Origin of the sequence: Parafrankia discariae (genome assembly GCF_000373365.1) — a bacterium.
Lineage (GTDB): Bacteria > Actinomycetota > Actinomycetes > Frankiales > Frankiaceae > Parafrankia > Parafrankia discariae.
In genome coordinates this window covers 1-115,343 of the sequence record NZ_KB891104.1, presented here as the reverse complement: position 1 = coordinate 115,343, position 115,343 = coordinate 1, and the positions used below count along the sequence as shown (strand labels likewise).

Here is a 115,343-nt window from a genome sequence, read left to right as displayed (position 1 = left end):
GAGTGGCCGAGCAGCAGGTGCGGGGTGACGCCGAAGCTCTCCAGCAGCCGGAACAGGGCGCTCTGGTAGGCGAAGAGCGCGCACTGGGTGTACAGCGTCTGGTCCAGCAGGACGGCGGGCGCGGTGTCCGGGGCGGCGAACATCACGTCGCGCAGCGGCTCGTCGAGATGCGGGTCGAGGTGGTCGCACGCGGTGTCGAGCGCGCGGGCGAACGCCGGGTAGGCGGTGTGCAGGCGCCGTCCCATGCCGTGGAGCTGGCTGCCCTGGCCGGTGAACACCATCGCGATCCGGGTGCCGGCGGGGTCCGCGGGGGCGCTGCCGCGCAGGAGGGCGGGTGCCGCCCGCCCCGTGGCCAGCGTGCTCAGCGCCCGCACCAGGTGGGACGCCCGTTCCGCCGGCGGCCCGTCGAGGACGACGGCGGCCCGGGTGGCGAACCGGGCCCGCGTGCCCAGGGTGTGGGCGGCGTCGTCGACGGTGATGTCCGGGTGGCCGGTGAGATGGTCGGCGAGACGGGCGGCGTGCGCGCGCAGCGCGTCGTCACCGCGGGCGGAGAGGATCACCGTGGTGGGCAGGCTGGCCGCCCACCCGGGCGTGTCCCCGCCGGCGGTGGCGCTGTCCCCGGTGGCCCCGGCCCCGTCTTCGGTGGCGCCGGCCCCAGCCCCGTCGGCGTCGGCGGGTGTGGCCTGGGCGGGGATGCGGGCCGGGCCGGGGGGCTCCTCGAGGATGAGGTGGGCGTTGGTGCCCGAGACGCCGAAGGCGGAGACGGCGGCGCGGCGCGGCCGCGTGGTGGCGGGCCAGGGCGTGGACCTGGTGAGGAGGGTGACCGCGCCGGTGGACCAGTCCACGTGGGGGGTGGGGGCGGTGATGTGCAGGCTGGCCGGCAGGGTCTCGTGGCGTAGCGCCTCGATCATCTTGATCACGCCGGCGGTGCCGGCGGCGGCCTGGGCGTGGCCGATGTTGGACTTCAGCGAGCCCAGGTACAGCGGCCGGTCCGGGGACCGGCCGGCGCCGTAGGTCGCGAGCAGGGCGCGGGCCTCGATCGGGTCGCCGAGCGGGGTGCCGGTGCCGTGCGCCTCGACCGCGTCGACGTCGCCGGCGCGCAGGCCGGCGTTGGCCAGGGCCTGCTGGATGAGCCGCTGCTGGGACAGGCCGTTGGGGGCGGTCAGGCCGTTGCTGGCGCCGTCCTGGTTCACGGCGCTGCCCGCGACGACGGCCAGCACCGGCAGTTGCCGGGCGCGGGCGTGGGAGAGCCGGGTGAGTACGACCACGGTGGCGCCCTCGGCCCAGCCGGTGCCGTCGGCGTCGGCGGAGAACGCCTTGCACCGGCCGTCGGGCGCCAGCCCGCGCTTGCGGCTGAACTCCATCAGCATGGACGGCGTGCTCATCACGGTGACGCCGCCGGCGAGGGCCAGGTCGCACTCCCCGGAGTACAGGGCCTGGGCCGCCAGGTGGACGGCGACGAGCGAGGCGGAGCACTGGGTGTCCACCGTCAGCGCGGGGCCCTCGAAGCCGAACGTGTAGGAGACCCGGCCGGCGATCACCCCCAGCGCGTTGCCGGTCAGCAGATGGCCCTGCAGCTCGGCGGGGGCGTCGTGCCACGGCGGGCCGTAGTCCTGCAGGGAGACGCCGGTGAACACCCCGGTGCGGCTGCCGCGCAGCTGGTGCGGGTCGATGCCCGCGTGCTCGAACGCCTCCCAGGACACCTCCAGCATGAGCCGCTGCTGCGGGTCCATCGCGGTGGCCTCCCGGGGGCCGATCCCGAAGAAGCCCGCGTCGAACAGGCCCACACCGGGGAGGAAACCGCCCTGGCGGGTGTAGGCGGTACCCGGATGCTCGGGGTCCGGGTGGTAGATGCCGTCGAGGTCCCAGCCACGGTCCGTCGGCAGGCCGGCCACGACGTCACGGCCCTGCGCCACCAGCTCCCACAGCGCCGCCGGAGAGTCGGCGCCGGGCAGCCGGCAGCCCAGGCCGACGACGACCACGGGATCGGCGCCGCGCCCGCCCCCCGCCGCCGGCGCGGCCGGCGCGGGTGCCGGGCCGGCCGTCTCCTCGCGCACGCCCAGGATCTCGGCGTGCAGGAACGACGCCACCGCCTTCGGCGTGGGGCGCTCGAAGAGCACCGTCGCCGGCAGCCGCACCCCGGTCGCCGCGGTGAGCTTCGCCCGCAGGACGTCCGCTATGCGCCGGTAGACCCCCAGCGCGCGCCAGGGGGCGCCGCGGTCGACTCCCGCCGAACCGCCCCGGCCGCCGGTGACCACGACCACGTGGTCGACGACGAGGTCCAGCAGCGCCTCGATCTGGGCGGCCGGCGACAGCTCGACGAGCCGGGCCCGCCACGCGTCGCGGGCCTGGTCCGCGGTCTCGCCGGAGTGGCCCTGCTCTGGGCGGGTGCTGTCCATCCGAACACTCCTGACGTGCGCAGGCGGGGCGCCGCGGCGCTCCGCCGGGGCGATTTCCCGTGACCTTTGGCCTTTTCGGCGGTTCCCGGTCCGGCCGGTGCGGAGAACGCGGGCGGGAGAACCGGTTCGCCCCGCGCGCGGAAGTCGTCGGGCGGCTCCGGCGGATATCAGGCCCGGTCGGGACCGTTCCGCACCCCGGCCGGCGAAGAAGCCGACGGAGCGACCACGGGCGAATCGTGCCCCACGCCGGGTAAGGGCTCAAAATAGGGATGGCGCCATCGGGCTACGCCGAACGGGGGAACGGGCCGTACTCCGGTCCCGCGGCGGCGGGTCATTCCGCCCGCGTCCGGGTGTCGAGAAGCAGGTGTCCGACCCGAACGCGTGAGACGTTCGGGCCATTGGCCGGCCTCGACGGATTGTCGATATCACCATCGATCCGTAGTGTCGCTTTCCGCTGACGCCGGGGGCGTCACCGCCATCGCCCGACAGAGGAGCGAGGACGCGCATGCGAGAGACCACGCCGCCGGGCACCCCGGCGGCCCCGGCCGGCGACCAGGCGCCGCGGGGCGGCTGGCCCCGCCCGGCCCGGCGGCTGACCAGGGCGCTCGGTCGCGGCGGTGTCGGGCGTCTCGCCCCTCCGCGACCGCGTATCGAGGTCGGGGACGACTGGCGCCGGTGCGGTGCCGGTGACGGCGGCTGCGGCGTGCTGCTGCCGCTGGGCCAGCAGACCTGCCCGCGCTGCGGCCGGACGAACCGGGAGGACCTGGCTCCGCTGAACCTCCGCCGGAGCGGTGCCTGACCGGGCGGTACCCGGCCGGGTCGACATCGCTCCCGCCCCGGTGCGACCCGTTGTCGCCGGGCAGCCCGGAGTAGATTCCGGCGCGCATTCATCAAAAGGTGTTACCGGGCCGGGCGAGGACTGTTGTCGAGCGCCACCGGAGCGTCGGAATGGCCGGGCGATATGGAACGATAAGGACATGTACTCCGCCGAGATCAATCGCAAGCAGCCGGCCTGCCTGCTGCTCGTCATCGATCACTCGACATCGATGGCCGAGACCTGGGCCGGTGGCGCGATGAGCAAGGCAGACCAGCTCGCGCTCGCCGTCAATCGGCTTCTCGGCAACGCCGTGCTGCTCTGCAGTAAAGGTGACGACCGCGTCCACGACTATTTCGAGGTAGGAATTCTGGGCTATGGGCGCGGTGTGTCGCCCGTCCTGTACGGCTCGAACGCGAGCCGGCCGCTGCTGCCCATCAGCGAGGTGGCGCTGAACCCGAACCGGGTCGACCACGTGCTGCGCCGGATCTCCGACGGCGCCGGCGGCCTGGTCGAGGTGCAGACGCCGATCCCGGCCTGGGTGGACCCGGTCGCGGACGGCTGGACCCCGATGGCGGAGGCGCTGACGACGGCCGCCTGGATCATCGACGAATGGTGCCGGGGGCACGCCTCCAGCTTCCCGCCGATCGTGGTCAACATCACCGACGGTCAGAGCACGGACGGTGACCCGCGGATCGCCGCCGCCCGGGTGCGCGCCGCCGGCACGGCCGACGGCGACGCGCTGCTGTTCAACGCCCACCTGTCGGCCACGGCGCGTAACACCGTCACGTTTCCCGACGACCGGGCCGACCTGCCCGACGACTTCGCCCGCGCGCTGTTCGACATGTCCAGCGCGCTGCCCCCCACCATGGTGGCGGCGGCCGGCAGCCTGGGCTATCCCGCCGGCGCGGGCTCACGCGGATTCCTCTACAACGCCGACGTCACCGCGCTGATCGAGTTCCTCGACATCGGGACCCGGGCGGTCACACCGACCGGCCTGCGGGACCTGGCCGTCGGGCCACGGTCGGCGGGATGACCCCGCTGCCCGCCACCGCCACCGCCCCGGCGGTGCCGCCGCTCGCGCCGAGCCCTCCGAGCCCCCCGCGCCCGTCCGCGGGAGTGGTCGTCCTGGCGGCGACCGCGCACTCGGTGCCGAAACTCGGCCGGTCGCCGGCGGAGAACGAGGACAGCTGCGCGCTGCGTCCGGAGCGCGGCCGGTTCGCCGTCGCCGACGGGGCGTCGACCTCGGCCCGCCCTGAGGTGTGGAGCCGGCTGCTGGTCGACGCCTACGCCCACGACGGGCTCGACCCGCTGGCGCCCGACGTCCTGGGCGCGCTGCGTGAGCGCTGGCGGGCCCAGGTGAGCCGGCCGGGGCTGCCCTGGTTCGCGCGGGCGAAGCTGCAGTCGGGCGCCGACGCCTCTTTCCTCGGGCTTTCCGTCGACGTCGTGAACCGGTGCTGGACCGCGACGTGCGTCGGTGACTCGTGCGTGTTCCACCTGCGCGACGGGGAGACGCGCGCGGTGGGCCCGGTCGGACGGTCCGCCGACTTCACCCGGTTCGCCCAGCTGGTCGCCAGCCGCGGCCCGACCGCCCCGGAACCGACCCTGCTCACCGGTGAGCTGCGGCCGGGCGACGTGTTCGTCCTCGCCACCGACGCGCTCGCCCGGCTCCTGCTGTACGCGACCGAGACCCGCGGCCGGATGCCGGCGCCCGACCGGCTCGCGCGGACCGCCGGCCGGTTCTCCCGCGCCGTCGCCGCCTACCGGCATCACGGGCTGCTCGCCAACGACGACACGACGATCTGCGTGGTGCGTGCGGTGCCACCACGCGGGCCGGGCCGCGCCGACGGCCCGTGCCGGCCCGAGGGCGTGTGAATTGAAGCTGCCGACCCTGCTCGACTACCAGCAGGCCGTCCAGGTCCCGCGGCTGGCGTTCCTGGACGACCGGCTGCGCGCGAGCGTGCCGCGGCTGACCCCGCTGGGCATGCCGGCGGTCGCCACCGGCGGGTTCGCCCTGACCTTCGACGTCAGCCTGGACGGCCGGCGCCACGCCGTGCGCTGCTTCCACCGGCACAGCGACAACCTGGAGCTGCGCTACGCGTGCATCGCCGAGTTCGTCCGCTCGGCCGCGCTGGACTTCCTGGTCGGCGTGGACTACCAGCCGGCCGGGATCCGGGTGCGCGGCCACTGCTGGCCGATCGTGCGGATGGAGTGGATCGACGGCGCGCGGCTCGACGACTGGGTCCAGGAGAACCTGGACCGGCCGGCGCGCCTCGACCGGGTCCGGCTCGGCCTGGGCTACGCCGTCGCCGAGCTGCGCCGCCGCGGTGCCGCGCACGGCGACCTGCAGCACGGCAACATCCTGGTGCTGCCGGACACGTCCGTGCGGCTCGTCGACTACGACGGGATGTACCTGCCGGGGCTCGGCGGGCTCGGCGCCTCCGAGCGGGGCCACCGCAACTACCAGCATCCGGACCGCTCGAACCAGTACGACGTCACCCTCGACCGCTTCGCCGAGGAAGTGATCACGGTGTCGCTGGCCGCCCTGGCCCGGAATCCGGGCCTGTGGCGTGAGTTCAACACCGGCGAGAACCTGATCTTCTCGGCGGCCGACTTCGCCGATCCGTCGGCCTCGGCGCTGTTCGCCCGCCTCGAGCGGATGCCCGGGGTCGCGGCCACCGCGCGCCGGCTGCGGGACGCCTGCCTGGTCGACTTCCAGGACGTGCCGGCGGTGCTGGACGCCGACGCGCTCGCCCCGTATCGGTCGGGCCCGGCGGGCGCCGGCCCGGTGCCGGTGGGCGGGCCCAGGGCGCTGGCCCGGCAACCGCGCCCGGCCGGGGTGGCCGTCCCTGCCGCCCCGGCCGGTGTGGCCGGTGTGGTCGGCGTGGTCAGCACCGTGAGCGCGGCACGGTACCTGCGTACCCGGCCGCTGCGCCCGGCCCCGCTGCCCGTCGGCGGGCCCGGGGTGCTCTCCGCGCTCGACCGGGCGGGCCTGCTCGCCCGCCGCGGTGAGGAGACCACCGTCGTCGGCCGGGTCGTCCGGGTCCGTCAGCTGGAACGGACCGGCCTGATCACCGTCCTGGAGTTCGGGGACGACCGCGGCGGCGGCTTCAGCGTCGTCGGGTGGGACCGGGTCAGCCGGGAGCTCATCGCGACCCACGGCGACCCGGCGCGGCTCGAGGGCACCTGGGTACGGGTGATCGGGCAGCTGGCCGTGGACGACCGGGGGAGCCTGTCGCCGGCGCCCACCACGACGTCGCCGGCGCGGGCCGTCCGGCCGACCGGGCCCAGCTGGTCCAGCCGGCCCAACGCGTCCAACGCCGGGCGGCCGCCCGCGCCCCGGATCGAGCTGCGCCGGGGCAGCCTGCTGCGGGTGCTCACCGAACGCCAGGCGGCGAGCCTGCTGAACCGGCCCGGGACGGTGCCCGCCGCGCCCGCGACCCGTTCGGCCTACGGGTCGGGGCCGGTCCTGCCGACCCGGCGGCCGCTGCCGGCGCCATCGGTGCCGGGGCCGACGCTCACCCGCGCGCCGTCGTGGCGCGGATGGAGCTGACGGCACCGCCCGCCGGGGCCGGAGACACCCCCGCGATCGTGGTACCCCTGGCCCAGACGGGCGATGCCCGTATAGCCCGGGACTAGTCCCCCCGCAAGGCCCGAAAAACCCATGCCACCAGGGAAAACACGCCCCGATCGGCGGGCCGTGGGTGGCCCGTCCGGCCACCCGCCGGGCGGTGTCGAGGGGCCCGGGGCGATCTGTTCGCGGGCCGGCCCCGGCCGGCGGCGAATTCCTGATGACGGCCGTCCCTGCCCCGATGGCCGTTGCCGCGCAGAGCGGCCCCGCCGCCCTGACCCCCGCGGCGGGGCCGCACCCCGGCCGCCCTGACCCCCGCGGCGGGGCCGCACCCCGGCCGCCCTGACCCCCGCGGCGGGGCCGCACCCCGGCCGCCCTGATCCCGCGGCAGAGCCGCACCCCCGCCGCCCTGACTTCCGCGGCGGGGCCCCACCGCCGGCCCGTCCGAAACAGGCGCCTATTCGTACGGATAATTAAGCGCATGGGGATGGCTGGTCGGCGGGCGCTGGTGATCGGTGGGGGCATCGCGGGACCCGCGGCGGCGATCGCGCTGGCCCGGTCCGGCATCCGTCCCACGGTCTTCGAGGCCGACCCCGATCCCGAGGCCGCCGCCGGCCTGCTGCTCGGCATCGCCCCGAACGGCTTACGCGGCCTGGAGCTCCTCGACATCCAGGGCCTCGACGAGGCCGGGCACCCCTCGGCGGGAAACCACTTCGTCGACGCCCACGGCCGTCACCTCGGCACGATCGAGGCACCCTCCCGGGTGATCCGGCGCAGCGAACTGCGCCAGGTGCTGCTGCGCGAGCTCGACCGGCGCGGGATCCCGGTCGTCCCGGGCCGCCGGTTCGACTCGGTGGACGACCGGGGTGAGGCCGGCGTCCGCGCCTACTTCGCCGACGGCTCCAGCGCCGCGGGCGACTTCCTGCTCGGTTGCGACGGCCTGCGCTCCCGGGTGCGCCGCCACGTCGCGCCCGGGACGCCCTGGCCGACCTTCGCCGGCCTGGTGACCGTCGGCGGGTTCGCGGACCGGGCCGGCCGCTTGTACAAGACCGGCATGCTCGAGTTCACCGTCGTCGGCACCGGGACGTTCATCCACTACGGCACGCCGGGCGGCGAGGTGATGTGGGCGATGTCGATGGTGTCCGCCGACCCGTGGCCCTCCCCGCGCACCGCCGCCGGCCAGGAACAGGTGCGCCGCCGGCTGCTCACCCGGCTGGAGCGGGCCCCCGCCCACCTGCGAGCGGTCGTGGACGCCACCGACCGGCTCGAACGGCTCCCGCTGTCCGTCCTGGAGCCGGCCGGGACCTGGTACCGGCGCAACGTCTGCCTGCTCGGGGACGCCGCCCACGCGATGCTCCCGCACGCCGGCCAGGGGGCGTCCATGGCGATCGAGGACGCGATCGTGCTCGGCCGCTGCCTGCGCGACGCCCCGACGGCCCCGATCGGCTTCGCCGCCTACCGGGCGGCCCGCGCGGAGCGGGTGGCGCACGTCCACCGGCTGGCCCGGCGCAACCGGCCGCGCACCCCGCCGCCGAACGCCCCCGCCCGCTGGATGCGGGACCACATCGTCCCGGTGGCGATGAAGGTCGGCCTGCGCCAGATGGCCGCCGTGTACGACTACCGGATCGCCTGGGACGAGCCGTCCCCCGGGCGCGACCCGCTCTCGGCCCTGCTCTGAAGACCGGCCCTGCTCTGAAGACCGGCCGTCCCCGCGGCAGTCAGTCAGCGCGGGCGGTCGGTGCCCCTGGTGAACAGCGCGACGCACAGGACGAGCAGCGGGCCGCAGACCAGCAGCCCGGCCTCGGGCCCGACCAGGGTCCACAGCCCGCCGGCGGTGATCGTCGCGACGACCCGGCCGGCGCTCTGCAGCCCGGACAGCGCGCCGAACACGGCCCGGTGCGTCTCCGGCGGGGTGAGCCGCCCGGCGCCGGTGTACTCGGCCGCGTCGACCGCGCCCGCCGCCGTGCCGGCGAGCAGGAAACAGACGGTCATCGCGGTCAGGTCACCCTCGCCGGCGAAGGCGAAACCCGCGTACGCGCCGAGCAGGAAGGCCGCGCCGGTGGCGATCACCCGGCCGGCCCCGAACCGGTCGGCGAGCCGGCCGCCCCACACCGCCGCGGCGGCCGAGGACAGATGGAACACGCCGTAGAGCACGGCGACCGCCTGCAGCTGGCTGAGCCGTCCGGTGCCGTCGGGCAGCAGCTTGCTGGCCCGCAGCAGCAGGAGCACGGCCGCGATGTTGGACGCCTCGTAGCAGGCGATGCCCAGGGCGAGCCGGCGCAGCGGCGGCTGGCGCAGCAGCGAGAGCTCGGGCCGGGCCTGGGTCGGGACGCCGTGGTCGAGCGCGTCCCGCCCGCGCAGGGTGCCGTGCGTGCTCACGGCGACTGCGGCGACCACCGGGACCAGCGCGAGCAGGATCACCGTCCGCACCTCGACGAACGCCAGCAGCAGCGCCGCCGCGAGCGCGCCGAAGGCGGCGCCGAGGGCCCCCACGGAGCGTTCGAGGCCGAGCCGGGCGCCCAGCTCGCTCGGCGTGCCGGTCGCGCTCGCCACCTCCAGCAGCGGCGGGGTGCCCACCCCGCGCGCCACCCAAGACCCCGACCGGCACGCCCCGGCCTGCCAGACGGCGTTGCTGCCGGCCAGGAAGGCGGCGGCCAGCGCCAGCCCGGTGTTCCCGGCGACGGTGAACGGCCCGCGCAGGCCGGGCCGGCGGTCGGCGAGCTTCGTCGCCCCGGCCCGGGCCGCGCTGCCGCCGGCCCGCCCCGCCGCCTCGATCCCGGCGAGCGCGATCGGCGCGGCCCCCAGCGTGCCGGCGATGAACGGTGCGACCACCGCCGTCGTGCTCTCCAGCCCGACGGCGGAGAACAGCAGCGGCAGCCGGGCGTGCGTGAGCGAGACCGGCCGCGCGGCGGCCGGTGCGACAGGTGGGGCAGCCCCGGGCGGGGCCGGCGCGGGGGAGGCGGGGGACCCGTCGTCTGCGCGGCCTCGCGGCGCGGCGGGAGGCGAAACCGACACGCCGGGATCGTACGGTGCTTTCCGGCGACAGGTTATGAGACCTGCGATGTCGGTCAACTGACGTTACCTGGGACGTCGCGCCGCCGAGGTGGCCAGCGCCGGCGGCATGGGCCGCTCAGCCGGTGCGGGGCGGCAGGGGGAGCGGGAGGGCGGGCAGGCCGTCGATGCTCGCGCCGTTGTACGGGACCCGCTTGCAGTAGGCGCTGAACTCGGGGTCGGTCTTGCGGTCGAAGTACTGGGCGTGCAGTGGACGCTCGTCCCGGTAGTCCAGGAACGGGACGGCGTAGCCGCAGCTGTCGCTGATCCGCTGCGCGGAGATCAGGATGATCGCCCGCAGCCCGCTCGCGGCCGCCTGGTCCGCCGGGAACCGGGCGATCAGCTCCGGCCACCGCGGGTCGTCCCGGAACACCGGCTCACCGGTCCCGTGCACCCGCAGGATCTTCGGTGGCCCGTCGAAGGCGCACCACATGAGGGTGATCCGGCCGTTCTCGCGCAGGTGCGCGATCGTCTCCGCGTGGCTGCCGCCGAAGTCGAGGTAGGCGACCGTCCGTTCGTCGAGCACGGTGAGCGAACCGTCGCGGCCCTTCGGCGAGAGGTTGACGTGGCTGTCGGCGGAGAGCGGCGCCGACGCCACGAAGAAGATCTTCTGGTCCTCGATGAACGACCGCAGCCGGTCGTCGATCCGGTCATAGGTACGCCCCATTCTCAAAATTATCCGCGCTCGGGCGGCCCGCCCACCGGCTTTCGGGAGCGGTGTCCGGAGCCAGTCGGGCGGCGGCGGTGAGATGGCGCGTGGGTAGCCGGGTGGTCACCGCGTATCTACCTGTGGACGGGCTCTGGCCCGGTGGTCGCCGTGCGCGCGGTGGTGGGCCGCCGGCCGGGTGCCACCGGGCGCCGAGCCGGTCGGGCACGGCGAGCACGTCCGCCTGATGTCCGATGCCCGACGCGAGATGTCCGATGTCCGATCACGAGTGATCCGGTGGTGACCGTGGACCCGTCCGACGCAGCGGCCCAGGAACCTGGCGGTCGGAGGAGCTGGTGGCGTTGAAGTCGCTGCGGGCCGGCGACCCGCTCGTCGTGGGGCCCTACCGGCTGGCGGCCCGGCTGGGCAGCGGCGGCATGGGTGTGGTGTACCTCGGGGTGGACGGCGCCGGCTGCCAGGCCGCCGTCAAGGTGCTGCGCGACGAGTACCTCGAGGACGAGGGCTTCCGTCGCCGGTTCACCCGGGAGGCCGCCGCGATCGCCGTCATCGACAGCCCGCGGGTCGCCCGCCTCCTGGACGCCGAACCGGCCGGTGACCCGCCGTGGATCGCCACCGAGTACGTCTACGGCCCCACCCTGCTCGGCGCCGTCGCGGCGGACGGCCCGGCCGGACGGGAGGCGCTGCGCGCCCTCGCGACCGGCCTCGCCGAGGCGTTGCGCGCGATCCACGACGTCGACGTGGTGCACCGCGACCTCAAGCCGAGCAACGTCATCCTCGCCGCGGACGGCCCGAAGGTGATCGACTTCGGCATCGCCGCCGGGCTGCCGGGGACGATGACGGCCTCCGGGGTGGTGCTGGGCAGCGTCGGCTACATGGCCCCCGAACTGATCGCCGGTGACAACCGGCCGGGCCCGGCCGCCGACGTCTTCGGCTGGGCGCTGACGGTCGCGTTCGCGGCGACCGGGCGGGCGCCGTTCGGGGACGGGCCGCTGCAGGCGCTCGTGCTGCGCACGGTGCAGGGTGACGCCGACATCGAGGGCGTTCCCGCCGACCTGCGTCCGGTGGTCACGACGGCGCTGCGCAAGCGGCCCGAGCTGCGCCCGGCCGCGGCGGAGCTGCTGCGCTGGCTGGTCTCCGGTGACGTGCCGGCCGGCATCGACCCGCGACCGGACGCCGAGCGGGTCCTCGAGGTCGTCACCGGCCCGAACGCCCCGGTGGGTAGGGATGCCGCGGTGGGTCGGGCTGCCCTGGTGGGCGCGGGCGCCGCCGGGGACGTCCCGCCCGGCCGTCCGGGTCCGCGTCGTCGGGCGCCGGCGGCGGGCCGCCGGCTGGTCCCGGCCGCCGGGGTCGTCGCCATCGTCGCCGCGGCGGCCGGGATGAACGTCGTCCCGGGGGACGCGCTGACCGCCGCGCAGTCCAGCCGGGTCGGGCAGGCGGCGCTGCCCGCGGTGAGCGCGGACGGGGCCGGCCCGACGGCGGAGTCGCCGGCGGCGCGCGACGGGCGGGACCGGGCGGCCGTGCCGGCGCCCCCACCCGCGCCCGCGCCCGGCGAGCCGCCCACCGCGACCGCCGCCGGCGCCACCACCGCGGTCATCACCGGGGCCGGCCGCTCGGCGTCGGCCTCCGCGCGGCGCGGGTGGGCCGGGCACCCCGCCACCGCCGGGACGGCGGCGGAGTCGGCGCTGGCCGGCCTCGACCGGCTGCTCGCCCCGTGGCGGCCGGTGGTGGGGGAGGCGGCGGCCCCGCGGATCCCCGACCTGCCCGACCTGCCGGACCTGCCGAGTCCGGCCGAGGTGTCGGAGGTGTCCGTCGACCTGCCGGGACCGCGGTCGGTCCTGGTGCTCTCCCGCCGCCCGTCCGACATCCTCTCCCGGTCACCCGTGCCGTCGGTCGAACTGCTCCGAACACTGTCCTGGACGCGGTCGAAACCCGGAGAACGTGCTGGTCGGGGTGCCTTCCGGGGGTATTGACCCGGCCGTGTCCACCGGCCGGCCGCCGGCATGACAAATCGTTTCCCCATACCAGGGGGCAGTGCCGGCCCCGGCGAGTTCCGCCAGATGTCGGCGTCGCTCCGTGCGCTGCCTGTTCTGCCGGCGTGAAACGGCACCGGTTATTCCCCCACTGTGCGCGAGCAGGTGATACTGACGTGTTCGCACGAGGGGGGAGTCGTGAATGGCGCCGCGGGCCATGGTGGAGCCGGTCGCCTTCCTGAGCTATGCGCACAAGGACGACACGGGTCGTGGCCGTCTCACGAGGCTCAGGGCGGATCTGGAGCACGAGCTCTGCGAACGCTCCGGGCGGGACATCAAGATCTTTCAGGATCGCAGCGACATCGTCGCGGGTGACGTCTGGCGGCCCACGCTCGAGACCGGGCTGGGCAAGGTCCTGTTCCTGCTGCCGGTGGTGTCCCCCGCCTTCGCGGCCAGCGACGAGTGCCTCCGCGAGTTCACCCAGTTCCTGGCGCTGGAACGCGCCGAGCAGTCCAGGCACGGTGTGCGCCGCCGGATAATCCCGATCTACTGGTCCGAGATGGACCTGGCCGGGCTGCTCGCCGCCGCCGAGGAAAGCGGCGACGACCGGCGTGCCGCCATGCTCCGGGTACTGCGCGATCGTCAGCACCACGGATCCCGGCCCCTGAGCGCCCTGCGCCCGAGCAGCGGGACGTACGTGCGGGAGGTCGGCCGCCTGGCGCAGGTCATGGCGGACCGGCTGCCCCCGCCGCCGACCCTCGGGCGCCGGGTGGCGGCGTCGGTGTCCCTCCTGACCCACCGCCGCGGCCGGGTGCGGACGACCCTCGTCGCGACGACCACCGTCCTGGCGGTCCTGGTCGCGTTCGGGCTCTGGAACATCCTCGGAGCCGGCGACGGGGGCGGCACCGCCGCCGGCCCGGACACCGGCGGCCCCTGCGGCACGGCGGCGCTGGAGGCGATGCGGTCGCGTCAGACCGCGGCCATCCCGGGGAAGCTGCAGTGCGTCGGGGTCCGGACGGACGCGGCCGGGGCCTTCGCCGTCGCCGACCCGAACTCCGGTGTCGGCGCGCCGGCGGGCACGGGCCCGCTGGCGGGCGGGCCGGTGGGCGCGGCGGTGCCCAGCGCCGTCGAGCGGAGCGTCGAGGCGGCCTGGCGGGAGGTCGTGGCCGAGAACGAGCGGGCCGACCGCGAGCACGGCACGCCGACCGGCCGGCTGACCGTCGTGCTGGCCGGCCACCTGAGCTCCGGGGAGGAGACCGACGGGCTCGACAACGTCGAACTGCTCACCGCGCTGACCGCGATGCGTCGGTTCAACGCCACGCACCCCGACGGCCCCCGGATGCGGGTGTGGGCCGCGAACCTCGGCGGGGACGCGGAGTTCGCCGCCCAGGCCGGGGACAGGATCCGCGAGGCGACCAGGAACGCCGGACCGGTGATCGTCGTGGGGCTCGGCCAGACCCGGGACGACTCGGAGAAAATGATCAACGATATCGGCCAGACGGAGCTCGCCGGCAACACGAGTGCCTTCTCCGGCGTGCCGATGATCGCGGCCACCCAGTCAGGGACGGACCTCACCGGGGAACCCGGCTACTTCCGAATCGGCGGATCCGACGACCGGCAGGCCGAGATGGGCCTGTCCTGGGCGCCGCGGGGCCAGCTCGACCAGGTCGTGCCGTTCATCGTCTACGACGAGGCGGACCGCTGGGGCCGCAGCATGCTCGACGCCTACACCGGCAAGCTGACCAGCCCCGAGTACGAGTCCAGGTTCAGCGGCACCGCTTTCGAGACCCTGCTCGACCAGCGCGTGATCACCTACTCGACGGACCCCGACACCCCGAGACCGCTGGGCCAGGCGCTCGCCGACCCGCAGGCCAGAATCTGCGGGGACAATCCCGAGATAGCCGGGGTCGAGGTGACCGACGCACCCCGGCTCATCATCTACGCCGGGCGGACGGCCGAGCTCCCCGAGCTGCTCACCCTGCTCATGACCCTGCCCGCGAAGTGCCGGAGCAACATCCACGTGCTGGGCGGGGACGCGCTTTCCGACCTGCGTGACGGAGACGCCTGGGAGACCGTCCAGGAAATTCTCGAGAAAGACCCGGCCACCCGGCCGAAGCTCCTGTTCTCGGCTTTTGGCCCGGAGGACCCGAGTTCGGCGCGGACACTGTTCGACAACGGTCTCATCGCCGACTTCGGCCCGGCCGTGAGCGAGTTCCGCAGGGTCCGGGACCAGCTCCCGGAGGAGGACCGGCCCAGGTTCGCGGAGTTCCCCGACTCTGCCGCCTGGGCCCTGTACGACGCCGTCACGCTCGCCGGGCAGGTCGGGCTGCGCGCCGAGTCGTGCCGGCGGGAACCGGCCCTGGCCGGCTGCCGCGAGCTGCTGGAGCGGGCTGACGCCGTCCGGGAGACCGCGCGCCGCCGGCCGGTCCTCGGTTTCGACGGTTTCGACCTCTACGTCGCGCTCCGCGAGGTCTACCAGGGCCGGAGCGGCTTCGTGGGAGTCACCGGGCCCCTGCACGCCGGCGTGCCCGACCGCGCGCTCGACGTGCCCGACCAGGGCGGCGGCCTGGATCCGACCGGGAAGCTGATGGCGGTCTACGAGCTCTCCGCGGAGCCGTCGCGCGCGGTCACCACCCTGCGCTGCGCCATCCCGGACCCGCGGGTCCCGGCGGCGGCGAGCACGCGTTGCGACGACGGCAGGCTCCGCCCGCAAGCACCCTGAACCGACCGCGGCCGCCGGGGCACCGCCACCGCCACCGCCTTCAGTGGGACCGCGCGATCGCGCGGAACGCCCCGTCGAGGTCGGCGAGAATGTCGTCCACGCCCTCGATGCCGACGCAGAGCCGCACCAGGTCGGCGGACACCCCGCTGGTGAGCCGCTCGTCCTCGCGCAGCTGCGCGTGTGTGGTGGACGCCGGGTGGATGGCCAGCGACCGGACGTCGCCGACGTTCGCCAGGTGGCTGTGCAGCTGCAGCGCCTCGATGAACCGCGGCCCGAGCAGGGCCCCGCCGCGCAGGCCGAACGCGACGACCGCCCCGGTGCCGCGGGGCAGGTAGCGCGCCGCCGCGGCGTGCCACGGGCTGGAGGGCAGGCCCGGGTAGGCGACCCAGCCCACCTCGTCGCGCGCCTCGAGCCACTCGGCGACACGCAACGCGTTGGCGCTGTGCCGCTCCATCCGCAGCGAGAGCGTCTCCAGGCCCTGCAGCAGCAGGAACGCGTTCATCGGCGCCAGCGCCGGGCCGAGGTCGCGCAGCAGCCGGGCGCGGGCCCGCAGGATGAAGGCCGTCTCGGGGAACTCGTCGAGGAACACCAGGCCGTCGTAGGCCGGGTCCGGTTCGGTGAACCGCGGGTAGCGCCCGTTGCCCCAGTCGAACCGGCCGCCGTCCACGACGATCCCGCCGATGGACGTGCCGTGCCCGCCGATGAACTTCGTGGCCGAGTGCAGCACGATGTCCGCCCCGTGCTCCAGCGGGCGGGTCAGGTAGGGCGAGGCCAGCGTGTTGTCGACGAGCAGTGGGATCCCGGCCTCGTGCGCGACGTCCGCGATGCCGGCGATGTCGAGGACGTTCCCGCGCGGGTTGCCGATCGTCTCCCCATAGCACGCCGCGGTGTTCGGGCGGATCGCCGCGCGCCAGGCGTCGAGGTCGTCGGGGTCGTCAACGAACGTGGTCTCAATGCCGAGATCGGCGAGGGTGTGCCGGAACAGGGCGTACGTTCCGCCATAGAGCGACGCGGACGAGACGAGGTGATCGCCGGCGGAGGCGAGGTTGAGGACGGCCAGGGTCTGCGCGGCCTGCCCGCTGGCTGTCGCGAGGGCGGCGACACCGCCCTCCAGATCGGCCACCCGCTGCTCGAGGGCGTCCTGGGTCGGGTTGACCACCCGGGTGTAGGTGAACCCCGTCTCGGTGAGGGCGAACAGGCCGGCGGCGTGGGCCACGTCCGGGAACACGAACGAGGTGCTCTGGTAGATCGGCACCGCGCGGGCCCCGGTCGTGGGATCGGGGCGGGTGCCGGCGTGGATCTGCCGGGTCTCGAATGACCAGTCCGGAGTGCCCGCCACCGGCTGCCCCGGCCGCCCCGGTTCACCGGTCTCCCGGGGCGGCGGCGCGACGGCCTTCCGGCCCGCGGGCGCGGCGGTGTTCCGCCGGGCCGGGGAGGCCCCGATCGTGTCGGTCACGCGCCGCCTCCGCTCGGGAGCGTCACATCGGCGTAGTGGCGGCGGGCCACTTCTGGATGGCTGCGCAGCCAGCTTTTCAAGGTGTTCGTCCCGTGCTGGGCGAAGATCGGGTTCTCCGGGTCGGGTGGTTCGGCGTCGGGGATCTCCGCGAGGAGCGCGGCGGGCAGCGGCATGGGTTCGAGGGTGGCCGACAGCCGTGGTCCGAAGAAGAACGCCACGGACACCCGCTCGTGGCCTGGTGGTGGGCTTACGACGCGGTGGACGGTCGCCCGGTAGTAACGCCGGGTGGCCAGCTCGAACATCTCGCCGATGTTCACCACGAAGGCGCCGGGCACCGCCTCGGCGTCGATCCAGCCGCCCCCGCCGTCGGCGACCTGCAGACCGGACCGGCCGCCGGGGGAGCCGCCCGGATCCGCGGGGGAGCCGCCCGGGTGTGCCGGGCGAACGTCGTCCTGCAGGACGAAGGTCAGGAAGCCGCCGTCCTTGTGCGCGCCGACGCCCTGGCCGTCCTCCTGATCGTGCTCGCCGGCGTCCCGCCCGGCCGCCGCGCCGGCCGGTGCCGGCAGGTAACGCAGCAGCTTCAGGTGGGAGCGGGGCTCGGTGGCGAAGGTCGGGTCGAGGTGGTCGGGCGGCAGTCCCAGCGACTCGGCGAGCGCGCGCACCAGCACCCGGGCGACGCGTCCCAGCTCGGCCAGGTAGTCCAGGGCGGCCCCGCGCAGTTCCGGTACGGCCGCCGGCCACTGGTTCGGCCCGTCCAGGCGCAGGTAGGGCGGGTCGTCGGGCCCGAGGACGCGGGCCGGCCGCTCGTCGGAGATGTCGATCTGCTCGCGGAGGTCCGGTCTGCCCCGGGTGATCTCGTGCCCGAGACGGGTGTAGCCGCGGAAATGCGGGGAGTGGATGTTCTCGATCTCGAGCCTGGTGGCGAGCGGCAGGTCGAAGAACGCGCGGCTCACCGCGATGATCCGTTCGGTGTGGGCGGCGGGGACGCCGTGCCCGGTCAGTTGGAGGAAGCCCGGGTCGCGGCAGGCGGCCCGCAGCGCGTCCAGGAAGTCCGCTCGCTCGGCCCGCCCGGCCGGCGCGGTGTAGTGCCGCAGGTCGAGAACGGGCAGCCGCACCGCACCCGCGCCACCCGCCGGGTGCGGGCGAGCGGGGGAAGCGGCGGGGGAGTCGGGCATCGAGCCTCCCTGCTCCGGGCGGGACGCGTCCGCGGGACTTTACTCGCTTTCCCGATCGGACAGGTGTTTTTCCGTGACCGGCGAGGTCGCGGGCTCGCGGGACGTTCCGCGGTCTGTCGGTGACCTACCGGAGTGTGGCGTGGGACACATCGAACGCGTGTTGTCGACCTTGTGTCCGGCGTGTTTCGGTTCCGGCATGCCGACTCCGCTCATGCTGGTGCGTCGGGAGCACATCGATCTGCTCCGCGTCACCTCGGCCGCCTGTACCGGCGGCCGGCCGCTCGGCTAGTCCCCGCCGCGGGCGATCGCGACACCCCGCTCCACCACGTGCCCCGCCACCACGTGCCCCGCTCCACCGGGCGGCCCGTTCCCGTGGGCGGCGTTCCATGGACCGCGGGCATCCGTCCCGGCGACGTCCGCCACCGTCTGCGGGAAGCGCGCCCGGCCCGTGACCTGGTGAGATCGTGGCGGCACGGCGTGTATCCGCGCCTTTCCGCCTCGGGCGGGGCATCCTTCTTCCGGCCCCGGACCAGGGTGCCGAACGGCCACCCGGCAGAGACCAACGGATGCGCGGCGCGGGCCGGCCAGGCCGTGAGATGGGCGTGGCGCCCCCTGAGCGGCCCCCTGCCCGACGCCGTCCGAGCACCACCCTGGACTCCGGCTCCGCCCGGGACCAGGCACCGCAGTGCCACCACCGCCAGAGGGGGACCTCCGCCATGACCGAGTCGAACTGGTCGTTCGAGACGCAGCAGATCCACGCGGGCGCGCAGCCCGATCCCACGACCGGTGCGCGGGCCGTCCCGATCTACCAGACGACGAGCTTCGTCTTCCGCGACACCGACCACGCGGCCGCGCTGTTCGCGCTCGGTGAGCCGGGCAACATCTACACCCGGATCATGAACCCCACCCAGGACGTCTTCGAGCAGCGCGTCGCCGCCCTCGAAGGCGGGGTGGGCGCGCTCGCCACGGCCTCGGGGCAGGCGGCCGAGACGCTGGCGATCCTCAACCTGGCCGAGGCCGGCGACCACATCGTCAGCTCCGCGAACCTCTACGGCGGCACCTACAACCTGTTCCACTACACGCTGCCCAAGTTCGGCATCTCGGTGTCGTTCGTCGACGAGCCGGACGACCTGAACGCCTGGCGGGCCGCGGTACGCCCCGAGACGCGGGCGTTCTTCGGCGAGACGATCGGCAACCCGCGCGGGGACGTCTTCGACACCGAGGGCGTCGCGGCCGTCGCGCACGAGGCGGGCGTGCCGCTGATCATCGACAACACCCTGGCGACGCCCTACCTGTACCGGCCGTTCGAGCACGGCGCCGACATCGTCGTGCACTCGGCGACGAAGTTCATCGGCGGCCACGGCACCTCGATCGGCGGGATCATCGTCGACGGCGGGCGGTTCGACTACGGCGCCAGCGGGCGGTTCGCGAACTTCACCACCCCCGACCCGAGCTACCACGGCCTGGTCTACTGGGACGCCCTCGGCCACGGCAGTTACATCGCGAAGGCCCGGGTGCAACTGCTGCGCGACCTCGGCCCGGCCGTCGCGCCGCTCAACTCCTTCCTGTTCCTGCAGGGCCTGGAGACGCTCTCGCTGCGGGTGGAACGGCACAGCTCCAACGCGCTGCGTGTCGCCGAGTGGCTGCAGGCACGCGACGAGGTCAGCTGGGTCGCGTACCCGAAGCTGGCGAACTCACCGTGGTACGAGCGGGCGAGCCGGGTCCTGCCCCGCGGCGCGGGCGCCGTGCTGGCGTTCGGCATCGAGGGCGGCGCCGCGGCGGGCCGGAAGTTCGTCGAGGGCCTGGAGCTGTTCAGCCACCTCGCCAACATCGGTGACGTCCGCTCGTTGGTCATCCACCCGGCGACGACCACCCACTCGCAGCTCACCGACGCCGAGCAGGCGGCCACCGGGGTCACCCCCGACCTGATCCGGCTCTCGGTCGGCATCGAGGGCATCGACGACATCCTCGCCGACCTCGACGCCGGCTTCCGGGCCGCGAAGTCCGGATGACCGAGCCCGCGCCCCCGGCCCCGGCCCTGCCGGCCCCGGCCCTGCCGGCCCCGGCCCTGCCGTCACCGGCCCCGCCGGCCCACGCCCCGCCGGCCGCGCTCCCGCCGGCGTCGGCCGCGTGGCGTCCCGGCGATCCCGTGGGCGGCCGCCGGTTCGCCCGGCCGGCGGGCGCGCTGGCGCTGGAACGCGGCGGTTCACTGCCGGGCGTGACGATCGCCTACGAGACCTGGGGCACGCTCGCGCCCGACGCGGGCAACGCCGTGCTGGTGCTGCACGCGCTCACCGGCGACAGCCACCTCGCCGGTGCCGCCGGGCCGGGGCATCCGACCCCGGGCTGGTGGGGTGGGCTGGTGGGGCCGGGTGCCGTCCTCGACACCGACCGGTTCTTCGTCGTCTGCCCGAACGTCCTCGGCGGCTGCCAGGGCACGACGGGCCCGGCCTCCGTCGCCCCCGACGGGCGTCCCTGGGGCGGGCGCTGGCCGGAGATCACCGTCGGCGACCAGGTCAGGGCGGAGGCGCTGCTCGCCGACGAGCTCGGTGTCGGCCGGTGGGCGGCGGTCATCGGCGGTTCGATGGGCGGGATGCGGGCGCTGGAATGGGCCCTGGCGTTCCCCGCGCGGGTGCGGCGCGCCGTCGTGGTCTCCTGCGGGGCGGCGGCGACCGCCGAGCAGATCGCGCTCTACGCGACCCAGCTCGCGATCATCCGCGCCGACCCGAACTGGCACGGCGGCGACTACCACGACCGCCCGCCCGGCGCCGGCCCGCACGTGGGGCTGGGCCTGGCCCGGCAGATGGGGCAGGTCAGCTACCGCAGCGAACGTGAGCTGGCGCACCGGTTCGGCAACGCGGTCCAGGCGGACGGCCGCTACGCCGCCGCGTCCTACGTCGAGCACCACGGCGCGAAGCTGGCGCACCGCTTCGACGCCGGCAGCTACGTCACGCTGACCGCGGCGATGATGAGCCAGGACGCCGGGCGTGGCCGCGGCGGCGTGCCGGCGGCGCTGCGGGCCTGCCCCGTCCCGGTGACGGTCGCCGGCATCGACAGCGACCGCCTCTACCCGCCGCGCCTGCAGGCCGAGCTCGCCCGCCACCTGGGCACCGAGCTGCGGCTCGTCCCGTCCGCGTCGGGTCACGACGGCTTCCTGCTCGAGACGGCCGCCGTCGGCCGGGTCGTGCGGGCGGCGCTCACCCCCGCCGCGAGGGGCTGAACCACCCCGCGGGCGGGTCGGCCCGGGGCCGCCTGGCGTTGTGACCCCCAGTTGGTCGATCAGTCGTCCCCCGGCCGGCCGGTGCGTGGATCCCCGGCGGGTGGGGCGGTGCGCGAGCGTGCGACGATCGCTACGCAGAGCGGCAGATCCGGCGAAGGGGATCCGTGTCGACGATCGTGATCGGCCCGGCGGCGGACTGCTGGAGCCGGTACCGGTTACCATCGGCGGCCCTCGCGCTCGGCGCCGTGGCGGCCGGTCTCGCGCTCGCCGCCGGCTGGCCGTACTGGCGTGCCGAGCCCGCGGCGGCCGCGGTCAACGCCTTCGTGGCCGGCGCGTTCGTCACCTCCGGAATCCTGCTCGCCAGCCTCGCCGTGCTGCGCCGCACCGGTCTGCTGGCCGTCGCGGCCGGGCTGTGCTGGGCCGCCACCTGGCTGCTGTGCCGGGAGGTCGGACCGCTGCCGGCGATCGGTCTGTTCGCGAACGCGCTGTTCTTCGTCGTGTTCGGCTGGGGGGTGCTGCTGTACCCGGACGGGCGGCTCTCCGGCCGGGCGGACTGGTGGGCGGCGATGGCCACCACCGTGGCGTTCGGCCCGCTGGCCCTGGTGGCGATCATCGTGGCGGAACCGGAGTGGAACGGGTTCGCGCCGCAGGTCGCCTGGCCGTCCCTGCTGGCCGACGAGGCCGTGTTCGGGTTCGTCAGCGACCTCTACACCGTCATCAACCCGGCGCTCGCGGTGGTGTTCGTCGGCCTGCTCGTGCGGCGCCGCGCCCGGCTCTACGGGCTGGAACGCTCTCTGATCGCGCCCGCGCTCGCCGTGCTGGGCGTCGTGGTCCTCTGCCTGGCGGCGCTCTCACCCACCCTGGAGAACCACCAGCCGGGGCACGTCGCCGACGGCCTCGCCGCGCAGGGCGCCGTGCTGGCGGTGTTCCCGCTCGCGCTGCTCGTCGCGATGGTGCGCCGGGCGGTGGCCGCGGCGACCGCCGCCGACCGGATGCTGCGCCTCGGCGGCGGCCCGGCGACGGTCGGCGCCGTCCGGGACGCGCTGCGCAGCGTGCTGCGCGACGGCACGGTGGACGTCTTCTTCTGGCTGCCCGAGGAACACCGTTTCGTCGACGTCGCGGGGGAGGCGGCCGACCCCGACGGGTGGCCGCAGGCCTGGCGCCAGGAGGTGACGGCGATCTCGGGGGAGCGGCTCGCGGTGGTGACGGGCGGGCCGCTGCTGCGCCGGCACGCGTCGTTCACCGAGGCGGCGCTGCGGGCCGCGCGGCTGGCGTTGCAGAACGCCCAGCTCCAGGTCGCCATCCAGGCGCAGCTGGTGGAGACCCGGGCCGCCCAGCGGCGGGTCGAGGAGGCCGAGGCCGCCGAGCGCAACCGCATCGCGCGGGACCTGCACGACGGTGTCCAGCAGCGCCTGCTCGCGCTGGCGATGTCGGCGAGCGCGGCGGAGTGGTCGACCGACGACGACCCGGACAGCACGGCGTCGGTGTTCCGGGACATCCGGGCCGGGCTGCTGGCGGCGAACGCGGAGGTCCGCAACGTCGCCCGTGGCCTGGACCCGGAGATCCTGCGCACCGCCGGCCTGGCCGGGGCGGTCCGTGACGCGGCCGGCCGGCTGAGACTGCCGGTGGATCTGCGGATCGAGCTCACCGGCACCGCCCCCTACGGCGACCTCGCCGAGCGCACGGTGTACTTCGCGGTCTGCGAGGCGTTGGCGAACGTGGTGAAGCACTCCGGGGCCGGCGCCGTGTGGGTGCGGCTGACCGGCGGCGCGGCCGGGCTCGAGGCCGAGGTCCGCGACGACGGCCGCGGCGGCGCCGCGGCCGGTGCCGCCGGCGGCCTGGCCGGCCTGCGCGACCGGGTCGGCACCGCGGGCGGCAGCATGCTGCTGACCAGCCCGCCCGGTGCCGGGACGACGGTGCTCGTCAGCGTGCCCACCGGCGGCGCGCCGTGACCCGGCCGGTCGTCCGACGCGGGTGGGCGGCGGTGCGCCGACTGCTGCCCGCGGTCGGCGCCGGTGGTGCGGTCGCCGCGGGCACGATCGTCGCCGGCTGGCCCTACCTGCGCCACGAGTGCCCGCTGGCCACGCTGAACATCCTCGTCGCCGGTTCGCTGACCACCGCCGGTGTCCTGCTGGCCGGGTCGGCGCTGCTGCGGCGCACCGGCGTCCTGCTCGCCGGGGCCGGTCTCGCCTGGCTCACGACGTGGACGATGAGCTGGAACACCGGCGCGCTGCCGCTGCTCGGCATCGCCGGCAGCTGCCTGTTCTACCTGCTGTTCGGGACCGCGCTGCTCCTCTACCCCGACGGGCGGTTCATCGGGCGGGCCGACCGGGCGATCGTCGTGGTGACGGCGATCGTGCTCGGGCCGCTGATGGCGTGGAGCGTCCTCGCGTCGCGGCCGGAGTGGAACGGGTACGCCCCGGACGTCTGGTGGCCCGCGCCGCTGGCCGACCAGCGGGTCTTCGGCGCGATCAGCGACGCGTACCTGGTGATCGACCCGCTGCTCGCGGTCGCCCTGGGGGGCCTGCTGATCCGGCGTGTCCGGCGGGTACGCGGCCCGGAGCGCACCGTGGCGCCGCTGGTGCTGTTCGCGATGGGGGTGGCGATGGCCGGCGCGGCCCTGCTGGCCCCGGCCATCGAGGACGACGACCTGAGCCGGGTGCTGGGGGCGGTCGCGTCGCAGGGCGCCGTCATCTCGGTGTTCCCGCTGATGCTGGCGGTCGCCACCGGCCGCCGCGCGCTCGGTGCGGCCACCGCCGCCGACCGGGTGCTCCGCCTGGCCGCCCCGGCGACCGTGCGCAGTGTCCGGGACGCGCTGCGCGTCGTCCTGCACGACCCGACGGTGGAGGTCCACTTCCGGCTGCCCGGCGGTGAGGGCTATGTCGACGTGGACGGCCAGCCGGCCGAGAGTACCGCCCCGGCGCGATCCTCGGGCCCCCGCTGGACGTGCGACGTCCGCACGCGTGACGGCGAGCCGCTCGCCGTGGTGACCGGTGACCCCGCGCTCGGGCATCACGGTGCGTTCACCGACGCGGCGCTGCGGGCCGGGCGCCTCGCCCTGGAGAACGCCCAGTTGCAGGTCGCCGTCCGGGCCCGGCTGGTCGAGACACGGGCGGTGCATCTGCGGGAGGCCGACGCGCAGGCCGCGCAGCGCCGCCGGATGGCCCGTGACCTCAACGACGGGATGCAGCGGCGGCTCGCCGAGCTCGAACGGGCCGCCGCCGCGGCCGAGGGCGTGGCGGCGGCCGACCCGGTCGCCGCGCGGACCGTGCTGCGGCGGCTGCACGAGGGCCTGCTCGCCGCGAACCAGGAGGTCCGCGATCTGGGGCGCGGCCTGACCCCGCGGGACGGCGACCCCGCGCCCCCCGCGTGTTCCCGTCCCGCCGGCTGATCAGTTCGCACCCGCCGGACGCGGTGCGCCGGCGGGTGCGCGGGTCCCATCCACGGACGGGACCCGCACCCCGACCGGTTACCCGGCGTGGACGGGCATGCCGTCGACCGCGGGGACGTCGTCCCGGCCCGCGCGGACCAGCGCGATCACCGCGACCAGGGCGATCCCCACGAGCACCGCGCTCCACACGAACGACGTGGTGTAGCCCTCGATGGCCGCCTGGCGCTGCGCGGCCGCGCCGGTGCCGTGCGAGCCGAGGTAGTCCGAGACGGCCGTCGCGTACACGGTGTTCAGCAGAGCGACACCGAGTGACCCGCCGACCTGCTGGGTGGTGTTGACCAGCGCGCTCGCCACCCCGGCGTCGTGGTCGGCGACCCCCAGCAGGGACACGCTCGACATCGGGACGAACGCGAGGCCCATCCCGAGGCTGATCAGGATCTCGGCGGGCAGGACGTGGCCCGCGTAGCTGGAGTCCGCCCCGATCAGGCTGAGCAGGACCAGCCCGCCGGCGGCCAGCGCGGTGCCGACGATCATCAGCACCGTCGGTCCCACCCGGGGGAGGAACTGGCTGGCCAGACCGGCGGAGAGGATGATGCCCGCGCTGAACGGGAGGAAGGCGAAGCCGCTGCGCAGCGCGCTGTACCCGAGCGTCGACTGGAAGTAGAAGGTGAGGAACAGGAACATCGCGAACAGCCCGCCACCGATGAGCAGTGACGCCAGGAAGGAGCCGCCTCGGTTGCGTTCCAGCGGCACGCGCATCGGCAGCAGCGGGGCGGCCGTGCGCGTCTCGATCACGACGAACACCGCGAGCAGCGCCACCGCGCCGGCGAGCAGGCCGATCGTGGTCGCCGAGCCCCAGCCGTCGTCGGCGGCGACCGTGAACCCGTACACGAGCGCGAGCAGGCCGGCGGTGACGGTCACCGCGCCGGGGATGTCGTAGCTCGGGGTGCCCTCGGCCTTGCTCTCCCGCACGATGGGCAGCGCGGCCGCGGCGGTCGCGAGGGCGATCGGGACGTTGACCAGCAGGCACCAGCGCCAGGACGCGTACTCGGTGAGCAGCCCGCCCACGATGAGGCCGATCGCCGCGCCGCCACCGGAGATCCCGCCGTAGACGCCGAACGCGCGGGCGCGCTCCTTGCCCTCGGTGAACGTGACGGTGATCAGGGAGAGCGCCGCCGGGGCGAGCAGCGCCGCGCAGGCGCCCTGCAGGGCGCGGGCCGCGAAGAGGAACTCGGCGTTGGGGGCGGCGCCGCCGAGCGCGGAGGCGGCCGCGAAGCCGATCAGCCCCCAGATGAAGATCCTCTTACGTCCGAGGAAGTCGGCGATGCGCCCGCCGAGCAGGAGCAGGCCGCCGAAGGCGAGAGTGTAGGCGGTCATGACCCACTGCCGGTTGGCGGTGGAGATACCCAGGTCGCTCTGGGCGTGGGGGAGGGCGATCGTCACGATCGACGCGTCGAGCACGACCATGAGCTGGGCGACCGCGATGATGCTGAGCGCCAGCCAGCGTCGCGGGTCGAGCTGACTACTCGCTCCTGGTGACCCGACCGCGGCGGGCGCCTGCCCGTCGCCGACGACGTCGGTGGAAACGGTCACGGAAGATCTCCTCGTGTCCGGTAGTTGCTGTCAGTCGATGTGGTCAGCCGGTCGATGTGGTCACCGGGAGTGGCCCGACATCTGGTTCGCTGTCGAATAGTACGCGGCCTGATAGTACAGGCTCGAATTATTTCTGGTCGAATGATCGATGATCAAATAAGCTCGTCGCATGGACGGCGGTACGGACGCGTGCATCAGTGGGGCGGAGCCCGACCAGATCGACGGCATCGTCGAGCAGTGGCAGGCCGAGCGCCCCGACCTTGATCTGAGCGCGATGGGGATGTTCGCCCGGATGAAGATGTTCGTCACCGGGCTCACCGGGAGCATGGACGACGAGCTGGACAAGCACGGCCTGACTCCCGGCGAGTTCGACGTGCTCGCCACGCTGCGCCGCACCGGCCCGCCGTGCGTGCTGATCCCCTCGCAGCTCTCCGCGTCGCTGATGATGTCGCGGGCCGGCATCACGAACCGGCTCGACCGGCTGGAGGCCGCCGGTCTGGTGGAGCGCAACCTGGATCCCGACGACCGGCGCAGCTTCCGGGTCGGGCTGACCGACAAGGGCCTCGCCGTCATCGATGACGCGCTCACCGGGCACGCCGCCAACATCGCGCGCCTGGCGAACCACCTCACCCCCGAGCAGCGGGAGCACTTCGACCAGGCGCTGCGCGTTCTGCTGCGCGCCCTCTAGCCACCGCGGGGGCGCGGCCGGCCGAACGGCGGGCGTCAGCCCCCGGTCGTCCTCGGTGCCACGAGCGGCCGGTCGGGCGCCATCCCGCGCCGCCGGCCACGGCTGGCGGGATGGGCCCGGTGGGTGGGCATGACCAGCGGCCCGGTCTGCACGTCGGCGTGCCGGGTCTCCTTGCGTACCTGGTACACCCAGCTCTTGCTCACCGTGATGCCCCACCGGCCGAGCAGGGTGACCGCCGCGGTCGCCGAACCGTCGGTCTCGTCCAGCGCGCGGATGATCGCCTCACGCTTCGCCGAGGAGTCCGCGCCGTCCGGGCCGCCGACAGGGCCGGCCCCGACCCCGACCGTGGACGTCGGCCCGCCGGTCGGGGCGGTGGCCGGGACGTCCGGGGTCGGCACGGTGGCGGGGGCCGCGGGGGCGGTGGCAGGGGTGGGGGTGTCGGGCGGGGAGTCGCCGCCGACGGCGGGCATCCGTTGCCGCTGCGGCGGGATGACCCCCGTCACCACCACCGGCTGTCCTTCGCCCGACTGCCCGCCGGCGGTCGGTCGGGCGGCCGGCGCGGCGGTAGCCGGGCCGTCGGTCTGCGCGGCGCCGGCCGGCGGCGCGACGCTGGTGGTGTCGGTGGGCGCGGCGGTGGGCTGCTGGCGGGCGGCCCGCCGGCCGGCCGGGTGGATCTGGCGCATGAGCAGCTCGTACGAGCCGAGCAGCGCCAGCGGGGGCCAGCCGGCGATGATCCGGGCGGCGGTGGTCGGCTCGGCGTGCAGGACGTTCGCGGCCAGCGACGCGCACGCCCCCAGCGTCAGCAGCGTGTAGGACAGCCAGGAGCGGCGCCGGCCGGCCCGCCGGTCGGCCAGCATCGTCATCGACGCGGCCACGATCAGCCCGTCCACGCTGAACGGGAGGACGGCCGCGGTCATCGCGTCCTCGCCGTACTGCAGCGCGACCCCCCGCATGTGCCGGTAGGACACGAAGCCCGCCACGGCCGCGACCGTGGCCACCGCGACCACGGTGGTGATCCGGATGGCTCGTTCCGCCCGGCCCGTGGCCCGCCGAGCCTCCTGCGCCGGACGTCCGTCGACCACACCGATCACCTTTTCAGCCCGTCAATGACAGTTTCGGAACCTCTTGACACAAACCATCGCACACGGGTCGGAAGTCGCGAACGGCACGGAGGTTCTTATGCACCGTGGTGCCTGTGTAGAGCTCCAAAGGGTGACTGTCAGGTTTCCCTGCGGAGTCCCGGGGGGTGCGCCCGGCCCGGCGGCCGCTCCCGGCACCTCCCTCGGGTCGGTACAAGCCTTGTGACCAGCAGGTTTCCGTGCGAGGTCAGGGTGGGTGGGTCGCCCGCGCCGTCGCCGGGTGGCCCGCGGGCGACCGCCCGCCGTCGCGCCGGGGACCGCTCCATGAACGGTCGTCCCGAACACCGCGCCCCGCCCCGGAATACGGGTGAGCGCATTCCGGCGACGTTTTCCCGGGATTTCCACCTGGTGTTTCCCGGACGTTCCGCGTGCGGACGACGTACTGACGACGCTGTTCGGCGGCGCCCGGCGCCCGGCGCGCGGGCCCGCGCGCCGCGCGCCGCGCGCCGCGTCCGGAAATCCGTTGGACGGCACCCGGCCGGAGACGGGATGCTGCGCCGCATGCGAGCGTGAGTCGCCCTCGAAACGATCATCCTGGCGGTCGGTGCCCCGACGGGGCCGACCGTCGCTGCTCCCTGCCTCCGAACAGGAAAGATCGATGGAGACTCACGAGTACGCCAGCTGTGACGGGGTCGGCCTGAGCGGGCTGATCCGCCGCGGCGAGGTCAGCGCCACCGAGGTCGAACGGGCCGCCCGGCGGGCCCTGGAGACGATGAACGAGAAGATCAACGGGTTGGCCGCGCCGCTGTTCACCCCCGCGCTCGAGCACGGGGACGGCCCGTTCGCCGGAGTGCCGTTCCTGATCAAGGACATCGGTCCGATGGCCCGGGGAGTCCGTTTCTTCTGCGGCAGCCGCGCCCTCGGCCCGGGCGTGCCGGCCGGGGAGGACCACGAGCTCATGTCCCGCTTCCGGGCGGCCGGGCTGGTGACGCTGGGCCTGACGACCGCGCCGGAGCTGGGCCTGAACTTCGCCACCGAAGCGCTCCGGTACGGCCCGACCCGCAACCCCTGGGACCTCGACCGCGGGGTCGGCGGCTCCAGCGGCGGCGCCGCCGGCCTGGTGGCGGCCGGGGCGGTTCCGCTGGCGCACGGCAACGACGGTGCCGGCTCCCTGCGCGTCCCCGCGTCGTGCTGCGGGCTGGTCGGGCTCAAGCCGAGCCGCGGGCGCACCCCCGTCGGCGCCGACACCGGGATGGGCCTGCTCGGGATGCTCTCCGAGTTCGCCCTGACCAGGACGGTCCGCGACACCGCCCGGCTCCTGGACGCCGTCGCCGGCCCGGGGCTCGGTGACGCGTTCACCGCCGCGGCACCCACCGGTCGCTACGCCGAGGAGGTCACCGCCGACCCGGGGCGGCTGCGGGTGGCCGTCACCACCCGGGCGTGGTCCGGGGCCGCGGTCGACGGCGAGGTCGCCCAGGCGGCCGTGCGGGCCGCCGAGTGCCTGGCCGGCCTCGGCCATCACGTGGATGTCGCCAGCCCTGTCCTGGACTGGGAGAGCGTGGTCGGCGCGGTGGCCGCGGAGGCGGTGGCGTCCGCGGCGCCCTTCCTGCTCGCCCCGCGGCAGCCGCCGGCCGAGCGGCTGGAGGCGGTCTCCCGGGTGATGATCACCGCCGCCCGGGAGCGCCGCGCCGTCGACCTGGTGGCCGGGCTGAACGCGGCCGGGCGGGTGAGCCGGGCGGTCGCCCGGTTCTTCACGGAGGTCGACCTGCTGGTCACGCCCACCCTGGCGGGCCTGCCCGCACCGCACGGCACGCTCGACTACGCCGAGGACGGTCACACGGTCGAGAGCTGGCTGCGGACCCTGTTCGACCACGGGCCCTTCACCGCGGTGTTCAACATCGCGGGCCTGCCCGCGATCAGCCTGCCGCTCGGGGAGAGCACCGGCGGGCTGCCGATCGGGGTGCAGCTCGTCGCCGCGCACGGCCGGGAGGACCTGCTGCTGCGGGTCGCCGGCCAGCTCGAGCGGGCGCTGCCCTGGGCGCACCGCACACCGGCGGTGCACGCCGGCCGCGGCTGAGCGCGCGGGCGGCGGCGGGCCGGGGCCGCCCGCCGGGGGCGGCGTCGGTTCACCAGTTGTTCCGCGCCAGCCGGCCCGCCGGCCGCACGCGTGGCCCGCCCGGAAGTGACAATAGGTGCGACAGCGACAGTGGTGACGGGCGCAGCGCGCCCGCCAGGGAGGAGGTTGCGGTGAAGCGGCGTCTCAGCTGCCCGTGCGGAGCGTTCATCGAGGGCGAGGACGAGGACGACCTGGTCGAGAAGACGCAGGCACATCTCGCCGAGAAGCACCCGGACCACCAGTACTCGCGGGACGAGATCCTGTTTCTCGCCTACTGAGCCACATCGGCGCGCGGGCCCGGCGATGGGCCGGCCCGCGGGCCGGCCCATCGGGGTCAGTCGCGGGTCAGCCGCTCGGCGTGCGCGGACTCCGCGGCGGCCAGGTCGCCGCGTTGGCTGGCGCGCAGCTGCCAGCGGGTGGGGCCGTCGGGCCCGAGTAGCCGACCGGTGGCCAGCGCCGCCTCGATCCGGCGCCGAACCGTGTGCTCCTGCTCCGGTTCGGTGGCGAAGAGGATCCGCAGTCGTACCCCGCGCGGGCCGGTCCGCGTCGCGTGCGTGTGGTGTGTGGCGAGCGGACAGGGCGGTTGGTGCTCCCAGTGCCCGCAGAGCGCGACGGTGACCGCGGCGCCGGGGGCCGCCACGTCGGCGTCGGGGCTCATGTCGATCACGGCGTCGTGGGCGAACGCTTGGCGCATGGGGCCCAGTATGTCGACTACGCGCCCCCGGCGCCGGGCCGTCCGGTCCGTCCGGTCCGCCCGCGGTGCGGCTGGTGCCGCCCGGGCCGGGGCGGCCGCCCCGGCTGCGACCTGGCGCGATGACCTGGCGGCGATCTGGCCCGGCCCGGTGGGATTTGCGGCCCGTCCGGGCGGCAACAACATCGTCATGGTGGGGATGCGCGGGAAGCGCGCCGGTGTGGGGGACGAACGGGGCGGCGAGTCGGTGGACGAGGTGCCCGCCCCGCGCCCGGCGGATGACGCGACGGGCGCCACGACTCAGGACGGCGTGACTCGGAGCGCCGCGGCGGGGGAGGCGTCCGCCGCACCGGCCCGGCTCGGGCTGCGTTCGTGGTTCTGGGTGCTGGTCCGCACCGTCCGCGAGTTCCGCCGGGACGACCTCCCGGACCGGGCCGCCGCGCTCACCTACTACGGGGTGCTCGCGATCTTTCCCGCGCTCCTCGTGCTGGTCTCGCTGCTCGGCGTCGTCGGGCGGCAGGCCACCGACAGCGTTCTGGAGAACCTGCAGGAGCTGACGCCCGGATCGGCCCGCGACATCGTGCACGACGCCGTCACCGGGCTGCGGGAAGCCCCCGGCACGAGCGGGCTGCTCGCCGTGCTGGGCCTCGCGGCGGCTCTGTGGTCGGCCTCCGGGTACATCGCGGCCTTCATCCGGGCCGCCAACGCGATCTACGACATGCCCGAGGGACGTCCCGTCTGGAAGGTCGCCCCGCTCCGGCTGGCCGTCACGGTGCTGCTGATGGTCCTGCTCGCCGGGAGTGCCGTGATCGTGGTGTTCAGCGGCGGTCTGGCGCGGCAGGTCGGCCGGATGATCGGCCTCGACGACGCGATGATCACCCTGTGGTCGGTGGCGAAGTGGCCGGTCCTGGTGCTGTTCGTGGTAGTCATGATCGCGCTGCTGTACTGGAGCACCCCCAACGCCCGGGTCCGCGGCTTCCGCTGGATGACGCCCGGCAGCCTGCTGGCCGTCCTGATCTGGCTGGCGGCGTCCGCGGCGTTCGCCTTCTACGTCTCGAACTTCGGCTCGTACAACAAGACCTACGGGGCGCTCGCCGGAGTGATCGTCTTTCTGGTGTGGCTGTGGTTGTCGAACCTGGCGATCCTGCTCGGCCTGGAGTTCGACACCGAGATCGCCCGGGGGCGGGCGATCTCGGTGGGCCATCCGGAGGATCTCGAGCCCTACGTCGAACCGCGCGACACCCGTGCCTGGCCGAAGGAGATGAAGGCGGCTCTGCCGGCGCGGCGGCGCCGGTCCTGGCTGCCCGGCCGGCGGTCGCGCCGCCGCGTGGCGGGCGCGGCCGAGAGCTGACCGTCCGCGTCACAGCGTGACGCACCGGCTGGAGTGACCTCGGCCGGCGACGGCTGGAATTACCCGAAAGCGCAGGTCACCGGCTTTATACAACGTGTATGGGTGGGGTCCCGCGCCGGTCTGGCGCGGCTGTCGTCCGCCGCGCGGCACCGGTTTTTCCAGTGCCGTGCGCGCAGTGGTCCCCGGCCCGGAATCCGGGGGTGGTCGATCGGAATCGGTGAATGCGGTACGGGGCCCGGAGCGGCGGCGGCCGGGTCACCGCGGTGCGGTAACCTCTGAGCCCGCGGGGATCAGCGCCCGCGGAGCTCCTTTCCCGGCGTCGACCGATTACCGTCGGTCTGACGTCCGGCGCGCCGCGGGTAACGGGGGGATCCACGGCGCATTCGACATCCGGCGGATGGAAGTGCGTCCTTGAACCTGGCGCCACAGCCGCGGCGTCTCCAGGCCGCCGCGCAAACAACGGGAACCGCGGTCGGGCTCGGTTTCGCGGTTCTTTTCCTCGTCTTCGCGGTGACCAGTCGGCTGACCGACCTCGTCGTCTACCGGCTGGGCGGGGACGTCCTGCTGCACGGCGGGGATCTCTACTCCGCGGTGGAACCGGCCTCGAGGCTGCCGTTCACCTACACGCCCTTCGCGGCGGCGGTGTTCACCCCGCTCGCGCTGCCGCCGCGGCCGGTCGCGCAGCTGGTCTGGACGCTGCTCCTGCTGGTCTCGCTGTACTTCTTCTGCGCCACGTCGCTGGCGGCGGCCGTGGACGGGCAGCCCGTGGACGGACGGCCCGCGACCGGGCGCCGGGTGCGTCTCGTCGGCGCGGTCGTCGGTCTGGCGATGCTGGCCGAGCCGATCCGGCGGAACTTCGACCTGGGCCAGATCAACATCGTGCTGGGGCTGTTCGTCGCGCTGGACCTGTTCGGCCGGCGCGGGCCGCTGCCGCGGGGCGTGCTCATCGGGGTCGCCGCCGGGATCAAACTCACCCCACTGATCTTCGTGCCGCACCTGCTGCTCACCGGCCGCCACCGTGCCGCCCTGGTCGCGGTGGCGACGTTCGGTGTGACGATCGGCGTCGGCTTCGCGGCGAGCCCCGGCTCGTCGGCGACGTACTGGTCCGAGACGTTCCTCGACACCGGCCACGTGGGTGGCGTCCCGTTCGCCGGGAACCAGTCGCTGCTCGGCGTCCTGGCCCGCCTCATGTCCGGTGCGGACAACGCCCGGCCGCTCTACCTCCCGCTGGCCGTCGCGACCGCCGCCGTCGGCCTGGCGACGGCGGCGTGGCTGTTCCGCTCGGGCGCGCGGCTGCCCGGGGACGTCACCTGCGCCCTGACCGGGCTGCTGGTGTCGCCGATCTCGTGGAGTCACCACTGGGTGTGGGCGGTGCCCGCGCTGCTCTGGCTGTCCGCGGCCCCGGGCCGGCCGCGGTGGGGGCGGGGCGCCGCGGCCGCCGGCTACGGGCTGCTCGTGGCCGCGCCGATCTGGTGGGTCCCGAACACCGGCGACGCCGAGTTCTCCCACCACGGCTGGCAGCTGCTCGCCGGGAACTCCTACTTCCTGGCCGGGCTGCTCCTCCTCGGCGCGCTGGCGGTGTGGGCGCTCACCGGGGCCCGCGGCCGGCCGCCGGCCGGCGGCACCAGGCCGGTGGACAGGAACGACGGCACGAGCAGGACGGGGTTGAGCGTGGCGACGACCGTCTCGGCGTCCCGGGCGTGCGCCGCCGGCGCGAGCGCCACACAGCCGAGGGCGGTGCCGACCGGAGGCGGCCCGGCGATGGAGATCGGCGCCTACGTCCGGTGACCGCGCGGAGCGGGCGGTGACGTCCGCGGCCCGGCGCCGGGCGGTCGCGGCCACCGTCCCCGCGGTGGTCGCGGACCCGTGCGACGGCCCGGCGGCCGGTGGGCCCGGCGCGGTCCGGCGGCCCCGCTGAAGGCTGTGACCAGGAACTTCGGCACCCGGCCCACACCATCGGGCCGGGTAGGCGTCCCGTGTGCCCCGATCTGCGTGGGCTGGTCCCGTCGATCGCCGTAGTCTGCTGGTAAGCCGGACCGGGGAGCCCGACAGGACGGCCGAGCGGGAGGTCGGTCCGTCACCGAGCGGAGCGCGCGACTGGGAGCGAGGACGCGGTGAAGGTCGTGGCGATCGCCAGCTACAAGGGCGGCGTGGGCAAGACCACGCTGACCGCGAACATCGGCGCGGCCATCGCCCGCCTGGGCCGGCGGGTGCTGATGATCGACCTGGACCCGCAGGCCAACCTCACCCTCAACTTCTACCGCGCCGAGACCTGGCAGACCGAACTCGCCGACCAGCGCAGGACGGTCAAGGCCTGGTTCGAGTCGTGGCGGCCGGAGGCGATCCCGCCGCCGCTGGCCGGATACGTGACCACTCCGCCGGTCGTGGCCGCCGCCGTCGCCCCGGGCGGCGGGACGCTGGACCTGATCGCCTCACACCTGGCGCTCGGCGACATCGAGATGGACCTCGTCGCCCGGCTCGGCGGCGCGCAGGCGCACCGCTCCACCCGACACTACTTCGACGTCTACCAGCGGCTGGCGACCGGGCTGGCCTCCTTCTCGCCGCACGACTACGACCTCGTCCTGATCGACTGCCCGTCGAACTTCGGGGTCGTCACCCGGGCCGCGGTCGCCGCCTGCGACCATCTGCTCGTCCCGTCCCGGCCCGACAACCAGTCGACGACGGGCATCGAGCATCTGATGGGCAAACTGGGCCGGTTCGTCTGGGAGTACAACCGGGTGGCGGAGCTGCAGTCCGGCATCCGCCCGGCGGTCAAGCGGCTCGAGCCGCGCCTGCTCGGGGTCGTGCTCACCATGGTGCAGTACTACCGCGGCCGGCCGACGAGTTTCCTGCGCCCGCACATCGACCGGGCCGGCAGCCTCGGCATCCCTGTGTTCGCGTCGATGCTCCGCGTCAGCAACCGGAGCTTCGTGGGCACGGCCGGCGCCCAGCTGCCGGCCGTGCTCTCCCCGGACCTGGCCCCGGACCTGGCCCGGGACCTGATCGCCCTGGTCGAGGAGTTCCTCCGACGCCTCGGGCCGGCCGGGCGGGTGACCGCCGGCGCTCTGGATCCCTCGGTGCTGGTCGACCCGGCCTGGCGGCCGTGACGGCCCGGCGGCTCAGATCCCGCCGTCGGCGCAGACGTGCGCCCTGGTCACCTCGAAGGTGTTGCTGACCGGGTCGATCTGGACGAGGCGTTGCACCGGATCGGCTGACCGGCGTTGCTGGCGAGATCCACCGGGTCGATCAGGCCGCCCATGTCGTAGTCGGACACCTTGCGCAGCGCGCTGATGAAACCCGCGCGGGTGGGGCACTCGCCGGCCGCCTCAAGTCCGCGCGGGAACAGGTCGGTGCAGATGCAGCCGAACATGGCGAACTGCTGCTCGGGAATCGCGGTCTGCGGCGCGTAGCGCGCCATCGCGTCACGGTAGCGGTCGATCGGCGCTCCGCCGGCCTCGGAGGGGCGGAAGTAGACCGGGATCGGGACCCCGGCCAGCGCCGGGCCCAGGGTGGGCAGCAGGCTGGGGTCATAGCCGGTGAGCGAGATGCTGGCCGCCAGGACCAGGACCAGGCCCGCCGCCCGCGCGGCCCGCGTGATCTCGGCGAGGTCCTCGGGGTCGTGAAACCGATCAGGGTGTCCGCGCCGAGCTCGGTCAGCCTGCGGACGAGCGCGGAACTGCCGATACCCGAGTCGGTGTACACGAGGCCGAGGTTCACCTGGTCGGGCGTGACACCGGGGCTGTCACAGACCGCCTCCGGCCGGTTCGGCTCGTGCCGGGCCCCCGGCGCCGTACAGCCGGCCAGGGCGGCCACGACGATGACCCGACCACCGTGACCCGGTGGCGTGACGAGCGGTCCGACGAACGCATACGACCCTCCGCGGACGGCTGCCGACGAGTCCGGTGGGGCGGCAGAACCGCGCACCCCACCGGACATCCTTCCGTCGTCCGGGAGTTTTGTCCGATTCAGATCGTGATGGTCTGATCGGGATGCCGTCGCGGGACGGCGTGCGCTACTTCCTGATCCACAGCTTCTCGGGCAGCAGTGAACCGGCGCCGTACTGCACGAGGCCGCCGACGTCCTTACCGGCGATGACGGCAGGCGCCGACCGGGTGAGGAAGACGGCCGGCACCGTCGCGGTCAACCGCGCCTGTGCCGCGTCGTAGGCCGCCTTCCGCTCCTCGGTCGAGGTGGCGGTCCGGCCGGCCAGCAGACTCCGGTCGAGTTCCGGGTCCACGAGGCCGGACATGTTCGCCGGGGAGTTCCCGGTGAAGTTCGCCAACAGTCGCGGCTCGGGGTCCTGGAAGGCCGCGGCTGACACGATCGCGTCGAAGTCGTGGGTGGTGCGCATCGCGCCGACCTGCGAGTAGTCGACGACCGCGACCTGCACCTTGACGTTCTTGAAGCTGCCGAGCTGGGCCTGGACGTTCTCCGCGATCAACTTGTTCTCAGTGGATGGATAGGTGGAGAACGTGAAGGAGACCGGCTTTCCCTCGGCGGCCAGTTCGTCGAAGAGTTTCTGTGCCTTCGCCCGGTCCACGGTGGCCAGCGGCTTGTCCGAGTAGAAGGGCGAGCTCTTGGCGAACAGCGTGTCCGCGACCTGGCCTTCGCCGTTGTAGACGGCGAGGTTCAGCGCGTCGATGTCGAGTGCCGCGGCGACCGCCTGACGGGCGCGAACGTCGCCGAACGGCTCCCGGCGCGTGTTCAGGGCGATGAAGTAGCCGCCGCTGAGCGGCAGGAGGTCTGTCGGCAGGCCCGCTTTCTCGGCCTTGTTCAGGTTGGTCCAGTCCGTTTCGATGACAACGTCGGCGCCACCACTGGTCAGGGTGTTGTAACGCTGGTCGGAATCGAGTACCGCGCGCATCGTGATGCCGTCGAGGTAGGGCTTGGGAGCATCCCAGTAGCGGGGATTCTTGACGAGCCTGATCTCGGCCTGTCTGCTCCAACTCTGCAGGGTGAAGGGACCGGCGCCGACCGGGCTCTCGTCGAAGGCCTGCGGGCCCTTCCGCAGGGCCGCGGGCGAACCGATCCAGTTCATCCCCGAGCCGACGACCGCCTGCGCGTACGCCGTCACGGGAGCGGCCAGCGTGACCTTCAGCGTGACGTCGTCGACCACCTCGGTCGAGGCGACCATCGCCGCCTCCGCCGCGCTGGGCGATGCGGTGGCGGGGTCCCTGAGGCGGTCCCAGTTGAACTTCACCGCCGCGGCGTCGAGCGGCGTGCCGTCGGAGAACACGAGATTCGGCCGCAGCTTCAGCGCGAAGGTCTTGCCTTCGTCGGTCGTGGCGAAGGACTCGGCCATCGAGTACTCGACCTTGCCCGCCTCGTCCGTGGTCATCAGGGTGCCGTACAGGGCGTTACCCAGAACGGCGGTGATCGCCGCCTGGTTGCCGAGGGAGGCCGGGTCAAGGCTACGCGGATCGCTCAGGATGAGCATCTGGGCGGTCCCTCCGGCCACCGGCTCACCAGAGGGACCCGCGGTTCCCGCGGACGGGCCGGAATCGCCGTTTCCGCAGGCCCCCAGGACGAGGGCGGCGCAGCAGGCGACAGCTACGCCGAGTAATCGGTTCTTACGCGTCATCAGCGACCTCTCGTTGTCTTCCGGGCAGGAGGGAGGCAGGAGTTCGTTCTTGTGGGAGTCGACGGACCCGGCCGACCGGGCCTGTTCGGTTTCAGGTGGTGATCGCGGGCTGGTCGTCCAGTTCGATCCCGAGTTCGGCGAGTTCACGTTCGGCCCAGAACAGCCGGCCGGTGTATTCCATGGGGTCGGCGCACGAGGCGAAGTAGGCCAGCATGCGGGCGGGGACCTCCATCGGCACCGCCACGGTGTCGTCGAGGCCGGCCTCCTTGACNCGGATGGCNNNNAGCTCGGTGGCCACCAGGCCCGGGTGCATGCCGATCACCGCGATGCCCTTGCGGGCGAGCTCGGGGGCCAGTACGTTGCCGAGTCGGTCGAGGGCCCGCTTGCTGNAGTAGTANCCGGGCACGGCCAGGCTGAACNCNCCGATGTTCTCGAGCTTGGGAAGCTCCTCCGGCTGGCGGAAGACCTCGCCGCTGCCGGTGCTGAGNTTGATGATGCGCCCGCCGCCGCGGCTCTCCATAATCGGCGTCACCAACTGAATGAGCGTGAAGGGCGCGTGGAGGTTGACGTCGAACTGGTAGAGCCAGTCCTCGCGCGTGAGCTCCAGAAATCTCTTGGACCAGATGTCGCCGGNGGTGGCCGCCGCGTTGTTGATGAGCACGTCGACGCCACCGAACCGCTCGACGGCGGCGTCGACCAGGTTCTGGAGATCGGCCGGGTTGGCCAGGTCGGTCTGGACGGCGATCGCGCTGCCGCCCAGGTTCTCGATCTCCGTCAGTGCCTCGTTCAGGGTGCCGGGCAGCGTCCGGTCCGGCTCGACCGTCCGCGCGGCGAGGACCAGGTTCGCGCCGCGGCGGGCGAACGACTGGGCCGCCTGCCGGCCGATCCCCCGGCTGGCCCCCGTGATGATCACGACCTTGCCGGTTAAGTCGAGTTCCTTGTGTCGCTGCATCGCCATAAGGCCTCCACCCATTTGACCAGTGTTCAAATGGAGGGTAGCACAGCGTCACCTGGGTGCCTCGCGACCAAAAATTATGAACAATTGCTAGCTTAGTGCTACTATTTGACTGCCAAAAGTGAAGGATCGAGTGGGTGGTTCGGAGAGTGGGCCCGGGTGGGTGGTGGCCGGCCTGCCTCGGCGCCTGCCGCTCGGGCGGCCCCGGTGGGCGCTCCCGGCGTCCCGAGCGTGCCGTCCTCGACGCTGTGGCCCACGGGGGCGTACCGTCGGGTACAGCGGACTGCCAGCACGATCACGTCCGGTGTCAGCACATCCCGGGTAAGCCGGGGCTAATGGACGGATGGTGTGGCAATGAACCCCCAGGCCAGGCTCGGGTACACCCCGGGCAGAGCGTCAACCGCCCGCGTGGCGGACCCTGCGAGCTGCCTGTCTCCCCCTGCCGTTGCATACTTGCGGTGATGAGTCAGTCAGCGGTGCCCAGACGCCATCTGCCCACCAGTCCGTTCAAGGCTCCCGTGATCCCGCCGTGTCCTCAGTTCGCTGAGGGCGACCGGGTCGTGCACGACGCGTACGGGCTCGGCCGGGTCACCCGGGTCGAGGGTACGGCCGCCGTCCTCGTCGACTTCGGGTCCCGGCAGGAACGCATACCGAGCCCGTTCGAGGGGATGTCCCACCTCTGAGGCCGGGCGGGCGCGAACCGGCGCCGGCCCGCCGCGGGATCCGACCCGCGCGCCACAACCAGGCGGCCCCGAAGGGACACGTCGCCGCCGCGGGGCGAACTCGCCCCGCGGCGACGCCCCATGATCTTTCTCTGCCCGTCTCGCCGTTCGTCACGGCGACCCCATCCGAAAGCGTGACCTCTCATCGACACGATCTCGCTCCCTCTCTTCTCGGCAGCGGAGCCGGTACGGCCGCTGCGTCGGCAGGCGCCGCCGCCGCCGACGAACCACCCCTTCCACGCGCCGGACTTCGGACGGTTCGCCCCGGCGGCGCCGGAGGACCTGGACCTGGAGCCCACCGCTCCCGCTCCCGTCCCCGCCGCCATGCGGACGCGGTCCTACGACGGCCCGCGCACCCGGCCGGCCCGCCGCCGGCCCACCCAGCCCCGCCAGCACGGAACCTCGGGCCAGCACCGCTGAGACCAGCGTGACGAGACCCGCCTGAACTGACGCCCCGCCCGGATCGCCGCCTTCGTGACCGGCGACCGGGCCGGGCGAGCCGCGGGGACGTCAGCCCGGCTGACCCGGTCGGCCCGGACCGTGTGCCTCGGGGCGCTCTACCGTCGGAAACCCGTTCCCGGGATCCGCGGGGAAGTGGGCCCGCGCGGCCTCCGCCCGGGCCAGGTCCAGCACCACCTTCGGGGGCAGTCCCGCCGCCGCCGCCACCGCGACCACGTCGTCGTACTCCACCGAGGCGTTGACGACGGCACCGCGCGACGAGGCCACCTTCACCCGCACCTGCCCACCCGCCACCGCCACCCGCAGCTCCCGGCGGGCCAGCGCGGACTTCGTCACCGTGTGCTCGCGGACCCCGATCGACGTCGTGTGACTGAAGATCACCTGCCGCAGCCGGTCGGCCGCGGCGGGTTCGCACAGCACCGACAGGACGTGCGCGGGTCGGCCCTTCTTCATCAGAATCGGGGTCAGCCAGGCGTCCGCCGCGCCGCCGGCGAGCAGCGCCCGCAGCGTCGACGGCCACAGCCGCGGGTCCAGGTCGTCGACGTTCGTCTCCAGCACGACGCTGTCGCCGTGGCGGGCCCCGTGCGCCGTCGCCGGCCCGGCCAGGTCGGCCCGGCCGACGACCAGCCGGGTCACGTTCGGATGCCCGTCGAGATCCCGCCCGCCGGCACCCAGCCCGATCGACGTGGTGCGCATGAGCGGCATCGGACCGAACTCCTCGGCCAGCGTCACGGCGAGCGCCACCCCGGTCGGCGTCGCCAGCTCGGTCTCCACCGGGCCGCCCGCGGCCGGGGCCCCGGCCGCCCGCAGCAGCTCCAGCACGGCCGGCCCGGGCAGCGGGATGGCCCCGTGCGCCGCGCTGATCCGCCCGCCGCCCAGCGAGATCGGGCTGCACACGAGCCGGTCGATCCCGAGCGCGTGCAGACCGGCGACGGCGCCGACGACGTCCGCCAGGCTGTCGAGCGCGCCGACCTCGTGGAAGTGCACCTGCTCGACCGGGCGGCCGTGCACCCGCGCCTCGGCGGCCCCCAGCGCCCGGAACACGTCCGCGGCCCGGGTCCGCACCACCGGGTCGAGGTCGGCGGCGTCCAGCAGCCCGAGGATGTCGCCGAGCCCACGGGCGTGCGGGCTCGGCGCGCACCGCACCAGCACCTGGGACGCCCGCAGCCCCCCGCGCTGCACGGTCCGCGCGTCGAGGCGCACCTCGTCGGGCAGGCGCAGCGCCGCGACGGCGGCCCGCAGCACGGCCAGGTCGACCCCGGCGTCCAGACAGGCACCGAGGAGCATGTCGCCGCTGATGCCGCCGGTCGCGTCGAGCCAGCCGACGACCCCGGTGGACGTGTTGCCCGTCATGCCGCAATCATCGCCGCCCGGGCCCGCCGGGTGGCCCGGCACCCACCGACGGTCGGTCAGATCTCCTCCCAGGGCACCGAGGCGTAGACGCGGCGCAGCGCGGCCAGGACCTCCTGGTCCACCGGGATCGGCGTCGTGTCGATGCGGTCGACCGGCACGATCCCGCGGGCGTTGGCGACGAACGCCGCCCCGAAACGGCCGACGTCCGCCAGCCGCACCGGCTCCCGCCGGGACTCCAGGAGCGGGGCGGTGGCGGCCGCGGGCCGCATCCGCTGGTCGAGCAGCGTCATGGTGACGCCGACCAGTGCCGGGCCGTCCGGCCAGATCACCCGGCCCGGCGCCGCGGTGACGAAACCGATGTTGGCGACGGTGGTCTCACAGACCAGGCCGTCGCCGGTGACGAGCAGCGCGTCGTCGAAGCCGCGCCCGCGGGCCAGCCGGCCGAAGTGGATCTGCCCGAAGCTGCCGACGTGCTTGATGTGCGGGAACGGCCGCTGGTAGCGCAGCGAGCACAGCCGCAGCGGGCCGGCCGCGGGCTCGGCCGGCGGGCCGATCGAGACCAGGAGCGAGACCGGCCCCGTCCCGGTGGGGAAGACCACCGTCCGCACGGTCGCGTCCCCGCTCTCCGCCGGGCCGTGCGGAGCCGGGGTGGTCGCCAGCGCGTGCCGGATCCGGTCGCGGACCAGGCCGCCGTCCAGGTAGGTGCCGTAGAGCTCCTGGTTGGCGCGGTCCAGCCGCCGCAGGTGCAGCGCCAGCCCGCGGACCCGGCCGGCCCGGACCTGCATCGTCGTGAGGTGGCCGTCGTTGGCCAGGGCGAGGTGGCGCAGGTCGTCCACGCCCGCGGGGTGGCCGTCGACCTCGACGTGCGTCAGGGGTGTCGTGTCCACGCAACCCACGGTAGCGATCTCCTCGCGGCGGATCGGCCTTTCGGGGGCCGCCGCCGGGATCCGTCGACGGCCCCCGGCCCGGAGCCGGGGATTGCGCCGGCAGCCGCCGAAGTCGTTGCGGATACAGGGCCGCGACCGGTGAAACGGTGCCCCGGATGAGGGCCGACGAAGAGCTCCGGGGAGGATGTCGTTCCGGCAGCGGCGGTCACCGGCACCGCGTACGGTGTCAGTCCTAGGAAGATCTCCCGTGCCCCCGGCCGGGGCGCGGGCGATGATCGCAGCCGTGATGGATGGGGGCCGTCGGTGACGTCCGAGACAAGTCATGCCGACCCGACGACCCGGCCCTGGTCACGCGGCGGGCCGGGCCGGGCGGTGGCCGCGGAGACGTCCGCGGCGAACCTCCTCGACAGCCTGAGCGAGGTGGTGTTCCGCACCGACGCGGAGGGCCGCTGGACCTACCTGAACCGGGCCTGGACCACCCTGACCGGCTACGACGTCGGCCCGAGCCTGGGCGCGCGCTTCCTCGACTACGTCCACCCCGACGAGGTCGAGTACACCACCGCGCTGTTCATGGGCGTGGTGCGCGGCGGCACCGACCACTGCCACCACGAGACCCGCTACCGCACCCGCCACGGCGGCTACCGGCGGGTCCAGATCCGCGCCAACGTGCTGCGCGGCCCGTCCGGTGAGGTGCTCGGCAACACCGGCACGATCCTCGACGTCACCGACTCCCGGCTCGGCGCCGAGGTGGTCGGGGAACACGCCACGCTGCTGGAGCTGGTCACCGCCGGCACCGACCCCGAGGAGCTGCCGACGGGCGTCGCCGTCTACGACCGCGACCTGCGGCTGCGCCGCGGCTCGCCGGTCGTCGACCGCCTGGTCGGCGCGCAGCTGCACCCCGGTGACCCGCTCGACCGGCTGGTCGAGCTGCTGCGTCCCGCGGACTGGCGGGCGCGTTCCCTCGGTGGCGACTGGGGTCTGGTCGGGCTCGCCCTGCGCACCCGCCGGGCGCAGCTCGGCGACCTCGAGCTCGCCGGTGAGCGGGGCACCGGCCGCGCGCTGCGCGCCTCGGTGATCCCGTTCGACCAGGGCGGGGAGGAGCTGGCCGCGCTCGTCCTGTCCGACATCACCGACCTGCGCCGGGCCGAGCGCCAGCAGGCCGGGCTCGCCCGGCTCGGCCAGCGCGCGCTGGCCGAGCTCGACATCCCGACCCTGCTCGCCGAGGCGGTCGACCTGGTCACCGCCACCCTGGACGTCGCCGTCTGCGACGTGATCCGCCGCGAACCACCCGACGGCGACCGGGCGGACCGTCCCGACGGCGCGGGCCTGCCGGACGGGCCCGACCGTGCCGGTCTGCCGGACGGATCCGCCACCGGTCCCGCGCTCGGGTCCGCCACCGGTCCCGCCGCCGGTCCCGCGCTCGGGTCCGCCGCCGGTTCCGCCCTGACGGCCGGTGGTGCCGACGGGCCGGGGGTCGGTGTGCCCGATCCCGGGTACCTCGCACGCCTGACCGACCCGGCGGCACCGACCGCGCCCACGCAGCTCGGGACGGGCCCGATCTACCTGACCGGCACCCTGGCGGCCGAGGCGAGCTCGCTGGTCCACCTCGCGCTCGGCGCCGACGAGCCCGTGGTGGCGAACGAGCTCGGAACCCGTCCGCACCTGCGCAGCGGGTGGTCCGACGCCGGCGGGGCGCAGGCGGCGCTCGCGGCCCGGATCGGCTCGGCCCGCGCGCCGTTCGGCGTGCTGGCCGCGGCCAGCACGCGCCCGCGCCGCTTCACCGGGGAGGAGGCCCGTTTTCTCCAGTCCGTCGCGAACATCCTCGGCGCGGCGATCGACCGGGACCGCGCCGAGCGCCACTCGCGGCAGCTCTACGAGGAGGCGCAGCGCGGCCGCGCGTGGCTGGCGGCCAGCGCGGAGATCACCGCCGGCGCGCTGGTGGCCGGCCAGTCCCAGCAGGCCCTCATGCTGCTCGCCTCGCTGGCCCGCGGTGTGACCTCGGCGGACGTCGGTGCCGTGGCACTGCCGGACGAGGCGGGCAACCTGGTCGCCACCGAGGTCGACTCCGCCCCGCACCGCCACTCCGACCCGGAGACCCTGCACGGCATCGCGCTCGCCCTCGACGCCGCGGAGAACCGCCCCGAGTTCCAGGCCGGACGTCCCGTGTACGTGGCCGACCTCGACGCGTCCGACGCCTGGAGCGGCCCGATCGCGCTGACCGGACCCGCCGACACCCGGCCGGACGGGCCGGCGGGGGAGCTCCCGGGAGCCGCGCCGACCGGTGACCTGGCGGCTGGTGACCTGACGACCGGTGACCGGGCGGCTGGCGGTCCGACGAGCGGACCCGTCGAGTCCGTGGCGCCGGGACCGGACGGCCCGCTGGCGGTGGCGCCGCCGATCCCACCCGACCCCCGGCTCCGGGAGGCGCTGGTCATACCGCTGATCGCCACGGACAAGCCGCTCGGCGCGCTGGTGCTGGGCAACAGCACCGAGGGTGTCCCGTTCGCCGGGAACGACCCCGAACTGGCCGGAGCGTTCGCGAACGACGCCGCCCTGGCCCTCCAGCTCGCCGAGGCACACCGCGAACGCGCCCGGTTCGCGGTCTTCGAGGACCGCGAGCGCATCGCCCGGGACCTGCACGATCTCGTCATCCAACGGCTGTTCGCCATCGGCCTGCATCTGCAGTCGCTGACGAGAGCCGTCGGTGACGTGACCGCGGCCCGGCTGAACGCGGCCATCAACGGACTCGACTCGACCATCGACGACATCCGTCGCACGATCTTCAAGCTCCAGCCGACACCGGTCGGCGCCTGACCCGCCGTTCGACGTCCCCGCCCGGCCCTGCCCCGGCCCGGGCTTCCGGTCTGGCCGGTCTAGCCGTGTTTGCGGCCGGCGGTCTGCTGGGCCTTGAGCGCGACGGCGCCGACGGGATCGGTGGTGGGCTGCGGTGACCCGCCGGCGGGTTCGACGGTGAGGGCGACCCGGTCGGCGTCGCCCACATTGCCGACGATCCAGTCACCGGACCTGGCGGTGCCAACTGTCATCCCGGCGGAGCGTGCTCCCCGTGGCCCGAGCAGCCACAGTTGGTAGACCTTCCCGGCGTCGAGCGGTGGCAGGTCGCGCGCGGAGACGACGGCCAGGTTGCCGGCGTTCGCCATGGTCAGCTCGCCACCGCCGGCGACCGGTGCCGAGTCGGCGACGGTGAGCGCGGAGGCCGCGAGGGCCTGGGCGTCGGCGACCTGGGCGCGGGTGTCGGCGAGCTCGGCCCGCTGGTTGACGGTGACGGTCCCCAGCGCCGCCCCCGCCGCGAGGACACCGGCGGCCACCCCGACCAGCGCGTGCCGGGCCCGCGGACGTCGACGCCGCCGGTCGGGGCCGCCCTGCCGACCGGTCTGGTCAGGTCGACCGGTGGGTGGCACGGCCCGGTCCGCGGAAACGCGCGGGCGGAACTGCGGCGTCGTTCCGATCACGGCGAGGAGGTCCGCCCGCAGGCCCGGCGGTGGCTGTTCGGTGGCGATCGCCGCGAGATGCTCCGTGGCCGCCGAGAGGTGGAAGAGCTCGTCGGCGCAGAACCCGCACTGCTCGAGGTGGGCGTCGACGAGCGCGGCCTCGGCCGGGTCGACGGCGTCCAGGGCGCGCGCGGCGACGAGAGAGTGCGCGTCGGCGGTCATGACCGGCCTCCCATGCAGTCCGACAGCCGGCTCAGCCCGTCCCGCATGCGGGTCTTGACCGTGCCGACGGGTAGTTGGAGCAGTTCGGCGACTTCGCGGTAGGTGTAGCCGGAGTAGTAGGCGAGGGTGATCGACTCGCGCTGGGTGGCCGTGAGGCCACCCAGGCAGCCGCGGATCCGCTCGTGCTCCAGCCTGGTCTCCACCTGCTCGGCGACCTGGTCGTGCGGCCGCGCGGTCGACCGGGCCGCGACCCGGACGTCCCGGGCCCGCTGGGCCTCGACGGAGCGGACCCGGTCGACCGCGCGGCGGTGGGCCATCGTCGAGACCCAGCCGGCGACGCTGCCGCGGGCCGGGTCGAACCGCGGCGCCTCCTGCCACACCCCCACGAAGACCTCCTGAGTGACCTCCTCGGCCTGCGCCGGATCACGCACGATCCGGCGCACGAGTCCGTACACGCGGGCGGCGAGCTGGTCGTAGAGGGCGCCGAAAGCGTCGGCGTCCCCGCGGGCCGTTCGGGCCAGCAGCGTCTCCGGGGACGGCCCGCGGGCGCCGTCCCCGGGACCGGGCAGGGCGCGCAGCGCCGCGGCCTGGATCTGGTCGGCTTCCATGACTCCCCATCGCGTCGTCGTCGGTGACTCGACCGGGGTTCGTCGCCGCGGGCCGCGCGGATCGGTCCCGATGCCGACATTCTCGTCTCGGTGCGAAGGGAGGCATCCCTGGGTGAGGGGAGGCGGCCGCGCCGGTGCGAACTAGGCGCGTCCCGGGTGACCGCCCGTCCCCGGTCCGTCGACACCGGCGAGACGGCCCAGGAACGTGGTGTTGTCGTAGAAGTTCTCCACCGCGAGCAGGCGCAGGTCCGGCGCGCAGCGGGCGACCGTGACGCCGAACAGTTCCATCCGCTCGCCGGTCGGCTGGTGCCCCTGGTACGGGCCGGCGAAGGTGCCCCAGTGCCGCCACTTGAAGGCGATCACGGGCGGTGGTGAGTACACCTCGAGGACCTCCCAGAAGAACCCGCCCGGGAACGCCCGGTGGAAGGTCTCGTGGGAGGACTCGAAGGTCTCCGCGGCGGCCGAGTAGTAGGGGTTCTCGCCGATGAGGACGTTGTAGCTGCCCCGCTCGGCGAGCTCGGCGCTGTCCGCCGCCGGCCCTCCGTTCATGCTGACCCGGATCCGGTCGCTGACCATGCTGACCCACTGGGCGGGGTCGCTCTTGTACGACAGCTCCATCTCGAACACCTGCACGAGCTGCTCGACGACGTCGGCGAGGGATCCGGGCGCGTGGTGGGTGGTGCGCTCCCGGGGCATCACCTCGCGGGAGAAGTGGTAGTCCGGCGGGGCCCCGTCGCGCCACCGGGCGTCCGTGGACGCGGCGATGACCGCGTCGCGGCCGCGCAGGTGCAGCGGAGGCGGGCCGGCCGTGCTGTCTTCGCTCACCGTGTCGTCCTCCGATGGTCCGATGCGTTCACCTGTTCGGGTGGGCGCGCAGTCGCCGGACGGCACAGATCCCCAGGCCGCCGAGGCAGGCCGGGGACCGCCGTTCGTGGGCGGACGATAACCGTCGGTGACGGTTGGACGGTCGGTGGGTGCCGTCAGGCCTGCGCGGTTCGAGTCTGGTCGGTTCGGATCCCGCCCGGCCTGAATCGTTGGTCGCCGGAGCAACGGCGAAGGTCCCGGCGGGACGGACGTTCGGTCCCGCCCCGCGGCACGCCCGGGCCAACCCGGGCCGGTCGGACCCCGACCCGGCTGCCCGAAGGGCGCGTGATCAACGGCCGGGGACGGAGGTGGAGCGTGGCCAGGAGCGCTGGCCGTCCTTGGTCTCGATGCTCACGTTGAGACGTTCGAGCATGGTCGCGAACAGGTGTACCTCGTCCTCCGACCAGGTGCCGACCAGGCCGCTGAGCTCACCGATGACGAAGTCGCGGTCGTCGGTGACGCGGCGGGTGCCCTCGGCGGTGATGCTCAGCTTGCGGGCGAGGCCGCCGTCGGGGTCGGGGATGCGCTCGGCCAGGCCGGCCTGCAGGACCGCGGCGGTCTGGCGGTTGACCGTGGAGACGTCGAGGGAGAAGGCCTCGGCGAGCTGGCCGATGGTCATCGGGCCCTGGGCCTCGAGGCGGCTGAGGAGGAGGTAGGCGGAGCGGTCGAGGTGACGTGTGCGCCCGCGCCGCGCGGCGCTGGGCGCGATGTGGTGCCTGGCGAGCAGCATCAGCTCCCGCTCCAGGTCGCGCAGACTGTCGTGCACCCGGGCCTCCGCTGGACGTCCGCGCGCATCGGCGGCGGCGGACCGTGATCTTTCTCCCAGTCTAGCCGGGTGACGACAGGATGTGTACGAACCATATTGCGTGTAGCATGCATATACGCAGCAGTCTGTTCGGCGTCCTGCCCTGGCGATGCCGCCGCCACGCACCACCCTCGTCGAAGCGGAGTACCGCCATGGCGCGAGTTCGCACGGACCCGGCTGAACCGGGGGTGGGCCCGGAGCCGGCCAGACCGGCCGTGCCGACCCCGCCGCGCCCGGGTCTGCTGATCGCGACGCTGGCCGTGGCGGGCATCGTGGCGTCGTTCATGCACACCCTGGTCGTGCCGATCATTCCGCAGCTCCCGCGCCTGTTGGACTCCTCGGCGTCCAACACGACCTGGGTCGTCACGATCACCCTGCTGGCCGGGGCCGTCGCGACGCCCGTCGCCGGGCGGCTCGGTGACATGTACGGCAAACGCCGGATCATGCTCGCCAGCGTGGGGCTGCTCGGCGCCGGCTCGCTGGTCTGCGCGTTGAGCACGTCGCTGCCGCAGATGGTCGTCGGCCGTGGGTTGCAGGGGCTGGCCACCGGGCTGATCCCGCTCGGGATCAGCCTCATGCGTGACGAGCTGCCGCCCGAGCGGCTCGGCTCCGCGCTCGGGCTGATGAGCTCCTCGCTCGGCATCGGCGGCGCGCTGGGTGTCCCGACCTCGGCGCTGATCGCCCAGAACTTCAACTGGCACGTGCTCTTCTGGACGGCCACCGTCCTGAGCGTGCTGGTGCTCGCCCTGCTGTGGCGGGTCGTCCCCGAGTCGCCGGTGCGCGACGTCCGCGGCCGTTTCGACGTCGTCGGCGCGCTCGGGCTCGGCGCCGGGATCACCTGCCTGCTGCTGGCGGTCTCCAAGGGCAGCGCCTGGGGCTGGACGTCCACCGCCACCCTGGGGACGGTGCTCGCCGCGCTCGCCGTGCTGGCCCTGTGGGGCCCGTGGGAGCTGCGCCACCCCTCGCCGGTGGTCGACCTGCGGGTCAGCGCCCGCCGCCAGGTGCTGATGACCAACCTGACCTCGGTCGTCGTCGGGTTCGCCATGTACGGGATGGGGCTGGTCATCCCGCAGTTCCTGCAGCTGCCCGCCGGCACCGGCTACGGGCTGGGCAAGTCGATGGTCGTCGCCGGGCTGTGCTTCGCCCCGTTCGGGGTGGTGATGATGCTCGCCTCGCCGCTGACCGCCCGGGTGTCGGCGAGGTGGGGGCCGAAGACGACGCTGGTGCTCGGTTCCGCGATCATCGGGGTCAGCTACCTGATCGGCCTGTTCCTGATGCACTCGGTGTGGCAGGTCGTGCTCCTCGCGGTGATCGGCGGGGTCGGGGTGGCGCTGGCCTACGCGTCGATGCCGTCGCTGATCATGGACGCGGTGCCGGCGACCGAGACCGCGGCGGCCAACGGCCTGAACACGCTGATGCGCTCGCTGGGCACATCGTCGTCGGCTGCCGTCGTCGGGGTGATGCTGGCCAACATGACCAGCACGTTCGACGGCCGGCAGGTCCCGTCGCTGGCCGGTTTCCACGCGGTGTTCGCCCTCGGCGCGGGCGCCGCGGTGGCCGCCGTGCTGATCGGCCTGTTCATCCCCGGCCGGGGGGCGCGGCGGACGCCCGCCCCGGCCGGTACGGCACCGCGGGAGCCGGGCCGGCCGCGCGCGCAGCTCCAGCGGAGCTGACGCCGCCGGCTGCCGGGCCGGTCGTGGGCTGCCGGTGGCCGCGCCGCCCGGACGAAGCGCGGGATACGGTCGGATACAGGCCCGCCCCGGATCCGGGCCCGGGGCGCTCGGGGCGGTGCGAACAGCTGCCGTGACCCGACGCACCGGGTCGGGGGAAGGACGCGATCGTCATGCTGCCGCTGGTCACCGTGCTGGTCCTGGCCGTCCTCACGGCGGCGGCGGTCGCCGCGGCGCTGCTGGCCGCGGCCGGCTGGTGGGCCGCCGCCGCGGTGGCCGGCGCGCTGCTGGCCCTCGCCGGCTACGACGTCGCCCAGCGCCAGCACGCCATCCTCCGTTACCACCCGGTGCTCGGGCACGCCCGGTTCCTGCTCGAGACCATCCGCCCGGAGATCCAGCAGTACTTCGTCGAGCGCAACTACGACGGCCGCCCGTTCGACCGGGCCACCCGGACGATGATCTACCAGCGGGCCAAGGGCACCCACGGTGACCAGGCGTTCGGCACCGAGCGCGACGTCAACGAGATCGGCTACGAGTACCTCCCGCACTCGACCGCGCCGGTACCGGTCGCCCCCGGCTCCGCGCCGCCACGGGTGCGCGTCGGTGGGCCGGACTGCACCCAGCCCTACGACATGGCGCTGCTCAACGTCTCGGCGATGAGCTTCGGGTCGCTGTCCGCCAACGCGGTGCTGGCGATGAACCGCGGCGCCGCGGCCGGGGGCTTCGCGCACGACACCGGCGAGGGCGGGCTCACCGAGTACCACCTGCGCCACGGCGCCGACCTGGTCTGGGAGATCGGCAGCGGCTACTTCGGCACCCGCACCCCCGACGGCGACTTCGACCCGGCCCGGTTCAAGGACGTCGCCGCGCTGCCCACTGTGCGGATGGTCGAGCTCAAACTGAGCCAGGGCGCCAAGCCCGGCCTGGGGGGCGTGCTGCCGGCGGCGAAGGTCACCGCGTCGATCGCCCGGGCCCGCGGGGTCCCCGAGGGGGTCGCCTGCATCAGCCCGTCGGCCCACCGGGTCTTCAGTACGCCGCGCGAGCTCGTCCTGTTCGTCGGGCGGATGCGCGAGCTCGCCGGCGGCAAGCCGGCGGGGTTCAAGCTGTGCGTCGGCTCGCGCCGGGAGCTGCTCGCGATCTGCCGGGCGATGGTGGAGGAGGGGATCACCCCGGACTTCATCGTGGTGGACGGCTCGGAGGGCGGCACCGGCGCGGCACCGCTGGAGTACGAGGACCACGTCGGCACCCCGCTGACGGAGGGCCTGATCACCGTGCACAACGCGCTGGTCGGGGTGGGCCTGCGGGACCGGGTCCGGATCGGGGCCGCCGGCAAGGTCGCCAGCGGGGTGGATGTCGTGAAGCGGCTCGCGCAGGGCGCGGACTACACGAACGCGGCCCGGGCGATGATGATGGCGGTCGGCTGCATCCAGGCCCAGCGCTGCCACACCAACACCTGCCCGGTCGGCGTCGCCACCCAGGACCCGCGCCGCGCCCGCGCCCTCGACGTCGCCGACAAGAGCGAACGGGTCCGCCGGTACCAGGCCGCGACGGTCGCCCAGGCGGTGCAGGTGATGGCCTCGCTCGGCTGCACCGGCCCCGGGCAGCTGCACCCGGGGATGCTGATGCGCCGGCTCACCCACACCGACACCCGCAGCTACGCCGAGCTGTACGAGTGGCTCGAACCCGGTGAGCTGCTCGCCGAGGCGCCGCGCTCGTGGGCGGCGGACTGGGCCGCCGCCGACCCCGACAGCTTCCGCCCCTGAGACCCCGTCGGCAGGGCTGGACCACTGGGGCTGGATCAGTGGGTCCGCGCTCAGCGCGGGGCGCGGTCCAGAACGCGGTCCAGGAACCGGATGATCCCCGGCAGGCGCTCGGCGAGCGGGAAGGCGCCGCCATGGCCGGCCCCCCGCAGCAGGGTGAGCTCGACCGACCCGCCGACGGCGCACAGGCCGTCCGCGAGCTGCTGCGACTGCTGGTAGGGGACGGTGCAGTCGGTGTCGCCGTGCTCGATGAGGAAGGGCGGCGGCGGGCGGTCCGGGCGTAGGTGGGACAGCGGGCTGGCCCGGCGCACCAGCTCCGGCGCGGTGGTGATCTGCGCGCCGAGGAAACGCGACTCGGGGGAGTCGGCGCGGTCGTGCGAGGCGGCGCGGGCCGGGCAGCGCGGGTTCGCCCGCAGCTGGGTGTCCATGGTCGAGAAGTCCACCGGGCCGTACAGGTCGACCACCGCCCCCACCGCGCTGGACGGTGGATCCCCGGCCGGAGACAGGTCGCCGGCCGGGGGCAGATCAACGTCCTCGGACAGCGGGTCCGCGCCGGCGGCGCCGAGCATGGCGGCGAGGTAGCCGCCGGCGGACTCGCCGATCACCCCGATCCGGGTCGGGTCGAGGCCGCGGTGGTGCGCGTTCGCCCGCAGCCAGCGCACCGCGGCCCGCACGTCGGCGACCGCCGCCGGGAACGCCGCCTCGCCGGAGAGCCGGTAGTTCACACTGGCCACCGCGTAGCCCGCGGCGGTGAGGGCGTGCGCGGTGCGGGCCATGTCCTGTTTGTCGCCGAAGGCGAACGCGCCGCCGTGGATCGCGACGACGACCGGGAGCGGGTCGCCGGCGCCGGAGGGCAGCGACAGATCGAGCCGCTGCGCGTCGGACAGCGTCGCGTAGGCCAGGTTGTGATCGGTGCGCACACCGCCGCCATCGAGGTCGAGTCGGGCCGGGGAGACGGGGACGGCGGACATGGCGCGGCCACCCCCGGTTGCATCATGCCCCGTCCGCTCCGGGTCGCCGCGAGCAGGGCCCGGCCGCGAGCAGGGCCCGGGCGGGCGCGGCACCCTGGGAGGCGGGCCCCGGGCGGGCTCAGCCCCAGGTCGACAAATTGCGGCTCAGGTCGCCGGTGAACGCCGCCGCGTACTCGTGCGTGGCACGACGGCCCTCCAGAGTCCCGGTGCCGGCTGTCAGCGGCTCGTCGGTCCACAGGTCGGCCACGGTGCCGGCTTTGGGGCGGCTGCCGGCCGGCCCGACCGGCAGCAGCGGCAGGGCCGTGCCCGCCGGCATGGCGCCGGGCCCGCGTACGACGACCAGACCGCGCAGGATGTCGTCGGCCCCGGCGGCGTCGGCCGGGGTCACGACCGCCCGCAGGAACCAGCGCGGGCCGTCGGCCCCGACCACCCGGGAACCCGGGAGCAGCAGCTCCGGGCCGTGCGGGCCGTCGCGGACCGCCGCCTCCGGGTGGCCCGCGGCCAGCTCGGCGCGCACACCGGCCCACAGCCGCCCGCTGGTCGGCGCGGCGAACACGGTCACCCGCACGGTGAGCCCGGGGGCGGTCAGGACGAGATCGGTGCCCGGCCCGGTCCGCGCGCCGCGCGCGATCCGGGCGGTCACCCCCGGCGGTACCGCGACGCGCAGCGCGCCGAGGTCGAGGATCTCGGGCGCGCCCCGCCCCGCCCCGCCGGGCCAGGCGCGCTCGGAGACGTCGAACGGGCCGGGGTGGCCCATGGCCGCCGGTGCCGGCCCGCGCGGCGGATGGCCGGATCGGTGCTCGTCCACGGAGGTTCTGCGGCGACCGAACATGCTCCCCCTCCCCAACCACCACACGCGCCGCCGGGTGGGAGCGGGCGGCACCGGGTGTGGGCGTGGCCACTGGGACGCAGTGTCACCCCGTCGCGGCGGCAGGGCAAGCCAGCCCGGCGAAAACCCGGGCCACGGCGGCGCGGGCTGCCTAAGATGGCTGGCGACTGCCACGGTTCCGCCTCGGGGTGACTGGCGGGGTGCGGTCGGCAGTGGGCCGGATCATGGGGTTTCTCAGGGGTTGTGGGTGAGTTGTGAGCACGGGTAAAGTACTCCGTTTCGATCATGTGCGCGGCTACGGGTTCCTCGCGCCCAGCGACGGCGGCGAAGATGTCTTCCTGCACGCGAACGATCTGCTCGTCGAGAAGAGCCTGGTGGTGCCGGGCGTGGTCATGGAGTTCGAGGTCGAGGAGAGCGACCGCGGCCGGAAGGCCTCGTCGGCCCGGATCCTGCGGGGCCCGGCGACCCCCCCGGTCGGCGTCCCCGCCACCGGCGCGACCACCCCGGCGCCGGTGGTTCCCCGGCACGACGACGGCGGCGACGTCCTGTGCGACGTCCTGCCGGCCGAGGAGTTCACGCAGGAGGTCACCGAGGTCCTGCTGCAGACCGAGCCGTCGCTGACCGGCGCGCAGATCCTGCACATCCGCCGTCAGCTCGCCGACGTCGCCCGCAAGTACGGGTGGGTGGAGAACTGACACCGCGGGCGGCGACCGCCGCCCGTCCGGCCGACTGAACCCGCCGCCCGGGACCTCGGCCTGGGCTCGCGGCTCAGCCGGCCATCCCGGCCTGGTCCGCGATGCCGGCCGGCCGGGAGTCGTCGATCTCCGGGGAGTAGACGACCAGGTTGCCCTTCCCCAGCCGCTTCGCCGCGTACATGGCGTGGTCGGCGTGCTGGAGCACCTCGTCGGGGCAGACCGGCCCGGCCCGGGTGCTCACGATCACCAGGCCCAGGCTGGCCCGCACCAGGTGCCGGCTGTCCTCGATGGGCACGGTGATCCGCAGCGCCGCGCGGATCCGGTCCCCGGCCGCGCGCAGCTCCTCGGCCCGCCCGCCCGCCCGGTCCGCGGCCCCGGTGTCCAGCAGGACGGCGAACTCGTCGCCGCCGAGGCGGGCCACCGTGTCGGTCGGGCCCGCGGCCCGGGCCAGCCGGTGCGCCGCCGTGCGCAGCACCCGGTCGCCGGCGGCATGACCGAGGTTGTCATTGACGATCTTGAAATCGTCCAGGTCGCAGAACAGCAGCGCCACCGGGTGGCCGGTGCGTTCGTGCCCGTCGAGGGCCGCGCGCAGCCGGCGGAAGAACAGGGTGCGGTTCGCCAGCCCGGTCAGCGGGTCGTGGAAGGCCTGGTGGTGCAGCCGGGTCCGGCTCTCCTCGTAGCGGGCCAGCAGCAGCGTGTTGTCGATCGTGGTCACGAACTGGCGGGCGAGCGCGAGCAGCATCAGCGCGAGCATGCCGATGATCTGCGGGACCGGGATGTCGGCGTGGGTGGTGATCTGGGCCGCGAGCAGGGCGCCGACGCAGCCGAGGGGCAGGTAGGGCACGGCGACGCGGGCCCAGACCCCGCGCGGGCTCCGCCGCGTTCTGATGATCATGCCGTCGTGGGGGGCGGCGGCGGCCAGCGCGGTCAGCACGCTGCCGCCGGCGAAGCCGACCAGCACGACCGCGTCCGGGCCGTCGGTGGCCTTCGCGTAGGCGTTCAGCGCGGCGCCGTCGGTCACCGCGAACAGCAGCAGCGCCGCGCTGAGCAGGCTGAGCGACCCCGAGCCCGTCGGCCGCCGGAAGATCAGGATGAAGATGACGGCGGAGAGCAGGATGAGCTTGCCCGCCCCGCCGGCCACCCCGAACGCCAGCGACGTCTGGTTGATCTGCGCCGACCGGACGAGCGGGACGACCAGGATCGCGTAGACGAGCAGCAGCAGCGATCCGACGACGAGCAGCCCGTCGAGGACGGCCTCGAGGTACCAGGCGATCCCGCCGCGTTTGTTCGTGCTGATCGGGATGGCACGGGCCCGCTCGGTGGGGAACGTCAACAGCCCGGCCAGGCCCAGGGCGTAGCCGAGCAGCGGCGCCGCGCCGGTGGCGGCGAGGTCGGGGACGGTCACCCCGCTGGCCACCATCGACACGGCCACGCCCGCCACGAAGCTCGACATGATCGCCGCCGCCTCGTACCGGCGCCATCGACGCTCGGGCCGGGGCACCCGCCGGGCGGTGATCAGGCAGCAGATCGCGGAGGCGAGCGCGGCGCCCGCCACCGCCGCCTGCGCCGCCTGCTTGCCGACCCGCTCGGGCAGCACCATCGCGACCGCCGAGGCCAGCCCGACGAAGGCCAGCCCGACGGCGGCCATCGCGCGGAACGCGCCGCGGGACACCGGACGCGCGGGCAGCCTGTCCGGCTCGGCGCGGGCGCGGGTCCCGGCCGATGTCGCTTCCCGTCCGTCCGGCATTCAGCTCCTGTCGGCGGTGCTCCGGTGACGTCCCGCCGGGTGCGCGGCCCGTCGACGGGACCGGGTCGCACGGCTTACCGGGCGAGAACTCCGTGTTTCGAGTGGACGCCCGGCGCCGGGCTTTCTCAACTCAGGACCCGCGATCCGCCCGTTACGTCGTCATCGCGCCCGCCGGACCCGCCACGCGGTGTCGCTACGGTGAGCGGGCCGCCACCCCCGCGCGCCGCCCCGGCGCCCGCCGGGCCCGCGGGGGAGGCACGCGAGGGAGGTCGGGATGACGGTTCTGGTCGGCGCCCGGGTGGTGACGCCGCACGGCGTCCTCGACCCCGGCCGGGTGCGGGTCGAGGGTGGGCTGATCGTCGAGGTCGGCTCCGTCGGCGGCCCCGAGGCCGGCCCCGTCGGCGGGGGGGCGGGCAGCGGGGACGTCGTCGACCTGGCCGGGGCCTGGCTGGTGCCCGGGTTCGTCGACCTGCACGTCCACGGCGGCGGCGGGCACGACGTCACGGCGTCACCGACGGAGCTGGCCGCGGCGGTGGCCTTCCACCGGGCGCACGGGACGACCCGCACGCTGGTCTCGCTGGTGACGGCGCCGGTGGCGCGCCTGGCCGAGCAGCTGTCGTGGGTGGCCGCGCTCGCCGCGGCCGGGCCCGGGCCCGGCGGTCATGTGGTCGGCGCGCACCTGGAGGGGCCGTTCCTCGCGTCCGCCCGCCGCGGCGCCCAGCCGGGCGGGCATCTGCGCCCGCCCGACCGCGGCGTGTTCGCCGAGCTCGCCGCGGCGGCCGCGGGCACGCTGAGGGTGATCACCCTGGCCCCGGAGCTGCCCGGAGCCACCGCGGTGATCGAGGCCGCGCTCGCCGCCGGGGTGATCGCCGCCGCCGGCCACACGGACGCCACCTACGACGAGGCCGCCGCCGGCTTCGCGGCCGGGATGACCCTCGCCACCCATCTGTTCAACGGCATGCGCCCGCTGCATCACCGCGAGCCCGGCCCGGCCGGCGCGGCACTCGACGCCGGCGTGGCCTGCGAGCTGATCAACGACGGTGTGCACGTGCACCCGGCGTTGCTGCGCCTGGTCGCCGCCGAGCCGGCCCGCCTGGTGCTGGTCACCGACGCGGTGGACGCGGCGGGCGTCGGTGACGGCGACTACCTGCTCGGCGGCCAGCCGGTCCGGGTCCGGGACGGGCAGGCCCGGCTGGCCGCCACCGGCGCGCTCGCCGGCAGCACCCTGACGATGGACCTCGCCGTGCGGCGCGCCGTCGCCGCCGGGCTCCCGCTCGAGGTGGCGGTCGCCGCCGCGGCGGCGAACCCCGCCCGGGTACTGGGCCTCGCCCACCGCTGCGGGTCGATCGCCCCCGGGCTGGACGCCGACCTGGTCGTGCTCGACGCCGATCTGCGGGTCACCCGGGTCATGGCAGCCGGCAGCTGGCTGCCCGGTCCGGCTACCCGGCCGATCGTGGCCGGATAGCCGGCGCACCGGTCAGCGCACCGGTGCGTCAGGACGCCGCGTTCGACGTCCCGGGGTCGCGAGGCGGACGGCTCAGCCGCGCCACCACGGGCCGGTGATCGCCACCGTGAGGCCGTCGCTCTGGATGTTGGAGTAGAGCCACCGGCCGTCCGCGGAAAACGTGGCGCCGGTCCACTCGCTGTCGCTGACGGCGTTGCGGGCCAGCGGGTAGGGGACACCCTCGGCCGACGGCGCGATCAGGTACTGCTCGCCGTCGCCGTCCTCGCACAGCACGATGCCGCCGTTGGGCGACACGGTGATGTTGTCGGGGCCGTCGAACCGGCCGCCCGGCTCGATCAGCAGCACCAGCTCGAGGGTGCCGCGCTTCGGGTCGAGCTTCCAGACCTGACCGGCGTGGTCCCGGGCGGCGCCGTCCGCGGTCTTGGCGTAGCTGGAGACCACGTAGGCGGAGCGCCCGGACCAGAAGATGCCCTCGGCCTTCGGGACCTGGGTGACCTTGCCGGCGGCGAACTGCTTGCGGGTCGACACCGTGGCGGCGTCCGGGTCGGGGACGTCGACCCAGGACAGTCGCACCGTGGTGTGCAGCGCGCTGACGGCGGACAGGTCCGGGACACCGGGGACCTGCAGCGCCTGCAGCTTGCCGCCGGCCCGCAGGCTGCCGGGCCCGCCGAGCGGCTTGCGGGGCAGGAAGCGGTAGATCAGGCCGTAGGGCTTGGACGCGTCCTCGGTCAGGTAGAGGCAGCCCGACTGGGGGTCGACCGCGACGGCCTCGTGCGCGAACCGGCCGAGCGCGGTCAGCGGCACCGCCTCGCGGTCCCGCAGCCGGCCGAACGGGTCGACCTCGAAGACGTACCCGTGCCGCTTGGTCAGCGCGGGGTTGGTCGTCGGGGTCTCCTCGGTCTCCTCGCAGGACAGCCAGGTGCGCCACGGGGTGTTGCCACCGGCGCAGTTGCGGATGGTGCCGGCCAGGCTGGGCACGGCCGACAGCAACCGGTCACCGGCGACGGTGACGGTCGTCGTCCCGCCCGAGGCGGCCGGGTCGTAGGTGATGCCCGGCCGCTGCGGGACGAGGTCCGTGCCACCGGGGGAGAGCTCGTGGTTGCGGACGAGAACGCTGCGGCCCGGGCCGAGCGGGAACGCGTACGTCCCGTCGGGCGCGCCGGGCACCGCACCCCCGCCGGTCAGGGAGTCGACCCCGGCTCGGGACAGCACGGTGTACCGGAAGCCGGGGGGAAGATCGACCAGGCCCTTCGGATCCGGGACCAGCTCGCCGTACCCGGTGAACTTCTTCGGTGTTGCGGCGGACGCGGTGCCGGCGAACACCGAGCTCACCGCACCCGACAGGGTGAAGCCCAGGCCGGCCGCGCCGGTTCCCACGACCACCTGACGGCGGTTAACTGCCATGAAGACCCTCCTTCACAAGGACGGTCCGCACGCTCGCAGCCGCACATGACCGGCAAGCGACTCGAACGCGAACGTCCGTGCACGGCAGGTGGGCGAGATCCCCAACTACTGCGGCATCGGCGCGGCGGACCCGCCTCGGAGCCGGGCCACGCGGCGGAGCGTCGCTCGCCTACGAGGGATCGACCTCGACCTCGCCGTCCGCGGGGCCGGGGCCGGCGTCGTCACCGCAGGGACCGCGCGAACCACCGGACGCAGGACAGCGCACCGAGCAGGTATTCACGGCATTCCTCCGACCCCGCCGGTGGCGGGGGGCGGTGTTCCCGGCTGACCTCCATGACCTCGAGGAGAAGGGGGTGGTGCGGCAGGCTGTCGGCCTCGCTGGCCGCCGCCACGCGACTGGCCGCCGTCTCCCGTCCGCCGCGCAGGAGGAAGTGATAGCGGAAGGCGTCGAGCATGTATCGGCCGGCGAGCCAGGCGTCGCGCAGCGGTTCCCGCTCGACGTCCACTGAGCTGACCTGGGTCCACAGCACCGCCTGTGCGTCCTGCGCCCAGAAGGTGGCCTCCGCCCGGAGGGCGGCGATCCCAGGCTGCCGCAGGCCGTGCCCGGCGAGATCCCGGACGACCGGCCGCCGTTCCGCGAGCAGCCGGCACAGGACAAGGGGGGAGGCCGCGAGAGTCGCACCGTCCGTGACGTTCACCCGCAGGCCGGGAAGCTCCGCGTGCAGTTCCCGGGTCAGGTCGAGCCAGAGCTCCGGGCGGGGGTCGTCGACGAGGAGGTGCATGTCGATGTCGCTGAACCTGCTGCGGGCGACCGGGTCGAGAATCGAGCCGGTGAGAACGGCGGCGAGCAGGCCGGGAACGTGCGCGAGCCGCGGGCGGGCCCAGCCGACCACTTCGTCGGCCTCCGTCTGCCGCGGCGGGCTCGCTCCGGCGGCGGTTCGGCCGGGCTCGGTCGGAATCCGGGCGGTCCCACCGAGGGAGGCGTCCGTGACCCTCGCGACGGAAACGGTGATTCCTGGGCCGACCAGCTGCCGCACCGACATCTCGGCCATCTCCCGGACATGCGAGAGAAGCGGCCGTCCCTCATACACGACGACCACGTCGGTCGGTGTCGTCTGCACGATCCGGGCGCCCTGAACATCGAGCTGGGTGAACAACTTGCAGAGATCGAGGTCGGTGATCCGCCGGCCATTCGCCCCGTCCGCCACCACATGCAACGACCGGGCGGTTGTGATACTGAACCGGCGGCCGGGGACAGGGCATCCGCAGGAGCCGGTCGACCAGGCCCCGCGGTCTCCCGTCCGGTATCGAAGCAGCGGCATAGCGCGATTGACCAGACCGGTGACGACAATGTCCCCGCCGGGGTCAGCCGGTGATGCGACCGCCTGCCGTGGCTCCAGAATCTCCACGACCGCGTCTCGCTCGTTCACGTGATAATCGTCCGTGGTGAGACAGCCGTTGCCGACGACCCCGAACTCGGCGAGGGTGTAGAGCGACGTCACCGGACAGTCGAATATTTCGCCCAGGCGCTCGCGCGTGGCCATCTGTACCGTCTCACCAGAAAGAACCAGCGCGTGGGGCCTGATTTTTCCGACGTCCGCCGCGCGTTCGGCCACGAGTGTGAGCACCGAGGGCATGCCGGTGACGACACGCCGATCGAGGTGGTGCAGGGAGCGTCCCAGGAGATCCGGTGGGAGATGCCAGACCCGGTGGAAGCTCCACTTCGTCATGGTTCCGCGGATCGACCACGGTGAACGCTGGGAGCGGCTCGTCGAGGCGAGGTGCAGCGTGAGGTGGACAAGCCCGTCGTCCAGCCACTCGGCTCGGTCGAGAACTGTCGTGACCTGCCGGGCCAGCGCAGCAAGCTCGGCCCGCTGCGCGTCCTGGTCGATCGTGATCTCCACAGGTACGCCGGAGGTCCCGGTGGTTCGCACGGTGCGCCAGTCGGACGGCTCGCCGGCCTCGGACCACAGCCGGACCCGGTGCCTGCGCACCTCCTCGCGGTCGAGGATCGGGAGGTCGAACAGCGCCCGCTCGGCGACCTCCGGGCTCACGTCCCGGAGCGTCGGGTGGTCGTGGTAGTACGGGACGGTGGTCGCCGCGAAGGTCAGCAGATCCGCGAGTGCCGAACTGTCCGTACCATTCACTTCGGGAGCGCCCCGAAAGCTTCGCGGCGAACGTGTTTCTCAAATGTTCCCAGCTCGTTCAGGTCGTGCCCGGACGACATCCAGAAGGTGGTGAGATGGTACGGGCCTCAAGCAGCGCCCCGCCGGGCTCTCGCGACCGTGCCAGCGGCAGTGCCCGCCGACGATACTCGACCGCGGCCAGGAGACGGGTGAGAGCGGCACCGTCGCCGCCTTCCGCTGTCCACAGTTCGAACAGCGAAGACACCGCGTCCCCATCTTCCGGCCGATCGTCCGTTCGGGTTCGATCCGTGTGACCAGCCGGGAGAAAAGGCGCGGGGGCTGTTCGGCCGGGCACGGGAGTGCTGGAACCTCCCGCGTCTGTTCCCGTCCTGGACCGCAGGATGCTCAGGAGCAGATCGACGGTCGATACCGTGATCGCCGACGGGAGGATCTCGAGAGCCATCCGCATAAGGTAGGCGGGAAGTCCCGCCTGCCGTAGCTCCCGCTGAAGCAGCGGGCCAGGCCCGTGGCCCGGGGTTGTCACAGCCGGCCGATCCACCGCAGAACAGTACCCACGTGGCAAGGGTAGCCCAGAAAGTCGCATCGCAACCCGTCATAAGCGGGGATAAGGGCGCGACGCTGCGTATGCCGGGTGCGCCTTGCGGTGCGGGTGGCTTCCATCGTCGAACACCTGCGGTGCGGACCGATGAGGGCGATGCGTCTTGCCGCCGAGGGATTGCCTGGGCCGCCGGCCACGCGCCCGCGCGCAAGGTGTGCCGCCGGCAAACTTGTCCGGCCGCGGAGCATTCTGGCTGGGTACCCTTCGGTTCAGCTCCGCAGGTGGTAACCTGCTGTCTACAAGATCATCGAAGGCATTCGCTCTTCGTTGACGACCGGGCGGGGGAATCGCGATGGCTCGTCGGCGCCGTGGCGCCCCATTCGTCGACCTGGTCGAGGAGCTTAACCAGCTCGTGGCTTTTGGTGGCCTGGTGATCAGCCTCGCCGGTCTGCTGTCGGGCCGTCTGTTCCTCGCCGTCGGCGCGCTGGTGGTCGCGGTCGTGCTGTTTCTGGGGCGGCGTGTTCTGACCCCTCGTGATCGGCTGGGCCCCTGGGAGCGGCGGCGCCTGCGGCGTTACTTCCGGGCTCAGCTCGTCGTGCTGAAGGAGCAGCTCCCCGCGGGCCTTCCACCTATGAGCGATGGCGGGATCACCCTTGGTGATTTCGTCGGGGTCGGAGGTCTTTTCGCCGAGCCTGAGATCGAGCAGACCGGGGCGACGGAAGAGAACTCGGCAGGTGTCGTCGACTGGCTCGCCCGGGAAGTTGCCGCGTCCGGCAGTGTGCTCCTGCTCGGCGATCCGGGGGTGGGAAAGACCCTGGTCTGCGAGCTTGCCTATCGCGAGCTCGTTCGCCGGTTCGTTGCGGATCCGAAACGGGAGCGAATACCGTGGCTGCTGAGGCTGGTCGAGGTCGGTGAGCTGATCCGGAGCGGAAGCGAGACCTCGCCGAATCTCCTGATCGAGACCGCGCTCGCCGGGCGCCCGGCGGACGGGGACGGCGACGGGGTCCCGCTGTCCGTCGACCGGATCCACCAGTTGTTGCGCGCGGACAGGATCATCCTCCTGCTGGACGGCCTCGACGAGCTCGCCATCCACGGCGGGGCGGCCCGCGACGTGATTCCCCGGGAGCTCGCGGAAGTCCTGCGCGGCCGGGTCGTGCTCACCTGCCGTCAGACGTTCTTCGATCTCTATATGGCCGCGAGCGAGCCGAGCCGCTGGTTCGTCACGCGGGCGAACCTGCGGGGGGTTGACTTCCAGGTCGCCGGCCGCTCGTTCGTCCGGGCGTACTGTGCCAAGTTCGGCCTGGACTCCGCCGAGACGGTGATCGCGACGATCGAGAGCTCGACGGCGCTGACCGATCTGGTCTCTCGTCCGTTGTTGCTGTTCATGGCGACCGACGTGCTGGCGAACCGGCTGGGCGGGGTGCCGGCCGAGAACGCCGGGCGAGCGCCGGAACCGGATGAGTGGAACGCCGCAGAAGTCTACGACCTGTATGTCTCCAAGTGGCTTCACCTGGAGCGGCGCCGAGGTATGTCAGTGCACTGGCAGGATATGCAGGAGCTCGCAGAGCGGGTGGCCTGGAGGATCTATCAGCTCGCGTTCGACGGGCGTAAGGCCTTCGGTCAGTTCGACGTGCACGACCTTCTAATCGGCGGGCGCACGCTCAACGACGTCGTTCGCCAGTGGCGACCAGAGGAGTCGCCTGACGAGGCGTTCCGGGAGCTGACCCTGCGGTCCTTTCTCGTCCGTTCGGAGGGTGACGACTACTACCGCTTCGTCCACAAGTCCTTCTTCGAGTTCTTCGCGGCGCGTTACATACGGTCGGTGCTCGTCAACGACCAGGTCGCCGATGACGTCCTGCTCGCGGTCCTGCTCTCGCCGCTGCCGGACGAGATGATCGATTTCACCCGGCAGCTCCTCGACCGTTGCGCGGGGATCGCCATCGAGGCCAGGTCGGTGTGCCGAAACCTTTTCCACGTGCTGGAGGTCACGGCCGCGACCGCCGCCGGCAGCCACTCTGCGATCATGGCAAGGCAGCAGGCGGCGAATCTGCTTCCGCTCGTGCTCGGGGACGACCAGCGTAGCCAGGACCGGCTTCGCGAGATCCACGCCGACGAGCCGCATCCGTTCGTCCGGCGCGGTATCGCTGTCGGTTTCGCCCTCCATCTGGACGACGGGTCCCTGATCGACCGCCTGGTCTCGGACTTCGACGAGGACCCCGACTCGCTGATTTTTCATCTCGGCTACAACAGGATCTACTACGGTGACCAGGGGGCGAGTAACAGCGGCTGGCGGGATGATGGCACGGACCCCTGCGACCGGCTCTTTCTGGCTTCACTTCGTCAGCTTCGGAGCGGTGCGTACGCGCAGCTCTGGCCGATGTCGCTGTACACCATCCGCGTCTTGCTCGCGGATCCGGGGCGACGCGCCTACCTCGACCGAGCCGTGGACATCCGGGCCTCCGAGGACGAGCTTCTCCGGTTCGCTGTCACGCACAAGGACGATGCGCGGGAAAGCCTCACGCAGGAATGTCGGCGTCTTGTCGCCTTGCTGATGGGAGCTGCTTGACCAGGGCGGCCGCCACCTGGTCGTGAACGGCGTCAAAGGCCTCGGGCCAGGCGGTCACGATGATGTCCGGCGAGGTCGTTCCGGATCCTCGTAGGGCCCGCACGGTACATCCAGCCTGTCGGGCCAGGAACTGCGCGGCGACATGTTCCGGGCCGGCGCAGTCGACCGCGACCGTCGCGCAGAGATGGCCGGCAAGCAGCAGCATCGTGTCGATCGCCGGTGACCAGGTGTAGAAGACCCGCCCATAACGGGCCTCGAGAGTCGAACGGACCCGGTCCAGCGCGGGGTCGTCCCGATCGACGCCGTAGCCCTGCTGCAGGGCGACGGCCGGCGCGACCGGCTCGCCCTGCTTGGCGAGCACCGCACCGTCCCCGGCGAGGAGCCCGGTCGCCTCACTGCCCGCCAGATACCTGCCGGTGTGCGAGTCGCGAACCACCGCGGCCACGACGTCGTCCCGGTGCGTGAGGGCGATGGCGACCCCGTAGACGGGCAGGCCGATGGTGAAGTTGGTCGTGCCGTCCAGGGGATCGACCAGCCACGTCCAGTCCTCGTGGCCGGGGTGGAGCCCGGACTCCTCGCCGATGATCACGTGGCCTGGAAAGGTCCTTCGCACCCCGCCGACTATGAGTCGTTCGGCGGCGCGATCGATCTCCGTCACCACATCCAGTGCCAGACTTTTGCTGGCATACGCGAAGCGGGCGGAAAAAGAACTCCGGGCGAGGTCGCCGGCCTCACGCGAGAGCCGAACGGCAAGGTCGAGGGCCACCGCTAGATCCATCTTGCCACTCTAGCTCCGATGCGGTCACAAATCGCGCACTGACGGGGATCGCGGCCGGATCGTGTGACACCGTCGTACGACTGGAGTCGTGTTTCCGGTCGCCGGTCGGTGTCCAATGGTCTGTCGAGTGACGGTCATGCGGCTGATGAGGTGGGCTTTATAAAACGCGGGGTTGGCGCGGCCTGGCAAGCCTGTTGGCGCGACCCCGCCTTTCGGGCACGTGAGGTCGGCATTGCGGCAGCTGACCTCGTGGTCTGCGGGGAGACGGTCCGGCCCGGCGGCGTATCGCGCCGCGCGGTGACAGGTGCCGGCCGGCACCTCGTTGATCGACGTCCCGGCGGGAAAAGATAACAACCGGACAGTTGGCGGGAATGTGGACGGACCGACGCCGGAGAACGGGTCGGCGTTTTTGTCCGGGCGCGGTGTGATCCGGCCGGCCGGGATCCGATGCGGAGTGACCGCCTCGGCCCGGCCGGGCCCGCCCCGCGTGGGGGCGGACGTCACAGCCGGGGCCGCTCCCGGGGGGCGCGGAAGAGGGCCTCCTGGGTCAGGCTGGCGCCGAGCCGGCCGTCCCGGGTGTGGATGGTGCCGGTGTACCAGCCGCGGCCACCCGCGATCGTGCGCGGGACGTGGTCCATCAGCACCCACTCGTCGAGCCGGATCGGCCGGTGGAACCAGACCGCGTGGTCGAGGCTCGACCCGGAGCGGGCCGTGGGGGTGTGGAAGGGGGCGAGGCCGGCCATGCTGTCGGACAGGTAGGTCAGGATGACCGCGTGGGTCAGCGGGTCGTCCGGCAGCGCCGTGGTGCACCGGGCCCAGCAGCGGGTCGGGAAGTCCTCGCCGGGTTCGACCGGTTTCTCGGTGCGGCCCTCGAAGGAGAACAGCCGCGGGAACACGTAGTCGAGCATCGTCTCCGGGGCGCCCACCACCGGCATCGGCTCGGCGTCGATGTCCGGGCCCTCCTCGGGCACGTGGAACGACACCGACATGTTGAAGATGACCTCGCCGCCCTGCACGGCGACCACCCGGCGGGCCGAGAACGAGCGGCCGTCGCGGTCGCGGTCGACCCGGAAGATGGTGGGCCGGGACGCGTCCCCCAGCCGCAGGTAGTAGCCGTGCAGCGAGTGCGGCACCCGCTCCTCGGGCACGGTGCGGCCCGCGGCGAGCAGGGCCTGGGCGGCCACCTGGCCCCCGTAGAGCGCGTACACGTCGTCGAACACGTTGCGGACCCGGAACAGGTCGCGGTCGATCTCCTCGAGGTCCAGCAGTTCCAGGACCGTGCCCTCGGTCGGGGCGAGGATCGCCGGCTCGTTCACGGTCACTGGTCGCATGATCCACCTTCTGGGTCGGTCGGCGCGGCACGTCCCGGCCCCGGTGCCGCGGCGTCCCGGTCCGCGGCGCCTTCGCGCGGTGGCCGGAACGTCGCGCTGACGGGCCGCTCCGGGAGAGCATGCCGTCAGTCCGGAATACTGCATCGGGTACCCCTACCACCAGGGGGTGTGCCGCAGCCCACCGTCGGCGGTGCTGGTCAGGCGGCTGAGGCGCCGCGGCGCCGCCGGTCAGCTCTCCCGCGGCTGGTCGCCCGGAACGTCGCCGTGCGGGGAGAACCAGGCGTCCGCGGACCAGCAGCCTTCCGTGGTCTCCCGCTCGCCGAGGGTGGGCACGTGGGTGTCCCGCGCGGGGTCGTCCGTACCGGTGTCCGCCGGGGCCCGCCCAGGTTCCCCGTCCGCCCGCGCGTCAGGGCCGCCCTGGCCGACCGCCTGCCCCTTGGAGCCCGGGCCGGAGGACTGGTGGTCGTCCGAGGCGTCGGGGTCGAACAGGCCGTCCTCAGCCCGGCCGTAGGTGCTCGCGGAGAACAGGACCTTCGGCGGGCTGGGATGGGCCGGTTCCGAGATCCCGAGGCCAGGCCGCCGGTGCGGGGTACCCGTGCCGCCGGCGGGGCCCTGTGGGCCGGGTTCCGGTTCGTGGCCGCCCACCGGGCGGGCCGCCGCGGCGGGTGCCCACGAACGGGCGACGGCCGTCGGCCGGGTGCCCGCCGCGGCCGGCACGCCGCCGGCCCGGGCGGTCGTGGCGAGCGGAGCCGTGGTCGGTGCGGTGCTCGCCGACCGGCCCGGGGACGGCGTGGCGCCGGCCGGCGGGACCACGGTGGTGAGCGCCTCGCCGAGCGCCTCGCCGCCCTCGCGCAGGCCGAACCGCTCGTGCAGCAGCCGCAGCGGCCTGGGCGCCCACCAGTTGTACCGGCCCGCCAGGGCCATGAAGGCCGGGACCAGCACGGCGCGTACGACCGTGACGTCGAGGAGCACGGCCAGTGCCAGGCCGGCTCCGATCATCTTGATGATGCTGATCTGGGAGGTCGCGACGCCGATCATCACGACGATGAGGGCGAGCGCGGCGCAGGTCAGCAGCGGGCCGGTGGCGGCCAGGCCGCGGGTGACGGCGCGCCGGTTGCCCGCCCCGCGCTGGTGCTCCTCGCGGATCCGGGCGAGCAGGAAGATCTCGTAGTCCATGCTGAGCCCGAAGGCGACGCAGAACATCAGCACCGGGCTGGTCAGCTCGACGGTGCCCGAGACCTGGAAGTGCCCGACGAGGGGCTGCAGGTGCCCGTCCTGGAAGACGAGCACCATTGTGCCCATGACCGCGGCCAGGTTGAGCGCGTTGAGCAGCAGCGCCTTGATCGGCAGCAGGATGCTGCCGGTGAACAGGAACAGCAGCACGAACGTCGCCGTGATCACCACGGCTATGGCGCCGGGCAGGCCGCGCATCACCGTGTCGCGGGTCTCGACCAGGTGCGGGGCGAGGCCACCGATCTCCACCGGGTAGGGCGCCGGGATGGCGCGGACGAGGTCGACGGTGCGCTGGGTGCCCGCCGAGAGCGGGTCGGGCTCGGTCGGCCACAGCGAGAGCCAGGCGCCGCCGTGCACGCCGACGAACGCCCCGCCGTCCGGTGGCGGTGGGCCGACGAGACGACCGGCGGTGAAGCTGCCGGCCACCGTGTCCACCCGGGCGACGCCGGGCACCCGGGACAGCCGCGTCGCGTAGCCGCCCAGGAGCGCGGCGACCTGCGGCTCGCGGGCGTCCACCCCGGCCGCGACGACCGGGATCTGGCAGGGCAGGCAGACGGTGAAGTCCTCACGCATGGCGTCGTTGACGATGTGCGAGTCCGCGCTGGTCGGCAGGACGGTGTCGTCGGCGAGGGCGACCCGCAGGTTGCCCAGCGGCAGCGCCATCACCACCATCAGGGCGACCGCGGCGCCGCCGAACAGCAGCGGATGGGCCATCACCCGGTGGGCGATCGCCCCCCACACCGCGCCGGACTCCCGGCCGCCGCCGGGGGCGGTGCCCGCCCCGGTCGCGGCGGGGGTGGGCGCCCCGCCCCGGCGGCGACGTCCGCGCTCCACCCGCTCACCCAGCAGCATGATCGCCGCCGGCAGCACCAGCAGGGCCGCGAGCTCGGAGGCCACCACCACCGCGATGCCCGCGTAGGCGTACGACTGCAGGTAGGGCAGCGGGAACAGCAACGCGCCGGTCAGCGACAACGCCACCGTCAGACCGGAGAAAAGCACCGTGCGTCCGGCGGTGCGCAGGCTGGTGTGCAACGCGGCGGGCCGGTCCAGGCCGTTCTCCCGCTCCTCACGGAAACGCCGCAGGATGAACAGGCAGTAGTCCACGGCGAGCGCGAAACCGAGCGCGGTCGTCAGATTTAGGGAAAAGACCGAGATATGGGTTACCTCGGAGAGCAGCCGCAGCGCGGCGAGGCTCGCGATGACCGCGCTGCCGCCGACGACGACCGGCAGCAGCGCCGCGGCCGTTCCGCCGAACGCGTACAGCAGGACACCGAGTACCAACGGCGCGGTGATCAGTTCGGCGCGCTTGAGATCCGCGCGGCTTTGTTCGGTGACGTCCAGCATGACCGCCGGCGCGCCGCCGAGACGCACGGCGACCCCGGGCCCGTCGTGGGCGTACCTGGCATGCAGGGCGGCCACATGGCGCGCGATCGCGTCCTCGGTGCCGGTGAGCCGCAGCAGGACGAGCGCGCTGCGTCCGTCCTGGGACCGCAGCAGCCCGCGCTGGGACTCCGCCGACCAGTAGGACGTGACGCCACTGACGCCCGGCTCGCGGTGGAGTTCCTCGGTGAGGTTCTCCCCGAGCCGGCGGGCGGTCGGGCCGTCGATGTCCCCGGGCGCGGTGATCATGATCGCCACGTTCGGCGGGGCACCGGGGAACTCGGCGTCGAGCATCGCCTCGGCGCGGGTGGCAGAGTCGCCGGGGGCGTAGAAGCCGCCGGTGGCGAGCCGGTCGAACACCCCGGCGGCCCAGGGCAGCAGGAGCAGCACGAGCAGCCCGGTGACGGCCAGCACGCGGCCCGGGCGGGTGATCGCGATCCGGGCGAGCAGCGCGAACAGCCCGCCGCGCCCGCCGGCCGGCGCGCCGGCCGAACCGCCGGGCCCACCCGGCTGACCGGGCCGGCCCGGACCGCCCGACTGACCGCCCGATCGCAGCGGGGCCCCGGCCCGCGGCTCGGGAGCCCCCGGCGTGGCGGCTCGCGGCTGGGGGGCGCGTGGCTGAGGGGACCGCCCGGCGCGGCCGCGCCAGCGGCGCCGGTGCGGCCCGGGCGGTTCTGCCGGCCCGGCCACGGCGCCCGGGTGGGCGGGTGACCGGTGGTTGGCGGGGCGCCCCGTCGAGCCCCTGAACCGCCGCGTGACTTCGACGGGAAATGACATGAGTTCAACGTAGAAGTGGCAAAGATTGGGCGATACCCCCGTAGAGGGGTACCAAAGGTGCGAATACCTCTTTAATGTTCACGCCGTTGGCGTGAGTACCGCGATGACGTCGTGACTCGCGCCAGTCGGTATCCGGAGGAGGGGGAGTTCGTCGTGGAGGAGAAGTTCGAAGGGCACAACAACGGAAGAACACCGCCGCATCTGGCGAGGTGCCCCCGGCCGCGGTACGGGGTTCAACCGCACGGGGGTAATCCGACTGACGGCGCGGGCCGCCCGGCTGGCTCCGGGGGGGACGAGCGTCCCGCCGCGCCCGGCGGCGCCGAGCGCCGGCCCGGGGGGCAGCCGCGCCGCGGCGGCCCGGGAGCGGTGCCGCCACCTGGGGTGGAACAGCACCCCGCGGGGGATCAGAGTGGCGCGTCGGGCCCGGCGTCCACCGGCCCGCTCCCGCTGCCGGCGCCCGGCGCCGCGGCCACCCGACCGGCGCCGGCGCCCGGCGCGCGGCGATTCTGCCCCGGGCCGACCCGGCGCCGGTGAGATTCGTCCCGCGGCCGGTTCCGCCGGTGGCCCGCGGATTGCGGGCACCAGGACTGGAATTCATTTCCCGATGGGCGTGAACGGAATGTTTCCGACCGGCCGGCCGCGGGCGAAACACCGCTCGGGCGTCCGGCCGACCGGATGATCGGAGCACCACAGGCCGACGGGCGGTGACCGTCCCGAGATTCTCGGGGGGTCACCGCCCGTCGGCGGTTCTGGCGGCGCGCCGTCGCGCCGGACTCACGGCAGAAGGCTGGAACGGCGCGCGACGTTCACGGCTGCCGTGCGGTTGTGCACTCCCAGTTTGTTCATGATGCTGCGCAGGTACGCCTTCACCGTCTCGGGGCTGACGGCGAGCCGGCGCGCGGTCTCCGCGTTGGACATGCCCTCCGCGACGAGCCGCAGGACGTCGAGCTCGCGGGGGGACAGCCCGAAGGGCTGGGCCCGCGTCGGCGGCGCGGTGTCGGGGAAGAGGTCCTCGAGCAGGTCGCGCACCGCGACGATCCGCTCCCGCAGGGCCGGGTCGCCGGCCTGGTAGCTGAGCTCCTCCAGCTCGGCGTCGACCCGGCACAGCACCCGCAGCCGGGACGCGCCCGCCGGGCCGCCCGGTGTCGGGCCCGCGTCGGCGCGGGCCGCCATCGTGCGTTCGGCCAGCAGCGCCTCGAACCGGCGGGCGACGCTGAGCGCGGTCTCCACGGCGGCTGGCGGGACGGGGTTGTCGGCCCGCACGCCGCAGTACAGCACCGCGTGGACGGTTCCGCCGGTGCGTACCGGCACGGCCACCACCGAGGAGATGTCCTCGCCGAGGACGGCCCAGTCACGCTGGTCCTCGGTGTAGCGCGGGCGGGTGCCGGCGTCGATCACGACGGGCCGCCCCAGCGCGACGACCCGCCCGCCCACGCCGTGGCCCGGCGGCAGCGACATGCCGCGCAGCGCGTTGGTGCGGTTCCCGTCGAGCGCGCTGATGGTCAGGTAGCGCGAGCGGGGATCGACCGATCCGCCATAGGCCAGATCGGCGCCGGTACGGGCGCGCAGCCGGGTGACGGCTCGAGGCAGCAAAGCCTCGACCGAGCAGTCATCGGAAGTGCCCGATGTCATCGTCTTCCTCTCGTCCGGGGGTCTCGCGGACTAAGAACGAAACAAAGCAGAAAAATTCGGCAGAGGTGCCACCGGCCCACCACCTTTTTCCCGGGGTAAGCCGGTATGCGGCGAGGTCGGTCGCGGAAAAACGGAGGTCGTGCGGTGCCGGGTGCGGTGCCGGGTCGGCGGCGAGTGCCGCCGGGTGGCCCGGTCCTTTACGGCAGACAAAATGCCTTGCTGGGAAATGAGACTAGCAAGGGGATCTTCGTCCCGGCAATCAGCGCATTGTGCACTGTGGTGCCGAACGCGCGCAGTGAGGGTTGGGATCCGGCGAAGGTGTATGGGGGTGGCCCGGTCGCGCGGGCCCCGCACCGCCGCCGGACGCCCGTGCGCCGCGCGCGGATCCCGCCGCCGTGCCCCGCCGCGCCCCGGCGCGGGGAGCGCGCCGGGGCGCCGCGGCGTCGCGTGGGACACGGCGATCGCCTGTTCGTTCTCCGTTGATGTGAAGCGACGGGGTCCGTCGTCCGGTGTTCTTCGCCGATTCCCGGCCTGGCGTCAGTTGTGTTTCCGGTGGTTGTTTTGTGAGAATGTCCGCCGCCAGGGTTGGGTAAATACCAGCCCGGTGGCGGCTTTCCGGCCTCGGCCCGGAGTCGCCGCCGTCACCCCTGGTCGCGGGTGGACGCCGGTGCGCGATGCCCGGCCCGGCCGGGTACGGGCCACGGCGCGACGGCCCCCGCGCCGGTCGCGGCGGCCGTCATGCCCGTCCGTCACCATGCCGCGCCGCACCGCACCTGAGGCCTTTCCCGAACCTACGCGGGAGGGCTGGACCGATGGTGCCGGTTGCGTGCCGCCCGGCGGGCGCGGGAACACCTCGGTGCCATGAGTGGCTCGCCGCCGCGCCCGCCGTCCGGTACGCCGCTCAGAGCTGGTCGACGGCCGTCACCCGCAGGACGGCAACGCCGGCCTCGTCGGAGGCGGCGAGATCCACCTCGGCGCTGATTCCCCAGTCGTGGTCCCCGGCCGGATCGTCGAAGATCTGGCGCAGCGTCCAGTGGTCCGCGGCGGTCTCCACGATGAGCAGCCCGGGGCCGCGGGCGTCCGGGCCCGTCCCGATCTCGGCGTGGAGGTCGAAGTACGGCTCGAGGGCGTCCCGCCAGGCCTGTGCGTCGAAGCCCACGGCCGCGTCCAGTTCGCCGAGCAGGTCGTAACGGCGCAGCGCGGCCAGCTCGACCCGGCGGAACAGCGCGTTGCGCACCAGCACCCGGAACGCGCGGGTGTTCGCGGTGACCGCCGAGGTCCGCTCGACCAGCGCCCCCGGCGCGACGCCGCCCTCGGGGGCGGGGTCGCGCAGCGCCTCCCACTCGTCGAGCAGGCTGGAGTCGACCTGGCGGACCAGCTCGCCCAGCCACTCGGTGAGGTCGGTGAGCTCCTCGGTGCGCGCGTCCTCGGGCACCGTCTGGCGCAGGGCCTTGAACGCGTCGGCCAGGTAGCGCAGCAACAGCCCCTCGGAGCGGGCCAGGCCGTAGAAGTCGACGTACTCGGCGAAGGTCATCGCCCGCTCGAACAGGTCCCGGGCGACGGACTTGGGGGACAGTTCGTAGTCGTCGACCCAGGGGTGGCCGCGTCGGTAGGTGGCGAGCGCGGCGTGCAGCAGTTCGTCGAGCGGCTTGGGCCAGGTGACCTCGTCGAGCAGCTCCATCCGCCGGTCGTACTCGACGCCCTCGGCCTTCATCGCCGCCACCGCCTCCCCGCGGGCGCGGAACTGCTGCGCGGACAGCACCTGCCGCGGGTTGTCCAACGTCGCCTCGAGCAGGCTCAGGACGTCCAGCGGGTAGGCGGGGGACTCGCGGTCGAGCAGCTCGATCGCGGCCAGCGCGAACGGGGACAGCGGCTGGTTGAGCGCGAAGTCGAGCTGCAGGTCGACGGTGAGCCGCACGGTGCGCCCGGTCTCGTCCGGGGCGTCGAGCTTCTCCACCACCCCGGCGGCGAGCAGCGCCCGGTAGATCGCGATCGCCCGGCGGATGAGCCGGCGCTGCCCGGCCGGCGACTCGTGGTTGTCGGTGAGCAGGTGGCGCATCGCGGCGAACGCGTCCCCCGGCCGGTTGACCACGTTGAGCAGCATCGAGTGGCTGACGGCGAACTGTGACGTCAACGGCTCGGGTTCGGCGGCGACGAGCCGGTCGAAGGTCGGCACGCCCCAGGAGACGAAGCCCTCGGGGGGCTTGCGGCGCACGACCTTGCGTCGTTTCTTCGGGTCGTCGCCGGCCTTCGCCAGCGCCTTCTCGTTCTCCACGACGTGCTCGGGGGCCTGCACGACGACGTTGCCGACGGTGTCGTAGCCGGCCCGCCCGGCCCGCCCGGCGATCTGGTGGAACTCCCGCGCGGTCAGGATCCGGGTGCGGGTGCCGTCGTACTTCGACAGCGCGGTGAACACCACGGTGCGGATCGGGACGTTGATGCCCACCCCGAGCGTGTCCGTGCCGCAGATGACCTTGAGCAGGCCGGCCTGCGCGAGCAGCTCGACCAGCCGGCGGTACTTCGGCAACATCCCCGCGTGGTGCACGCCGATCCCGTGCCGGACCAGCCGGGACAGTGTCTTCCCGAACCCGGCGGTGAACCGGAACCCGCCGATCATCTCGGCGATGGCGTCCTTCTCGGCCCGGGTGGAGACGTTCACGCTCATCAGCGCCTGCGCCCGTTCCAGCGCGGAGGCCTGGGTGAAGTGCACGACGTAGACCGGCGCCTGGCGGGTCTCGAGCAGCTCCTCGATCGTCTCGTGCAGCGGGGTCGTCACATACCGGTGGAACAGTGGGACGGGGCGCTGCGCCGAGCGCACCACCGCCGTGGGCCGCCCGGTGCGCCGGGTCAGGTCCTCCTCGAACCGGGTGACGTCGCCCAGCGTCGCCGACATGAGCAGGAACTGGGTGTCGGGCAGCTCGATGAGCGGTACCTGCCAGGCCCAGCCCCGGTCCGGGTCGGCGTAGTAGTGGAACTCGTCCATGACGACCTGGCCGACGTCGGCGGCGGCGCCGTCACGCAGCGCGATGTTCGCCAGGATCTCGGCGGTGCAGCAGATGATCGGCGCGGTCTCGTTGACCGAGGCGTCGCCGGTCATCATGCCGACCCGCGCCGGGCCGAACACCGCGCACAGCGCGAAGAACTTCTCCGACACCAGCGCCTTGATGGGCGCGGTGTAGAAGGTGCGCCGGCCCCAGCCGAGCGCGGCGAAGTGCGCGCCGGTGGCCACCAGGCTCTTCCCGCTGCCGGTCGGGGTCGCCAGGATGACGTGCGCTCCGCTCACCACCTCGATCAGCGCCTCGGTCTGCGCCGGATACAGTTCCAGGCCCTGGTCGGTCACCCAGGCGCCGAACGCGTCGAACAGGGCGTCCGCGTCGGGTTCGGGACCGGCCGGCAGCCGGTCGGTCAGCGCCGGCGCGCCGGCGACCGGGCCCGCGGGGGTGCCAGGCGTGCCGCCAGGTGCGGTTCCGGGTGCCGCGCCGTCGGGGGCGAGGTCGGGTGCGGTGTTCTCGGGCGTGGAGGTGTGCGGCGTCATGGTGCTCTCGATCGTGCCCCACGGACGGCGGGCGCGGGCGACGGGCCGTCCCACCGCGGCGCGCGCCGTGCGGTCCGCGGCGTGCAGGCGGGTGGGTGGGTGCACCGCGCCGGGTGAACCGCCGCCGGCCGGGCGCGGCGGCGTATCGGTCCGGCGCGGCGCGGGTATCCCCGGCTGCGCCGGGCGGGGCGGCGCGGCTCACCCCCCGCGGGTACAGGTGGGGCCAGACCCCCATGGGTCCGGGCGCCACCTCCACTGACCTGGATGATGATTCGCAGCAGAGTCGGCGGTGTCGTCGTCGGCCACCTGGAGAGGGTCCTTATGTCCCATGACCGTACGGGCGTGAGTCCGCCCGTGCTTCTGACTGTCGGTCCGGCCACGGACGCGCCTCGGGCGTCGGTGCCGGCGGTGGCGCCCGGCCCGGCCGTCGCGGCCGGCGCGACGCGGCCGTCCACGCCGTCGGGCCCGGCGGCCGGGCGTGCCGCGGACAAGAACACGGGCGGCAAGGCCGCGGCGAGCGCGATCGCGGTGGGAGAGTGCGCGGTGGCCGAGGGTACCGCGCCGCCGCGGGCGCCGGGTGCCGTGCCGGAGCTGGATCCCCGGCCGAAGTCCCGCGCCGAGCAGATCCTGCTCGCGCTCTTCCTGGGCGGGCCGCTGCTGGCGGTCGCCCTCGCCGTCCCGTTCGCCTGGGGCTGGGGCCTGGGCTGGCACGACATCGTCATCGGCGCGGTGATGTACGTCGTCGGCGGTCTCGGGATCACCGTCGGCTATCACCGGCACTTCACCCACGGCGCGTTCAAGGCGCGCCGGGGCCTGCGGATCGCGCTCGCGCTCGCCGGCGGCATGGCGATCGAGATGAGCGTGATCGACTGGGTGGCCGCGCACCGGCGCCACCACCGCTTCTCCGACCGCGACGGCGACCCGCACTCCCCGTGGCGGTTCGGGCCCGGGGCCCGGTCGCTGGCCCGGGGCCTGCTGCACGCGCACGTCGGCTGGCTGTTCGCGCCGCGGCGGACCAACGCCCAGCGGTACTGCCCGGACCTGCTCGCCGACCGGGACATCCGCCGGATCTCGGACCGCTTCGGCTGGCTGGTCGCCGTGTCGATGCTGCTCCCGCCGCTGGTCGGCGGTCTGTGGGCGGGGTCGTGGACGGGCGCGCTCACCGCGTTCTTCTGGGCGTCGCTGGTCCGGGTCTTCCTGCTGCACCACGTGACCTTCTCGATCAACTCGATCTGCCACGTCCTGGGCGCCAAGCCGTTCACCACCCGGGACCACTCGGGCAACGTGTGGTGGCTGGCCGTCCCGTCGTTCGGGGAGGCGTGGCACAACCTGCACCACGCGGACCCCACCAGCGCGCGCCACGGGGTGCTGCGCGGTCAGATCGACCTCAGCGCCCGGCTGATCGCGGTGTTCGAGCGTCTCGGCTGGGCGCACGACGTGCGCTGGCCCGACCGGGAGCGGATCGCGGCGAAGCACGCCGCCTGACCATCCGCCGTCCGCCGACCTGCCTCGCCCCGCCGTGCCCGTGCCCGTGCCGTGACGGAGTCGTCAGCACGCGCCGTCCGGTAGGCCACGTGACCGCGCAGGCTGGGGCCGAGTGCTCCCGTGTGCCGTCCGTTGGTCCTGTGATGGGGGCCGCCGCCCCACCTACCGGGGCGGCGGGACATTCCACTCGTGCTTTTTGCGGTTAGCGTCGGCGGGGTGGATGAGCTCCCTCTGCTCGTCGGGTCTGGTGACATCGCCCGGGCGCTGGGCGTCACCCGGCAGGCCGTCGATCACCGGCTGCGCAGCGATCCGGCGGCACCCGCGGCCGCGGGGGTCGTGAACCGGACGTCCGCCTGGAACGGGACCCGGATCTGGTGGCGCGAGGATGTCGACCGGTGGCTGAACCTCGAGCCTGACCGGTGGCATCGGCTGCTCGCGTCTACCGCGCGAAGCGGGTGAGGCGACGGTGGCCTGATCGTTCGACTACCGGCTGGTGCACCCCCGACACAAGACAGTCAACGATGTTGACGACCGTTCGCGACCAGTTCCGATCTTGAAATCTCCACTCCGTCCCCGGGGCGCGGCCCACCGCCGCGTCCCGGGGACGGACCGACCCCGCCGGCTCAGCGTCGCGGCGCCGCCGGCGCACCGGTGCCAGCCGCGTGCGGCCGTAGCCGGCTCAGCACCGCCGGCAGCTCGCCGACGTGCACCACCCCGAGCTGGTTCGTCGGCCGGGTCAACGCGACGTACAGGTCACCGGCGCCTCGCGGTGACTCGGCCAGGATGCGTTCGGGTTCGACCACGATGACCGCGTCGAACTCCAGCCCCTTGGACTCGCGGACCGTCAGCACGACGATCGGCCGCTCCGGATCCGCGTCCGAGCCACCCGCCCCACCCGCCGCGCCGACACCCCCGGTGCCGCCGGCGTTGTCGGTTTCGGCGAGAGACGCCAGCTCGTCGCGGCGGGACCGTGGCACGATCACCGCCAGCCGCCCACCGCCGGCCGCCGCGCGCTCGGCGCGGACCAGCCGCTGCAGGCGCTCCACCAGCTCCGGCGCGTCGACCGCGAGCCGCCACGGCGCGTGGCCCGAGCGGCGCACCGACCGCGGCGCGCGCAGCCCGCGGCCCTGGGCGGCGAGCACGTCGCCGGCGACGTCCATGATCTCCGCGCCGGTGCGGTAGTTCACCGTGAGCCGCTCGAGGGTGAACCGCCGGCCCACGAACGGGTCGAGCGCCTGCTCCCATGACGAGCTCCCGGCCGCGTCGCCGGTCTGCGCGACGTCGCCGACGAGCGTCATCGACCGGGTCGGGCAGCGGCGCATCACCATCCGCCAGGCCATCGGGGACAGCTCCTGCGCCTCGTCGACGATCACGTGGCCGAACGCCCAGCCGCGGTCGGCGGCGGCGCGCTCGGCGGTGCTGCGGGTGTCGACCTCCTCCTGGCGCTCGCCGAAACGGTCGGCGTCGATGACGTCGGCGGCCATCAGCGTCTCGCCGTCCGGGTCCTCGGTGTCGCCGCGGGAGAGGATGTCGAGCACCCCGCCGGCGTAGTCGACGCGCTGCTGGCGTTCCAGATGTGCGGCGACGGCCGCGTCGATCGCCGCCCGGGGGTCGTCGCCGAGCAGTTCGGCGGCCTCGTCGAGCAGCGGGGTGTCGGCGGGCGTCCAGCCGCCGGACCCGCCCTCGCCGGTCTCGCTGGCCCCGTCGGGGGCGCGGCGCAGCGCCGCGCGCTCGGCGTCACTCAGGCCGGGGGCGGCGCGGGACAGCGTGTCGGGGGAGGCGAACAGGTCCGCCAGCAGCGCCTGCGGGGTCAGCAGCGGCCACAGGCCGTCGATCGCCTCGGCGAGCCTGGGGTCGGACCGCAGGTCGCGGCGCAGGTCGGCCAGGTCGGCGGAGTCGAGCACCGGCCGGTCCGTCGCCGCGGCCGCGGCGGCCAGGGCCGCGCTCGGCCAGTCACCACCGTCCGCCGCCGTGCCGCTTCCGCCTGGCCCGCCGTCCTCGTCGCTCTCGCCGAGGGCGTCGCGGGCGGCGTCGGTGTCCGGCCAGAGCATGAAGTCGTCGACGAAGTCCGGGATGTCGACCTCGTCGATCGACGACTCGTACCGGTCGGCGATCTGGCGGGTCAGGGCGGTGATCACCTCCCGGACGAACACCGACCGGGCGTGGTTGTGCGGCCGGCCGGTGAGCCGGGCGGCCGCCCGGGCCGGCACGACGATGGTCTCGTCGAGGCGGGCGATCCCGTCCGCGACGGTGATCTCCAGGGGCGTGTCGGGCAGCCGCTGGCGGTCGCGGACGGCGGCGGCCAGGATGTCGACCATCTCCGACCGACCCTTGATCTCCGCGGCGGTCGTGCTCTCGGCACGGCGGGCCCGCACGCCGGGGAAGAGGTCCCCGACGGTCGACAGCAGCACCCCGGTCTCGCCGAGGGAGGGCAGCACCTGCTCGATGTAGCGCAGGAACGCCGGGTTCGGCCCGACGATGAGCACCCCGCGCTTGGACAGCTGCTCCCGCCGGGAGTACAGCAGGTAGGCGGCGCGGTGCAGCGCGACGGTGGTCTTGCCGGTGCCCGGCCCGCCCTCGACGACGAGGACGCCGTCCTGCTCGGAGCGGATGATGCGGTCCTGTTCGGCCTGGATGGTCGCGACGATGTCGCGCATCCGGCCGGTGCGGTGCGCGCCGAGGGTGGCCAGCAGCGTCGCCTCGCCGACGAGACCGCCCCGCGTCGCCTCGCCGGGGCCGTCGCCGTCGTCGGCGCTGGCGCCGAGGCCGTCGAGGGTCCGTAGCCCGACGACCCCGCCGCCCAGGGTCGTCGGGTCGAACAGCTCGTCGTCGAGGTGGGTCACCCGCCGCCCGACGGTGCGGATGTGGCGGCGGCGGGCGACGTGCAGCGGAGTGGCCCCGGTGGCCAGGTAGAAGGGGCGGGAGGCCGGGGCCCGCCAGTCGATGAGCAGCGGCTGGTAGTCGGAGTCGGGGTCGAGGACCCCCATCCGGCCGATGTAGCGCTGCTCCCCGTCGGCCATGTCGAGCCGGCCGAACAGCAGCCGGTCCCGCATCGCGTCGAAGCGGGCGACCTGGTCGGCGTTGCGGGCGACGAGCGCGTCGCGGTCGGCGCGCGCGCCGGGTTCGGGATCGTCGCGCAGCAGGGCTTCGGCGAGCCCGGCCGCGGCCGCGGCCCGCAGCCCGTCCAGCCGCTCGTGCAGCATGGTCAGGTACCGCTGCTCCCGGGCCTGCTCGCCGTCCCCGGCGCCGTCCGCGGCCGGGATGGCCGCGGTGACCGGGGATCCCGGGGATACAGCCGCGGCGGGCACCGCTTCGTTTGACAATCCCCAACCCTTTCCGCTACTCTGTGGCTGTCTAAGGCACGTTTTCGCGTGCCTTCATGGCGGCCCCAGTTTAGCCCAGAGCGGCTTCATCCAGGCGATCGCTCAGGCGGGTGAAAACCGCCGATCAGTCGGCCCGCCCGGTGAACGCACGCCATCCGAACAGGAATTTCGCCGCCAGGTAGGACCCGGCCAGCACCGGGCCGAACCAGGCCAGCGCCAGCCACCCGCTCGTCCCGATCGGGGTCCCCGTCAGCAGGCCGCGCAGCGTCTCGATCACCGGGGTGACCGGCTGGTGGTCCGCGACCGCGCGCAGCGGGCCCGGCATCGTGCCGGTCGGCACGAACGCGCTGCTCAGGTAGGGCAGGAACAGCACGAAGAAGGTGAAGCCGCTGGCGGCCTGCGAGCTGCCGGCCAGCAGTCCGAGCGCCACCGACAGCCAGGTCATGGCGAGGACGAACAGCAGCAGCACCACGATGACCCCGCACCATTCCACGGCGGTGGCGTCCGGGCGGAACCCGGTGGCCAGCGCCACCGCGACGACCAGCGCGGTCGAGACGGCGTTGCGCGCGACGCTGGCGACGACATGCCCGGTCAGCACCGCCCCGGCCGAGATCGGCAGCGAGCGGAACCGGTCGATGACACCGGTCGCGGTGTCCTGGGCGACGCCGACCGCGGTGGCGGCCGCCCCGTAGCCCGCGCAGAGCAGGATGATGCCCGGCACGACGTAGTCGACGTAGTCGCCCCCGGTGTCGATCGCGCCGCCGAACACGTAGACGAACAGCAGCATCAGGTTGACCGGCAGGATCACGCTCAGTAGCAGCGTCTCCGGGTCGCGGACCAGGTGCCGCAGGCCGCGCCCGACCAGCACGGCGGCGTCCGCCGCCGCCCAGCGCGCGGTAACCGTCCACCCTTCGGTCGCGGCGGCGCCGGCGGGGATGATGCCGGCCGGGGTGGTGCCGGCGGTGCGGGGTTCGATGGTCATCGGGCGGGCTCCTCGCGGCGGGACGGGGCGGGCTGGCCGGCGCTGGTGAGGCTGAGGAACACGTCGTCGAGGTTCGGCCGGCGCAGCGCGACCGGGCCCACGTCCAGTCCGGCGTGCCGCATCCGGTCGAGGACGGCGCGTACCTCGGTGGCGGTGCCGTCGGTGGGGACGGCCACGGTCCGGCGCCGGGCGTCGCGCTCGCCCGCGGTGGGGCCGAGCAGCCGCAGCGCGGCGGCGAAGTGGGCGTCGTCGGTGAAGGTGAGCTCGAGGCGCTGCCCGGCGATCCGGGACTTCAGCTCCTCGACGGTCCCCTCGGCTGTGACCCGTCCGTGGTCGAGCACGGTGACCCGGTCGGCGAGCCGGTCGGCCTCCTCGAGGTACTGGGTGGTGAGCAGGACGCTCACCCCGTCCGCGGCGAGCTCGCGGATGACCGTCCACAGTTCGGCGCGGCTGCGCGGGTCGAGTCCGGTGGTCGGCTCGTCAAGGAACATCACCCGCGGCCGGGACACGAGGCCGAGGGCCAGGTCGAGGCGGCGACGCATCCCCCCGGAGTAGGTGCGTACCGGCCGGGCGCGGGCGTCGGCCAGGTCGAAGCGGTCCAGCAGTTCGGTGGCACGCGCGCGGGCGCCGGGCCGGCCCAGCCGGGCGAGCCGGCCCATCAGGACCAGGTTCTCCTCGCCGGTGAGGACCTCGTCGACGGCCGCGTACTGCCCGGTCAGACTGATCACGGCGCGGACCTGCCGCGCGGCCCGCAGCGCGTCGTGGCCGGCGACGTGGACGGTTCCGGAGTCCGGCCGCAGCAGCGTGGCCAGGATGCGAATCATGGTCGTCTTGCCGGCGCCGTTCGGCCCCAGCAGCGCGTGGACGTCGCCGCGGCCCACGGTGAGGTCGACGCCGTCCAGGACGGCCGCGTGCCGGTAGCTCCTGGTGAGCCCGCGGACGCGGACCGCGGGAGCGTACTGGTGCCCATTCGGTGTGGTCATGTGCTCGTGCTCGGCATGGTGCGGTCCTCCGGGTGTCGGTGCGGGCGTCGGGCCGGGGCTGGCGGCGCGCGGCGCCAACTGTGTACGGCGCATACAGAAACGCCGAGGGTTATTGTGTACCACCGAAACTGATTACGGTCTAGACAATCGTGTAGCGCGTACGCGACTCCGTACGATGGCGGCGGGAACGTGCCGAGGGAGCGGGAGCCGCATGGACATCGAGGCCAGCCCGGGTCTGCCGCCGGGCGTCGACCTGCTGTGGGGGCGGCGCGAACGGGGCCGGCGCGGCCCGCGCCCCGGGCTGAGCCTGGCCCGTATCGTCACCGCGGCCGTGGAGATCGCCGACGAGGAGGGGCTGGGCCCGCTGTCGATGAGCCGGCTCGCCCAGCGGCTCGGCTTCACCGCGATGTCGCTCTACCGGTACCTCGGCGGCAAGGACGAGCTGCTCATGCTCATGTTCGACGCCGTCCTGGACAGCCCGCCGCCGGGCCCGGCGGCGGGGGAGGGTTGGCGTCCGGTGCTCGAGCGGTGGGCGGGGGCGAGCCGGGCGGTCCACCAGCGGCACCCGTGGGCGCTCGACGTCCCGATCAGCGGCCCGCCGCTGGGCCCCAACCAGCTGCGCTGGCTCGACGTCGGGCTGGCGGCCTTCACCGACACGCGGGCCGCCCCCGAGGAGAAGCTGAGCGCGCTGCTCCTGCTCGACGGTTACGTGCGGGCCGAGGCCCGGCTGTGGGTGCAGCTGCGCCACGCCTACGGCCCGGGCCCGGCCGCCGCGGCCGCCCCGGCGGGCGCCGGGCCGCCACCGTCCTGGGGGGCGGTGCTGCGGCAGCTGATCGACGGTGAGCGTTACCCGGCACTCATGGAGATCGTCGGGAGCGGGGCGCTCGACAGCCGGCCGGACTACGACGACACCGACTTCGAGTTCGGACTGGCCCGCATCCTCGACGGCCTCGAGGCCTTCCTGCGTCCGCCCGGCCACTGACCACGCGGTGCCGGTTCAGCGGACGAGGTGGCGTAGCGCGGCCCGCGCGAGGGGGGCGTAGGCGTGGGGCAGCGGGGCCGGGCCGGTGATCCGCACCCAGGTGGACGTGCCGCCGTCGAGACAGGCGTCCACACCGTGGTCGAGGTTCAGCCGCCACGGGCCGATACCGACCCGCCAGCTCCAGGTCCGCTCGGACTCGTCCACCGCGGTGACCAGGAACCGCACCGCCGGCCCGGCGAGTGGACGGACCCGCCCGCGCAGCCCGGGAACAATCCGGGTACGCCCGGGCGCGCCCGGACCACGCCGCCCACCGGCCCCGGCGACCGCGCCCGCCGGGGCGCGCCCGGCGCCCTCGACCACGACCGCCCGGATCTGCGGCGCCCAGCCCGGCCAGGCCGCCGGGACGGCGTACCGCTCCCAGCACAGCTCGGGCGGCGCGGGCCCGGAGGCCTCCACGAACACCACGCTCACACTCAGTCATGCTAGAGCCCGCCGTTGCGCCGCAGCACGAGCCAGACGCCGCTGGCGAGGACGACGATGACGAGCCAGCTGGCGACCAAACCGTCATGATCGTCGAAACCCGGATACGGCACGTTCTGCCCGTAGAACCGGGTGACCGCGGTCGGGACGGCGCTGGTCCGGGATGGCCTTACCGCGTCCGTGGTTGTTAGAGCGGCGTCGCTGGGAAAGGGTGTGGTTATGCCAAAGCAGGTCACCGCGCAGCATCCGGCCCCGCGCCGGCCGCCGGCTCGCAGTGCCGCCGACCCGGGCGCGCTCGCGCGGGCCTTCCGGCGTCATGCCGCCGGCGTGACGATCGTGACGATGGCGGGACCGCGCGGCCCGGTGGGGTTCACCGCGACGTCCGTGGCCTCACTGTCCGAGCGTCCACCGCTGGTGTCGCTGGCCCTGTCCGTCCGGTCGTCCATCGCGCCCGTGCTCGAGGCCAGCGAGACGCTCATGGTCCACCTGCTGTCGGAGGGCCAGCACGAGCTGGCGGCCCGGTTCGCGCGGCCGGGCGCCGACCGGTTCGGCCCGCCGACCCGGTGGCGGGCGCTCCCCGGCGGCGAGCCGTTGCTGCTCGACGCCGCGGTCTGGCTGCTGTGCCGCGTCCGGCGCCGCACCGTCGAGGGTGACCATCATCTCGTCGTCGCCGAGGTGCTCGACAGCCGGACCGGCCGGGCCGAGGCACCGCTGGTGTACCACGACGGCGCCTACGGCACCATCCAGACGGCGTCGGAAAGTCCCGCGAGGCCGGATGGGACGATCGGCGAGGGCGATCTGAGCATCCGCGGCGCGCGCTCGCGCTGAGGAGCCCGCGCTCCGCGCGGTTCCCGGACCGGCTGACTTCCCGGACCGGCTGACTTCCCGGACCGGCTGACTTCCCGGACCGGCTGACTTCCCGGACCGGCTGATTCGCCGGACCGGCTGATTCGCCGGCTCGACGAACGAGTGGAGGGTTCTCGGATGAACGTGGGGGACCAGGTCGGTGACCTGTCCGGTGTGGACGAGACCGGCGCCGAGCGGCGGTTTTCGGACCTGCTGGCGAAGGGGCCGCTGGTCGTGTTCTTCTACCCGGCGGCGATGACGCCGGGCTGTACTCGGGAGAGCTGCCACTTCCGGGACCTGGCGGGCGAGTTCGCGGCGCTCGGCGCCGGGATCGTCGGTGTCAGCGCGGACGACACCGCCCGGCAGGCGGAGTTCAGCGCCAAACACTCCTTCGGCTTCCCGCTTCTCGCCGACACCGGTCGGACGATCGCGGACGCGTTCGGGGTCCGGCGCAGGTTCGGCCCCAACAAGCGGGCCACGTTCGTCCTCGACCGGGACGGAACGGTCGTCGCCCGGATCGACTCGGAGTTCGCGATGAACCGGCACGCGGACCGGGCGCTGGAGGCGCTGCGGGCACTCGGCTGAGGCCGGACCCCGCCCCGCCTGCCGCGTTCCGTTCCGCCGCGCTCCGACCCGCGGCCCTCCGACCCGCGGCGGGCCCCGCGAGGCCCGCCGCGGGTCGGACGCGACACGCCTCTCAATCTGAACCGATCGGTTTCATCGTCGATACCGTGATGGAAATTCGGTTCTGCTTCCGGGCTGGCGGCATCGTGATGACCGTCACTGTGAGCGGTTGAGTAAGGGCGGAGAGTGGGTAAATGCGGGCACTTGTGACGGACGGGTCGGCGGCCGGTGGGCTGCGGCTTGGGGAGGTGCCGGATCCGGTACCCGGGCCGGACCAGGTGCTGATCAGGACCGCGGCGGTCTCGCTGGTCGACCGCGACACGGGCTACGCCGCGGCGATCCTCGGCGACGGTGGCGTCTGGGGGTTCGACGCGGCCGGTGTGGTGATCGAGGCCGCGGCCGACGGGAGTGGCCCACCGGTGGGGTCGACGGTGCTCACCCTGCTACCGGCACCCGGCGCCTGGGCGGAGTTCGTCGCCGCCGGCACCGGCGACGTCGCCGTGCTGCCGCCGGGTGTCGACCCGGGCGTGCTGACCGGGCTCGCGCTGCCGGCGGTCTCCGCGGTGCAGGCCCTCGACGAAGTTGAGGGACTCGCCGGCAGCCGCGTCCTCGTCACCGGCGCCGGCGCCGGGGTGGGCTGGTTCGCCGTCCAACTCGCCGCGCTGCGCGGAGCCGAGGTCGTCGCCGTGGCCCGCGATCCGGCGGACGCCGACGACCTGCGGGCGGCCGGCGCCCACGAGGTCCGCACCGACCTGCCCGGGACGGCGCCGGCCGGTACCGGGGGTTCCGGGCCGGACGCGCCGTTGCGGCCGGTCGAGGTGGTGATCGACGTGGTGGGCGGGACGACGATGACCCGGGCGGTCGAGCTGCTGGCCGAAGGCGGCACCGCCGTCGCGGTCGGCGCGATCTCCGGGGAGCGGATGGTCTTCCCGGCGGCGACCTTCGCCAGCCCGCTGCGCCGCCAGGTCCGCGGGTTCTGGGGCAGCTGGCCGGTCGGCGCCGACCTGGCCACGGTCGTCGAGCTGGTCGCCGCCGGGCGACTGTGCCCGCGGCCGGGCTGGCGTGGTGGCTGGGCCGAGGTCCCCGGTCTGCTCGCCAGCTTCGCCGCCGGCCGGACCCGGCGGCGCCGGGCCGTGCTCGACGTCGGCTGAGCTCGACGTCGGCTCAGACCCCGCGCCGCCGTTCGGTCCCGGGCGCCGGACCGCTGCTTCCGGCTCGCGGGTCACCTGGTCCAGGTCAACGAACGCACACCGGATCGGCTGGCGGCGGCGCGGCGCGGTGGCCTGCCGCCCGACGGCAGGCCGCGCGACACCGTCGGGCGGGCCGCCGCCGGGCCGCGGGCCGGGGCCCCGCCGGGGGTTCTCCCGACCGGAGATTCGCCCAGGTCAGCGGTTATCCGTTGAATCGCAGCCACTGTTTTGGTCATATTGTTCGCGTCCGTCGGACGCATAGTGTCCGTGCACACCGGAGTGATCAATCGCGAGGTGGTACAGGCGCCGCTTCACAGTTGTGAGTGAGTCGTTACCCATGTTGGACGTCCGGGATACGGTGGCTGCAAGAACCGACCTGACCCCGGGGGCCTGCATGGCGACAACTCGTTCACTGTCCTGGTTGTCAGCCGTGCTGTTATGCGCCGCCGCCCTGACCGGCTGTCGAAGTGACGCGGCGCAGAGCGCGCCCCCCTGCGTCACTGAGGGTGTCACCGCGGACGAGGTCAAGCTGGGGCTGTTGTTTCCGGACACCGGCCTCGGCGCGGTGACCTTCAGCGCCGCCCGCGCCGGAATCGACGCCAGGTTCGGTGCCGTGAACGCCGCCGGCGGCGTTCACGGGCGTCGGATCGTCTATGACTGGCGGGACGACACGGCCAAGGCGTCGATGAATCTCACGACGGCCCGCACCCTGGTCGAGCGGGAAAACGTCTTCGGTATGCTCGAGACGAGCACGGTGGCCTCGGGCAGTGCGGCCTATCTCGCGGAACGCGGAATTCCGGTGCTTGGAATCGCGGTGGAGGACGCCTGGGCGAAGTACCGGAACATGTTCTCCTTCAACTACAGTTTCACCGCGAAGGGCTCGGTCGACACGTTCGGCAAGTTCGTCCATGAGCGCGGCGGAACCAAGGCGATGATCCTTTACAACCCGCTCGACCCGACCGTGTCGACGCACATCGCCGAGGAGTTCACCTCCAGCTTCCAGTCGGTGGGGATCACGACGACCACGGTCGGCACCGACGACAACCCCGTCTCGGCCCAGGCCGACGAGATCGCGCAGCAGATGGCCGCGCAGGGCGTCGACACGCTGGCCGGCACGCTGAGCACGGAGGGCCTGGCCCGGGTCGTCGCGGCCGTCCGGCGCCAACACGTCCCGCTCAAGGCCATTCTCAGCAGCAGCCCCGCGCCGAACGCCGATCTGTTGCAGACCTACGGCGCGCAGCTGGCCGGTGTGACGACGTTCGCCGCCTACATTCCGTTGGAGACGAAGTCGCCCGCACTCGACTCCTACCGCGCCGCGATGGCCACCTACGCCCCGCAGCTCCAGGACACCGACCAGACGTTGGCGCTGGTCGGCTACATCATCGCCGACATGTTCATCCGGGGCCTGGAGGAGACGGGGGACTGCCCGACCCGGCAGGGCTACATCGACGCCCTGCGGGCGGTGAAGGGCTACAACGCCGGCGGCCTCATCGGTGACATCGATCTGGAACGCGACTTCGGTAAACCCGCCGAGTGCTACTCGTTCGTCGAGGTGAACGCCGAAGGCTCCGCCATCCAGATCGTCAGCCCGAACTACTGCGGCCACCGGCTGCCCGACTGACGAGTCGCCGGGCCGCCCGCGCGCGGTCCGAGTACTCCGGACGAAGGAAACCGTCCGACCGCGAACCGTCGTGGTGCCGCCGCCGTCGGCGGCTGCGGTGCCGTGCCAGGCGGCACGAACGATGAGATCCGTTTCTCCACGCCGGTGGGGCGAGAACCGGCGGCCCGCAGGAGAAAGCGGCCGAGATCGCGTCGGCGAACGAAACCCGCGTGACCTTCCGCGCTCCGCGGCTCGTCGGCGGCTGGCCGCACTTCGCGGCCACGGGATCCCGCCGTACGGCCGGGAAGTCCGTCCGGCGCGGATGATCGGCCGGAAAAGCGTCACCGGCTGGCTTTTCGAGATGACCGCGTCCCTGCCGCGGAACGAAGACCGAACCGTTCGTCCGTCGGCCCCCGAAGGGCACCGCCAAGAACGGGCTGCTGGCGCTGCTGGCGCTGCTGGCCGAGCGCCCGATGTACGGCTATCAGCTGCGGGCGGAGTTCGGGTCGAGAACCGGGTCGACCTGGCCGCTGAACATCGGGCAGGTCTACACGACCCTGCGCCGCCTCGCGCGTGCCGGGCTCGTCGAGGGCGATGAGGACCCCGCCCCGCAGGTGCCTGCCGGCGGGGCGGGGCATCGTCCACCGGCTCAGCGCGGCGGGTCACGTGGCCGCGCGGAGCCGGTGGACGACACCGGTCAGCCGCCGCACGGCCGGCCGGCCGCGACGAGCTCGCCATCAGTGACCTTCGGAGGGGATTGTCGCCTTCAGGCGGCAGGGGGATCCGGTACGGACCGTAACTGTTAGACCAGCCACGCTGGTATAGTCGGTGGCATGGGCGGGCAGGTGACCACGGAGGCGGGTGGGGTCTACGACCTCGGCTACCACGTGGTGTGGTGCCCGAAATACCGCCGCCCGGTGCTCACCGGCCCGGTCCGCGACCGGCTCGAAGAACTGCTGTGCGCCAAGTGCGCCGAGCACGACTGGCGGGTTGTCGCGCTGGAGATCGAGCCCGACCATGTGCACCTGTTCGTGAAGGCTCACCCGAAGCACCCGCCGTCCTACATCGCCAACCAGTTGAAGGGCTTCACGTCCCACGAGCTGCGCGGCGAGTTCGGCCACCTGCGGTCCCGGCTACCCACCCTGTGGTCGCGGTCGTACTTCGTCGCCACCGTCGGCGCGGTGTCCGCTGAGACGGTCCGGCGGTACATCGACACGCAGAACGAACGCCCGTGGCGCAAGGGCGCGACCCGGTGAGACGGACCTTCACGTTCCAGCTGCGTCCCACGTCGCGGCAGGCCGGTTTGCTGGTCGCGATGCTGAAAGACCACCGGGACTTGTGCAACGCGGCGTTGCGGGAGCGGCGGGACGCCTACACGCACCCGTTGAGGACCCGATCACCTACGGGGACCAGTCGGACCAGTTGAAGGAGATCCGGGCGTATGACCCGGATCAGGCCCGCTGGTCGTTCTCCTCGCAGCAGGCCACCCTGCGCCGCCTCAACCTCGCCTTCCAGGCGTTCTTCCGCCGGGTCAAGTCTGGTGAGACCCCCGGCTACCCGCGCTTCAAGGGCGCCGGGCATTTCGACACGGTGACGTGGCCCGTCGACAACGACGGCTGAAAGTGGGACTCCCAGCCCGAGCATCCGACGCAGACGTTCGTCCGGTTGCAGGGTGTCGGCCACGTCAGGGTCAACCGGCACCGGCCCGTGCGCGGCACGGTCAAGACGGTCTCGGTCAAACGCGAGGGCCGCCGCTGGTACGTGCTGCTGTCCTGCGACGGCGTGCCCGCCGAGCCGCTGCCGACGACCGGCGCCGTGGTCGGCGTCGACCTCGGGATCGCCTCGCTGGCCACGACCAGCGACGGCCGGCACTACGGCAACCCCAGACTCCTGGAACGCGCCGCCGGCCGGCTGGCCGCCGCGCAACGCGACCTGTCGCGGAAGAAACGCCGCTCGAAACGGCGAGGCAAGGCCGTCGCCCGGGTCGCCGGGCTGCACCGCGAGGTCACCCGCCAGCGCGCCGACCTCGCGCACAAGACCGCGCTCGGCCTGGTCCGCGACCACGACCTGATCGCTGTCGAGGCACTCACCATCAAAGGCATGGTCCGTCGGGCCAGGGCCAGGCCCGACCCTGACAGCCCGGGGGTGTTCCTGCCGAACGGGCAGGCCGCCAAGTCCGGGCTGAACCGGTCGATCCACGACGCGGGATGGGGGGTGTTCCTGGGAATCCTGCACGCCAAGGCTGAAAGCGCCGGACGGACGGTGATCCCGGTTCCCGCCCCCCACACGTCCCGCACCTGCGCGAAGTGTGGCCACTGTGCCGCCGAGAACCGGCCGACCCAGGCCGCGTTCGCCTGCGTCGCCTGCGGACACACGGCGCACGCCGACGTCAACGCGGCGGTCAACATCCTTCGGGCTGGGCTGGCCCGTCAGGGCGCGCAAGCGGCCTGAGAAGCCGGCGGCTCCAACCGCCGGAGTAGTCACCAAGCTGGCGCTCGCCGTCACGGTGCCCGGCGTCGACGTCGGCGCGCTGGTGCTGCGCCAGCGCGCCGAGACGCCGCGGGCGGTGCAGGAGTACACCCGACCGCGCCACCCCCCGCCCCGACCATGGCGCCGGCGGTGCGAGGGGCTGGCGGCGCGCGGGTCGGCGGAGGCGGTTGGCACCGCGGTGGGGCCCGGCGGGGCCACATAGGTGGCGGCGTCCGGCGGCTGCTCCCCCCCAGCGAACTAGCCCGAAATGACCAGCTGACAGGATGCGTGGTGGGGGGATAGAGAAGGGACTTGTATGGCGTACCAGGCAGCGCCCGCCGACGCGGCCGGCCCGGCTTCACCCGAGTTCGCGCCACCGTCAGCACCGCCCAGCCTGGCTCCGAACGGCCTGGCTCCGAGCGGGCCGGCCTCGCCCGGCCTGGCGCCGCGGGAGCCGTCCACGGCCGGGGTGCCGGTCGTCCCGCCGATCCCGGCGCAGGCCGTGGCCGGCGACGTCCGCGGCGCCGCCCGGGCCGGGATACCGCCGCTGGACGGCGTGGACACCTGGGTCCGGGTGCCCGTGGTGTGGTGGAAGGCCGTCGCCGGGCGGGTCGTCGGGGTCGCGATCACGCTGATCGGCGCGGTGTACGCGGTGTGGCGCGCCGGGACGCTGGACGGGACCGGCGTGGCCGGCCACCTGTTCTACGCGGCCGAGATCGTCAGCTACCTCACGATCGTGTGGACGGCGGTGATGACCGGCCGGATGCGCACCGGGTACGTCCGACGCGCCCCGGCGCCGGCCGGCGCCCTCGACGTCTTCGTCACCGTCTGCGGCGAGCCGGTCGAGATGGTGGAGGCGACGCTGCGCGCGGCGCTGGCGATCGACTACCCACACCGCACCTACGTCCTCAACGACGGGCGGATCGCCGGGCGGCCCAACTGGCGTGACATCGACGCGCTCGCCGCCCGGCTCGGGATCACCTGCTTCACCCGTACCGACGGGCCGCGAGGCAAGGCCGCGAACCTCAACCACGCCCTCGCCCGCACCGACGGCGACGCCGTCATGACGCTGGACGCCGACCACATCGCGGTGCCCGACCTCGGCGAGCTGGTCCTCGGCTACCTGCGGGACCCGAAGGTCGGGTTCGTCTGCACCGAGCAGCGCTTCGACGTCGGCCGGCACGACGTGCTCAACAACGCCGAGCCGATGCTGTACAAGGCGGTGCAGCCGGCGAAGGACCGCGACAGCGCCGCGTCGTCCTGCGGGAACGGCACCCTGTACCGGCGGACGGCGGTCGAGTCCGTCGGCGGCTTCAGCGAGTGGAACATCGTCGAGGACCTGCACACGTCGTACCAGCTGCACGCCGCCGGTTGGCAGAGCGTCTACCACAACGGCCCGGTGTCCGTCGGCGTCGCGCCGGCGACCGCGGCGGAGTACGCCAAGCAGCGCAGCCGGTGGGCAATGGACGGCCTGCGCCTGCTGCTGTTCGACAACCCGCTGCGCAAGCCCGGCCTGACCGGCTGGCAGCGGGCGCACTACCTGCACACCGGGATCGGCTACCTGGTGGCCTGCGCGCAGATGATGTTCCTGCTGGGGCCGCCGTTGAGCGTCCTGGCCGGGGTCCGGATCGCGGCCGGTGTGTCGCTGACCGCCTACGTGCTGCACGCCCTGCCGTACCTGGTCGGCTCGCTGCTGTTCGTCGTCGCCTACACCGGGCCGCGCGGCGCGCAGCGGACGGTGGCCAGCACCCTGTTCAACGCCCCGCTGTACGCGCTGTCGTTCGTGCGGGTCGTGCTCTCCGGCCGGCCGGAGTCGGGGGCCACCGCGAAGACCGCGTTGCCGCGGATGTCGCTCCTGCTGCTGCCCCAGGTGCTCTTCGCCGCCGCGCTGGTGGTCACCATCCTCGTCGTCGGCCTCGACCCGAACGTGGCCGACCTGTCCGCGCTGGTGTGGGCCGGGGTGCTGCTGTCGATGGTGGCCGGGCCGCTGTCGGCGCTCTCGGAGCGTCGGGACCGGGTGGAACGGGCCCAGCTGCCGATCCGGGCGGTCATCCTCGGGCTGGTCCTGAGCTTCGCCGTGGTCTCCCTCCTGGAGGGCTGACCCGACCCCGCCCCGCCACGCTCACCCGAGGATGCGGGCGGTGCCGAAGCCGGCGGCCAGTCGGTCGCCGGCGGTGAACCGGCCGGGGTCGAACTCGGCCAGGCCGGGAGCGGGTGGCTCCCCGGCGAGCAGGCCGGCGACGTGGTCGCCGAGGACCGGCGCGAGCTTGAAGCCGTGGCCGCTGGTGCCGGCGTCGACCCACACCCGGTCGGTGATCCGCCCGATCACCGGCTGCCAGTCCGGGCTGACGTCGTAGAGCGCGGACCAGCCGCCGGCCCGGGCCCGCGGCTCGCCGGGCCGGCCGGCCCGCCCCGGCCGGCCGGGGCGCCGGCGCAGCGCGGCCTCGGCGAGGCGGGCGAACTCGGTGTCGCGTACCGGGCCGGTCGCGGTGTCCGGATCGACCGGCGGGGTGGGCTCGAGGCCGCCGAGCATCCATCCGCCGTCGGGCTGCGGCGCGGCGTAGTACCCACCGGCCACGTCGATGATCACCCCGGCGTCGGCGTCGGCGGCCGCCCCGGTACCGGTACCGGCGATCGGGGCGGGGCCGAGGAGCGCGACGACGTGCCGTTCGGCGTGCAGCGGCAACGTGACGCCGAGCTGGGCGGCCAGCGGTGCCGTCCAGGGACCGGCGGCGAGCAGCAGGCGCCGGACCCGGTGCGTCGTGCCGTCCGCGGTGGTGAGCTCGACCTGCCCGGGTGTCTCGGTGATCCGCACGACCCGGGCGCCGGTGTGGACCACCCCGCCGCGGGCCCGGGCCGCACTGACGAAGCCCCAGGTCGTCCGGTGGGGATCGGCGTAGCCGGCCTGCTCCTCCCGCACGGCGACGGCGACGTCCCCACCGGTGCCGACGGAGTCCGGGACGTCGTCCCCGCCGGCACCGACGTCGATCCCGGGGAACCGGCCGGCGACCTCGTCCGGGCCGAGGGTCTCGACGCCGATTCCCAGGTCGGCCAGAGTGGCCGCGGTGCGGCGCGCGGCGGCCGCGTCGTGCGGGCCGTGCAGGTACAGGCCGCCGGTGCGGACGAAGCCGGCGTCCGCGCCGTCGGTGTGCTCGGCGAAGCGGGCGAGGAACGCGATGCTGTCGTGCGCCACCCGGGCCAGGAACGGCTGGGTGTAGTAGGCCCGGCAGATACCGCTGGAGCTCCCGGTCGGCCCGCCCGCGGGTCGTCCCCGCTCGAACACGACGACGTCGAGCCCGCGACGGGCGAGGTGGAACGCGGCGCTCGCGCCGTGCACCCCCGCTCCGATGATCCCGACCTCGGCCATCTCGCCGTGCGATCGCGCCTGGGTCAACGTCTGTCCTCTCGCCGTCGCCTGCCGTCGCCTGCCGGTGTCTGCCGGTGTCAGCCGTTGGTGGCCCGGGGTTTCGGCCCGGTGGCGCGCATGTTCACCAGGCGGCCGAGCAGGTCGAACCAGAACGGGGCTCCGGCGGTGAGCGCGAAGCAGCCGATCGCCAGACCGACGATCTTCAGCAGCCAGCCGCCGACCGAGTGGGGTACCTCCCGCGGGTCGTCCCGTGTCTCGGAACTGTGCACCCACCCGATCGGGACGGCGAGCCCGGAGACCTCCCGCACGGCCTGGACCGCCTGCTCCGCCGCCTCACCGGCCGTGGGCTGGTCGGGCGCCGCCTCGCCGGCGGTGCCGTCGGAAGCCGTGGCGCCGGAAGCCGTGCTGCCGGAAGCCGTGCTGCCGGAAGCCACCTCGACCTGGGCGGCCGCCACCGCGGCCTGGCGTACCGTGCCGTCCTGCCAGAACGTCCGGGCCAGCCCGATCGCGTCGAGGTTGAACGGGACGGCCAGCAGGACCGCGTAGCAGAGCAGGAACACGGCGACGCGCCGCCGGTACCAGCCGGAGAGGCGGTCCATCGCGTCGTCGTACCAGCGGGCCAGCTCGGTGACGATCTTCTCGCGGTCCCCGGCGGCCTGGACGGTCGCCGCGATCAGGGCGTCCCTGGCCGGCGACGGGGGGAGCGCGGCGAGCCCGTCCTCGATGGTCCCGACCGCGGCGGAGCCGGTGGCGGCGACGAGCGCGGCCGCCATCACCCGTCCGGCCGGGTGGTCCACGGGCATCGCGGCGTGCAGGGCCTGGGCGGTCTGTTGGTCGAGGGTGCGCCGGGCGGCGTCGTAGGCGCGCCGGTAGGCGGCCCGGGCCTCGTCGGTGACCTGGTCGGGCAGGGTCTCCGGGCCGAGCTGGGCCAGCATGGCCCGAGCGGGCGGGTCGACCCGGTCGAGCAGCGCCTGGGCGAAGGCGGTCGACGGCACGTACGACGGCAGCCGCAGGGTACGCGCCCGGCGCACCGCGGCCAGGGCCCCGGCGACGGGCGGGTGGTCCGCCATGGGCGGCGGGCTGGTGTTGCGGCCGGTGGCCCGGGTGGTCCGCAGTGGGCCGTCGAGCAGTTCGGCGGCGACGTCCGGTCCGCCCTCGGGGTGGTCGGCGGCCCGGGCGCCGAGCAGCCGCCGCAGCTCGGACTCGAGCTGGCGTCCCCGGTAGCGGAACAGGGCGAGCACGGCCTCGTTGATCCGGGACACGGCGAGGCTGAACACGGCGAAGAGCAGCGCGAGGCCGATCAGCACATCGAAAGCGGACGAGTCCGGCATGGCTCCCGGTTCCTGACGTTCGGTCGCCCGGACGGCCGCTCGCGGGGCACCGGACGCGCACACCGGGACTCTCCCGGCAGACCGCGCATTTCTACACGGTGGCGCAGGGCCACCACCGAGCGGCGTCGTTCAGTGCGCCGGACGGGTACCGGGTGCCACGGAGCGTGCCGGCGCCACCGGTGCGCGGGGCGCCGGGCTACCTCTGGATCCACACCTCTTCGGGAAACGGCGGGTCGAGGCCGTCCGACCGGCGAGCAGGGCGTCGTCTGACGGCGGAAGCGGACCGTCGGTCCGGAATGCTGTTACGATGCGGACCATCAGTCCGCCTCCGCGAGGGGAGGAGTGCAGTGGCCACCGAAAAAGCAGCGGCTCCGGAAAGAACGGTGGCCCTGAAAAGAGCGGCGGCTCCCGAAAAAGGTGACCACGCGGCCGTGATTCACGCGATCCTGGCCCCCCGTGCCGCCGCGCTGCGCAAGCGGGTCGAGCAGGGGCCGCCGCCGCTCGGGCCGGGCGGAGCGCCCGTCGACACGCTGCACGCCTACCTCGACGCTCTGCTCGAGTTCGTCTGGGCGAACCGCGCCCTCATCCGCGCCCTGGAGGAGGACGGGCTGGAGACCTACTACACCAGCCCGCTCAGCGAGTTCTGGATCGGCGAGCTGGCGCGACGGGTGGCCGCCACCCGTCCCGGTGGAGACGCCGACGCGCAGGCCGAGTACCTGACGCACGTGCTGTTCCCCGCGCTGCGGGCGAACGTCGTCGACTACCTCGTCTCGGCCCGCGGGATGCCGCTCTCGCGGGTCCGCGACGGCCTGCGCAGCCTCGTCGCCGTCTGAGTCCGCGGCGCGGTCCGAGCCGCTCGGGGCCGTGCCCGGTCGTGCTGGTCGGCCTCACCAGCCGGGCGGCGCACGGCCCCGAGCCCGTTCCGGGCCTGGGTGTGGGACGGCCCCGCGCCGGCGGGCGCTACTTCACCGTGACGATGTCGGCCCGCAGCGGGGCGAGCACCGCTCCGATCTTGCCGGTGGTCTCCGCCGGGACACCGAGGCCGCTCAGCGCGGAGACCAGGTGGTCGACCACCGCGTCGAAGTTGGCGTCGGTGATGCGCAGCCCGGAGTGCACCGCGGCGATCGCGCCGCCCTGGTAGACCTCGGGCCCGCCGATCGCCGCGGAGATGAAGGCCTGCTGGTGCGCCTTGAGCCGCGGGAGGTCCTTGCCGGCGAAGAAGGGCGCGAGATCGGGGTCGGCCGTCACCCGGACGTAGAACTCGTCGACCGCGGCCTGCACGGCGCTCGCACCACCGATAGCGTCGTAGATACTCATCAGAGGTCTCGCTTTCGCAGGATGGGCCCAGCCGAGGTCGGTGACCACGTGCGTTTCCATGGGCCGCATTGGTGCATTTCCGACACTTCTACTAAATCGCGTGGGAAACGCGTTCGAAAGAGCCGAATGTCGACGCGGGAGCGACGGACGGCACGCGAGCACGGGCCGCCCGACTCCTCGCGGCCACGCGTGTCGGCAGGCGGGGGTGCCGCGCCGGCCGCGGACGGTCATCCCCGGAGGTGGGCGGCCCTTTCCAGCCCGACCGCGATCTCGGTCGAAAGCTCGATGCCCAGGGCCGCGAGGTGCTCGTCCAGTTGGGCCACGGCGGCCACGTCGAGGGTGATCGAGGTGACGGGTCTCGTCCGCTGCCAGGCCAGCGACAGCTGCGCGGTCGTGCATCCCAGTTCCGCCGCCGCGGCCCTCACGGCGGCCGCCGCGGCGGCGTCGGCCGGTCCGTGTCCGTATCCGGTGCTGATCAGGCCGAGGCCCTCCTCCGCCAGCAGCGGGAGGTGCTCGCGTTCGAGCTCCCGGGCGAGCAGGTCGTACCGCCCGCGGAACGAGACGAACCGCGCCCGGCCCAGCCGGTCGCTGACCGACAGCGCCTTCATCACCCGGTGGACGCGCAGGTTGGCGGCCCCGACGTAGAGGACCTTGCCGGCGCGCACCAGGTCGTCCAGCGCTTCGACCGTCTCCTCCAGCGGGGTCGTCGGGTCGTCGACGTCGAGCTGGAGCAGGTCGAGATGGTCCGTCCGGAGCCGGCGGAGGATCGACTCACAGGCGGCCCGGAGGTGGCGGCGGCTGTTCCCGCCCTCCCGGGGCTCCGGGCCGGTCGGCGGCCCGACGCTCGCGGCCAGCACGACGCTCGCGCGCCGGTCCCGCACCGCGCGGCCGCAGAGCTCCAGCACGGCACCGTCCGGAGCGGTGCCGCCCGGGCCGGTGCCGCCCGGGCCCGGGCCGGCGGCGGGGGTGGTGTCGAGGAGGTTGCCGCCGGCGTCGAGGAAGCGGTGGATGACGCCGATCGCGGCCCGCTCGTCGCGGCCCGCGGGCCCGGTGCCGAGGGCCGTGGCTCCCAGCGCGAACCGGGAGACGGTCAGCCCGCTGCGACCGAGCCGCCGGTACTCCATCGGCCCGCTCGCGCGCTGGACGGCCGCCGGCCCGTTCGTCCGCCAGCCGGCGGGCCTCCCCCCGGCGGGCCGGCCGACCTCGGCCGGGTGCGGGCCCGCCGTGGTCTCCGGCCTGGCCAGGACGCCGTTGAGGAAGAGGCTCACCGCGTGGTGGAGGTGCTCCTCCTCGACCTCGGGGGTCCGGTAGATGCCGTAGGCGGCCAGCCACGCCGGCATCGCGCCGACCATGGCGAAGAACTGCTCGGCGGCGAGGTCGACGTCCCCGACGACCACGGTGCCCGCGCTCTCGTGCCGGCGCAGCACATCAATGATCAGCTGGACCCGCGGTGACCAGGTGACGGCCTGCGAGCTGACCGCGAACTCGGGGAAGCGCGCGGACTCGGCGATCGCCATCCGGCTCAGGCGGACGATGTCGGGGTCGACCGACCGGGCCAGGATCGCCCGCGCGATCACGGTCAGGCTCTCGGCGAGGTCGTCGGGCAGCGGTTCGAGGACGCGCTCGTCGCGCTCCTGGCGGGTGAGTGCCCACGAGCTCACCGCGATGAACAGCGTCCGCTTGTCGGGGTAGCGGGCGTACAGGGTGCTCTTGGTGATGCCCGCGGCCTGCGCCACGGCCTCCATCGTGGTGCCGTCGTAGCCCGACTCCAGGAACGTGTCGACGGCGGCCCGCCGGAGCCGCTCGGTCAGCCTGGCGGCCTCCGTCGCCGTGGGGCGCCCGGCCCGTGAACGCTCGCCACCCGCCCTGGACTCCATCCAGTAAAGCTACGGGTGCGTCGGATTCGGGTCAAGGTCGACGGCGGCGCCCTCCGAGCACTCCCGAGGCCGACGGGTGCGATCCTGGTCTGCCGGTCGCCGCAGGCTGTTGACCCAAACCATACGGGCTCGTAGGGTTCATTCTCACGCGGCTGGAGAAACGGCACGCGGACGGATCGTTTCGGAGCTCGCGGTGACCCGTGGCCACGCGGCTCGTACGTGCATCGGCTCGGAGGTAGACGGATGGCGCACTTCCCGAAGCCCGCGGAGGGCAGCTGGACCGAGCACTACCCGGATCTCGGTACCGGGTTCGTCTCGTTCGAGGACTCGATCTCGCCCGAGCACTATGAGCTGGAGCGCAAAGCGATCTTCGAGCGGACCTGGCTCAATGTCGGCCGGGTCGAGCAGATCCCGCGGACCGGCAACTACTTCACGAAGGAGATCAAGGCCGCGCGCGCGTCGCTGATCGTCGTCCGCGACGCCGAGGGCGAGGTCCGCGCGTTCCACAACGTCTGCCGGCACCGCGGCAACAAGCTGGTGTGGAACGACTTCCCCCAGGAGGAGACGCAGGGCACGGCCCGCCAGTTCCAGTGCAAGTACCACGCCTGGCGTTACGGGCTCGACGGCTCCTGCACGTTCGTCCAGCAGGAGTCCGAGTTCTTCGACATCGACCGGGCGCAGCTCGGTCTGGTGCCGGTGCGCTGTGAGCTGTGGGAGGGCTTCATCTTCGTCAACCTCGACAGCGAGGGCACGACCCCGCTGGCCGAGTACCTGGGTCGCTTCGCGAAGGGCCTGCAGGGCTATCCCTTCGGCGAGATGACCGAGGTCTACAAGTACCGCGCCGAGGTCGGGAGCAACTGGAAGCTCTACATCGACGCGTTCGCGGAGTTCTACCACGCACCCGTCCTGCACGCGAAGCAGTACGTGGGCGACGAGTCACGCAAGCTGCTGGGCTACGGCTACGAGTCCCTGCACTACGACCTCGACGGGTCGCACTCGATGCAGTCGGCGTGGGGCGGGATGTCGCCGCCCAAGGACCTCAACATGGTGAAGCCGATCGAGCGGGTCCTGCGCAGCGGCAACTTCGGGCCCTGGGACCGGCCCGACCTCGAGGGCCTGAACCCGCTGCCGCCGGGGGTCAACCCGGCCGGCCACCCGGCCTGGGGCCTGGACTCCTACGTCTTCTTCCCGAACTTCATGATCGTGGTGTGGGCGACCGGCTGGTACCTCACCTACCACTACTGGCCGACGGCGTACAACCAGCACATCTTCGAGGGCACGCTGTACTTCGTGCCGCCGCGGACCGCGCAGGACCGGATCCGCCAGGAGCTGGCCGCGGTCACCTTCAAGGAGTTCGCGCTGCAGGACTGCAACACCCTCGAGGCCACCCAGACCATGCTCGAGTCCCGTGTGGTCTCGCGGTTCCCGCTCAACGACCAGGAGCTCGCCATCCGGCACCTGCACAAGACCGCGAGCGACTACGTGGCCGGGTACCAGGGCTAGCCGGGCAGCGCGGGCCAGCACGCGGGGCCGGCGCCCGATCGGCGTCGGCCCTTGACCTGAAGTCCGCTTCAGGTCCGATGCTGGCCGCATGGACCTCACCGAGACCGAACGTGCGTACCTGGCCGGCCAGCGGCTCGGCCGGCTGGCGACCGTCGCCCCGGGCGGCGCGCCGCAGAACTCTCCGGTCGCCTTCCGCGTCAACGAGGCGACCGGCACGATCGACATTCACGGGTACGACCTGGGCGCCAGCCGGAAGTTCCGCAACGTCGCGGCCACCGGCGTGGTGTCCCTCGTCGTCGACGACATCGCCTCCGTCGACCCGTGGCGGGTGCGCGGCGTGGAGATCCGGGGGACGGCGGAGGCGCTGACCGATCAGGACCCGCCGCAGCGCCATCTCAGCCGTGAGGTCATCCGCATCCATCCCGTCCGGATCATCAGCTGGGGTGTCGATCCGGACGGGGCGGCGCCGCGCGCCCGCGGGGTCAGTCGGACTTCTGCTGGAACAGCGTGACGCTGTGGTCGCCGTTCGCGCTGCCCACATAGTGGTCGGCGAGGAACGGGGTGCCCATGACCCCCTGCGACCAGTCCACCGACTGCCCGAAGTCCCGGAACCAGTCGTAGAGCATGGTGCGGTGCGCGATGCGCCACTCCCCGTCCCGCTTCTCCAGCCGGTCCACGTACCGGCCGCCGATCACCACGTCGTGCTCCTGCTCACCGAAGTCGATCCGGTGGTAGGAGGTCACGTGGGTCTCGGCCACCGCGGTGTCACCCGTGACGTCGATCAGGGTCTGGCCCAGCGTGTGCAGGGTGACGGGAATCGAGGGCGCGCCGGGCACGACCCACGCCAGGTACTCCTTGAACGTGCCGCGGAAGATCCCGTGGTCGTCGGTCGCGTCCGGCCAGTAGGCCCCGCTGATCAGGTCCGCGTCGCGCCGGTCCTCGCCCCGGGCCAGCCGGGCGAGGACGTCGCGGATCCGTTCACGGTCCAGGACGAAGCTCAGGTCGTCGGCACTGATACTCATATCCGGCTCACCTCGTGGTTGGCGAAGGGGTGGAACGGGTCGGCGGCAGCCCCGGGCCGGCCAGGCCGGCCCGGGGCTGCCGCCGACCAGGGCTGGCCGGGCCGGGCCTAGGGAATCTGCGGCTTGCGGGTGTTGATCAACGGCCGCCGGTAGGAGGGGTCCTCCTTGCTGCGGGCCGGAGCGCCGTCGAGGTGGATGTCCGGCACGTCGGAGAACGGGATCTCCATGGTGGGCACCAGGCCGGACCACTCGATGGCGTTGGTGCGCAGCGCGATCCGCCAGACGCCGTCGCGCCGTTCCAGCCGGTCGATGTAACGGCCGCCGGCGATCCAGTTGGAGTCGTCGCGGTTGCGCCCGACGAACAGGTAGTACGTCTCGGTGTGCGCGGTGTCGCCGTCGATGTCGACGGTGACGTTGAGCAGGTTGTGGTGGGTGGCCACCTGGCCCTGCTCGTGCCCGGGGGCCGCCCAGTCGTACAGCTCGACCGGGCCGCCGACGAACGGGCCGGCGGCGATCACGGCGTCGGGGTGGAAGGCGGAGAGGAACAGCTCGCGGTCGAAGCGGTCCATGCCCCGGCTGAACCGGGTCAGGCAGTCGAGAATGTCCTGCCGCTCGAGCAGTCCTTCGAGTCGGGCGAGCTTCTCGGCGGTGATGGGCTGACTCATCGTCCCTCGCGGTGGCGTGTGCCGGCGTCGACGTCGACGCCGGGGGGTGGAGATGCGGGTCGCGGGTGTGGTGGTGTGCGCTCTGCGGAGCCGGGTGCGGCGTGCCCGGTTCAGAGGGCCGCTAGACGGGGGACCAGAGCGGGGCGCCGCGCTGGGCGCGCAGTGACGGGATGACCTTCCCGTCGAGGTCGGTGACGCCGTACTCCTGGGCCAGCTCGGCGGTGATGAAGGTGCCCCCGGAGTGCCGCAGCAGATCCGGGTCCCGGGCGAGCGCCGCGATGACGCGGCCGGGGAACTCCGGCGAGCAGCCGATCGTCGGGTTGGTGACGAGCTGCTCCTTCATCGCGGGGTTCTGCGCGATGTTGCGCTCAGCCCGCTCGGTGAAGGTGAGGCCCTGCCACAGCGAGAGCGACGCCACGTTGTGCGGCTTGAGCTCGACGGCCATGTCCCGGGCCATCCGGTCGACCGCGGACTTGCAGGTCCCGAAGACGACGCCGTAGGTGTAGGTCACCCCCACGTAGCCGGAGATGGCCACGATCAGGCCGGCCCGGTTCGGAACCATGAGCCGCGCCGCGTGCCAGGCGGCCACGAAGTTCGACCGCACCCCGACGTCGACCATCTCCCAGTTCGACAGCGGCTTCTCCCAGAACGGGTTCGGCTCCGTCAGGTCCTCGGGTAGCGAGAAGGCGTTGTTGACCAGGATGTCGAGCCGGCCCTGCTCCCGCTCGACCTGCTCGAACAGCGCGGCGACCTGCTCGTCGTCACCGTGGTCGACCTGCACGGCGACGCCCCTGCCGCCCCGGCGGTCCACCTCCGCCGCGGTCTCCCCGACCGTGCCGGGAAGCGGATGCGAGCCGGGGGACACCGTCCGCCCGGTGACGTAGACCGTCGCGCCCTCGTCGGCGAGCGCGAGGGCGATGCCCTTGCCGATGCCCCGGCTGGCGCCGGTGACGACGGCGACCCGGCCCGAAAGTAAACCCATGCGAACTCCCAGCTGGTTGCCTGTTCAGACCGCGGCCGACACTTTCATGAGCTGGGCGAGGTTGCCGCCCATGAGCTTGCGCACGAGCGGTTCCGGCAGGTGCGCGAGCTCGTCGAGGTAGCTGAGCGGGTTCGCCAGGCCCTCCGGATGCGGATAGTCGGACCCGAACAGCACGTGGTCCTCGCCGAGGACCTTGGTCAGCGCGCCGAGGTCCTCCTCCCAGAACGGGCTGACGTAGACGTTGCGCCGGATCACGTCGATCGGGTTCTCGGGGAAGTCGTGCGGCATCTTCTTGTACAGGTTGCGCATCGCGTCCATCAGCGGGGCGACCCAGCTCATCCCGTTCTCGACGACGGCCACCTTCAGCCGGGGGAAACGGGACAGCGCACCGTGGCAGACGAGCGCCGAGACCGCGTCCTCGACCGGCCGCCAGGCCTGCAGCATCTGGAACGGGTTCGGCTGGAACGGCAGCATCTCGCGGTTGGCACCCAGCCACTCGCCGCTGTAGCGGGCGTACCCGCTGTCGGACGAGTGCAGCGCGACGAGGATGTCGGCCTCCTGCACCCGGGCCCAGAACGGGTCGAACTCCGGCAGGCCGAACGAGCGCGGCCCGCGCAGGCCCGGCACGGGCGCCGGCCGGACGAGGATGACCCGGGCGCCCCGTTCGAGGACCCACTCCAGTTCCTCGACGGCCTTCTCCACGATCGGCAGGGTGATCACCGGCGTGGTGAAGATCCGGTCCTCGTAGTTGAACTGCCAGGTCTCGTACAGCCACTCGTTGAGCGAGTGGATGACGGCGTGGACGAGGTCCGCGTCGTCGCGCATCCGCTCCTCGATCAGGCTGGCGAGCGTGGGGAACATCAGGGTGCGGTCGAGCCCCTGCTCGTCCATGACCTTGATCCGCGCGGCCGGTTCCCGCCAGGCGTCGATGGAGCGCACCGGCTTGCCGAAGATCTCCCGGTACGTCTTCCCCTCGGGGTTGCCGTGCCGGTAGTAGTCCTCCTGTGCCCCCGGACGGGCGACGACCTCGAAGGTCGGGTTCGGGATGTACTGGCTGATCTGCCCGCGCACGACGATCTTCGTCCGGCCGTGCACGTCGACGTAGTCGATCGCGCCCCGGTAGCGCGCCGGCAGGAACTTGGTGAGCGCGTCCTGGGTCTCGTACAGGTGGTTGTCGGCGTCGAACACCGGAATGTCGTGGGTGGGCATCACACCTCCTGGTCAGGAGCGGCCGGATCCCCCGCGGGGCACGTCACGGAAGGCACGGTCACGGTCGAGGGCGGGCTCGCGGGGCATGCCGAGGACCCGCTCGCTGATCACGTTGCGGGCCATCTCGGTGGTCCCGCCGCCGATGCAGGTGGTCTGGCGCAGCAGGAAGTCGTTCCCGCACTCGGCCACCGCGCCGTCGTCGGTGGCCCAGGCCGCGCCCGCCGAGCCGGCGATGTCGTACGCCATGCTGGTGACGCGGGTGGAGGCGATGCCGGCGAACAGCCGCCCGATGGCGGCCGACTGGTCGGGCATCCGGCGGGAGACGACGCCGCGGCCGATCCGGCCCTGCAGCGACTCGCGGACCAGGTCGAGTACCCGGCCCTCGCCGATGAGGTCGCGCGTCCGGGGCTCGTCGAGGCGGCCGGCGTCGCGGGCGACGTCCACCAGGACGGTGGCGTCGACCCCGCCGTAGGACCAGCCGGCGGGGACGGTGACGAACGGGGAGTTGTGCAGCATCCGCTCGTGGAACATCCACCGGGTGCCGACGGTCCAGCCGTTGTCGACCTCGCCGATCCGGTCGGTGTCGGGGACCCGGACGTCGGTGATGAACTCCTGGCAGAACTCCTTGTTGCCGTTGAGCATCTCGATGCGCTGGACGTCGATGCCGTCCTGGCGCAGCGGCATGATGAACACGGTGAGCCCGCGGTGCTTGGGGACGTCCCAGTTCGTGCGGGCCAGGCAGAGCGCCCAGTCCGACCACCAGGCCCCGGTCGTCCAGATCTTCGAGCCGTTGAGGATCCAGTCGTCGCCCTCGCGCACGGCGGTGGTCAGCGCGCCGGCGACGTCCGAACCGCTGCTGGGCTCGGAGAGGAACTGCATCCAGATCTCCTCGCCCTTGAGGATGGCGGGGAGGTGGCGCTCCTTCTGCTCCGGGGTGCCGAACTCGAGGAGCACCGCGGCGCACGGCGAGAACGTCGGCGCCTGCAGCCGGCCCGGGTACTCGAAGCCGGTGATCTCCTCGTTGAACGCCCGCTGGTGTTCCGGCGACAGGCCCTGCCCGCCGTACTCGCGCGGGAAGCAGATGCCGGCGAGGCCGGCGTCGAACAGCATCCGCTGGATCTGCCGCTCGCGGGCGACGGCGGCGAGCTCCTGCTCGTCCGTCGTGTCCGCCCGCATGACGCCGGCACCCTCGTTGCGCTGGAGGGGACGCAGGTTGGCGCGGATCCACGTGCGTGCCCGCCGGCGGAAGTCCGCGACGCTCTCGGTGCCGGCCGCGGCCGTGTCGCCCGCCGCGGCGGCATCCGTGCCGGCGGCGGTGCTGCTGTCGGACGTCATGCCCGCTCCTTGAGGTGCTCGACGACGGCGGCGACGCGCTGGCGGTGCTCGGCCGGCGTGCCGCACAGCGCCCGGTTCACGGTGACGCGGCGCAGGTACAGGTGCAGGTCGTGCTCGTAGGTCACGCCGATCCCGCCGTGCAGCTGGACGCAGTCCTGCAGTAGCTCCGTGCCGTAGTCGCCGATGAAGGACTTCGCCGCGCTCACCAGCTCCCCGGCGTCGGGGGAGCCGGCGTCGACGGCGGCCGCGGCGCTGTCGTTGACCGCGTGCGCGCCTTCCAGCCAGGTCTTCATGTCGGCGAAACGGTGCTTGAGCGCCTGGTAGGACGCGAGCGGCCGGCCGAAGGAGTAGCGCTCGAACGCCCAGCGGACGGTCATGTCGAAGGCGGCCTGCATCGCGCCGACCGTCTCGGCGTTGAGGATGACGATCGCGAGCTGGAGCTGGCGCTCGATCTGGTCGGCCGCCGCGCCGAGCTCGCCGACGACGGCGGCGCGCGGCACCCGGACGCCGTCCATCCGGACGGCGAAGAACCGCCGGGTCAGGTCGACCGTGCGCAGCGGCTCCACCGTCACCCCGGGCGTGGCCGCGGGCACGATCAGCTGGGTGAGCCCCTGGTCGCCGCGGGCGGCGACGAGCAGGTGCCCGGCCTGGGCGGCCGACTCGACCGGGCGGCTGACCCCGTCGAGGACGAGGTCGTCGCCGTCGACCCGCAGCGCGAGGCCGACGCTGTCGAGCCCGTCCAGCGGCGGCGGCCCGCCGAGGCACCACGCCGCCACCGTGGCACCCGAGAGGATGTCGGCGAGGACCGCGGAGTGCGCCGGACCGGCCGCGCCGAGCGCGGCGGCGACGGCGTTGGCGGCGGCCAGCGGCCCGGGCGCGGCCCGCAGGCCGAACTCGTGCGCGACCAGCGTCAGGTCGACGAGGGCGGACCCGCTGATCGATCCGCCGCCCTGCTCCTCACCGACCAGCAGGGACGTCCAGCCCAGCTCGGCTCCGCCCTGCCAGTAGTCCGCCTCGAAGCCGGCGGGGTCGTGACGCAGGCGGCGGACCGCCTCGGCCGGCACCCGGTCCGCGAGGTATCTCGCGGTGGCCTCCCTGAGGACCTCCTGGTCGGGACTCAACTCCAGCAGCACGATCCGTCACCTCGCGTCATCCGGCTCCCTTGCCCGACGCCTGCCGCGGCTCGGGTCGCGCCGCGTGGGCTTCCGTCCGACCGCGGCCGCACGGGGAGGCGGTGCTCGCCCGTGGTTCAGGACCGGTCCGGTGGACTAGGCCGCCACGATACGGACCGCCGGTCCACATACGCAAGAGGGTGCTCCGGATACGTGGGAGGGCGCTCCGGATCTGATCCGCCGCCCCCTCAGCTGCCGGCGAGGCGGTGCAGGCCGGTGCGGACCCGCTCGGGGTCCATCTGGCGGCCGGAGACGAGATAGTCGACGACGTCGGCCCGCAGAGCGGTGAACAGCACGTGCGCCAAATAGTCGGTGTTCTCGCCCGGGCGCACGGCGGCCAGGCGCCGGTCGAGCTCGCCGATCCAGTACCGGCTGGACGGGTTGGAGTAGTAGGCGCGCGGGCCGTGGTGCTCGAGCGCGCGGATCAGGGTGCGGTTCGTCCAGACGAAGTCGAGCAGGGAGTCGAGGTAGGCGTGCAGCGCGGCGACGGGCTCCCCGCCGGGGCCGAGCGGGGGAGGCCCGTGCTCGACGCGGGCCAGCATCGCGGCCACCCGCGGGTACAGGACGGCCTCGATCAGCGCGGTGCGGTCGCCGAAACGGCGGAAAAGGGTGCCCTTGCCGACCCCCGCGGCCCGGGCGATGTCGTTCATCGACACCTGCTCGGCGCCGTCGCGGTCGAACAGGTCCGCCGCGGCCGCGAGGATCGCGGCCCGGTTGCGGGCGGCGTCGGCGCGCTCGGAACCGGCCACCGCTGCACCTCCTCGCGCCGATGTGCTCGGACCTCTGGTGTGCTCGGACCTCTGGTGTGCTCGGACCTCTGGTGTGCTGGGAACTCGGGCTCGCGTCGATGTGCCCGGACCTCTTGCCGATGTGGACCGCCGGTCCGTATCGTAGCGGCCTAGTTCGCAGGACCGGTCCGATCGAGGGGAAGGCGATTCGGGGTGCAGCGCGGACCAGGCGTCGGACCGTCGCGGGGAATGGCGCCGAACGCTGCGGACAACGGGTCATTCGCTTCAGGGCCAGCGGGACACGCGCACAGCGGTGTCGAAGGGATGCGGTGCAGACGGTGAAGGACATCGAGGCGATCGACTTCTTCCGGGGTGACGAGCTCGTCGCGGACCCTTATCCCTATTTCCACGCGCTGCGGGAGCAGTGTCCGGTCCACCGCGAGCCGCACCACGACGTGGTGATGGTGACGGGCTACGAGGAAGCCGTCTCGGTGTTCCACGACTCCGACCGGTTCTCCTCGTGCATCTCGGTGACCGGGCCGTTCCCCGGGTTCCCGGTCCCGCTCGATGGCCTCGAGGGTGACGAGATCTCCGAGCTGATCGAGCGGCACCGCGCCGACCTGCCGATGAGCGACCAGCTGCCCACGTTCGACCCGCCGACGCACACCGATCACCGCGCGCTGCTGATGCGGCTGATCACGCCGAAGCGGCTCAAGGAGAACGAGGAGTTCATCTGGCGGCTCGCCGACCGCCTGCTGGACGACTACCTCGCCAGCGGCGAGGGCGAGTTCATCCGCGGCTTCGCCGGCCCCTTCGCCCTGCTCGTCATCGCCGACCTGCTCGGCGTGCCCGAGGAGGACCACGAGGAGTTCGCCGACCGGCTGCAGCACCGGCCGGCGGCTGAGGGCGGCGGCGTGGGCAGCACCGGCGACCACTCGATGGAGCACTCGCCGCTGCAGTTCCTCTACGACCGCTTCACGACCTACATCGAGGCCCGTCGCCGGGATCCCCGCGACGACGTCCTCACCGGGCTGGCCACCGCGACGTTCCCGGACGGCTCCACCCCCGAGATCATCGACGTCGTGCGGGTGGCCGCGAACCTGTTCTCCGCCGGCCAGGAGACCACCGTCCGGCTGGTCAGCACCGCGGCGAAGCTGATCGCCGACAATCCCGGCCTGCAGCGCCTGCTGCGCGCCGAGCGCGAACGGATCCCGAACTTCATCGAGGAGACGCTGCGGCTGGAGAGCCCGGTCAAGGGCGACTTCCGGCTGGCCCGGGTGTCGACCACGGTCGGTGGGGTCGACATCCCCGCCGGCGCCACGGTGATGGTCGTGAACGGGGCCGCGAACCGCGACCCCCGCCGCTTCGCCGACCCGGACACGCTCGACGTCGCCCGCCCCAACGCGCGTCAGCACATCGCGTTCGGGCGCGGCATCCACAGCTGCCCCGGCGCGCCACTGGCCCGGGCCGAGGCCCGGGCGGGAATCGAGCGGCTGCTCGACCGCACGGCCGACATCCGGATCTCCGAGCGCGTGCACGGTCCCGCGGGCGCCCGCGACTACCAGTACCTCCCGACGTTCATCCTGCGCGGTCTGACCCACCTGCAGCTCGAGTTCACGCCGGCGGCGTCCGACTCCCGGTAATGGCCCTCCCCGGTGAGAACCGGTCCCGGTGAGAACCGGCCCCGGTGAGACCGGCCCGCGGCGTGAGTCGACATCCCGCCCGGGCCGGCAGCCGAAATTCCTCATCTCAACGACTTCATCCCAACGACGAGGTTCGGGAGTCCGTCACCATGGTGTCGCAAGGGGCGCGCTACAGCGCCGCATCCATCGGCCTCGCCGAAGGATGGAGCCTGGATCGGCTCACCTCGCCGAGCAGACTGTTCGGCGCGAACGGATTACGCACCGGCCCGGACGGCCGGGTCTACGTGGCGCAGGTGACCGGCAGCCAGATCAGCGCGCTGGACGTCGCGACCGGCCAGCTGGAGACCATCAGCGCCAAGGGCGGCGAGATCATCGCCCCCGACGACGTGGCCTTCGGCCCGCAGGGCGACCTCTACGCCACCGAGGTCATGGACGGCCGGGTGAGCGTGCGCGGCGCCGACGGGACCACCCGGGTGCTGCGCGACGACCTCCCCAGCGTCAACGGCATCACCGTCCACCAGGGCCGGTTGTTCGTCAACGAGTGCCGGGTCGGCGGGCGCCTGATGGAGCTCGACCTCGCCGGCGGGGCGCCCCGCGTGCTGGTCGAGGAACTGGCGATGCCCAACGCCATGGAGGTCGGCCCCGACGGCCTCCTGTACTACCCGGTGATGGGGACGAACGACATCTGGCGGATCGACCCCGAGGGCGGCGAGCCGCAGCGGGTCGTCGGAGACCTCGGTGTCCCCGACTCGGTGAAGTTCGACCCCGAGGGCTTCATCGTCTCCACCCAGGTCGCCACCGGTGAGGTGCTGCGGATCAACCCGCGCAACGGCGAGCGCACCGTGCTGGCCACCCTCACCCCGGGCCTGGACAACTGCACCTTCGTCGGCGACCGGCTGTTCGTCTCGAACTTCACCGGGTCGATCACCGAGATCCTCGGCGGCGGGGCGACCCGCGAGACGCTGCCGGGCGGGCTGAACTGGCCGCTGGACCTCACCGTCGGCGAGGACGGCGACCTCTACATCGCCGACGGGACGTACTTCTACCGCCTGAGCCCCGGGGGCCGGCCGGAGACGCTCGGCATGCTGTTCAGCCCGGGCTACCCGGGCTTCGTCCGCGGGGTCACCGCCGTCGGCGCGGGCGAGTTCGTCGTCACCACCTCGGGCGGGCAGGTCACGCGCTACCGGCCGGCGAGCGCGGAGAGCGAGGTGCTCGCCGACGAGCTCGACCAGCTCTACGGCGTGGCGGTCGCCCCGGGCGGCGACATCGTCGCCGCCGAGTTCGGCAAGGGCCGGGTGCTGTCCATCCGCTCCGGTCGGGTGGAGGAGCTGGCGTCCGGCCTAAACGATCCGCTGGGCGTCGCGTTCGGCGCGGACGGCACGCTCTTCGTCTCCGAGTCGGGTGCCGGGCGGGTCGTCACGATCTCCGGTTTCCGCGTCGACACGGCGGTCGACGGCCTGGTGCAACCGCAGGGCATCCTCGTCCGCGGCGGCCAGCTCCTCATCGTCGACGCCGGCACGAAGCAGCTGATCAGCGTCGACCTCGGCACCGGGGCCCGGCAGACCATCGCCCGTGACCTTCCGGTGGGAGCCCCTCCCGGCGTGACGCCCAAGCCGCTGCGCGGGCTGCCGCCCTTCTCCGGGCCGCAGGGCCCGTTCGCGGGCATCGCCGCTGGGCCGGACGGCACGATCTACCTGTCCGCGGATGCCGAGGGCAGCGTGCTCGCCCTGCGGCGGGAAGCCTGAGGCCGCCATGACGAACGAGTTCCTCAACCTGAACGGGCGCATCGTCATCGTCTCCGGCGCCGGCGGTGGCGGCATCGGGACCGCGGTGGCGAGCACCGTGGCCCGGGCCGGGGCGACCGTGCTCGCGGTGAGCCGCTCCCAGGAGAACCTCGACACGCACATCGGGCCGCTGGTGAAGGAGGGGCTGCCGGTCGTGCCGGTCGCGGCGGACGCCTCGACCGACGAGGGCATCGCGACGGTGCTGAACGCGGCCTCGCGGACGGAAGGCGACCTGTACGGGCTGGTCAACGTCGCCGGCGGGGCCGACCCCGCGACGTGGATGCCCGCGACCCGGGTGACCCGGGAGGACTGGCGCGCGCTGTTCACCCAGAACCTCGAGACGATGTTCTTCTTCAGCCAGGCGGTCGCCGCCGAGCTCAAGTCGCAGGGCCGCCCGGGGTCGATCGTGTCGGTCTCCTCGATCAGCGGCATGAACACGGCGCCGTTCCACATCGCCTACGGCACCGCCAAGGCGGGGGTGGTGGCGGCGACGCGCACGCTGGCCGTCGAGCTCGCCGGCAACGACATCCGGGTGAACGCCGTGGCACCCGGGGTGACCGCGACCCCGTCGTCGGGCGCGTACGTGGACGCCGACCCGGACCGCGACCGCCGCGCCATCACCGCTGGCCGCCGCGGCCGCCCGGAGGAGCAGGCCGGAGCGATCCTGTTCCTCCTCTCGGACCTGTCCTCCTACATCACCGGACAGACGATTCTGGTGGACGGCGGCCTGAACCTCAGATGGACCCATCTGGGCGCCGACAACACGTCCCTTTTCCTGAAGGACGAGGAGTTCCGCGCGTCCCTCCTGCGCTGATGCCTCGAAACGAGTCTGTTTTCCTGTTAGATCCCGGACCTAGGCCACACCCGAACCCGATTACCCCGTGACACGGGTTGGAGAATGTCATGAGCGAGACTCTCGACAACATCCAGGAAACAGTTTCCACACCGGTCGAGCCGCTGTCGGAACCGCTCGAGATCGGAGTGGAGGCGTATCTCTCCCCGGAGTACGCCCGGGCCGAACGGGACAAGCTGTGGCGGAAGGTCTGGCAGCAGGTCGGCCGGGTCGAGGAGATTCCGCGGGTCGGTGACTTCCTGACCTACGAGATCCTCGACGACTCGCTCGTTGTGGTGCGCTCGGCTCCGGACCGGATCCGGGCGTACCACAACGTCTGCTCGCACCGGGGCCGCCGGCTGGTGGACACCCCGCAGGGGGCTCGCGACGCCCGCGGCCAGCTGCGGCAGTTCGTCTGCGGCTTCCACGGCTGGCGGTACAACCTCGACGGCGAGAACACGTTCGCGGCCGAGCGCGAGGACTGGCCGTGCGGGCTGACCGACGAGAAGGCCGGGCTCAAGGACGTCCAGGTCGACACCTGGGGCGGCTGGATCTGGATCAACCTGGACCCGGACGCCGAGCCGCTGCGGCAGTACCTGGAGCCGGCGGCGTCGCTGCTCGACCCGTTCCAGCTGGAGAACATGCGCTACCGGTGGCGGAAGTGGCTGGTCTTCGACTGCAACTGGAAGGTCGCCCTCGAGGCCTTCATGGAGACCTATCACGTGCCCTACACCCACCCGGAGTTCATGAACTTCGGGAACTTCCTGGGCTGGGCGCGGGCGCAGGGCCGGCACAGCAACATCGGCTACGACGCGCCGAAGGGCCTGGAGGAGAACCAGGCGAAGCTGCGGATCGGCAGCGGCCCCGACGCCCGGCTGTCGACGATCGAGCTGCAGAACTTCACCTGGGAGAACGCGAACACCAACACCACCCGGACCCTCGTCGACGCCGCCCAGCGGCTGACCGAGGAGCTGCCGGAGGGCACGCCCCCGGGCGAGGTGCTCCAGCACTGGCTGGCCTCCGCCCGGCGCGACGACGCCGCCCGCGGGGTGGTGTGGCCGACGGTCCCCCCGGAGATCGTCGCGAAGAGCGGCACCGCCTGGCAGATCTTCCCGAACTTCCAGATCGGGCACGCGCCGAACAACATGCTCTGCTACAGCGCCCGGCCGTACGGCTACGACCCCGACAAGTGCATCTTCGAGGCCGCCGTCTACGAGCTCTATCCGGCCGGCGAGGAGCCGGAGACGAAGTGGGAGTTCACCCCGCCGGAGGACCCGGGCTGGCGCACGGTGTTGCCGCAGGACTTCGCGAACATGTCGGCCGTGCAGCAGGGCATGAAGTCGGGCGGTTTCTCCGGGCCGAAGCCCAATCCGTACCGCGAGCGCAGCGTCGTGAACCTGCACCACAACCTGGCCAAGTACATGGGCACCGGCGAGCCTCACAAACTCGCCTAGACCCGCCTGGACCCCGCCTCTCCCGCGAATCTCCCCGCGGCGCCTGACGAGTGACCCGAGCACCAGCCCAGATCCGAGGAATGTGCATGCAGAACTGTGCCCCGACCGAGACTCCCGAGGTCGACCATGACGCGCTCCGGACGAAGTACCTGGGAGAGCGGGACAAGCGCCTGCGCCGTGAGGGGCAGAAGCAGTACGTGGTGACCGAGGGCGAGTTCGAGGAGTTCTACGAGGCCGACCCGTACACACCCGTCGTGCCCCGCACGCCGATCGTCGAGGACATCGACGTGGCGATCTTAGGCGGTGGCTGGGCGGGCCTGGTGGCCGCGGCGCGACTCAAGGAGAAGGGCGTCACCGACTTCCGGATCATCGACATGGCCGGTGACTTCGGTGGCGTGTGGTACTGGAACCGGTATCCCGGAATCCAGTGCGACACCGACAGCTACTGCTACCTCCCGCTGCTCGAGGAGGTCGGCTACATCCCGAAGGAGAAGTACGCCCGGGGCGACGAGTGCCTGGAGCACGCCCAGCGCATCGGGAAGCACTTCGGCCTGTACGAGCACGCGGTGTTCAGCACGATGATCCGCTCGCAGGAGTGGGACGAGCAGGCGAAACGCTGGAAGATCACCACGAACCGCGGTGACGAGATCAGCGCCCGGTTCGTGGTGATGTGCCAGGGGCCCTTCAACCGGCCGAAGCTGCCGGGCATCCCCGGCATCGCCGACTACCAGGGCCACACGATCCACACCGCCCGGTGGGACTACGAGTACTCCGGCGGCGACCTGCACGGCGGGCTGGACAAGCTCGCCGGCAAGAAGGTCGCGGTGATCGGTACCGGGGCCAGCGGTGTGCAGGTCATCCCGCACATCGCGCAGAGCGCCGAGCACCTGTACGTGTTCCAGCGCACCGCCTCCTCGATCGACGAGCGCGGCGACGTCCCGACCGACCCGGAGTGGGCCGCGACGTTGCAGCCGGGCTGGCAGGATGAGCGGCGGCGCAACTTCCACGCCGCGGCCTACGAGGCGTTCGCGCCGGGGCAGCCGGACCTGATCTGCGACGGCTGGACCGAGATCAGCCGTAACCTGCAGGCGCAGCTGGACGCGACCAACGGCTGGGCGGCGCTGGCCGACCCGGCGAAGTTCATGGAGCTGCGCGAGCTCGTCGACTACCAGGTCATGGAGCGGCTGCGGCAGCGGATCGACGCGATCGTCGAGGATCCGGCGACCGCCGAGGCGCTGAAGCCGTACTACCGGTTCCTGTGCAAGCGGCCGTGCTTCAATGACCTGTACCTGCCGACCTTCAACCGCCCCAACGTCACCCTGATCGACGTGGCGCAGACCAAGGGCGTCGAGCGGATCACCGCGAAGGGCCTCGTCGCGAACGGCGTCGAGTACGAGGTCGACTGCATCGTGTTCGCCAGCGGCTTCGAGATCACCAGCGACCTCGACCGCCGGCTCGCGATCCACCCGTACGCCGGCCGCGAGGGCCGGTCGCTCTACGAGCACTGGGTCGACGGCTACCGCACCCTGCACGGCATGATGACCCACGGCTTCCCGAACCAGTTCTTCACCGGCTACATCCAGGGCGGCGTCACGGCGGCCGTGCCGGCGATGTTCGAGCAGCAGTCCGTGCACATCGCCCACATCATCTCCCAGACCCTCGCCCGCGGCGCGGTGACCGTCGAACCCACCTTCGACGCGCAGGAGGGGTGGGTCGCGGCGGTCCGGGCCGCGGAGATCGACAACACCAACTTCGCGCGGGAGTGCACGCCCGGCTACTACAACAACGAGGGCGAGCAGCAGATCCGGTCGGTCCTCGGCGACCCCTACTGGGCCGGCTTCTACGCCTTCGGCGAGCTGCTGCAGGAGTGGCGCGACTCAGGCGACATGGCGGGGCTCGTCCTCGGGGAATGACAACCACCCGCCTGCTCACCCATGTCGCGAGAGGACCACTCAATGTCTGAGGCCACACTGCCCGCGGCCCGGTTCGACGACCGGGTCGCCGTGATCACCGGTGCCGGCCGGGGGCTGGGGCGTGCCTATGCCCTGCTGCTCGGCTCGCTGGGCGCCAAGGTCGTCGTCAACGACCCGGGCGGCAGCATGAGCGGGGAGGGCCTCGACGCCGGCCCCGCCGAGCAGGTCGTCCAGGAGATCATCGCCGCCGGCGGCGAGGCCGTCGCCTCCACCGACTCGGTGGCCACCGCCGCGGGCGGCCAGGCGATCATCGACACGGCGGTCGACAGCTTCGGCCGGATCGACGTCCTCATCCACAACGCCGGCACGCACCGCCCGGCGCCGCTGGCGGAGATGACGTACGAGGACTTCGACGCCGTACTGGACGTCCACCTGCGCGGGGCGTTCCACGTCGTGCGGGCCGCGTTCCCGCTGATGGTCGCGGCGGGGTACGGCCGGATCGTGCTGACCTCGTCGATCGGCGGGCTGTACGGCAACGCCGGGGTCGTCAACTACGGCGTGTCCAAGACCGGCATGATCGGGCTGTCGAACGTGGCCGCGCTCGAGGGGGCCGCGTCGGGGGTGAAGAGCAACATCATCGTCCCCGCCGCGATCACCCGGATGGCGGAGGGGATCGACACCTCGGCCTACCCGCCGATGACGCCCGAGCTGGTGGCCCCCACCGTGGGCTGGCTCGCGCACGAGTCGTGCTCGATCACCGGGGAGATGCTGACCTCGATCGCCGGCCGGGTGGCCCGGGTCTTCATCGCCGAGACCCCGGGCGTGTACCAGCCGTCCTGGACGGTCGAGCAGGTCGGGGAGCAGCTCGAGACCATCCGCGACACGAGCGATCCCTGGATCCTGCCGGTCGTGCCCTCGGCGCACGTCGACCACATCGTCAACAGCTTCGCGATGGCCGCGAAGGGCGCAGCGAACGCGTCCTGACCACCGCACCGACACAGCACCACCCGCACCGACACCGCACCACCCGCACCGACACCGCAGTACGGCACTGACGCAGCACCGCAGCCACGGACCAGCGCAAACCCGGATCGGAAGGGGGATGGGAAACCGTACCGCGGGCCGGTACCGGCGTTCCCAGACTACCAATGGCGGTAAAAGTCTACGAGCGCATCCTCCAGTTGTTCGAGGCCGAGGGGATCAAGACGATCTTCGGTATTCCGGACCCGAACTTCGTGCACATGTTCCACCTCGCGCAGGAGCGTGGCTGGACCGTGGTGTCGCCGCACCATGAGGAGTCCGCCGGGTTCATGGCGGAGGCGGTGTCGCGGATGACGGGGAAGGCGGCGCTGGCGATCGGCACCCTGGGCCCGGGTGTCGCGAACCTGGCCGGCGCGATGATGTGCGCGAAGGTCGAGAACTCGCCGGTGATCTTCCTGGGTGGTCAGCGGGCCCGGATCACCGAGCAGCGGGTCCGCCGGGGGCGGATCCAGTTCGTGCAGCAGGCCGACCTGTTCGCGCCGTCGGTGAAGTACAGCGCGAGCATCGAGTACCCCGACCAGACCGACGAGATCATCCGTCAGGGTCTGCGCAAGGCCCTGTCGGGCACGCCGGGCCCGGTGTACATCGAGTACCCCTCGAACGTGATCCTCGAGGAGCTCGACGTCCCGGAACCCCTGCCGCCGGCGGCGTACCGGCTGGTGGACCAGACCGCGGGTCAGGACCGGATCGACGAGGCCGCGGCGTACATCCGCGCGGCCAGGCAGCCGATCCTGCTGGTCGGGCACGGGGTGCACACCTCCCGGGCGGGGGAGTCCGTGCGCGCGCTGGCCGAGGCGATGGCCTGCCCGGTCATCCAGACCTCCGGGGGCACCTCGTTCATCAAGGGCCTGGAGGACCGCACCTTCCCCTACGGCTTCTCCGCCGCG

89 protein-coding genes and 1 pseudogene (1 of these 90 running past the window's edge) are annotated in these 115,343 nt (G+C 73.5%); 47 read left to right on the top strand and 43 right to left on the bottom strand.

Annotated features, from left to right (window positions below; all coding sequences use genetic code 11):
* Positions 1-2,399, bottom strand: partial view of a type I polyketide synthase gene (locus B056_RS0104520; RefSeq protein ID WP_018500717.1) — the beginning only. The gene continues 3,763 nt to the left of window position 1, outside the view; the window shows 2,399 of its 6,162 coding nt (coding positions 1-2,399); its start codon is at positions 2,397-2,399; its stop codon lies off the left edge, out of view.
* Positions 2,400-2,904: 505 nt separating this feature from the next.
* On the opposite strand from B056_RS0104520, the gene B056_RS0104515 reads away from it, so the two are divergent.
* The 5 genes from B056_RS0104515 to B056_RS0104495 all read left to right on the top strand — a co-directional run bounded on the left by B056_RS0104515 (position 2,905) and on the right by B056_RS0104495 (position 8,462).
* Positions 2,905-3,198 (top strand): hypothetical protein, encoded by a 294-nt coding sequence (locus B056_RS0104515; protein WP_018500716.1) that lies wholly within the window; start codon positions 2,905-2,907, stop codon positions 3,196-3,198.
* Between the two features lie 178 nt (positions 3,199-3,376).
* A complete protein-coding gene (locus tag B056_RS0104510) occupies positions 3,377-4,249 on the top strand; it encodes a vWA domain-containing protein (protein WP_018500715.1) in 873 nt (290 codons plus the stop codon).
* Positions 4,246-5,088 carry a hypothetical protein gene (locus B056_RS35110; protein ID WP_018500714.1) on the top strand — a complete coding sequence of 281 codons (843 nt, stop codon included), beginning with the start codon at positions 4,246-4,248 and terminating at the stop codon, positions 5,086-5,088. The genes B056_RS0104510 and B056_RS35110 overlap by 4 nt, the downstream gene beginning before the upstream one ends.
* A 1-nt stretch (position 5,089) precedes the next feature.
* Complete coding sequence (locus B056_RS0104500) at positions 5,090-6,766, top strand: protein kinase family protein (RefSeq protein WP_026239320.1); 1,677 nt, start codon at positions 5,090-5,092, stop codon at positions 6,764-6,766.
* Positions 6,767-7,265: 499 nt separating this feature from the next.
* Positions 7,266-8,462 (top strand): FAD-dependent oxidoreductase, encoded by a 1,197-nt coding sequence (locus B056_RS0104495; RefSeq protein WP_018500712.1) that lies wholly within the window; start codon positions 7,266-7,268, stop codon positions 8,460-8,462.
* A gap of 44 nt (positions 8,463-8,506) precedes the next feature.
* On the opposite strand, the gene B056_RS0104490 is transcribed toward B056_RS0104495, so the two are convergent.
* On the bottom strand, positions 8,507-9,799 hold the full coding sequence (locus tag B056_RS0104490; RefSeq protein WP_018500711.1) for an MFS transporter: 1,293 nt from the start codon (positions 9,797-9,799) through the stop codon (positions 8,507-8,509).
* 115 nt (positions 9,800-9,914) lie between these two features.
* Entirely contained in the window at positions 9,915-10,502 is a 588-nt protein-coding gene (locus B056_RS0104485) for a pyridoxamine 5'-phosphate oxidase family protein (RefSeq protein ID WP_018500710.1), read from the bottom strand.
* Positions 10,503-10,837: 335 nt separating this feature from the next.
* Here B056_RS0104485 and B056_RS43480 point away from each other — a divergent pair, with 335 nt between their 5' ends.
* Together B056_RS43480 and B056_RS0104475 are read left to right on the top strand one after the other, a co-directional pair.
* The gene (locus tag B056_RS43480; protein ID WP_051105537.1) at positions 10,838-12,472 is read left to right on the top strand and encodes a serine/threonine-protein kinase; all 1,635 of its coding nucleotides are present in this window, start codon (positions 10,838-10,840) and stop codon (positions 12,470-12,472) included.
* Between the two features lie 202 nt (positions 12,473-12,674).
* Positions 12,675-15,194, top strand: a complete 2,520-nt coding sequence (locus tag B056_RS0104475; RefSeq protein ID WP_018500709.1) for a TIR domain-containing protein — start codon at positions 12,675-12,677, stop codon at positions 15,192-15,194.
* A 40-nt stretch (positions 15,195-15,234) separates the two neighbouring features.
* Here the strand turns inward: B056_RS0104475 and B056_RS0104470 are convergent, their stop codons facing one another.
* Together B056_RS0104470 and B056_RS0104465 are read right to left on the bottom strand one after the other, a co-directional pair.
* The gene (locus tag B056_RS0104470; protein WP_018500708.1) at positions 15,235-16,650 is read right to left on the bottom strand and encodes a bifunctional o-acetylhomoserine/o-acetylserine sulfhydrylase; all 1,416 of its coding nucleotides are present in this window, start codon (positions 16,648-16,650) and stop codon (positions 15,235-15,237) included.
* Complete coding sequence (locus B056_RS0104465; RefSeq protein WP_026239318.1) at positions 16,647-17,825, bottom strand: isopenicillin N synthase family dioxygenase; 1,179 nt, start codon at positions 17,823-17,825, stop codon at positions 16,647-16,649. The genes B056_RS0104470 and B056_RS0104465 overlap by 4 nt, the downstream gene beginning before the upstream one ends.
* 196 nt (positions 17,826-18,021) lie before the next feature.
* Between B056_RS0104465 and B056_RS45675 the strand changes: the two genes are divergently transcribed.
* Entirely contained in the window at positions 18,022-18,114 is a 93-nt protein-coding gene (locus tag B056_RS45675) for a putative leader peptide (RefSeq protein ID WP_326828215.1), read from the top strand.
* Here B056_RS45675 and B056_RS44015 read toward each other — a convergent pair.
* Positions 18,111-18,299 carry a hypothetical protein gene (locus tag B056_RS44015; protein ID WP_026239317.1) on the bottom strand — a complete coding sequence of 63 codons (189 nt, stop codon included), beginning with the start codon at positions 18,297-18,299 and terminating at the stop codon, positions 18,111-18,113. The genes B056_RS45675 and B056_RS44015 overlap by 4 nt on opposite strands.
* A gap of 242 nt (positions 18,300-18,541) precedes the next feature.
* Here B056_RS44015 and B056_RS0104450 point away from each other — a divergent pair, with 242 nt between their 5' ends.
* The 4 genes from B056_RS0104450 to B056_RS45275 all read left to right on the top strand — a co-directional run bounded on the left by B056_RS0104450 (position 18,542) and on the right by B056_RS45275 (position 24,436).
* Positions 18,542-19,837 carry a bifunctional o-acetylhomoserine/o-acetylserine sulfhydrylase gene (locus tag B056_RS0104450; protein ID WP_018500705.1) on the top strand — a complete coding sequence of 432 codons (1,296 nt, stop codon included), beginning with the start codon at positions 18,542-18,544 and terminating at the stop codon, positions 19,835-19,837.
* A complete protein-coding gene (gene metX / locus B056_RS0104445; protein WP_018500704.1) occupies positions 19,834-21,045 on the top strand; it encodes a homoserine O-acetyltransferase MetX in 1,212 nt (403 codons plus the stop codon). Before B056_RS0104450 ends, metX begins: the two co-directional genes overlap by 4 nt.
* A gap of 164 nt (positions 21,046-21,209) precedes the next feature.
* Positions 21,210-22,997 carry a sensor histidine kinase gene (locus B056_RS0104440; RefSeq protein ID WP_018500703.1) on the top strand — a complete coding sequence of 596 codons (1,788 nt, stop codon included), beginning with the start codon at positions 21,210-21,212 and terminating at the stop codon, positions 22,995-22,997.
* 32 nt (positions 22,998-23,029) lie between these two features.
* Entirely contained in the window at positions 23,030-24,436 is a 1,407-nt protein-coding gene (locus B056_RS45275) for a histidine kinase (protein ID WP_035750143.1), read from the top strand.
* A 78-nt stretch (positions 24,437-24,514) separates the two neighbouring features.
* Here B056_RS45275 and B056_RS0104430 read toward each other — a convergent pair whose 3' ends face one another.
* Positions 24,515-26,029, bottom strand: coding sequence for an MFS transporter (locus B056_RS0104430; RefSeq protein ID WP_018500701.1), 1,515 nt, complete (start codon positions 26,027-26,029; stop codon positions 24,515-24,517).
* A gap of 169 nt (positions 26,030-26,198) precedes the next feature.
* On the opposite strand from B056_RS0104430, the gene B056_RS0104425 reads away from it, so the two are divergent.
* Positions 26,199-26,717, top strand: a complete 519-nt coding sequence (locus tag B056_RS0104425; protein WP_018500700.1) for a MarR family winged helix-turn-helix transcriptional regulator — start codon at positions 26,199-26,201, stop codon at positions 26,715-26,717.
* 35 nt (positions 26,718-26,752) lie between these two features.
* On the opposite strand, the gene B056_RS35095 is transcribed toward B056_RS0104425, so the two are convergent.
* Positions 26,753-27,799, bottom strand: coding sequence for a DUF2637 domain-containing protein (locus B056_RS35095; protein ID WP_154676825.1), 1,047 nt, complete (start codon positions 27,797-27,799; stop codon positions 26,753-26,755).
* Positions 27,800-28,454: 655 nt separating this feature from the next.
* Between B056_RS35095 and B056_RS0104415 the strand changes: the two genes are divergently transcribed.
* Positions 28,455-29,873: an amidase gene (locus tag B056_RS0104415; protein WP_018500698.1), complete on the top strand. Its 1,419-nt coding sequence runs from the start codon at positions 28,455-28,457 to the stop codon at positions 29,871-29,873.
* A 170-nt stretch (positions 29,874-30,043) separates the two neighbouring features.
* Complete coding sequence (locus tag B056_RS39945; protein ID WP_018500697.1) at positions 30,044-30,190, top strand: hypothetical protein; 147 nt, start codon at positions 30,044-30,046, stop codon at positions 30,188-30,190.
* Positions 30,191-30,246: 56 nt separating this feature from the next.
* Here B056_RS39945 and B056_RS0104405 read toward each other — a convergent pair whose 3' ends face one another.
* Positions 30,247-30,606, bottom strand: coding sequence for a hypothetical protein (locus B056_RS0104405; RefSeq protein ID WP_018500696.1), 360 nt, complete (start codon positions 30,604-30,606; stop codon positions 30,247-30,249).
* A 187-nt stretch (positions 30,607-30,793) separates the two neighbouring features.
* On the opposite strand from B056_RS0104405, the gene B056_RS35090 reads away from it, so the two are divergent.
* The 3 genes from B056_RS35090 to B056_RS0104385 all read left to right on the top strand — a co-directional run bounded on the left by B056_RS35090 (position 30,794) and on the right by B056_RS0104385 (position 35,061).
* On the top strand, positions 30,794-31,954 hold the full coding sequence (locus tag B056_RS35090; protein ID WP_230202820.1) for a YihY/virulence factor BrkB family protein: 1,161 nt from the start codon (positions 30,794-30,796) through the stop codon (positions 31,952-31,954).
* A gap of 411 nt (positions 31,955-32,365) precedes the next feature.
* On the top strand, positions 32,366-33,742 hold the full coding sequence (locus B056_RS0104395; protein ID WP_018500694.1) for a glycosyltransferase 87 family protein: 1,377 nt from the start codon (positions 32,366-32,368) through the stop codon (positions 33,740-33,742).
* Between the two features lie 326 nt (positions 33,743-34,068).
* Complete coding sequence (locus B056_RS0104385) at positions 34,069-35,061, top strand: ParA family protein (RefSeq protein WP_018500692.1); 993 nt, start codon at positions 34,069-34,071, stop codon at positions 35,059-35,061.
* A gap of 47 nt (positions 35,062-35,108) precedes the next feature.
* Here the strand turns inward: B056_RS0104385 and B056_RS41640 are convergent, their stop codons facing one another.
* The 3 genes from B056_RS41640 to B056_RS0104365 all read right to left on the bottom strand — a co-directional run bounded on the left by B056_RS41640 (position 35,109) and on the right by B056_RS0104365 (position 38,487).
* Positions 35,109-35,513 carry an ABC transporter substrate-binding protein gene (locus tag B056_RS41640; RefSeq protein WP_407672301.1) on the bottom strand — a complete coding sequence of 135 codons (405 nt, stop codon included), beginning with the start codon at positions 35,511-35,513 and terminating at the stop codon, positions 35,109-35,111.
* 453 nt (positions 35,514-35,966) lie between these two features.
* The gene (locus B056_RS0104370) at positions 35,967-37,535 is read right to left on the bottom strand and encodes an ABC transporter substrate-binding protein (protein WP_076784632.1); all 1,569 of its coding nucleotides are present in this window, start codon (positions 37,533-37,535) and stop codon (positions 35,967-35,969) included.
* Between the two features lie 91 nt (positions 37,536-37,626).
* Positions 37,627-38,487 (bottom strand): SDR family NAD(P)-dependent oxidoreductase, encoded by an 861-nt coding sequence (locus tag B056_RS0104365; protein WP_026239314.1) that lies wholly within the window; start codon positions 38,485-38,487, stop codon positions 37,627-37,629.
* A gap of 464 nt (positions 38,488-38,951) precedes the next feature.
* On the opposite strand from B056_RS0104365, the gene B056_RS0104360 reads away from it, so the two are divergent.
* Positions 38,952-39,173, top strand: a complete 222-nt coding sequence (locus tag B056_RS0104360) for a hypothetical protein (protein ID WP_195905826.1) — start codon at positions 38,952-38,954, stop codon at positions 39,171-39,173.
* Between the two features lie 549 nt (positions 39,174-39,722).
* Here B056_RS0104360 and larC read toward each other — a convergent pair.
* Both larC and B056_RS0104350 read right to left on the bottom strand, forming a co-directional pair.
* Entirely contained in the window at positions 39,723-41,024 is a 1,302-nt protein-coding gene (gene larC / locus B056_RS35080) for a nickel pincer cofactor biosynthesis protein LarC (RefSeq protein WP_018500687.1), read from the bottom strand.
* 56 nt (positions 41,025-41,080) lie between these two features.
* Complete coding sequence (locus tag B056_RS0104350; protein WP_026239312.1) at positions 41,081-41,920, bottom strand: aminotransferase class IV family protein; 840 nt, start codon at positions 41,918-41,920, stop codon at positions 41,081-41,083.
* Between the two features lie 294 nt (positions 41,921-42,214).
* Between B056_RS0104350 and B056_RS0104345 the strand changes: the two genes are divergently transcribed.
* Complete coding sequence (locus B056_RS0104345) at positions 42,215-44,725, top strand: PAS domain-containing protein (protein ID WP_026239311.1); 2,511 nt, start codon at positions 42,215-42,217, stop codon at positions 44,723-44,725.
* Between the two features lie 59 nt (positions 44,726-44,784).
* On the opposite strand, the gene B056_RS0104340 is transcribed toward B056_RS0104345, so the two are convergent.
* The 4 genes from B056_RS0104340 to B056_RS0104325 all read right to left on the bottom strand — a co-directional run bounded on the left by B056_RS0104340 (position 44,785) and on the right by B056_RS0104325 (position 47,820).
* Positions 44,785-45,582 (bottom strand): anti-sigma factor, encoded by a 798-nt coding sequence (locus B056_RS0104340; protein ID WP_018500684.1) that lies wholly within the window; start codon positions 45,580-45,582, stop codon positions 44,785-44,787.
* Complete coding sequence (locus B056_RS0104335) at positions 45,579-46,190, bottom strand: sigma-70 family RNA polymerase sigma factor (RefSeq protein ID WP_018500683.1); 612 nt, start codon at positions 46,188-46,190, stop codon at positions 45,579-45,581. Before B056_RS0104335 ends, B056_RS0104340 begins: the two co-directional genes overlap by 4 nt.
* A 141-nt stretch (positions 46,191-46,331) precedes the next feature.
* A complete protein-coding gene (locus tag B056_RS0104330; RefSeq protein ID WP_018500682.1) occupies positions 46,332-47,015 on the bottom strand; it encodes a hypothetical protein in 684 nt (227 codons plus the stop codon).
* A gap of 328 nt (positions 47,016-47,343) precedes the next feature.
* Positions 47,344-47,820: a MarR family winged helix-turn-helix transcriptional regulator gene (locus tag B056_RS0104325; RefSeq protein WP_018500681.1), complete on the bottom strand. Its 477-nt coding sequence runs from the start codon at positions 47,818-47,820 to the stop codon at positions 47,344-47,346.
* Between the two features lie 191 nt (positions 47,821-48,011).
* Here B056_RS0104325 and B056_RS0104320 point away from each other — a divergent pair, with 191 nt between their 5' ends.
* Together B056_RS0104320 and B056_RS0104315 are read left to right on the top strand one after the other, a co-directional pair.
* Positions 48,012-49,532, top strand: a complete 1,521-nt coding sequence (locus tag B056_RS0104320) for an MFS transporter (protein ID WP_026239310.1) — start codon at positions 48,012-48,014, stop codon at positions 49,530-49,532.
* A gap of 170 nt (positions 49,533-49,702) precedes the next feature.
* Positions 49,703-51,292, top strand: coding sequence for an FMN-binding glutamate synthase family protein (locus B056_RS0104315; protein WP_018500679.1), 1,590 nt, complete (start codon positions 49,703-49,705; stop codon positions 51,290-51,292).
* A 50-nt stretch (positions 51,293-51,342) separates the two neighbouring features.
* On the opposite strand, the gene B056_RS0104310 is transcribed toward B056_RS0104315, so the two are convergent.
* Together B056_RS0104310 and B056_RS35075 are read right to left on the bottom strand one after the other, a co-directional pair.
* Positions 51,343-52,260, bottom strand: coding sequence for an alpha/beta hydrolase (locus B056_RS0104310; protein ID WP_018500678.1), 918 nt, complete (start codon positions 52,258-52,260; stop codon positions 51,343-51,345).
* A gap of 118 nt (positions 52,261-52,378) precedes the next feature.
* Complete coding sequence (locus tag B056_RS35075; protein ID WP_018500677.1) at positions 52,379-53,068, bottom strand: DUF3710 domain-containing protein; 690 nt, start codon at positions 53,066-53,068, stop codon at positions 52,379-52,381.
* A 275-nt stretch (positions 53,069-53,343) separates the two neighbouring features.
* Between B056_RS35075 and B056_RS0104300 the strand changes: the two genes are divergently transcribed.
* Positions 53,344-53,784: a cold-shock protein gene (locus B056_RS0104300; protein ID WP_026239309.1), complete on the top strand. Its 441-nt coding sequence runs from the start codon at positions 53,344-53,346 to the stop codon at positions 53,782-53,784.
* 73 nt (positions 53,785-53,857) lie between these two features.
* Here the strand turns inward: B056_RS0104300 and B056_RS0104295 are convergent, their stop codons facing one another.
* The gene (locus tag B056_RS0104295; protein ID WP_018500675.1) at positions 53,858-55,531 is read right to left on the bottom strand and encodes a GGDEF domain-containing protein; all 1,674 of its coding nucleotides are present in this window, start codon (positions 55,529-55,531) and stop codon (positions 53,858-53,860) included.
* A 274-nt stretch (positions 55,532-55,805) separates the two neighbouring features.
* Here B056_RS0104295 and nagA point away from each other — a divergent pair, with 274 nt between their 5' ends.
* A complete protein-coding gene (nagA, locus tag B056_RS0104290) occupies positions 55,806-56,996 on the top strand; it encodes an N-acetylglucosamine-6-phosphate deacetylase (RefSeq protein ID WP_018500674.1) in 1,191 nt (396 codons plus the stop codon).
* 72 nt (positions 56,997-57,068) lie between these two features.
* Here the strand turns inward: nagA and B056_RS0104285 are convergent, their stop codons facing one another.
* Both B056_RS0104285 and B056_RS0104280 read right to left on the bottom strand, forming a co-directional pair.
* Complete coding sequence (locus B056_RS0104285) at positions 57,069-58,400, bottom strand: alkaline phosphatase PhoX (RefSeq protein WP_026239308.1); 1,332 nt, start codon at positions 58,398-58,400, stop codon at positions 57,069-57,071.
* Between the two features lie 221 nt (positions 58,401-58,621).
* Positions 58,622-60,547 (bottom strand): hypothetical protein, encoded by a 1,926-nt coding sequence (locus B056_RS0104280; RefSeq protein WP_018500672.1) that lies wholly within the window; start codon positions 60,545-60,547, stop codon positions 58,622-58,624.
* Positions 60,548-61,572: 1,025 nt separating this feature from the next.
* Between B056_RS0104280 and B056_RS0104275 the strand changes: the two genes are divergently transcribed.
* Positions 61,573-63,651, top strand: coding sequence for an NACHT domain-containing protein (locus tag B056_RS0104275; RefSeq protein ID WP_230202818.1), 2,079 nt, complete (start codon positions 61,573-61,575; stop codon positions 63,649-63,651).
* Here B056_RS0104275 and B056_RS39280 read toward each other — a convergent pair.
* The 5 genes from B056_RS39280 to B056_RS0104250 all read right to left on the bottom strand — a co-directional run bounded on the left by B056_RS39280 (position 63,602) and on the right by B056_RS0104250 (position 74,422).
* The gene (locus B056_RS39280; RefSeq protein WP_084647083.1) at positions 63,602-64,429 is read right to left on the bottom strand and encodes an inositol monophosphatase family protein; all 828 of its coding nucleotides are present in this window, start codon (positions 64,427-64,429) and stop codon (positions 63,602-63,604) included. The genes B056_RS0104275 and B056_RS39280 overlap by 50 nt on opposite strands.
* A gap of 500 nt (positions 64,430-64,929) precedes the next feature.
* Positions 64,930-65,760: an acyl-CoA thioesterase gene (locus tag B056_RS0104265; RefSeq protein WP_035750130.1), complete on the bottom strand. Its 831-nt coding sequence runs from the start codon at positions 65,758-65,760 to the stop codon at positions 64,930-64,932.
* A gap of 228 nt (positions 65,761-65,988) precedes the next feature.
* Positions 65,989-69,150 carry an MMPL family transporter gene (locus tag B056_RS0104260; protein WP_230202817.1) on the bottom strand — a complete coding sequence of 1,054 codons (3,162 nt, stop codon included), beginning with the start codon at positions 69,148-69,150 and terminating at the stop codon, positions 65,989-65,991.
* A 774-nt stretch (positions 69,151-69,924) separates the two neighbouring features.
* A complete protein-coding gene (locus tag B056_RS0104255) occupies positions 69,925-70,782 on the bottom strand; it encodes a helix-turn-helix transcriptional regulator (protein WP_026239307.1) in 858 nt (285 codons plus the stop codon).
* A gap of 901 nt (positions 70,783-71,683) precedes the next feature.
* Positions 71,684-74,422: a DEAD/DEAH box helicase gene (locus tag B056_RS0104250; RefSeq protein WP_018500666.1), complete on the bottom strand. Its 2,739-nt coding sequence runs from the start codon at positions 74,420-74,422 to the stop codon at positions 71,684-71,686.
* Positions 74,423-74,671: 249 nt separating this feature from the next.
* Between B056_RS0104250 and B056_RS0104245 the strand changes: the two genes are divergently transcribed.
* Entirely contained in the window at positions 74,672-75,802 is a 1,131-nt protein-coding gene (locus B056_RS0104245; RefSeq protein ID WP_018500665.1) for an acyl-CoA desaturase, read from the top strand.
* A gap of 216 nt (positions 75,803-76,018) precedes the next feature.
* Positions 76,019-76,261 (top strand): hypothetical protein, encoded by a 243-nt coding sequence (locus B056_RS0104240; RefSeq protein ID WP_018500664.1) that lies wholly within the window; start codon positions 76,019-76,021, stop codon positions 76,259-76,261.
* 164 nt (positions 76,262-76,425) lie between these two features.
* Here B056_RS0104240 and B056_RS0104235 read toward each other — a convergent pair whose 3' ends face one another.
* From B056_RS0104235 to B056_RS0104225, 3 genes are all read right to left on the bottom strand, one after another.
* Positions 76,426-79,005 carry a HelD family protein gene (locus B056_RS0104235; RefSeq protein ID WP_195905828.1) on the bottom strand — a complete coding sequence of 860 codons (2,580 nt, stop codon included), beginning with the start codon at positions 79,003-79,005 and terminating at the stop codon, positions 76,426-76,428.
* 244 nt (positions 79,006-79,249) lie between these two features.
* Positions 79,250-80,107: an ABC transporter permease gene (locus B056_RS0104230; RefSeq protein WP_018500662.1), complete on the bottom strand. Its 858-nt coding sequence runs from the start codon at positions 80,105-80,107 to the stop codon at positions 79,250-79,252.
* A complete protein-coding gene (locus tag B056_RS0104225; protein ID WP_018500661.1) occupies positions 80,104-81,090 on the bottom strand; it encodes a daunorubicin resistance protein DrrA family ABC transporter ATP-binding protein in 987 nt (328 codons plus the stop codon). The genes B056_RS0104230 and B056_RS0104225 overlap by 4 nt, the downstream gene beginning before the upstream one ends.
* Before the next feature lie 211 nt (positions 81,091-81,301).
* Here B056_RS0104225 and B056_RS0104220 point away from each other — a divergent pair, with 211 nt between their 5' ends.
* On the top strand, positions 81,302-82,072 hold the full coding sequence (locus tag B056_RS0104220) for a TetR/AcrR family transcriptional regulator (protein ID WP_018500660.1): 771 nt from the start codon (positions 81,302-81,304) through the stop codon (positions 82,070-82,072).
* Positions 82,073-82,087: 15 nt separating this feature from the next.
* Here the strand turns inward: B056_RS0104220 and B056_RS0104215 are convergent, their stop codons facing one another.
* Positions 82,088-82,543 (bottom strand): hypothetical protein, encoded by a 456-nt coding sequence (locus B056_RS0104215; RefSeq protein ID WP_018500659.1) that lies wholly within the window; start codon positions 82,541-82,543, stop codon positions 82,088-82,090.
* A gap of 228 nt (positions 82,544-82,771) precedes the next feature.
* Between B056_RS0104215 and B056_RS0104205 the strand changes: the two genes are divergently transcribed.
* The 9 genes and pseudogenes from B056_RS0104205 (at position 82,772) to B056_RS0104170 (ending at position 91,382) form a co-directional block, all read left to right on the top strand.
* Positions 82,772-83,380 carry a flavin reductase family protein gene (locus B056_RS0104205; protein WP_018500657.1) on the top strand — a complete coding sequence of 203 codons (609 nt, stop codon included), beginning with the start codon at positions 82,772-82,774 and terminating at the stop codon, positions 83,378-83,380.
* Between the two features lie 156 nt (positions 83,381-83,536).
* A complete protein-coding gene (locus B056_RS0104200; protein ID WP_018500656.1) occupies positions 83,537-83,983 on the top strand; it encodes a peroxiredoxin in 447 nt (148 codons plus the stop codon).
* A 233-nt stretch (positions 83,984-84,216) separates the two neighbouring features.
* A complete protein-coding gene (locus B056_RS0104195) occupies positions 84,217-85,173 on the top strand; it encodes a zinc-binding dehydrogenase (RefSeq protein ID WP_026239303.1) in 957 nt (318 codons plus the stop codon).
* A gap of 433 nt (positions 85,174-85,606) precedes the next feature.
* A complete protein-coding gene (locus B056_RS0104190; protein WP_026239302.1) occupies positions 85,607-86,833 on the top strand; it encodes an ABC transporter substrate-binding protein in 1,227 nt (408 codons plus the stop codon).
* 452 nt (positions 86,834-87,285) lie between these two features.
* The gene (locus B056_RS44000; RefSeq protein WP_084647081.1) at positions 87,286-87,618 is read left to right on the top strand and encodes a PadR family transcriptional regulator; all 333 of its coding nucleotides are present in this window, start codon (positions 87,286-87,288) and stop codon (positions 87,616-87,618) included.
* A gap of 27 nt (positions 87,619-87,645) precedes the next feature.
* Positions 87,646-88,068 carry an IS200/IS605 family transposase gene (tnpA, locus tag B056_RS0104185; RefSeq protein ID WP_018500653.1) on the top strand — a complete coding sequence of 141 codons (423 nt, stop codon included), beginning with the start codon at positions 87,646-87,648 and terminating at the stop codon, positions 88,066-88,068.
* Positions 88,065-89,263 (top strand): annotated as a pseudogene (locus B056_RS40200) (RNA-guided endonuclease InsQ/TnpB family protein). Before tnpA ends, B056_RS40200 begins: the two are co-directional and overlap by 4 nt.
* Before the next feature lie 55 nt (positions 89,264-89,318).
* Positions 89,319-89,504, top strand: a complete 186-nt coding sequence (locus B056_RS43990; RefSeq protein WP_018500650.1) for a hypothetical protein — start codon at positions 89,319-89,321, stop codon at positions 89,502-89,504.
* A gap of 93 nt (positions 89,505-89,597) precedes the next feature.
* Positions 89,598-91,382 (top strand): glycosyltransferase, encoded by a 1,785-nt coding sequence (locus B056_RS0104170; protein ID WP_018500649.1) that lies wholly within the window; start codon positions 89,598-89,600, stop codon positions 91,380-91,382.
* A gap of 21 nt (positions 91,383-91,403) precedes the next feature.
* On the opposite strand, the gene B056_RS0104165 is transcribed toward B056_RS0104170, so the two are convergent.
* Positions 91,404-92,675: an NAD(P)/FAD-dependent oxidoreductase gene (locus tag B056_RS0104165; RefSeq protein WP_154676822.1), complete on the bottom strand. Its 1,272-nt coding sequence runs from the start codon at positions 92,673-92,675 to the stop codon at positions 91,404-91,406.
* Positions 92,676-92,725: 50 nt separating this feature from the next.
* Positions 92,726-93,979, bottom strand: a complete 1,254-nt coding sequence (locus tag B056_RS0104160) for a hypothetical protein (protein WP_018500647.1) — start codon at positions 93,977-93,979, stop codon at positions 92,726-92,728.
* A 431-nt stretch (positions 93,980-94,410) separates the two neighbouring features.
* Here B056_RS0104160 and B056_RS35050 point away from each other — a divergent pair, with 431 nt between their 5' ends.
* The gene (locus tag B056_RS35050; protein ID WP_018500646.1) at positions 94,411-94,812 is read left to right on the top strand and encodes a hypothetical protein; all 402 of its coding nucleotides are present in this window, start codon (positions 94,411-94,413) and stop codon (positions 94,810-94,812) included.
* A gap of 127 nt (positions 94,813-94,939) precedes the next feature.
* On the opposite strand, the gene B056_RS0104150 is transcribed toward B056_RS35050, so the two are convergent.
* Positions 94,940-95,296, bottom strand: a complete 357-nt coding sequence (locus B056_RS0104150; protein ID WP_026239301.1) for a group I truncated hemoglobin — start codon at positions 95,294-95,296, stop codon at positions 94,940-94,942.
* 227 nt (positions 95,297-95,523) lie between these two features.
* Positions 95,524-97,173 (bottom strand): aldo/keto reductase, encoded by a 1,650-nt coding sequence (locus tag B056_RS0104145; protein WP_018500644.1) that lies wholly within the window; start codon positions 97,171-97,173, stop codon positions 95,524-95,526.
* Positions 97,174-97,416: 243 nt separating this feature from the next.
* On the opposite strand from B056_RS0104145, the gene B056_RS0104140 reads away from it, so the two are divergent.
* Both B056_RS0104140 and B056_RS0104135 read left to right on the top strand, forming a co-directional pair.
* Positions 97,417-98,676, top strand: a complete 1,260-nt coding sequence (locus tag B056_RS0104140; protein WP_018500643.1) for an aromatic ring-hydroxylating oxygenase subunit alpha — start codon at positions 97,417-97,419, stop codon at positions 98,674-98,676.
* An 88-nt stretch (positions 98,677-98,764) separates the two neighbouring features.
* Positions 98,765-99,187, top strand: a complete 423-nt coding sequence (locus B056_RS0104135) for a PPOX class F420-dependent oxidoreductase (protein ID WP_018500642.1) — start codon at positions 98,765-98,767, stop codon at positions 99,185-99,187.
* Here B056_RS0104135 and B056_RS0104130 read toward each other — a convergent pair.
* The 7 genes from B056_RS0104130 to B056_RS0104100 form a co-directional block, all read right to left on the bottom strand.
* Entirely contained in the window at positions 99,159-99,698 is a 540-nt protein-coding gene (locus B056_RS0104130; RefSeq protein ID WP_018500641.1) for a nuclear transport factor 2 family protein, read from the bottom strand. The genes B056_RS0104135 and B056_RS0104130 overlap by 29 nt on opposite strands.
* Before the next feature lie 107 nt (positions 99,699-99,805).
* Positions 99,806-100,363, bottom strand: a complete 558-nt coding sequence (locus B056_RS0104125; RefSeq protein ID WP_018500640.1) for a nuclear transport factor 2 family protein — start codon at positions 100,361-100,363, stop codon at positions 99,806-99,808.
* A gap of 121 nt (positions 100,364-100,484) precedes the next feature.
* Positions 100,485-101,345: an SDR family NAD(P)-dependent oxidoreductase gene (locus B056_RS0104120; protein ID WP_018500639.1), complete on the bottom strand. Its 861-nt coding sequence runs from the start codon at positions 101,343-101,345 to the stop codon at positions 100,485-100,487.
* A gap of 24 nt (positions 101,346-101,369) precedes the next feature.
* Positions 101,370-102,554 (bottom strand): amidohydrolase family protein, encoded by a 1,185-nt coding sequence (locus B056_RS0104115; protein ID WP_018500638.1) that lies wholly within the window; start codon positions 102,552-102,554, stop codon positions 101,370-101,372.
* 12 nt (positions 102,555-102,566) lie between these two features.
* Positions 102,567-103,889 (bottom strand): acyl-CoA dehydrogenase family protein, encoded by a 1,323-nt coding sequence (locus B056_RS0104110; protein ID WP_018500637.1) that lies wholly within the window; start codon positions 103,887-103,889, stop codon positions 102,567-102,569.
* Positions 103,886-105,022, bottom strand: a complete 1,137-nt coding sequence (locus tag B056_RS0104105) for an acyl-CoA dehydrogenase family protein (RefSeq protein ID WP_018500636.1) — start codon at positions 105,020-105,022, stop codon at positions 103,886-103,888. The genes B056_RS0104110 and B056_RS0104105 overlap by 4 nt, the downstream gene beginning before the upstream one ends.
* A gap of 227 nt (positions 105,023-105,249) precedes the next feature.
* Entirely contained in the window at positions 105,250-105,810 is a 561-nt protein-coding gene (locus B056_RS0104100; protein ID WP_018500635.1) for a TetR/AcrR family transcriptional regulator, read from the bottom strand.
* Positions 105,811-106,118: 308 nt separating this feature from the next.
* On the opposite strand from B056_RS0104100, the gene B056_RS0104095 reads away from it, so the two are divergent.
* From B056_RS0104095 to B056_RS0104065, 7 genes are all read left to right on the top strand, one after another.
* A complete protein-coding gene (locus B056_RS0104095) occupies positions 106,119-107,432 on the top strand; it encodes a cytochrome P450 (protein ID WP_018500634.1) in 1,314 nt (437 codons plus the stop codon).
* A gap of 149 nt (positions 107,433-107,581) precedes the next feature.
* Positions 107,582-109,177, top strand: a complete 1,596-nt coding sequence (locus B056_RS0104090; protein WP_018500633.1) for an SMP-30/gluconolactonase/LRE family protein — start codon at positions 107,582-107,584, stop codon at positions 109,175-109,177.
* A gap of 7 nt (positions 109,178-109,184) precedes the next feature.
* Positions 109,185-110,030 carry an SDR family NAD(P)-dependent oxidoreductase gene (locus B056_RS0104085; RefSeq protein ID WP_018500632.1) on the top strand — a complete coding sequence of 282 codons (846 nt, stop codon included), beginning with the start codon at positions 109,185-109,187 and terminating at the stop codon, positions 110,028-110,030.
* 89 nt (positions 110,031-110,119) lie between these two features.
* Positions 110,120-111,502, top strand: a complete 1,383-nt coding sequence (locus tag B056_RS0104080; RefSeq protein ID WP_018500631.1) for an aromatic ring-hydroxylating oxygenase subunit alpha — start codon at positions 110,120-110,122, stop codon at positions 111,500-111,502.
* Positions 111,503-111,588: 86 nt separating this feature from the next.
* Positions 111,589-113,415 (top strand): flavin-containing monooxygenase, encoded by a 1,827-nt coding sequence (locus B056_RS0104075; RefSeq protein WP_026239299.1) that lies wholly within the window; start codon positions 111,589-111,591, stop codon positions 113,413-113,415.
* 42 nt (positions 113,416-113,457) lie between these two features.
* Positions 113,458-114,399 (top strand): SDR family NAD(P)-dependent oxidoreductase, encoded by a 942-nt coding sequence (locus B056_RS0104070; RefSeq protein ID WP_018500629.1) that lies wholly within the window; start codon positions 113,458-113,460, stop codon positions 114,397-114,399.
* Between the two features lie 164 nt (positions 114,400-114,563).
* Positions 114,564-115,343 (top strand): thiamine pyrophosphate-binding protein (locus tag B056_RS0104065; protein WP_018500628.1); only part of this gene is annotated, 780 nt, incomplete at its 3' end.

Excerpts from the sequence above, each read along its gene's own strand:
- B056_RS0104450 (WP_018500705.1), top strand. The coding sequence starts at position 18,542 with ATGACCGAGTCGAACTGGTCGTTCGAGACGCAGCAGATCCACGCGGGC.
- B056_RS0104150 (WP_026239301.1), bottom strand. The coding sequence starts at position 95,296 with ATGAGTATCTACGACGCTATCGGTGGTGCGAGCGCCGTGCAGGCCGCG.
- B056_RS0104125 (WP_018500640.1), bottom strand. The coding sequence starts at position 100,363 with ATGAGTCAGCCCATCACCGCCGAGAAGCTCGCCCGACTCGAAGGACTG.
- B056_RS0104085 (WP_018500632.1), top strand. The coding sequence starts at position 109,185 with ATGACGAACGAGTTCCTCAACCTGAACGGGCGCATCGTCATCGTCTCC.
- B056_RS0104195 (WP_026239303.1), top strand. The coding sequence starts at position 84,217 with ATGCGGGCACTTGTGACGGACGGGTCGGCGGCCGGTGGGCTGCGGCTT.
- B056_RS0104310 (WP_018500678.1), bottom strand. The coding sequence starts at position 52,260 with ATGTCCGCCGTCCCCGTCTCCCCGGCCCGACTCGACCTCGATGGCGGC.
- B056_RS35110 (WP_018500714.1), top strand. The coding sequence starts at position 4,246 with ATGACCCCGCTGCCCGCCACCGCCACCGCCCCGGCGGTGCCGCCGCTC.
- B056_RS0104090 (WP_018500633.1), top strand. The coding sequence starts at position 107,582 with ATGGTGTCGCAAGGGGCGCGCTACAGCGCCGCATCCATCGGCCTCGCC.
- B056_RS0104405 (WP_018500696.1), bottom strand. The coding sequence starts at position 30,606 with ATGCGCCAAGCGTTCGCCCACGACGCCGTGATCGACATGAGCCCCGAC.
- B056_RS0104135 (WP_018500642.1), top strand. The coding sequence starts at position 98,765 with ATGGACCTCACCGAGACCGAACGTGCGTACCTGGCCGGCCAGCGGCTC.
- B056_RS0104235 (WP_195905828.1), bottom strand. The coding sequence starts at position 79,005 with ATGCTGCACGAGCGGCTGGACGGGCTGCGGGCCGCGGCCGCGGCCGGG.
- B056_RS0104475 (WP_018500709.1), top strand. The coding sequence starts at position 12,675 with ATGGCGCCGCGGGCCATGGTGGAGCCGGTCGCCTTCCTGAGCTATGCG.
- B056_RS0104075 (WP_026239299.1), top strand. The coding sequence starts at position 111,589 with ATGCAGAACTGTGCCCCGACCGAGACTCCCGAGGTCGACCATGACGCG.
- B056_RS0104145 (WP_018500644.1), bottom strand. The coding sequence starts at position 97,173 with ATGGAGTCCAGGGCGGGTGGCGAGCGTTCACGGGCCGGGCGCCCCACG.
- B056_RS0104295 (WP_018500675.1), bottom strand. The coding sequence starts at position 55,531 with ATGCCGGACGGACGGGAAGCGACATCGGCCGGGACCCGCGCCCGCGCC.
- B056_RS0104335 (WP_018500683.1), bottom strand. The coding sequence starts at position 46,190 with ATGGAAGCCGACCAGATCCAGGCCGCGGCGCTGCGCGCCCTGCCCGGT.
- B056_RS0104340 (WP_018500684.1), bottom strand. The coding sequence starts at position 45,582 with ATGACCGCCGACGCGCACTCTCTCGTCGCCGCGCGCGCCCTGGACGCC.
- B056_RS0104190 (WP_026239302.1), top strand. The coding sequence starts at position 85,607 with ATGGCGACAACTCGTTCACTGTCCTGGTTGTCAGCCGTGCTGTTATGC.
- B056_RS0104265 (WP_035750130.1), bottom strand. The coding sequence starts at position 65,760 with ATGCGACCAGTGACCGTGAACGAGCCGGCGATCCTCGCCCCGACCGAG.
- B056_RS39280 (WP_084647083.1), bottom strand. The coding sequence starts at position 64,429 with ATGGATCTAGCGGTGGCCCTCGACCTTGCCGTTCGGCTCTCGCGTGAG.
- B056_RS45675 (WP_326828215.1), top strand. The coding sequence starts at position 18,022 with ATGCCGACTCCGCTCATGCTGGTGCGTCGGGAGCACATCGATCTGCTC.
- B056_RS0104285 (WP_026239308.1), bottom strand. The coding sequence starts at position 58,400 with ATGGCAGTTAACCGCCGTCAGGTGGTCGTGGGAACCGGCGCGGCCGGC.
- B056_RS0104080 (WP_018500631.1), top strand. The coding sequence starts at position 110,120 with ATGAGCGAGACTCTCGACAACATCCAGGAAACAGTTTCCACACCGGTC.
- B056_RS0104160 (WP_018500647.1), bottom strand. The coding sequence starts at position 93,979 with ATGCCGGACTCGTCCGCTTTCGATGTGCTGATCGGCCTCGCGCTGCTC.
- B056_RS0104070 (WP_018500629.1), top strand. The coding sequence starts at position 113,458 with ATGTCTGAGGCCACACTGCCCGCGGCCCGGTTCGACGACCGGGTCGCC.
- nagA (WP_018500674.1), top strand. The coding sequence starts at position 55,806 with ATGACGGTTCTGGTCGGCGCCCGGGTGGTGACGCCGCACGGCGTCCTC.
- B056_RS0104200 (WP_018500656.1), top strand. The coding sequence starts at position 83,537 with ATGAACGTGGGGGACCAGGTCGGTGACCTGTCCGGTGTGGACGAGACC.
- larC (WP_018500687.1), bottom strand. The coding sequence starts at position 41,024 with ATGACGGGCAACACGTCCACCGGGGTCGTCGGCTGGCTCGACGCGACC.
- tnpA (WP_018500653.1), top strand. The coding sequence starts at position 87,646 with ATGGGCGGGCAGGTGACCACGGAGGCGGGTGGGGTCTACGACCTCGGC.
- B056_RS0104320 (WP_026239310.1), top strand. The coding sequence starts at position 48,012 with ATGGCGCGAGTTCGCACGGACCCGGCTGAACCGGGGGTGGGCCCGGAG.
- B056_RS0104370 (WP_076784632.1), bottom strand. The coding sequence starts at position 37,535 with ATGACGCGTAAGAACCGATTACTCGGCGTAGCTGTCGCCTGCTGCGCC.
- B056_RS0104415 (WP_018500698.1), top strand. The coding sequence starts at position 28,455 with ATGGAGACTCACGAGTACGCCAGCTGTGACGGGGTCGGCCTGAGCGGG.
- B056_RS0104495 (WP_018500712.1), top strand. The coding sequence starts at position 7,266 with ATGGGGATGGCTGGTCGGCGGGCGCTGGTGATCGGTGGGGGCATCGCG.
- B056_RS0104315 (WP_018500679.1), top strand. The coding sequence starts at position 49,703 with ATGCTGCCGCTGGTCACCGTGCTGGTCCTGGCCGTCCTCACGGCGGCG.
- B056_RS0104255 (WP_026239307.1), bottom strand. The coding sequence starts at position 70,782 with ATGACATCGGGCACTTCCGATGACTGCTCGGTCGAGGCTTTGCTGCCT.
- B056_RS0104205 (WP_018500657.1), top strand. The coding sequence starts at position 82,772 with ATGCCAAAGCAGGTCACCGCGCAGCATCCGGCCCCGCGCCGGCCGCCG.
- B056_RS0104485 (WP_018500710.1), bottom strand. The coding sequence starts at position 10,502 with ATGGGGCGTACCTATGACCGGATCGACGACCGGCTGCGGTCGTTCATC.
- B056_RS0104225 (WP_018500661.1), bottom strand. The coding sequence starts at position 81,090 with ATGACCACACCGAATGGGCACCAGTACGCTCCCGCGGTCCGCGTCCGC.
- B056_RS0104465 (WP_026239318.1), bottom strand. The coding sequence starts at position 17,825 with ATGCCCGACTCCCCCGCCGCTTCCCCCGCTCGCCCGCACCCGGCGGGT.
- B056_RS44000 (WP_084647081.1), top strand. The coding sequence starts at position 87,286 with ATGTACGGCTATCAGCTGCGGGCGGAGTTCGGGTCGAGAACCGGGTCG.
- B056_RS0104170 (WP_018500649.1), top strand. The coding sequence starts at position 89,598 with ATGGCGTACCAGGCAGCGCCCGCCGACGCGGCCGGCCCGGCTTCACCC.
- B056_RS0104515 (WP_018500716.1), top strand. The coding sequence starts at position 2,905 with ATGCGAGAGACCACGCCGCCGGGCACCCCGGCGGCCCCGGCCGGCGAC.
- B056_RS0104425 (WP_018500700.1), top strand. The coding sequence starts at position 26,199 with ATGGACGGCGGTACGGACGCGTGCATCAGTGGGGCGGAGCCCGACCAG.
- B056_RS0104510 (WP_018500715.1), top strand. The coding sequence starts at position 3,377 with ATGTACTCCGCCGAGATCAATCGCAAGCAGCCGGCCTGCCTGCTGCTC.
- B056_RS35090 (WP_230202820.1), top strand. The coding sequence starts at position 30,794 with ATGGTGGGGATGCGCGGGAAGCGCGCCGGTGTGGGGGACGAACGGGGC.
- B056_RS0104140 (WP_018500643.1), top strand. The coding sequence starts at position 97,417 with ATGGCGCACTTCCCGAAGCCCGCGGAGGGCAGCTGGACCGAGCACTAC.
- B056_RS0104115 (WP_018500638.1), bottom strand. The coding sequence starts at position 102,554 with ATGCCCACCCACGACATTCCGGTGTTCGACGCCGACAACCACCTGTAC.
- B056_RS0104130 (WP_018500641.1), bottom strand. The coding sequence starts at position 99,698 with ATGAGTATCAGTGCCGACGACCTGAGCTTCGTCCTGGACCGTGAACGG.
- B056_RS0104120 (WP_018500639.1), bottom strand. The coding sequence starts at position 101,345 with ATGGGTTTACTTTCGGGCCGGGTCGCCGTCGTCACCGGCGCCAGCCGG.
- B056_RS0104220 (WP_018500660.1), top strand. The coding sequence starts at position 81,302 with ATGGACATCGAGGCCAGCCCGGGTCTGCCGCCGGGCGTCGACCTGCTG.
- B056_RS0104110 (WP_018500637.1), bottom strand. The coding sequence starts at position 103,889 with ATGACGTCCGACAGCAGCACCGCCGCCGGCACGGATGCCGCCGCGGCG.
- B056_RS0104260 (WP_230202817.1), bottom strand. The coding sequence starts at position 69,150 with ATGTCATTTCCCGTCGAAGTCACGCGGCGGTTCAGGGGCTCGACGGGG.
- B056_RS0104230 (WP_018500662.1), bottom strand. The coding sequence starts at position 80,107 with ATGACCATCGAACCCCGCACCGCCGGCACCACCCCGGCCGGCATCATC.
- metX (WP_018500704.1), top strand. The coding sequence starts at position 19,834 with ATGACCGAGCCCGCGCCCCCGGCCCCGGCCCTGCCGGCCCCGGCCCTG.
- B056_RS0104360 (WP_195905826.1), top strand. The coding sequence starts at position 38,952 with ATGAGTCAGTCAGCGGTGCCCAGACGCCATCTGCCCACCAGTCCGTTC.